Below are 115,343 nucleotides of genomic sequence, written 5' to 3' on the forward strand. Positions count from 1 at the left end.
TGAAGGTATTACCATTAGTATTGCGTACAATATTGCATACAAAAATAGTTTTGTGAACTATTCCTGCATTTAAACACACTCTCTTTTACGCATTTGAAACAAGTAAACATCTTTCTGTACTTAAATGTTTAATAATAAAATGAATTCCAAATCTCTTAAAAAAATCATCTTCCGTTCAGATACATTTTCGTAGCGTTCATTGCAGAAGTCAAAAAATGAGAATTTTAAAAAAGCTAAATCTTCCGCAAATTATTACAGTCAGTAAAACTGATTTCTAAATAATTTCTCTTTAAAAAATTAACAGAGAGTGGTTTCTCAAATTATGAATTTGGAAAGTGGACATCTCAATCACCCTACATTCTTTGAGGACTTTTTTTTCATGTGTTAATCTGTTCAATAAATAATAATGTTCAGAAACAACTTTATACATTACGAAATAAAGTCAAATTTAAATATAAAATAAAATACAACTAATTGAAAATTAGTTATTTAAAAAAATGGTAGGTTTTTTGGTTACACATTTATAAATAACAATCAAACACATTCATATTGGCACCAATTAAATATTAAGTACTATCATATACCAAAAGCGCCAAAAATTCGCACGCGGCAATTTTTAGCAACATAAAAATGAAACTGCAGAGTTTAGATAACAGTCTAATCGAAATTTTATTGAAGGCCGGCTAATTTTTATTGAATAAAGTGATCTGAGTTTGGTTAACCTTAAAAAACTAACTTATATGAAACCAATTGTAATTAAGACAAGGAACTTTAAAGAGAGTCTTTCTTTCTTGAAAATTCCACTTTGTGAAGAGATGGACTGTAACGACTTTTCTATTTTTAAAATGGAAGAACTGGGTTTGAATCTGCCATGCCAAATGCCAGTTTTCAGGCCAGATCATTTTACCATAGTATTAATAACTCAAGGATCGGCACAATATCATACAGGCGATAATACATACACTATCTGTTCAAATCATATCCTTTTTATACGTCCTAATGCTTTTCTTTTTAGTAAATGGAACAGCGTAACTAAAGCTTACAAAATTACTTTTCACAAGCAGTTTCTACATCAGTACTGGCCAGCATCAGTAGATTATATTCAGAAACTAGAAGATCTTGAAACGTTTTCAGCTTCCCTTACAGATGATTTAACTGAAATATTTAATAGTATCTGTACACAAATTTACGATGAGTCTTTATCCGCGGTACCATATAAATACGAAATGATCACTAATCTTATATTCAATTTACTGTTATTAATACAGCAGTACAATTTAGGAAGCGAGTCTGATTTGACATGGAAAAAATACAGTCCTCAAGCTTCTGCCTTTCTGGATGCAGTTGACGATAATCTAAGTAAGATTTTTTCTGGTGAAATGACCGGATTTTTTGATGTTGGCCATTACGCACAAAGTCATAATATAAATTTAAATCAGTTATCAAAAATTATTTACAACAGTACAGGAAAAACCATAAGCCAGTGGATTAATAAAAAATTAATTGACGAAATTAAGTATGTGCTCAAATACACAGATAAATCCATAAGTGAAATAGCATACCTATACGGATTTAATGACATAAATTATTTTTACACTTATTTTAAAAAAAACACAAAAACAGCTCCCGGCATTTTTCGCAAAAATTTCAAAAATCCTCCAATAAATGTGCTGGCTTAAAATTTTGACTGAAAGAGAAAGTAAACAATAAAGCATGGAAAAGATTCAAATCTGTTTTCTAAAGGGTGGTAATATTTTACCCTGAGGCATATCACTAAGAAGTTAATAAAATGATTTTATATTTTATTATAATTTTGTCATACTGCAGAAAATTATTTTGCAACCACTACTTTAGCATTTAAAATTAATATTGCATATTAAAGCTATGATGTTTTTTTATTGCATTCAGTAAGATAGTCGCCTTAAGTAATAGTAATAGTAAAAATATAATATCTTAACTAATGATCGGGAAAATATCACAATCGAATTTTAAAAACGATGGGAAATAAAGAAAAAATAATGATTGTTGAGGATGAATTCATTGTAGCGAATGATCTGAAGATGATATTAAAAAAAAACAATTTTGATGTTATCGGCATAGTATCCTCTGCCGCTCAGGCTAGAACAATGCTCAAAACCATACGACCTGACTGGGTGTTGCTCGATATTATGATTGAAGGGAATGAAACGGGTATCGATTTAGCTCATGATCTTATAAAAGAAAAAATCCCATATTTATATGTTTCAGCCAATACAAATCAGTCTACACTTGAAGCTGTAAAAAAAACGCATCCTTATGGTTTTTTGGTAAAACCTTTCAGACGTAAAGATCTTTTGGTCATGCTGGACATTGCACGTTATCGATATGCTGTAGAAAATCAAAGTCAGCTTAATTCTAAAAAAGAAGAAAATACTGTATCGATCTTCCCCGGGATTATAGGCAGCACTCCCGCGCTTAAAGAAATATTCTTAAGAGTAGGCATTGTTGCACCCACAGAAGCTGCCGTTCTTATTACAGGTGAAACAGGAACAGGAAAGGAAAAAATAGCACATACAATTCATGAAAATTCGCCTCGCAGAAATAAACCCATGATTGTGGTTAATTGTGCTGCTCTTCCTATATCATTGCTTGAATCTGAGCTTTTTGGATTTGAAAAAGGGGCTTTTACAGGAGCTGTTTCAAAAAGAATAGGTAAATTTGAACAAGCCGAAGGTGGTACGCTTTTTTTGGATGAAATTGGAGAACTTAGCCTTGATGCTCAGGCAAAGTTATTACGTGTGCTACAAGAAAAAGAAATAGAGCGCATAGGTGGTATAGGAATAATAAAAGTTGATATCCGTATCATTGCCGCAACAAATCGCAGCCTTGAGCGTGAGGTAGCAGAAGGCCGTTTCAGACTAGATCTGTATTACAGGCTTAATGTATTTCCTATTGAACTGCTTCCACTGAGGGAAAGAAAGCAGGATATACCGGAACTGGCCCAATATTTTCTAAAAAATTATAATCTTACATTCAAAAAGAATATTAAGGGCATAACATCAAAAGCATTAACTGAATTACAAGCCTATAACTGGCCTGGAAATATTCGGGAGCTTGAGCATCTGATAGAGCGCAGTGTACTTCTGGAAGAAGCACAGGAAATTACAAAAATTAATCTGCCGGCTAATATTGATATAAATACTGCAGCAAAAGATTCTGATAGTCTGGACTCCTTGCAATTTGTAGAAAGAAATCATATCATGAAGATTTTGAACATCTGCAATGGCAAAATATACGGGGAAAGCGGGGCTGCTGCAATTTTAAAAATTTCACCAGTGGCGCTGTATTCTAAAATGAAAAAATTAGGAATTGGACAGGAATATTTTTAATTAGAAATCAATCATGACATAATATTCAAAGTGCTATTATTAATATTTATTTCAACATTTATTATAAGTTAAATTCGGAAGTATGACATACGGCATAGATAATGAAAAAATGATAATGCGTATACAGCAGAGAGAACTTGAGCAATCTCAAATAAATTGCATGTGCGAATCACTGGCTCCTGTCACTACAAGAAACGAACTCAATGATGCCGTGAATAATGATATAAAAAGGATATTGGGCATTAGTGAAATGATGATTTGCATTACGGATGAAATGCAAAAACATTACAACCTCTTTTATCATAGTAATACTTTAGAATACAAGAAGTATACGCAGGAATCTTATAATAAAAAAGCTGACTTTTTTTTTTCGATTCTGCATTCCCCAGATCCATTAGTCTTGTCTCATAAAAAAATAGAAAAAGGATCAGAGATGCCTTCATTTATCGAAACTGCAGCTCAGGATTCTAAGCATATTGTAATCACTTATTCTATAACTTTTAATATATACAATGCGGTGCTGTTTTTTTGTTTAGACAAACAAACCAGCATGGCAAAAAATTGTTTTCATCTCATTAAAAAGCTTTCAGTACAGCTGGGAATTACTTTGACAAACATTTTAGTACGCGAGAAAAATAATGCGGCTAAAGTCTCAGCGTTTTACCTGCAGCCTGATACCCGAAATGAAATAGGCGACAATATGGGAATTATAGGAGAAAGTAAACCTGTAAAAAAAATACGCAGTCTTATCAAGATAGTAAGTGTCACGGACAGTAGTGTTCTCATTCAGGGAGAGAGTGGTACAGGAAAAGAACTAGTTGCAAAGGCTGTACATTATAATTCAAAAAGAAATTCTAAACCATTAATTGTAGTGAATTGCGCTGCAATTCCTAAAAACCTGATTGAAAGTGAACTATTTGGCCATGAGAAGGGCAGTTTTACTGGTGCTACATCCAAAAAAAAGGGCAAATTTGAGCAAGCTCATCAAGGCACGATATTTCTGGACGAAGTTGGGGAAATGCCTTTGGAACTTCAGTCAAAAATTTTGAGAACGTTAGAGCAAAAGGAAATTCAGCCTATAGGCAGTAATTTTACAAAGATTGTAGATATCCGAATAATCGCTGCAACAAATATAGATCTGCAAAGCGAGGTGCTGAAAGGAAATTTCAGGGCGGATTTGTTTTACAGATTAAATGTTTTTCCTATAGATATACCACCACTTAGAAATCATCCTGAAGACATTGAGACTCTGGTGAAATATTTTATAAGCGGGCACTGTAAAAAATATAATAAACCGGTTAAAACCGTAACCCAAAAAGCACTTAATACATTGATGGCTTATCAGTGGCCTGGCAATGTAAGGGAGCTTGAAAATACCGTCGAGAAAGCATTTCTCATAGCACAGGGAAATATTATTTCTGAAATTAAACCAAGTGAACAACGCATTATAGCAGACACCAAAGATAAAAATGGCATCAAACCCTGGCATGAGTTTGAGAAAGATTATATCATTAGAGTGCTTAAATTTTGCAGAGGAAAAGTTTCAGGTCCAAATAGCGCATCATCATTTCTAGAAATCCCCTCTACAACACTTAAATCCAAGATGCAAAAACTGGGCATTAAAAAAAGACATTATATTTTAGACTGAAGATGATTTCTTGTTTAGAAATTGCAACTGGGTTAATAAAAAACAATAAGGTAAAAATACTGTTTTACAACAAAAATCTGGTATTTCATTGTTTTCACAGGACCTCTAAATTAAGGTATTTCTCTTCTTAAAGGTTATGATGATAGTTAATCCCGCCATGTTTTCAATTTCAAATATACCATTTATCTGATTAGCAAGCCCCACCATTAGGTTCATTCCGAGTGAGTCTTGTCCTTTTAATTCAAAACCTTTAGGAAGGCCAACTCCATTGTCTTTAATTACCAAACGATAATTCTCAGAGTCCTGTTTTGTAAGCTCAATAGCAATCTTTCCGCTATCTTTACTAGTAAAAGCATATTTTATAGCATTGCTTACAGCCTCGTTGAGAATGAGCCCCAGCGGTACGGCCTGAGTAACATCCAATTCGATACATTCTGTATCTAATTCATAATTTATTTTTTTATCTGTGTGAAAGCAATCTTTGAGATAGCTTACCAATTCTTGAATATACCAAGCCATGTCAATGGTTGCAAGGTCATCTGATTGGTAGAGTTTTTGATGAATCAGTGACATAGCGTACATACGATTCTGACTGTTCTGTATAGCTGCAAGCGCATACTCATTTTCCAAATATTCCGACTGTGTACTCAAAAGGCTAATGACAATCTGCAGATTATTTTTTACTCTGTGGTGAATTTCCTTTATAAGCCATTCTTTTTCCGACAACAATATTTTCAGCTGATCATTCTGCTCATTAATTTTATTTTGCGCACGCTGTTTAATTCTTGAACGGTTGTACAATAATGCAATCAAAAGTACTAACACAAGAAAACTTGCGATAAATAGATATCGTAAAATTTCTGCTTTGCGTATGGTCTGCTGATGGATTACGCTTTGTTGTTTTAAAAGTACAATATTTTTATCTTTTTTCTCTGTATCGTATTTTAGCTGAAGGTCATTATACTGCTGAGAGTTTTTACTATTAAAAATGGAGTCATTTAGAACTTTATAATTTTTAAAATGTTCCAATGCGGCAGCACAATTACCCACAGCAGAATCAGCAGAATAAAATGCTTTTTCAGCCACCAGGAGTTGTCTATAGTCTTTTTCTAAAATAGCCTGCTTTTTTAATTCATTAATATAAAAATAAGATTTATCCGCCTGCCCTGTCATCAGCAAATATCGCATTATTGATCTATTGGCAACTGCTATTTCTCTGGCATCCTTTCTATCACATTGTAAGAGTTGCTTATAATATGTTTTTGCTTTATTATATTGCTTCAATTTGGTGTAGAGCAGCATGTACATCGACTGGTATCTTGTGTTACAGTCTTTAGCCTCATAAGATTTGATATCTTTCATTACGGCTAATGATTCGTAAATTTTATTATTATCATATAAGTACCTCGCAAGATTGAATCGCAGCGTTTCTACGAAATTGGGTCTTTTACTTTCTATAGCCATATTTAATCCCCGTTTATATGCTATAAGGGCTTCATGATGCATATTGAGTGATTCGTATATTATACCAAGCTGATTGTAAATAATACAGCGCCATCGAGGGCTGGCGTGCGACTTCTCAGCGTTTAAGTCAGCCTGAAGAGCATGAGCCAGTCCTTCTTTAAACATTCCTCTTCCAAAATATACCCGTATCACCATAGTGTAATCTCTGTAAAATTCAGGATTCTTAAGATGTTTCTTTATTGCAATTGCTTTTTTAGCATATTTAAAGGCAGTATCTGGTGTGTTTTCACAAAAATCAGCTAAATCAGCATAGGTTTCGCCTTCACCATATAAATTATGAGCCTCTTTAAATAAAGTATTTGCTTTACGAATATACTTTTCTCTAGTAATGCTATCGGTACTTTGAATTTCAAAATCCAAACCCATATACCTATATATTTCAGCTTCCTGGTTTTTCAGAAGGTTTCGCTGTGTATACTCCAGCGCCTTATTTTTTAACATCGTGGCCAACTCACTATTTTTTCTTTGCACAGCGATCAATATATCAATATGCATGCTGGTTGCTATAATATCTTTCGCTCCAAATTCCTTTCCAATTTCAAATGATTGACTCTTGAGGTCTTCTGAAGTTTTGATGTCCTGTAAAGACTCATTTCTCCTAACGTAATAAAGGGCAAGAGTGTTAAGGAGTCTCGCTTTTTTTATCTGATCTGTTTCTAGCGGAAGCTCTTTTTTAGCTTTTTCAAACTCTTTTTTAGTGATGTATTGTGAATATGAATTTATCGAAAATAAAATGATTATAGCATACAGAATTTTTGATTTCATAAAATTTTAAATTAGTTGACATACATTTTCCCCCGGGATAAGGGCTAAGTCAATACTCTTTTATATAACTATATTACTAGCATAATAGTTTGGTGAATATAGTAATTTCTTTAAAATTTTTATTGATTTAGATTGGTTAAACTTATTCTTGTTGAATCATTATGAATAAAATTTTGTCTTCAATTATTTTTGATAAACAATGTCAAATTTTAGTACCATATAAAAAACTTCTGTTAATTACAATCACTATAATTAACAGAAGTTTTGATAATTCTAAATCTTAACCTGTTAAAGCAATATTATTTTGCTTCTTGACTTAGAATTGCTGCGACCACAGAAGGCTGCGAGAAAAAAGGCGTATGGCTGGTAGGTAAAGAATACGTTTTTGTAATATTAGCAGCTTTTGCCATACTTTTTTGCAACGTCAGCCCTATTGCATGATCGAATTCAGTAAAAATATATACCTTCTCTATTTTACCAAAATTGGCATCCGTAAGTGCAACTGGAGTTGCAAGAGGCCCAAGTGGCTCCGGTTTGAAATTAGGAACTAGTACATCCGCTATTTTTTTAGGTGCATCTGCTGCGAAAAAATCCAAAATACCTTCTTTAGCAATTCCTACTACACCTGCTTTTTCATCCGGCTGTATATATTGCCCAATATGAGTTTCCTTATCTGCTGCCGAAATTGAAAAAAGGCTTTCTCCATTAGCCGGTAAAAATGCGCACAGGTAAACCAGTTTCTTGATTTGTCCGGGAATTTGCTCAGCAGTTTGGCTAATCACCATTCCTCCAAAGCTATGACCTACAAGAGTAATGTTTTTTCTTGTTCCAATTGCTTTTTTGACAACATCTACATAACCTTGAAGCGTCAATGATGAAACAGGTGTATTGTCGCTTCCATGCCCCGGCAAATTTACTGTAATCACTTCATTGCCACTCTTTTTAAGTTCTGCTTCAACAGACTTAAAATCTGCTGCTGAAGACCATGCTCCATGCACGATAACAATGGTATTTGGGCTAACCGTGTTAGCCTGAATTGGTGTTCCGATAGCGGTCATTAAAATCACCGCTGCAGTTGTAATTGATTTTCTCATCTTTAAAAAATTTATGGTTATATTAATTGTTATTATTATTTTTTTTATTCAATTCTGTAGAAACTGAATCGCTAATATGAAATGATGCAATGAAATTATTTTTAAAAAACTAAAGTCAAAGTACTGGCCATAAACAAGATATCTTTACCGTTACTAACGTCCTCAATAAATTTCCCGCTGTTAAAACATGTTCCTTCTATGGTGAAATTCAAATACTTATTAATCGAATAATCAAATGAGGCTCCTAATTGATTTCCTATTTTTTTTGATGTCGAATTTGAGCTATCAAATAATATCGAAACATTTGGCTGATATATGGCATCGTTCCTTGAAGCCCTCCAAAACATATCATAATCGATATTAAAATTTAATTTTTGGGTTAACTGAAATTCCAGAAAAGGATGCATATCAAATAAATTTGATGGTCCTATTAATGCAGCTAAACCAAAGTATGCCCCTTTTGGAAAAAGAGGATTAAATGTTTCCAGAGAACTATCATTTTGAATTTTATCTCCCGAGATATATTCCGTTTTAAATCCTATTTTTTGAATTCTTTTATTGATTTGATAATTAACAGAATTATTGATCGAAAATGTCCAGGCACTAATGTTTTGTTTATCAAATTTCCCAAATTGATAGGCAGCTTCAATATCATAATTCCAATTAGAATGAGTGCCCCAAATTCTTGAACCCACTGTATTTCTATTTTCCTGTCCCGAAATGGTATTGAATGTGCTTTTTGATTTTTGGAGGTTAAGAAAATAAGCTTCTACATTGTTTAAAAACCTAACTCCCTTTACACTAGTATACAAACCGAAAAGCTTTGTATTTTTGTCAATCTTATCATTAAAGTTTCCAAAGCTATTTTTGACATAATAACCATAAAAAGCGTCTATAGACAAATGATTTCTTTGATACATGATTTTCATCGCATCGAATGCTTGTCTGCTGTTTGGTCCTTCCCGAACTGAAATCAATCTCTGTGATCCATAATATAATTCCTGTCTTCCCATTCTAAATTTTAAATTCCTTACCCTGACATCAAAAAATAATTGATGGATATCTAAAGGATTTTCTTCTAATGAATTAGGATCTAATCTACTAATTGAAGAACTGCTCTGTAATTGGCTAAACAACCGAAACGAGTTCCCAATTTTTAAATCGCCATACAAAAGTGCCCTGTTCAGTATAAAACCATTTTTATCCGTATACGCTTCGTCCCAATTTTCATTGTCAAAATATTGGTATTGAGTCCTGTTTTCACCTCCAAAAAATAGAAATACCTTAGACTTTTGAGATACCGTTATTTGTTTGATTTTATAATATAAGTTTTGATTTGTACTATCAATTGAAATAGTATCATTATACCTTAAAAACCTGAATTCATTTATTTGTTGTGGATAAACAGCGGAACTAAATACAACTATAAAAATTAGGTAATATTTTTTCATCTGTTTAAAAATTATTTTCATTCCACCTCTGCAATAAGCGTATTGATATCCTGAATCAACCGTTTTGTGTCTTTTATACTTAAACCATCATAATAACCTCTAATTCTCCTTTTGCCATCAACTAATACAAATGTGCCATCATGAATTATGTTTCTTTGATCAGCATTACCGTCATCAAATGCCCTTACTTTATAATCTTTGGAAAGTTCAAAAACGGCATCCCTATTACCAGTTAGGAAGGTCCATTTATTATTATTTATTTTATAATTTTCCGAATACTGCTTTAACGCTGCAGGACTATCATTCTTATAATCTATACTATATGAAACAATAGCGACCTCATCTACTTTTTCAAACGCCTTTTCTACTAATTTTAAATGCTTTGTCATTTTAGGACAAATTGTAGGGCAACTGGTAAAAAAGAAATCAACAACCTGTATTTTATTTTCAAAATCCTGATGCGTTACCTCATCATTAAATTGATTTTTTAATAGAAATTCCGGTGTTTGGTAGTACTTGTTTTTTCCGGTTAGCGGGTCAGTTGATAATTCACCTAAAATGGGAAGATTATCACTCTTCGTGCATCCCACGAAAAGTATTATAAAGAGTAAAACTCTAATGTTCATTTCTATTTTCATAATCTTTATAAATTGAAATGTTTTCTAATTTTAAAATTTCATCCGGAATATTTCTATTGGGTAATGGCACGGGCTGAAAAATTACATCAATATTTATTTTCTGATCTATGGCTTGGGCAATTTCCTTTTCTATTTCAATTTGAAGAAACACTCCGTTTTGCAACAGCACTGAATCAATATCCAAAATTGGCAAAATCGTAAAAGTACCGGTGTATTTACTTTGTTTCTTTCCATCGATCATATATTCAAAAAATACCCTGGCACAATACGGCTGATACGGAAGCTGCGCTCGTTCAAAATGCAGTATAACGTGAGATCTTTCTTTATCAACAAAATCCTTAGTTATAGATTTTGTATCTGAAGTCTTTAAATTTAAGGGTGCAATACAATCCCTTTTGGACTCATTTCTCTTTGGTTTATCTCCTTCAATATAGGGATTACAAAAATTTGGATTTAGATCTAAATCAGCAAAACGATATCCTAAATCTTCTGTTTTCAATAATTCTTTTATTTTAAAATCTACCGGACGCCCATTGCCATCTGTTGCATATAATTTTTTTTCCAGCCATTCTTCATTTTCAGGTAATTTATTGTCAGGACTATATGCACGCCAGGCATCCCAAATGCGATCACAATTTCCGTGATGACCATAAAAAATAGGTTCAAAACCAGACTCTACAAAAGTTGCCATTTGCCCTCCAATCCAATTGTGGATATTATTATGAAAAGACTGTTCTGCCAAACCATCTAACTGTGCATCACCATTTTTTTTGATTGCCGGATATCCTCCAAAAGTTTTATAGTCTTTTGCTCTAAAACCTGCCCCTACATTGATAAAGTCATTCGGTATTTTGTCATTTGGCCCCACAAACCTCGACGCATTAAATAATGGATTGCTCTCGTCTCCCCAGTAATGCTCGGGTATAAAATTATTTTTTGTCCAGTCCCAGTAATGCAATGCTAATTTGGGTTCAGAAACTGCATTTTGGAGTTTTTGCTCTAGCGACCACAAGTACAATCTATGCCATGGCCATACATACCAATTGTAATGTACCTGATTAGAATACATGCTTGTAGCGCAAAAAGTAGTATGCAACAAAGCATTTGCCTGCCAGCCCATTGGGTCTAAAGGTGATATTTTTGAACGTTGTTTTAAGATTCCTACCGCATCTTTAAACAACTTTATTTCAGGATCATCAACAGGAATGTCAGCAATATTCTTTCTTACCACGATATTTGAATACACTTTCTTTTCAGGGTTGCCGTTATCCGGATTTGTTTTGTCCTCTTTACAACCAATTAACGATGACGAAATCAAGGGTAAGCCTGCTAAACCAAAGGAAGCCATCCCTACTTTTTTCAAAAATAATCTTCTGTTATTATTTTCCATATCTATTGTTTAGTAAATATTTTGTCTATTGCGTATTTGCCTCCGCCTAAAATAAAAAGGGCAAGAGCAATTCCTATCCAGAGAATAAAGTATTCGTAGCCTTCTCCCTTTAGTGTTCCAAACCAATTCATAAAAAATCCATTTTTAAGATGCGTCGTAAATATCATCCCCAGAGGAAGAAGTATATAGAAAAAGGCAATAACTCTGGTTCCCAATCCTATAATAAGGGCAATCGCGCCAAGAGTTTCCAGAAGGATTACCAGAAATCCCATAATCCAAGGCAATCCTACCGATTCAGTAAAGAATAACATGGTTTTAGAAAAGCCAAAACCTCCAAACCAGCCTAATAATTTTTGCATACCATGCATCAATACAACAAAACCCAGGACAACTCTCAAAATTAGAGGCGCATATGATTCGCTTGTTTCAAGTAATTTATTTTTCATAATTTTTTATTTATTAATTATTATTCCTTTGCATCTTATGTTTCAAACAGTTTCCTGTCTTCAATAAATTGCCTTTATTACGGGTTTAATTTTTTATATATGCCGAATACATCCAGACCATTTTTTCCTGTTCCCGAATGTAGTCACTCATTAAACTGTTAGTCCCAGTATCATCTATTTCTGCAGATAAATCAAGGATCAATCTTTGTTTTGCCAAAAGTATTCCCAGTGATTCTACAACTTTACCAACAGAATGCTGTCCATTAATTACTTCATTTGTTTCTAAAATTGAAGCTGTTTTAAAATACTCGGTAAAATTGTGATTTGGTCTAAATCCTAAGGTTAGTATCCTCTCCGCAACTTCATCAATTTTTAAAAAGAGATTATTGTATAAGTCTTCAAATTTTTGATGTAGTACAAAGAAATCATCGCCTTTAATATTCCAATGATATCCTCTCGCATTTTGATAAAATATTGAATAATTAGCAAGTAAATCATTCAATTGATTTGCTAACTCTTTACTTTTTACAGTATTTAATCCTATGGCATTTAAATTGTTCATTTTTATATTTTTAAAATGTTATAAATAGAAATATTATATATCTAATATTCTTGAGTCACTTAAAAAACGCTTCCAATTTAAAAATGGCATGGCATATGATTTCAAAGTTTTATAAATCAAAAACGAAGGGCTGACTTGCGTTTTTATCTTTTTAGTTTTCTGTACTTCTCTAACTGTTTCTCCTATTAGAAATGTACCACCGGAAAAAAAGTCATTTTCTATGCCTGATGAAGCCTCAATTTCGCGATCCAGTCTTATAACATATTGACCTTCTGCCGGGATGTGTAAGTTATAGTCGTAATTTTCAATAACTTTTCTAAAAGCAGCATTATTTGTTACAATAGGATTCGATAAAAATGCTGTTTCTGTTTTATCGTTTAAAGCGATACTTTCAAAGTATCCCTTGATTTTATTTTGTGACTGCAATCTTTTAATTGTCCCCATATCTTTATAATTTTTTTTCTAATCACTATATTTTTATTTATCTCATTTTCAATTTTTGAATCATGGCTGCATTTAAGTTATCGCTATAAGCTCCATAAGCATCTACTAATAATCCTTTTATACCATATTCTGTACTTATTGCGTAAAGTATTGAAGAATCATCCGGATTAGAATCTCCTTCAAATCGATAAAATGCGTCAACATTAAATTCAGTAGAATCAAATGTTCTATTTAACTTTTTACAGTCTAATGTTGAATTACTAAGATTAAAATCAAAAGTATATCCCTCTGCTTGTTTTACAGTTATTGCTTCTGTTAGTGTATCGTAATTTGTCATTTTGTTTTCGTTTTTTTAGAATCTATATTTTATAACAGATTCTAATTGTTAAGTAAATATTTTATTTATTCTGATAAATAGATTGATAGATAGCATCTTAGATTTCTCTTATCGTTTCAAATAATTTTTAATTTGAAAAATTGATATAAAAATCATAATCAATAGATTTCGTTTTCGTTAGAGCAAAACTACTTCTAAACACAACCGGAGTTTCTGTAGAAAAGTTATCAAAAATTATAAATATTAAAGATTTGGAATATTATTGTAGATTTTATTAAGTGTAGTCTATCGTATCTATCAGAATAAGACATGATTACATAAATTATAAAGATTCCTTAATTTATAATGCCAATATAATTTCCTCGTAGTAAATAATAGGATTTTACACAATCAATTTGATACAAAATAATGCGTGTAGCTTTTTATAAGTGAAGAAGTAGTGCGTAAAAGTTAAAATCTTTAAATATTATAATTTTTAGTCAGGATTTGCGACTTATATGATTACATTTTTATGCAATTTTGAAAAATAAAATCAAAATATACAGAAGCCAAATTACTAAATATAAGCAACTTAAGATGAAACCGGTATTAACCAATTTGAGTAAAATTACTGAATGTCTGGATTTTATGAATTTACCAATTTCCACTTACAATAGTGAGAATTTTAGTTTTATAGAACTACATGAAATTGGGATAAAATTACCTTTGCAGTCGCCAACATTTCGACCTGATTTTTATAATTTGTTCATAATAATAGACGGATGCGGCACTTATTATATTGGGAATAAAGAAATTAAAATTACTTCTAACAAAATCATAATTTCCCGTCCCGAATCATTTATGTCCAGCTATTGGACAAAAATTCAAAAAGTATACACGATCAGTTTTCGGAAAAGTTTTCTCCTGCAATATTTTCCTGCGGGAATTGATACTATTCTTGAGTTAGGCGGAGAAAATGTATTTTCCTGCGATCTGACTGAGGAAAGGATGAAATATTTTGAGCAGACTTGCGATGAGATCTATGATATATGGATTTCAACAATGGAATATAAAGGCGAACTTATTGCAAACCTTATTCTCAATCTTTTATTTTTAACGCAATTACATCAAAAAAGAGACTTAAAAATGAAAAATGAAAGCGAAAAAAATACCACAATTGTGAGCACATTTCGTCGAAATATGGAAAATAATTTCAGCCAGCTTATACGTGGTCAGGACACTTTACTAATGCGAACGAAAGAACATTCCAAATTATTGAATATCAACGAAAATTATCTTTCGAAAGTGATAAGCAATTCTACAGGAAAAACGATCAATGAATGGATTAATGAAAAACTTATTGATGAGATTAAATACCTGCTGAAACATTCTGATAAATCAATGAAAGAGATTGCCACATTATTCGCTTTTAACGATCTAAATTATTTTTGCAGTTATTTTAAAACGCAGACTTTAAATGCACCCAGCGCATTGAGGAAAAACTTTAACAACGGTGAAAAAAATCAGTCTGTTGTTTATAATCCACAATTTATAAAACATCAATCATTTAGTAAATAATAAGGAAATTTCTATCTGTAAATATTTTTAAAATGGAAAATAGTAAAAAAATTAAATTCACAGATTTCTTTGATACCGTTAAAATAATGGGTCAGGATTTGTCAAACGTAGACTTAGACCGTGTCGATATGTCTCATGGACATTTAGGAGATGCTGAATTCTCGTTTGTCAACTCCAAAGTACTTCATCCTGATGATCAGCTTCCTTTTGTAACACCTCCATTTTACACTACATTTTTCTCAGTAGGCTTTGTTCTGGATGCTTACGGAAAAATTATAGTTGATAAGCTTCCGTTTAATATCAAACCGGGAATGTTATTTGTCAATAAACCGGGCGAACTTCAGCAGTTAACCTGGGATGTTATGAATGAGTCTTACGGAATACTTTTTACTGAGAATTTTATCTCGAAATATGCCGGTGTATCTATTTATAAAACATTTCCGTTTTTACTTTTTGAAAGACAAATTCCATTAAAAACCTCCGAAGCATTTCAACAGGAATTGAAAAAAATTGTTTTGCTGATTGTTGATGAACTTATTAATGATTCTCCTTTGAAAAACCATATTTGCGCAAATTTATTAACCCGTTTTTTGCTAAAAATAAAACAAGAATATTGGGAAGGTTATATGATTCATAATTCGGAAACGAAAAATCCGGATATTGTAACCGATTTTTTTCAAAATCTTGAATATCATTATGACCAATTGTTAAAAGGCAAAGTACAAAGAACGTTGTACATAAAAGATTATGCTGAAATGCAGCAACTTCATGAAAATTATCTCTCTAGTGTTTTAAAGGAAAAAACCGGGAAAACTGGCGGACAACTGATAGCGGAAAAAACCCTGAGCGCAGCAAAAATTCTTATCGAAGATCCCAGATTATCATTAAAAGAGATTGCTTTCATCCTGGGATTCTCCTATTTGTCTTACTTCAGTATTTTTTTTAAAAAACACACCGGTTTGTCGCCAATCAATTATCGCAAAAAAAGTCTTGATTAAAAATATGTTCTAAAACTTCTGAAAATTACCAGGTTGGTCGTATGTTTACAACATTACCACGATATACGTGAACACGATCAGAATGAGATGCATTAAAATTTTTTCTTACTGAACTTGGAGTAGTGTTAGTATTCTTTTTAAAAAATGTATAAAAATATTTAGGGTCGCTAAAAGCAAACATTTCTGAAATTTCAGGAATTGGTTTATCGGTATTTTTTAGCAAATAATTGATTTCATCAATAAGCCTGTCGTTAATCCATTGATTAATTGTTTTGCCTGAAGTTTTACTAACCACTTTAGAAAGATAAGTTTCAGTAAGACTTAGCAATTTAGCATGTTCTTTGGTTCTAAGTATGGCCGTACTTTCGCCAGAAATCAGCATGTTGAAATTCTGATCTATATTTTTTAAAAATGATGTGACAATGGCGGCGTTTTTTTCGTCCTGAATTTCCAATTTAATAGTATTCTGATGTTGTTGTATCAGTAACAAAATATTAATAAGCAGATTAGAAATCATCTCATATTTGCAATTTGAAACAGAAATAGCTTCGCAGTAGATTTGCTCGCATATTTCCTCAAATTTGCTGAAATGCTTTTGATCCAGAAAATAATTAAATGCATTTATATTGTTCTTAAAAGGAATATCATCAATACCATGAGGAAAATATTTCTCAAAGAAACAACTTGTAAATGAAATACTATATCCAACGGGAGATTCTGTCCAGCCACTCGAAAAATAAACATCTGGCTGTTTCATAAAAACATGTTGAGGACCCAGTTCATAAATATGATCGCCTACAACAAAAGTACCTTTGCCTCCTTGTATTATGGTTAAAGTATAATAATCCGGTCTAAAGATTGGAGTAAGATACGGCATTTTTAATCCCATATCATGTAGTTTTATAATGGCAAAATCATCACTGTCAATATAAGAAAAGACAGGAAGATTCATAAAAGCCAATATATCTCTAAACTTCTTTAAGGACGTTAGTTCTGGTTTCATTTCAGATCACTTAAATTCGTAATTATTGCATTGGTTATTCAAACAAATTTAGTAAAAATAGGTACAATTTTTATAATTACATTCGGCCCATTTGTTTAATATTCTTTCAATAAGATATCAAAATGATCTTCTCTTATAAAATAAATTATCCAGCATTTTGAATAGTTTTTATTTTTTTTTAGTTAATTTTATTTATAAAAAAAGAATTATACATTTATTTTTAATGAGTTGAACTACAAAAATCTCTTAATTAAATTTAAAAATCAGTGTTTTGAGTTCGTGGCAACATCGTGGCAACACAGGCCTTTAAAAAATAAAAAAGCAGGAAATACGCGGGTTTCAAGCTTAAGGTTCGAATCCTGCTCTCCCCACCAAAAGGGTAAAAGAAATAAAGGCAACTTTTTCAATCTTTTCAAAAATCCATAAAAAACGTGGTAAAACCTGCAAATCCTAGGATTCGCAGGTTTTTTGCATTTAAGGCAGTTTTTATTCTTTATAAAAACACTCAAAAGTTTTGTGGCAGAATTGTGGCACATGGAGTTTTTGAAAATAGAGTTCTGGGAAGATTAGGTTCGAAACTTTATATCACTTCCTATTAACAGATTTTTAATCTTAATCCTCCCTTATTGCCTCAAAATATATTGGATTTTTCGTAGTATTAATTATAAATATTATTATGAGTACTTTCGTATCTATCAGAATCAAATAAGAATTTAAGTAATTAAAAAAGGTAAAGATAAAACTTAGGTTTAAATGCGAACAGAAGCTTTAATTCCGATACTGATCTAAAAATACATTTAAAGCCTTTGAAGGTTCTTCATCATTTCTGTAAATTATCACTGTGGTCATCGTGGCAAGTTCTTTAGTTAAAGGAAAAGTTTTTATATTTCTGTTGCTGTAATACTGATTTACCACTTCTGCAGGAAGTATACTAATACCAAGACCTGCCTCCACAAAATTAATAATGCCTTCTATCGAATTGATTACGGTACTTTTATAACGGAGGATTCCTTTTGAACCGAGCCAGGTTTCAAGTCGCGCCCTGAAAAAACAACCTTGCTCAAAAACTACTATTTTTAAAGGTTCTTGTTTCAATACTACCGAAAGCTTATCCACATCACCACCTGCAATTATTACAAGTTGTTCATCACGAACAATAAGCTGCTGTAAACCCGGAATATTTATGGGTGCTGCAACAAAAGCAGCATCAAGTTTATAACTGATTACATCGTTTATCAATGCTGATAACATTGAAGAATAAAATTCAAGCTCTACATTAGGATAAAGTTCTGCAAAACCTTTGATGATTTCTGGCACTTTAAAAGCCATAGTGGTCTCAATACACCCTATGCGTATTGTCCCTCCTATTTTGTCTGCACTCTGTATATCACTTCTGGCATCATCCAATAATCGTCCTATTTTTTTAGCATATTGCAAAAGTGTTTCCCCTGCTTCAGTTAGAACCACTTTTCTGGCTACTCTTCTAAACAGTTCGGCTCCAAATTCATCTTCGAGATTTTTTATGCGAGCCGTTACGTTTGATTGTACCGTAAAGGTTGCTTCTGCAGCTTTTGTAAAACTTCCGAGTGTTGCTGCGGCTTCAAATATTTTCAGGTCATTACTATTCATAGTATCACTTTTAGTGATTGATTAGATCATTATAAATCGTTTTCAGGTATCAAATATAGACTGTATTTTTGTCTTAAACAATTGAAAACATGAAAAACACAATTAAATCCTTAACTCTAATTCTAGCTATAATTATGCTACCACAAACAGCTGTAAATGCACAAGTTAAAAACTCTTTAACTACAAAAGAAAACACTGAAATTCATTACAATAACACGGAAGTCAACGGACTAAAGATATTCTATCGTGAAGCAGGACCTAAAGATGCTCCAACTTTATTATTACTGCATGGTTACCCTACATCATCTCATATGTTTAGAAATCTTATTCCTATTTTAAGCAAAAAATATCATATAATAGCTCCAGACCTGCCTGGTTTTGGCTATTCAGATGCACCGGATCATCTTAGTTTTCAATATACTTTTGATAATCTTGCCAACACTATGCAGGGATTTATCGATAAGCTTGGTTTAAAACGTTTTGCCATTTATGTATTCGATTATGGTGCGCCAACCGGATACAGACTTGTTCTTGCTAATCCGGAAAAGATAACTGGTATCATATCACAAAATGGCAATGCTTACGAAGAAGGATTAAGCAATGGTTGGAATCCTATTCAGAAATACTGGAAAGATCCTTCGCTGGCTAACAGAGACGCGCTTAAGGATTTTGTTTCTAAAGAATCAACATGGTATCAGTATCACGAAGGCGCTTCGGATGTTGCTCTTATCGCGCCTGAAACATACACATTGGATCAGCATTTTCTGGATCGCCCTGGAAACATCGAGATACAGCTTGACCTGCTAAAAGATTACAGAACCAATGTTGCTTTATATCCTAAATTCCAAGCTTATTTTAGAGATAAAAAACCTATGATGTTAGCTGTTTGGGGCAGTCAGGACCCTTATTTTCTTCCCGCAGGAGCAGAAGCATACAAACGTGACAATCCAAATACTACTGTAAAGTTCTATAAAACGGGTCATTTTGCCCTGGAAACTCATTATAAAGAAATCGGAACTGATATATTGTTATTTCTTGCCAAACTTCCTAAATAATTAGGAATATAATATATTTAAAATAGCGGTTATAAAAGACCGCTATTTTTTTAAATAAAAGTGGACCTGATATTTTTTTTTTACAAAAAATTAATTTGCATTTTTCTTCCAACTCGCTTTTATGCGATTTAAAAGGGTTGATATTTTTCTGTTATTTACTATAAAACTATATTTTTGCTTTTCAAATAATTAAAAGAATCAGAGTATGGTTCTGTCGCATCTATCAGAATCAAATACAAATATTTAAGGAATTCAAAAGTTAAACTGCTAATTTACAAAATGATTTAAATATGCTCAACCCTAGTCTAACCATTTGATTCTTTCTCAGCATATGCACAACTTCAATTCCACTCAATGTTCGTATAGCTGATTCAAAACTTTTAAAGCCTAATCCGTTTTGTATACGCCATTTGATAAAACGATGATCGTGTTCAATAATATTATTGAGATATTTACACTGTCGGATCTTAATATTTGAGAACGAACGCTTGTTATAGACTCTGATAGCGGCAGTATTAGAACCGCTTTTATCAATATTAATTACTATCGGCCTGTAGTTATTACTAATTGCTTTAATTAGAAATGACTGTGCACTCATTCTCTGTCTTTTTCTGGTCAAAAGAAAATCTACCGTATTTCCTACTTTATCTACAGCTCGATATAAACTACTTCGCCACAAGTACTTGATTGGTTCATGTTTGACATTAGCACTTATATATTTCATTTTTGGACTCTGCAAAAGTATTTTTTTTTAAAGATTTAGGTAGGGTAAAAGAAAAGTAAATTGTTTTATTGAATTATATACTTTCATTATTTAAACCTTTTGGTTTTAAATAAAAAATTAATTGTTGGCTTATGGCTTTAAGGAATCAAGTTGAGGCGCAGCTTCCAACGGATTGGGGAATTTTTAAGATTATGGCATATTCTGAGGATGCAGATGATTGGATGCCACATATTGTTTTAGTGCATGAAAAGACTGATTTCGAAAAACCGGTCGCAGTGCGTTTGCATTCGGAATGTCTGACGGGAGATATTTTTCATTCTTTAAAATGTGAATGTGGAAAGCAGCTGCATGTTGCAATGGAATATTTTCAAACCCATGGAGGTATTTTGATTTATTTGCGTCAGGAAGGGCGTAATATTGGAATTATAAATAAACTTAAAGCATATAAACTTCAGGAGGAAGGTAAGGATACGGTGGAGGCTAATGTTGCACTTGGATTGGCACCAGATGGAAGGTCTTTTGATGATGCAATAACTATTATAGAAGATTTGGGTGTAAAATCGATTGTGCTTTTGACGAATAACCCTGAAAAAATGAAGGCTTTTGAGGATTCCAATGTGGTTTTGGTGGATTGCGTACCAATTGAGATTGAGTCGACAAAAGAAAGTGAAGGTTACTTGCGAACAAAAAAAGATTTTTTCAAACATTTACTAAACTTGGATCCGGTTGAATAGTTATTTGGAGCATGTATATTCTGATAATATGAAAAGAAAAGAATGGACGGTTGATTGGCTGTTTTATCATTCGATTATAATTATGATCGGATTGATAGTTGATGTTGCCAGAGGTACATTGTTTTTTTGTCCTATAGCCGGTGTTTTGTTTTTTTTAATTTTCCTGATTAAAAATTGGTCTGGATTTACGGAAAAGAAATCTTGGGGTGGTGTGCCAAATGTAGTGACGTTACTTCGATTGATATTGCTTTTTATGGCACCGTTTATTATGCATAATCGTTTTAATGTAGCTGTTTTGGGTACTGTGTTTGTGATGTTGGATGGTGTTGATGGTTTTTTGGCGAGAAGACTTGATCAGATTACACATTTTGGCGGACAGCTTGATATGGAAGCAGATGCTTTTTTCTGTTTGATGTTTTCGTTATTAATTGGGTTTGAATCTTCAGAAATGCAATGGGTTTTACTTGCAGGATCTATGCGATATCTATATAAAATTGTTACGACTGTATGGAATAAAAACACTTTCGCAGAGACGAAACAAAAGTATGCCCGTTTTTTTGCAGGTTGTTATTTTGTTAGTTTGGTATTGTTTTTTTATATGGATTTTTCATTAGGAAAATATAGTATTGCGATTGGTAATGGGCTGGTTCTGTTTTCGTTTGCAATATCTTTTATAGACTTTTTTAAAATAAGAAGCTCTTGATTATAATACTGACATCTGATATTTGCCATAAGATTAGTGGTGGAACAGTTTATAATACAAAACTTGTTGATTTTTTGAAAACAAAACACCAACAAGTAGCTATTGAGGTTGCAGAAGATATTAATTCATATGATTTTAATCATGGTGCTACTTACATAATTGATAGCATACTCATTCATGAAAAGTTGAATGTGAATAGCCTGAAGCACTATAAAGTTTGTTTTTTGATTCATCTTTGGCCATCTTTAAATAAGTTGGATGTAAATAAAAACAGATTATTAACGGTTGAAAAATTGATTTGTGAGGCGTTTGTGGTTTTTGTCACAGGTTCAGTTTCGTTAGACTATATAGATGATGTTATTCTGCCTGTTGCGGCAAAAAAATATTTGGTAGAACCTGGTATTGATAGTGGTTGGAATACAAAAGTTTATTTTGAACAGCACCCGATAAAAATAGTTTATTTGGCCAATTTTATTGAAGGTAAAGGGCATATTAAACTTTTAGAAGTATTGAAAAGGCTGAAACATTTGAATTTTAAGGTGGATTGTTATGGAGAGATACTTTCGGAGCCTTATTTTCTGAAACTTTTAAGCGTAACTAAACGGTATAGCTTACATAATATTGCTTTTAAAGATACGATACCACATGAGCGCATAAATGGATTGCTTTTGGAATATGATTTAATGCTGCATTTTTCGGATTATGAAAGTTTTGGTATGGGTGTTATGGAAGCACTGTGTGCACATTTGCCTTGTATCATTACACCTACGGGTAATTATAAGCAATATCAATCTATTGGAATACAGGGTATTTTGGATTCTTTTGATGTAGATGAAATGACGGCTGTTGTAGAATATGTTTTAAATTCATCTGCCAGATATTTGCAATTGGTAGAATCAGTGAAGCGGATAGATATACAAAGTTGGGGAACTAATTTTGAGTTGTTGTTAAGTAAAATTGAGAATTTATGATTGTTTTTGCATTTGTGTTTGGGTACTTAACCTTACTGATTGAATTGATTTTTTTTCATGTTCCAAGCGTTGCAAATACGCAAAATTTTTTTCAGAAAAATAATAACTATATGATTGATAAGAGTACATATATTTCTAAAATATACGGTTGGCCCATGTGGAAGAAGATCCTAATTTTAGCCGTTCCGTTCTTTTTAATAAATATGTATTTTTTATTACCGTTTTTATATTTTTTTCCGGGTATTCACAGTAGTAAATTGTTAGTTTTTAGAGCTAATAATTGGTTGGTTGCGATTGGGATTTTGTGTGTGATAGCGGGAAGGATAATTACATTTGGATCTATGTTGTTTATGCGCAGAAAAAATAAACAAACACAGAATAGTTTCAAACTTTACACTAATGGTATTTTTAGTTTTTCCAGAAACCCCGGTCTGGATGGTATGTTTTTATTTTTTATTGGATTCGGTATTCTGTTTCCAAGTCTTTTAATATGGATAGGGTTACTATTATATTTTTATTATATGCGGTTTAGGGTAAAAATTGAAGAAGAGTTTCTGAAAGAATTATTTGGAGATGTTTACTTAGATTATACTACTAACACAAAACGTTTTTTATTATTTTAAATGGGAAAAATGATCGAAAATCAACAACAGACAATTAAGGCATGGTTTGATAAAACCTATTTGGCACGAGGAGAAATGTATCTTAGACCGAAAGAAGCATATTATATTTTTGCAGAACTACTTCAGATTAAGCCTAATACAAAGGTACTCGACGTTGCCTGCGGGTTGGGTAGAATGTTAGAAGTAGGGTTAGATTATAATGCTGAGTGTTGTGGCATTGATATTTCCAGCGTAGCAGTAGAAAAAGCGAAGCTGAAATTGCCAAAAGCTGAAATTCTGGAAGCTAATGCCGAAGCATTGCCTTTTAATGATAACATGTTTGATTTCGTTACATGCTTGGGCTCTTTAGAAAGGATGCTCGATAAAGATAAAGTACTGCAAGATATTAAAAGAGTAACAACTGCTGATGCCAGGATTTGTTTTATGGTAAGAAATTCGAACTCCTGGCGCTGGATATTTACTAAAAAACTTTTTTTTGCGGTTAATAAAAAAGGACATCAGGACGCAAAAAATTATCAGCAATGGAAAACTCTTTTTGAACAACAACATCTTGAAATTATAAACTGTATTTCGGATCAATGGCCGATAATGAGAATATTACAGATTTTGACTTTTGGTAAATTTGATGGTTACAAAAACAAACAAAACAAATTTACACCATTAAAATATGCCAATGAGTTTATTTTCATATTAAAGAAAAATTAGCTTGAATACACGAACCGACATAACACAATTATACAATGCTCTTTTTCAAATTGAAGCTAAATTAAAACCCGATGAAGAATATCCGATTCATAAACGGTTAAATTTTGGAGAAAAGTTTAATGATATTTATGAATATTTGATTTATAAAATTGATATAAAAGATAAATATATTTTGGATGCAGGTTGTGGCGTTGGATTTGGAAGTTTGCTTTTTGCCAAAAACAAAGCTCAAAAAGTCTCCGGAATCAGCGTGAGTGATTTGGAAATAGAAAGTGCAAATCGAAATAAAAATAAATATGATTTTGATAACGTTGATTTTGAAGTCAGTATTTTTGAAGATGTGCCATCTTGTAGTTATGATTTAATTTTTTGTGTTGAATCACTTAAACATGCCTTAGACTTTGATAATGCATTTAATACACTATTGAGCGGTTTAAAAACTAATGGGAAGTTAATCATTGTAGATGATTTTTTTGAAAATGAAATGACAAAAACCGGCAAGGCCTTTATGTCAGATTGGAATTTGAATTTTTTATTTGCATTATCACATTTTTCTAATATACCCCGGGAATTTAAATTAGAAGCAGAGGATTTAACGCATTTTATGCCTAAAAAATCTTTGCTTAAAATCAATATGCAACTTCTTTTTTTTAAGCTGTTAAATAAATCTTTATTTAAAAAACTTTTTAAAGGCGGATTGTTGCTTGATAAAATGTATGCTGAAAAAGTAATGAAGTATCAATTAATTATTATAACAAAGGAAGTTTGAAAAATACATTGATATATACTTTTTTAGGTATTCTGCCTCCAGTTATTGGCTTTGTTTTATTACCTGTGTTTTTAAAATATTTAACTACAGATCAGTATGTAATATTGTCATTGTCGAATGCTTTTTTTGCTGTAATTTCAATAGTTTTAAGTTTAAAAGTGGATCAGGCGTTAAGACATATTTATTTTTATGAATCTAATAATGCGCCTAAACAGTTGGCACTGTTTAGAAATTTGTTTAGTTTTCAGATTCTTCTTTTTTGTTTTTGGATTGTTGTTTTGTATCTGTTTGGGGATCAATTATTTCATCTTATTTTTAAAAACAACTTTTCATTTTTCCCATATACGTTTGTGATGATGCTATCGTTGTGTGTAGGTATGTTGAATGGTTTTTATTTCATCTATTTACAAAACAAATTAGAAGTTAAAAGGTATAGTTTCTATTTTATTGTCAATATATTACTTACACCTATTTTACAAGTGCTATGCATAAAAGTATTCAAATTAGATTTTTTATGGTTTTTACTTTCAGCGCTTTGTGCTAATTTGTTCGTGTTTTTGATGATTTTTTTTAACAACAGATTACTTTTTAAAATTGAGTTTTCAAAATCTATCATCAAAGAAGCTCTTAAGTTTTCGTTGCCATTTATTCCGTTTTTAATTCTATACAATTTAGAAAATCAATTAGACAGGTTTTTTATAGAGAAGTTTTTAAGGCTGGAAGATTTGGCACGCTATTCAGTTTTGTTAGGAATCTCAAGTGCTGTTTTTATGCTTTTTAACAGTTTGGATAATGCTATACGACCGGAACTATTTGAGATACTTTCTAAAAAATCAGAAGATTTTGAATTGTTAATTCAAAAAAAAATAGATTTTTATATTTTAATAGGTCTTGTAGCATTAAGTTTTTTAGCTGCTTTTGGTACAAATATTCATTGGTTTTTAAATCATCCTAAATATAACGGTATCAGTTTATATTTTCCTTTAATAGTACTCGCATTTTTGCCATTAATTTTGTTGCGCTTTTGGGCTCTGATTTTAAGTTATGAAAATAAAATTAATTACTTTACAGTTGGTAAAATTGTATTGATGACAATTCTATTTTATTTTTTAATACCCATGTTAAAAATTAATGGCGCATTAATTACGATAGGGGTTTCAAATTTGTTGAATGTTTATATTTTTTATAAAATCATTCATGCCAAAGTGCTTCCCAGTCACAAGATTTATTTTTGTATTGCCCTATTTATATTTTTAAATAGTATGATGTTATTTTTGAACAAACCGACACTTGTACCTTTAATAGCTATTCTTCAATTTGGCGTTTTTATTTTAATATTTCTAATGATATATCAGAAAGAATTAAGAAAAACAATATCAACCATTAAAAATAATCTGATATGAAAGTTAAAGCCGTTTATTGGGACTTGTTATTAAATATAAAAGAAACCTATCAAACTATTAACGTATCGACAGAAATGTTAATTATTACTCATGATTACAATGTCATAAAAAGTACAAATATTGTTTTATCAGACTATCTGGCTGCTATTTCTTTTTATTCTAACAATGCGAATGATGATTTTTTTAAAGTTTTATACGGTAACGGAGTTTCAAGGAAGCTGAAAAAAATTTTAGACCTGTATTTGGGATATATATTAGTAAACAAACATTCCAAAACACCTTTTACCTGTGTCCATTTGGCACAAACTATTGACGGTAAAATTGCAACTATATCCAGAAAATCAAAATGGATTGGTAATGAAGAAAATTTAATTCATGCCCATCGAATAAGAGCATTGGTTGATGCAATACTTATAGGAGGTAATACATTTAGAATCGATAAACCCAAGCTGGACGTACGGCTTGTAAAAGGCAAAAGTCCTATTAAAGCCATTATTGCAAACTCAACTTTAGAGCTTGAAGATTTGACACCAGGAAAGACATATCTTTTTAGTAACAAAAAGCTGTCATACAATAATTTACACAAAGATATTGAAATAGTAAATATCGATGATACATTTGGATATATTCCTACAAAATCATTATTAGAAGTTCTGAAACAAAAAGGCATACATTCAGTTCTTGTAGAAGGAGGGCCTTTAACAATTAGAAGGTTTATAGAAGATAAAATGTTATCAAGAATAGAATTTCATATTGCTCCAATGCTATTTGGTTCAGGTAAGAATGGAATTGAACTTCAAGAAATCCATGATCTGGATGAGGCGATACGTTTAAATAACCCAAAGTATTACAATATAGGAAATGCGATAATGATAGTTTCAAATTTATAATTATGACGACAGTAAAAGCATTTTGGCATAACAATAAAAACACATCAGAAATAAAAACTGAAAATATTGATTTTAGTGATATAAATCAAGCTGTTAACTTAAGCTCCAGATATTCGTCAATAAGTTTAGGTACAGAGAAACTCGTTGCGAAAGGTGAAATACCCTTAGAACTTTATAATAAAATGAAAGTCAATTATATGACAGGTAGTTTTGACTTTCCTATAAAATATGGCTATTCATTAGTCGGTCAAACAGAAGATAACAGCTGGGTACATGTTATGCATCCACATCAAAATCAAATTATAGTTAATGATTATGATTGTTATTTTTTTTCTCCAGAAAAAATAGACCCTATCGTTGCTACACAGTTTTCTAACCTGGAAACGGTAATTAATGCTATTTGGACATCTAAAGTAAAAAATACAGATGTGGTTTTAGTTTGTGGTACAGGAAGTATAGGTATTTTATTGGCACAAACAATAAAAAAATATATTGGAGCAACAGTATATGTTCATGAAACAAACCCAATAAAAAAAGAAAAATTAAAAGACCTTGGATTTGATTTATGCACAAACAATATCGAATATGATATCACATTTAATGTATCAGCGAACGAACGAGGCTTGCAATATTGTATTGATCATACAGTCGAAGAAGGAAAGATAATTGAGTTAAGCTGGTATGGAAACAATCCTGTTGTGTTGCAATTAGGCGGAAATTTTCATTATAAAAGATTACAAATTATAAGTTCACAAGTATCTGCAATACCAAACGAGAAAAAAGAAACTTACGACTTTTTAACTAGAAAACAATTAGTAGAAAATTTGCTTACAACTATTGATTATAAGTCATTTATCTCAAATATTATTTCTTTTGACCAGCTGCCGGCTTATTTCGACCAAATCAGAAAAAATCAACCTAATAACGATTTTATAACTATAGTAAAATATTAAACCAAACTTAAAGATATGTATTTTGTAAAAATTAGAGAAAGCATGATGATTGCCCATTCCTTAAAAGATCCTTTTTTTGGACCGGCACAAAATGTTCATGGTGCAACGTTTGTTGTAGATGTAACATTTAAAACCAAAACTATAAACCAGCACAATGTTGTCATAGATATAGGTGTAGCCCATAAAGTGGTAAAAGATATATTGTCAAAACTAGACTATCAAAATTTTGACGACTTAGATGTTTTTAAAGGCAAACTCACTACCACAGAGTTTATAGCCCGATACATATATGATGAAGTGAGTTTAAGCGTAAAATCTTACTTTGAAGGAAAAATAAACGTTTCAATAAAAGAAAACCCAAATGCATGGGCCGGTTTTGATGAGGATTAGTACAGTAAAAAGCTTTGAAAAACACTACACTCTATAATTATTAACCAGAACAAGCAGCCTAATAAACAATTAAACAATATACTTTTATGATCGCAGTTGCTATTTATTTATTCCTTAATTTTTTGCTATTTGTTCCTTTGTATTTTTTCAATAAAGAAACCTCAACCTTTTTACCCATAAAACAAATCCTCAGAGAAAAAAGCTTACGATCAGTAATTGCCACATTATCAGGGCGAGTGAATAAAGACATATTCCGAGTAAACTTAGAATACACAATCATTATACTCTTGCTGTCCATATTCAAAAATTATATTAATTTTCAATATGTAGCTGTCCCATATCAAATATATTATATACTTACCTTAATTGTATTTTATTATCATTATAGTATTTATGGCATTTATAATACTTTTCCAGCTATTAATTCTGATTTTCAGCTCATCATCCAGGGTGTAAAAATCGCATGGGCTGGCTATAAAAAACAATTACTGCTAGGTATTTGTGGCTTTTTAATTTTACTAGTTCTCATAATTGAGTTAAACACAATTTTGCTGACAGAAATTCAAAACACCAATGCCATTATGTTAGAGATATTTGCATGTATTATTATAATCATAATTCTGAGGCATTTCTTTTTTCGTCATGCAAACTATATTTATTTGCAGAAAGAGAGTGATTTTGAACAATCTTCAGCCATGGAAATTCAGGCACTTTCATTTTTAATTAGTTCTAATATCTTTTTTAGTAAAAAAGCAAAGAGTGAGCTAGCATTAATACCTGAAATGTATAACAAAACGCAACTTATAATTAAGGCAGATCAGACGCTAAAGCAAAGTCCTAACATTTATTTTATAGCCCTTGAATCCTACGGTGCCATTTTATACGAAAATGAAGCATATACCCAACCATACATTGAATTATTGGAAACCTTGCACCAAACAATTAAAAATGATCAATGGCACTCTGCAACTTTTTTATCAAATTCACCTGTAAGTGGCGGAGGCTCATGGATGGCTTTTTTTTCAGTTCTCAAAGGAATACAAATAAAAACAGATTCTCTTTACCGTAAATTAGTTCATCTAAGGGATGAGTATCCTGTACAATCCATCTTTACCGTATTAAGAAAATTTCAATACAGCACCTTTTTGGTTTCAGGAATTGGAGGGTTTGAAAATTTAAAAGTACCATGGAAAGAAATTTTAGAATTTGCAGACGTACAAGATGTTGTTACCCACAAAGATCTTAATTATACTGGTCCTTCATTTATTTTAGAGTCAGCACCTGATCAATACTTTCTCAATCGGTCAATTCAAATCATGAAAGAAAAGAATCAGGGTAAGCCCCTCGCTTTTTTTGTAGAAACGCTCAATTCCCATTACGATTTTTATACCCCCACCGTAATCCTGGATCAATGGGAAGACTGCAATACAACTTCTTTAGAGCATTACAAAACAACAGATCCAAAAAACAATAACAAAGAGAACTACTTTGAAGCCATTAAATATCAGTTAAAGACCATTGAAAACTTAATTGTAAACGAACCGCAAGATACTATTTTTGTCATTTTCGGAGATCATCAGCCACCGATGCTAACAACGGATCAGAATTCTTTTAAAACGCCTGTACACATCATTTCAAAAAACAAAGATTTTATTGCATTATGGCATCAAAAAAAGTTTTCAAATAACCTCATCGTCGATATTGAAAAAACGCCAATCGTCCATCACCACGAATTAAAAAACTTATTTCTAGAATTCTTTTTGCAGCAATATTCAGTCTAAGGACATGCAATATTAGATCTTGGATATCATACTAACTGAAGCACTGATTCTGTCGCATCTATCAGAATCAAATACAAATGTTTAAGGAATTCAAAAGCTAAACTGCTAATTTACAAAATGATTTAAACATGGTCAACCTAGTCTAACCATTTGATTCTTTCTCAGCATATGCACAACTTCAATTCCACTCAATTTTCATATAGCTGATTCAAAACTTTTAAAGCCTAATCCGTTTTGTATACGCCATTTGATAAAACGATGATCGTGTTCAATAATATTATTGAGATATTTACACTGTCGGATCTTAATATTTGAGAACGAACGCTTGTTATAGACTCTGATAGCGGCAGTATTAGAACCGCTTTTATCAATATTAATTACTATCGGCCTGTAGTTAGTATTCATTTTGGATGAGCTTAAATTTATAAAGATAAAAGTTATTACCAAATGCGACAGAACCACTATTTTCTTACTTAAAAATTTGGCCAATAATTTTTCCAATATCAGCAAAATCATCAAGATTACTTACCGATCTTTTTTCTATAACCGTATTATCAATTTTTGAGAAAGGATAAATTAATAAATAATTGTTATTATGGAGTTTTTTATTCAAAATTTCAGGCACTTCTTTCATCTGAGGAAAATAAGAATGCATACCCCTGTCAGCCATTAGAATGATAAGCCCTTCATCTTCTTCAAGACTGCTTGCCATATTTTCAGCCTCCTGCCAGGAAGTTACAGCATTAAAAACAGCTTCAATATTTGCCTTTTTAATAATGCTTTTCAATACATCAAGAGTTTTATCGTTTGCATAAAAACTCATTTTAGCACCCGAGTTTTTTCCGATATTCCAAATCCTTAATAAACAATGGAAAAAACCTGGTTCGCGCTCCGCATCGGCAGGAATAAGAACAACATATTTTTTAATAGTTGACACTGGCTGGACCGCATGATAGATAATTAAATTTATATGTTTATTTTGCAGGTAACCGTTATAAAGATTATAAATAAAAGAGGGTGAAAATCCTTTTTCTTCTTCAAGACCAATGATCAGATCCGTAATATTCTGTTCTTTTACGACATTATTAACACCCGCAATTACATCATTGTCATGTCGTGTTATCGGATTTATTTTAACATCCGCAGCTGCGCCCATATTTACAGCTTCACCCAGGAGTTTTTCTGCATTTTTTGAAGACGACTCACTTTTTTCTTCATTAATCACATTAAGTGCGAAAATCTTGTCTTTATTACTTTTATTTTTTATAAGAAGTCCCAGATTAACCATTTTCTCAACAGTATGCTCATGATTTACAGCCAGCAGGATCTTTTCTTCTTCATCACCTGTACCCGCCGCAGTTTCTTCTTTATCAGCATCGGCAATCCTCTGGGCACTTGCCATTGATACAAAGGATGAAATAGTACAGGAAACCAGGATAAGTAGAATACTGCCATTAAGCACATGTTCGTTTAAAAGCCTCACAGGCTCGCCTGCTTCATTTTCAGATAAAATAATATTATATCCTACCATTACAGATGCAAGTGTCGCTGCTGCAGAGGCGGCGCTCATTCCAAAAATAAGCCTGCCTTCATCATCTGTAAAATTAAATGTCTTTTTAGTTAAGATAGCTGCTGCGTATTTTCCTCCTATTGAAGCAATAAGCATAATTGAGGCTACCCCCAGTGTTTCCCAGCTCTGGATAAAAGCGTTAAAATCAATCAGCATACCAACACTGATCAGGAAAAAAGGAATAAAAATAGCATTGCCCACGAATTCTACCCTGTTCATAAGTGATGAAGTGTGAGGTATAAGTCTGTTTAGAGCAAGACCAGCAAAAAATGCTCCGATAATGGCTTCTATTCCTGCCAATTCTGCCAGTAAGGCTGCAAGGTATATCATTACAATTACAAAAATATACTGCGAAATCTTATCTTCTACATTCTTAAAAAACCAGCGTGCTATGATGGGGAAAAGAAGTAAAACTACTAAAGCAAATACCAGCATGGAAGCAGATAATGTAACCCAAAATGAAGTACCTACTTCTCCCTGTGACATACCTACTACAACAGCTAATACTACTAGTGAAAGTACATCTGTAATCATTGTTCCGCCTACCGTAACATTTACTGCCAGCTTTTTTGCTATTCCGAGTTTACTCACCATTGGATATACAATAAGAGTGTGTGACGAAAAAAGACTGGCAAACAATACCGAGGTTAAGAGCGAAAAATGAAGTACATAATATCCGCCTATAAGTCCCAGGGCAAATGGCACAATAAAGGTATACAGCGAAAAAGTGATACTCTTCCATTTATTTTTTTTAAAGTCACCCATGTCTATTTCCAGTCCTGCCAGAAACATTATATACAGCAGTCCTGTAGTACCTGTTACCACTACGCTGCTGTCTCTGGCAAGAACGTTAAATCCATTTGGACCTATAACGGCACCAGCTATAATGAGGCCAAGCAGATGCGGCACTTTTATTTTATTCAGTAAAAGCGGAATACATAAAATAATAATGAGTTCGATAAGGAATTTTAGCACTGGATCTTCAATAGGAAGACTGACGTGTTGTATACTTAATAACATAAATTATTTTTTTTGAGGAAGTGTAAGTTCTACCGCGAATCTGGCAGAACAGTTATCCTGTCCGGTAATAGTCTGCGTGCCTTTAATAATATTTTCTTTGATATCATCAAGAACCACATTCATTTTCACTCTGTTTTTAGAAACACTGTCACTGCTGAATTCAAGCATTATTTTATTTTTTAGGAATTTTGCCTTAAATACCCTGACCAGCTTTTTATTATTTAGAACATTCGTATAAGTTCCAGTAGAATCAGATACAAATTCCCAGGCTTCATTACGCTGGTCTCCTATAACGTACTGGCTGCAGTTTGATTCTCTGCACAGCATCTTACTGTTCCAGAGGCCTTTAATCGATTCCGGCCATTCCGTAATTAATTCAGCATTGTTATTTATAGTGTCTTTTAAAGCAAAGATGCTGTCGCGCATAGAGAGTAATGCATTATAATCTGCTTCTTTTTTTTCAAATTCTTCTTCCTTTAAAATTATAGCCTTTTCTCTCTTCAGCAGCTCCTGTTCTTTTCTGTTTTCGCATGAAATAAAAATACAGGCAAGAATTAATAATAGAGGTAATTGTTTCATAAATCTTTTTTTGGATATACAATTTAATCAAAATATACCGCTATACAAAATAAAAGAAACCTTAAAACAATAAGCTCACATTAAAGCTCATATAGAAAATAAGAATAAATCAGTAAATTTCAATTAAAGTAAGCCTACGAAATTAAAAAAGATTACAGTAAATTAGTTTAAAACTTACAACATCATGGTTATGTTATCGACAATCTAAACGAGTTTTGGGTAGACAATCAGGCATTTATATTGATGGCAGCCGTAGTCTATGTTATTGCGACAATTTTTCGAAAAGGAGTTGAAATCCAAAACGATAACGATTTAACAGTGTAAGCTATGCCAATAATTGTAAACCTGGATGTGATGATGGCAAAACGAAAAGTTTCTCTGAATGAACTTTCTGAAAGAGTTGATTTGACATTATCTAATCTTTCAATATTAAAGACTGGAAAAGCTAAGGCGATCCGCTTTAGCACCTTGGAAGCTATTTGTAGAGCTTTGGACTGCCAACCGGCCGACATCTTAGAATATGTTAATGATAAGTAAACAGCGACCACTGACAACCACTAACCGTAATCGCAGAGATTTAGGTAAATTTACGTTGTGATAATCAATATATCGATGTGGAACGAGAATTTGAGCGAAAAATGAAAACGGAATAATATCATTATCAGTAATTAATATATTACAATACAGTCAATAATAAAAACCTCCAAACTTTTTTGGAGGTTTTTTATTTTGTACTTTTAATAAGTTCGAATCAAAATTGAATTTAAATTCTGATAATTTATCACATCTGTAAATAGTAGTTCAATTATTTTATTTTAGTTGCAAATTGATCAATCGGCAGGCGGACTTTTGACATGGAAGCCAGATAATCGTTTGCAGTATCGCGATAGCCCAAAGAAATAATGACAGAAGCATGAAAATTCTTTTCTGACAAACCCAAAACATTATTAAATAACTCCGGATCAAAACCTTCCATAGGAGTAGCATCTACTTTAAGCTCAGCCGCTGCGATTAAGGCAGTTCCAAGGCCAATATAAGCTTGTTTAGCAGACCAAATCGCGTGTTGCTCGGGAGTTTGAGTGATAAAAAAAGAAGTCACTGCATCCTTTAAAGGATTTAGAGCTCCAACTTCCAAAGCGCGTTTTTTTTCCATCATTGCTACGTAATCTGCAATGTACTCGCTGGTTATATTGTTAAATGCAGCAAAAACAAGTAAATGAGAAGAATCCAAGATCTGAGTATTGAATGATCCCTCCGCTAATTTTTGTCGTATTTCAGGATTAGTTACCACGATAAGACGATAAGGCTGTATCCCGCAGGAAGAAGCGCTAAGGTTGATGGCTTCGATGATTTGGTCAATCTTGTCTTCACTAACCAGTTCATCTGTGTATTTCTTAACAGCATATCGCCATTGTAAATTTTTAATCAATTCCATATTTGTATAATTTTAATGCAAAGCTATATCAGTTATGTGTATATTTGTCACTAAGTGACAAAAAGTTATAGTGACAAATGGGTAACCACCTAAATAATATGGAACAGAAATTTGAACCAATAAAAGATTGCGCCCATAAAATATTGGCGATCAGCGATACAATGGATATTTTAAATGGAAAATGGAAAATGTCCATCGTTGCCTGCTTGTGCTATAAGCCAATGCGCTATTCCGAACTGCTGAATGAGGTTAAAGGTATTTCCGGCAAAGTGCTCAGTCGCGAATTGAAAGATCTGGAAATAAATGAGCTTATTGAGCGTAGAGTGTTAAGCACTGCGCCTGTTGCCGTCGAATATCGAATTACAGAGTACGGCAATTCGCTTAAAGATCTCACCAATACAATTGCTGATTGGGGATTCATTCACAGAAAACGCATCATTAGTAGAATGAAAAAGGATTGAGCTGTTTATCACTAGTTACTGCAGGTTGCCGTTGTACATTCCTTCGTCAAAATGGACTGCATCTGTTTGTGTGATAAACAATACAATATCGCTTGTTTTAACAGCCTTCAAAAAATCTACTAATCTATTAATTCTTTCTCATCAACTAAATCACAGGTGCAACATAACATTTTTGAAATCATAATTTCACTTTTTAAAGAAGGTTAATCTCTATAAATTCAACATAAAAACTGTTATAAGAATGACTAACTGTAAGCTTAGAATGAAATTATAAAAGTTTACTTTTATTCTCTTAAAATATCAATATTATTTCCAATGTATTTTACAGAGATATTTGTTTCCGCTTTTTCGAGACCAACACCGTTTGATTCATTAACCCAAACGATATTGAATACCCTGTTTTTAATTAACCCATTAAAGATTTTGCCTTTCCGTTTTCCAATTGTAAGGGTTTGTTTTTGCTCATTCCATTCAAAAGGTATAATCGAAAAAGCTCCTTTCTCATAGTTGTAATTTACTCCTTCATCTTCATAAAGTTCAAACTTGCCATCTGATCCTGTATATATTCTAATTTCAAGATTTTCAGCAGGCTTTTCATTTGCGTACTGTATTTTTTCACCCATTGGAATTACAGAACCCGATTTTACATATAGAGGAATAGTTGAAAGAGACGAAGCTGTTTGTATTGTTTGTCCGCCTTTATATTGTTTTCCCGTCCAAAAGTTAAACCATACTGATTGATTTTCTGGCAAGTAAACATCCCAGTTTTCCATACCTTCTGAAACAACTGGCGCCACAAGAAACGCAGATCCAAACATATACTCATATTTTTGCTGAAGTGCTTTCGTATCATTTGCAAAATCCATTATCAGTGGACGCATCAAGGTTCCGTTTTTAAATGTTATGTCTGCTGCTTGGGAATAAATATACGGAAGCAAACGATAACGAAAGTTTAAATATTTTAAAGATTCGGCTTCTACTTTCTCACCATATCTCCAAAACTCAGTATTTGTTTCATATCCATGTACTCTTTGTAGCGGAGAGAATGTAGCCAACTGAAACCATCTTAAAAAACGTTCGTGAAATTTAGTATCCGTAAATTGGCTTTTGCCCGGACGGAAAAATCCTCCTGCATCAAAAGTCCACCAAGGCAATCCTGTTATTGAATAATTTAATCCAGCAGTTAGCTGTCGACGTAGGGTTTCCCAATCGTTACCTACATCTCCAGTCCAAACAGCTGCTGCATAACGCTGTTGGCCTGAAAATCCGCTTCTGGTAAGAATAAAAACCCTTTTATCCGGAGCATCTTTACGAGAACCCTCATAAACTGTTTTTGTTACATACATCGGATACACATTTCGCATTTGCTCTCCGGGAATTGTTCCATTATTTATTTTTCTGTTTACCAAATCATCATTTTCCGGTTCAGTAGCATCCTGCCACCATGCATCAATTTCATAAGGTTTTAATAGTTTTTTACTAAAGTTTTTCCAATAATAATTTGCAGCATCAGGATTAAAAAAATCAACCCATTCTGTATTTGGGATATAGTATTTTTTGTTACTAAACTCTTTACCAAGAACACTTTCTTTATCAATTTTGGACCAAACGGAAAGCATTAGTCGCATATTCATTTGATGTAATTCTTTTACCATTGCAGACGGATCAGGATACATTTTTTCATCAAATTTCATCGAATTCCAACCGTATTTACCCCAATATTGCCAATCCTGAACAATTAAATCCATTGGCAATTTTTTCTCCCTGAATGCTCTGGCATTCTCAAGCAAATCATCTTGAGTAGTAAAACGTTCACGGCAATGAATATAACCCAATGCCCATATGGGCATAAGCGGAGCCTGTCCTGTCAGATTACGATAGCTTGAAATAACCTCATCTGAATTTCCGGCAAAAACGACATAATCCAATCTATCAGCGACAGGTGACCTAAAGACTGTTTCATTTGTAACTCTACGATAATACACTACGGGGAGATCATTTTTTTCTCCTGTAACTGTAATTTCGTGTTTACCCGCTGTTAGTTTAACCAATGTACTGGTTGTGGGCGGCAGCCAATGATTCTTAAAATTAAGAATCTCTTGACCGTCAATTGTCAATTGCCATTTTCTGGCCATTTTTTGTCCCACATCCAGCAGAATAGCGTATTCATCTGTATCTTTAATAGTGAAATTTCCGGTAAAAACACCGTCCTGACGAGTTTCCTTTTGTGTTCCGTTGGTAGTCGTAACAGCAACAGTTATCGCTTCCCCACTTATACCTGCAGGCTTTAATTTAACAATACTATCAGCAGGATTAAAATCAGTAAGACCATAATTATGCCATAGCAAACCATAACCTTTGCTTGACATTATAAATGGAATAGCAATTTGTGTATTCACTTGGGTCAGTCTTCTGGGTAATCCCTTAATATTTAAATATCCGTCCTGAAACTGACCTGTTCCAAAAATATATTCGTCGGGTAAAGTGCTAAAACCTTGTTCAACAATTTGGCAAGGTACACCTTGTACTGAACTTGGTTTCAAAATACGACTATCAGGTTTCTCGCTAAGAAAAACTTTTCCCTCATGGTCGCGATAAGACAATGCTCCAGTCTTTTTATCTACTGCAATAATCATTTTTGATATAGCAATTTCAATTAGTGAGTTGGATTCAGAAACCTTAAAATCAGGTACTTTAACTTTCGAAGTAAAAACTAATTCAGGAATTTGATTTTTCATTTCCAAGCCATACTGAATCCTTACGGTATTTTCGGTTAGAGGACTTAAATGCAGTTCACCTTTCTCGAAAGCTATAATTACTTTATCTTTATATTTCTTATAGCTCTTAACCACTTGTCCAATACAAAATATTGGAATCAGGAAGACAAATAGAATGGTTATTTTTTTCATTTAATCTTTATCTAGAATTATAAAACAAAATCAATTTACATTATGATAAAATTTCCAAAGCATTCGCATAAGAAGCTTCTGGTTTTTGATTTGGAAAATATACTTCAAGAGAATTTGAATTCTGCTTGAATTTCAGTTTTTGTCCTGTACTAACTAGTCTAATCTCTCTTATTTCCTCTATATGATGTAGGTTAGATTTACCCAGATTTTTAATAATTGCAGTACCGCTTTCCGGCCATGCCATTACAGTAGCATAAAGTATTTTATCTTTTTGAACAAAACGAATATCTTCTGATGTAAAGGGTTTTCCTTTTCCTTCATTAAAACCTTGAGCGGTTAAAGCTCCGGCGCTGCCTAGCTGAGGGCCTTCGCCAAATATTTTCCAAGGACGAGTACCATAAATACTTTTGCTATTTAGTTTCATCCAAACACCAATTTCTTTTACAATCTGTCGTTCTAATTCGTCGATACTTCCATCTCCTCTTACTGGAATATTAAGCATTAAATTCCCATTTTTACTTACTGCATCAATCAGGGTATGAATAACTGTTTTAGCTGACTTATATTGCTTCCTTTCGTAAACCCCACGATCATAATGCCAGTTACCAAGACAAGTATCTGTCTGCCAAGGCAAAGGTTCAATATCGTTACCTTGTCCTTTTTCGATATCCCAAACCAAGGCTTTTTTTTGCTGTGCATCTAATATTTTACCTGTGATTACCGCTTGAACGGTTTTATTTTTTTGGAGACTTTTGTTATACATGTGTGCCGCAATACGTAAACCTGCATCGCTGACAGGCCACAATGGTAATGCGGTATCGTCAAAATAAATCATATCAGGATTATATTTGTCAATCAAATCAATGGTTCGATCATAAAAATTCTCCATGTAAGCTTCCGAAGGCTTTGCTACTCCATTTCCCCAATTCCATTGGCCGTGTATCGCACCATTATCGGAGCTTCTTTCGCTTAATGGATGATTTTGGGCATATAATTCCTGAGGATCTAAACCTTCCCACCAAGTTCCTTTTCCATCGGCTTTAGTCAATTTTCCATCATAGGGCACTCCTGCTAAAGATCCATTTTTGTCAGAACGCTGAGCAGTTTCAAACCAAGTCCAGGCATGTGCTGCGTGAACACTAACAGCAAAAGGAAGACCTGCTTTGCGAGCGGCTTTTTCCCATCCTGCTATTATATCTTTTTTTGGACCTACTTTCGTCGAATTCCAATTCGGTTGATATTTACTATCATACAAATCCAAATTATCATGGTGATTCGCCATTGCCATAAAATATTTGGCACCCGAATCCTTATATAAATTAACCAGCTCTTCTGGATTCCAGTTATCTGCTTTCCAGACATTGATCACATCTTTAAAACCAAATTTTGAAGGATGACCGTATTTTTCAACATGATATTTATATTGCCAGGAATCTTCCTGATACATTCCTCTTGCGTACCAATCACCTGCTTCTGGCTCACATTGAGGTCCCCAATGCGCCCACATTCCAAATTTAGCATCACGAAACCAATCAGGCACTTGGTATTTTTCAAGCGAATCCCAAGTAGGTTCGAAAGGTCCTTTGAATGCAGAATTGTTAAAAATATTGATTTGTCCTAATAAAGGTGACAGATAGAGTCCAGCCAGGGCTGTTGTACCCAATTTTAAAGCATTTCGTCTGTTCATATTTTTATGATTTTATAATATTTTATATATTTCCGACTTCACCAATCATTAAAATAAGCTCATAATTTAATATTATGACATATATTTAATATATAAATTTTATTATTAGTTTTTTTTATTATTAATTTTAAAACAATTAACAACAAATATATTAATCTATTTATATATAAATTTTATTCAAAAACGACCTTTTATTATTCAAAAGCGGTATTTTTTAATTATAATGTTATTATGTCCAACAATACTTTTAAATATTCTTTTTCATTATTACATATTGATTATGTAAAACTTAATCATAATTGGAATTATAATAGTGTGATTAGTCCCTATTATCGAATTTATTATATAGATGAAGGAAATGGATTTATTTCTGACAGTTCAACCCGTTGGGCTTTAGAGCCAGGTTACCTGTATCTTGTTCCTAGTTTTACAATTTGTAATCTAAGCTGTGAGGTCTTTTTGAGTCAGTATTTTATTCAGTTTTTCGAAGAATCTCCTGATGGAATTTCTTTGTTCAACAATAATAGAAAAGTAATAAAATTAGCTAGTACAGAACTTGATGTAGCACTCATAAAAAAAATGCTGTATAATAATCCTGGAAGAGGAATCAATAGATCAGACAATCCTAAAGTATATGAAAAAGAAGCTTTTTATAAAGAATACCGCTCGCTAAATGATACAATGAAAACACATCTAAAGTTTGAAAACCATGGTATTCTTCTTCAATTAATTTCCAGATTTTTAAGCACAAAAGACTTTAGAACATTCAAACCCCAGGTTACATCTCCTAAAATATTAGATACGATGAGTTATGTACAGCTTAACATAAGCGAAAATATTACGGTTTCTCAGTTAGCCCGAAGAGTAAATCAGAATCAGGATTATTTTTCCAAACAATTTCTGACTCATACAGGACAAAGACCCATGAAATATATCCATGAAAAAAAAATTGAAAGAGCGCAATACCTCATCGCAACCAGTGATAAAACATTTTTGGAAATCGCTTTAGACACCGGATTCTCGAACTTGCCTCACTTTTCAAAAATATTCAAACAAATAGTGAGCCTGACTCCGGGAGAATATCGCTATCAGAATAATAAACCTTCTATGTGATTCTCTCCATATACATTCTATAAGGTCTTTTTTATTTTGTAAGTTGCTATTCTAGCAAAAAGATATTATTCACAATTAGACAAATCACATTATTTTAGTGATTGCCACAGTGGTATTTTAAAAAACAAAAAAGCTAGTATTAAATAAAAACTGTCGAATTTAGATTTGAATATCTATTTGATGTGGGAAACAGTTCCAGCATCAAAAGTGTCTTATTTTATTTGTATTTAATAGAAATGTTTAAGATTCCGACGACTGTTTTATTGGGAAAAAAACAGTAAAACCAACTCCGGCTCCTTTTACGGATTTAGCAACGATGGTTACCAAATGTTTTTCGATAATTCTTTTGCAAAAAGCCATACCAATACTAATCTTATTAAACTGTTCTGACCTTTGCAGGATCTGAAACACCTTGGAGGAATCAGTAAGAAAACCTTCTCCATTATCCAGATAGGTTATTCAATTTTAGAAACGCGAAAAAACGTATCATGCAGCTTTGCATCTAGGTTTATAAAAAAAAGCATCTGTTAATACAGATGCTTTTTTTATACATTTTGCAGGATATTAAAGCACAACTACATTTACTGCGTTAGGCCCTTTTTTTCCTTCTGTTACTTCGTAACGCACTTCATCGTTTTCACGAATACTTTCTGAAAGACCTGAAGCGTGAACAAAAATTTCACTTCCGCCATTTTTTGGTGTTATAAATCCAAAACCTTTTTCTTCATTGAAGAATTTTACTGTACCTTCTTGCATATTAAATTATTTATAAAGGGATAAATCTAAGCAATTTAATTGTGTACAACTAAAAAGATACCAGATAATATTTAGGATATTGAAATTATATAATAATTTCAATAAATTATGTAAATATTGTAAATGACACAAAATATAATTCTGGTTCAGGACTTAAGGATCTAATCCTGTTCAATCTTACTAAAAACGGAAGAAAAAAATTACTCGCTCATAATACAAAAGAGCCGTCCGGCAAGACAGCTCTTTTTAGTCTACAAATTCTATAACTAATTCAAATTTAAAGAAACATAAGATTTTCTTTTAGAGACTATTAAAATCAAAGTGAAGAATTGCCGTTCTTATAGTGCTAAAATGCTATTTTGAAGCATTCTGATCTGTTTTAGGCTGCATAACGACTTCGACTTTATCGGCGTTTAGCAATACTTCAGCTGCATATTTTTTAATATCTTTTACCGAAATAGATTTGATCAATTTCTCATATTCATTACTGCTTAAGAATTTATCATTGGTTTTCAACTGATCAACGATCGTGTTCATCCAATAAGAATTTGACTTAATATTCTGCTGATTGCTTTTTATCAAATCTTCTTTTATATCTGATAAATCTTTATCCGAAACGTCATTTTTTGTAATAATGTCCAGTTCGTCATATACAATTTGAAGCAGTTTACTGTCTTTTTCAGGATTACAGTCAAAGCTTACGCGAAGTGAAAAAACCGGAGATGGATTTTTAGACAATGAACTCTGCGTTTGTACACCATAACTTCCGCCCTCGTCTTCTCTAATTTTGTCCAAATAACGTTTGTCTAACAATTGAGAAAGCATATACGCCATAATTTGGTTTTTCTCTGAAAATGCTGCATTTCTATTTTCCAGATGTACATAAATACTCGTTTTAGGAACGCTCATTTCTCTGATCAGTTTTTCTTTTACAAACCCTTTTGCTGTTCCAATTTTATGATCTATAAATTTTTCCTGAGTGTGATTTCCTGCTACATTTCCTAAATATTTATTGATTACTTCAAGGTCATTTTCAGCAATATTTCCAACAAAAACAAAAGTAAAATCAGAAGCATTTGAAATACGCTCTTTATAAATTTTAGAAGCCTCATCAAATTTCAGTTCTCCAAGATTTTCTTTGCTTAAAAGAAATGTTCGTTTACTGTGATTAGTGTCCAACAAAGCAATCGTATCGCCAAATATTTTACTATTGTTTTCCGTTACATTTTCAAGTGCATCTCCATAATAATCAATGATTCGTTTGTATGCCGTAGTTTCAAATCTTGGATTTTTAAAGTATAAATAAGTCAGTTCTAAAAGTGTTTCCAGATCTTTTTTAACGGCACTTCCGCTGAATCCTTCATAATGTTCCCCAATAAACGGACTCACTTTAACTGTTTTTCCTGAAAGCTGTTTTTGTAAATCTGTCACTTTAAAATCACCCAAGCCAGAGTTTTTGGCTAAAACCGTTGCAATCTGTGAAGACGGCAAATCTTTTTCGGGCAATAAAGAAATTCCACCCGGACTAAAAGCTGAAAAAAGAATCTGGTCCTGCGCCAAAGTTGTTGGGTAAATAATTACTTTGGCTCCATTATCTAAAATATATCCTTTTGCTTCTTCAATTCCTTTAATTTCAAATCTCTTAACAATTGGTTTCTCCGTAAGGTTATCTGTTACCAAAGCAGTATTTGCAACTGTTTCGGTGTAAGGTTCTAACTTTTGCTCTTTTACTTTTTTTATTACCGTAGTATAATCTGTTTCAGTTGGATAGGTAACATTTTCTTTTTCTGGTCCTGAAACGGTTAAAACCTGATTTTTTTCTGTTGGAAGTGCACGAAACACTTTATTGATTTCATTTACGTCTACATTAGCCAAAGTCGTTTTTACAAACGCTGCTTCGTCTTCTAAACTCATTACAGGCGAAGCTTCTAAAAAGTAATTCTGCAATTGCGAAGCCCAGTTTTCATTACTGATCTTATCTTTATTTTTTAACTGATTTTCATAACCCGTGCGCATATTTTCTTTTACACGGTCCAGTTCTTCTTTTGTAAAACCATTTTGAATGGCACGCTCATATTCTGTATAAGCCTGTTGAAAAGCTTCTAATAATCTTCCGTTTTTAGGATTTACCGTTAAAGTAAAAAAAGACGTTAAGCGTGTCAAACCAGAATAGCTCAAACCTGCTCCCAACAAAGCCGTTTCATTATTTACGGTATATTCTTTAAGACGATTATTCATCATTTGCAAAGCCAGTTGTTCTGCAATACTATTTTCAAATGCTGCAAGATCCTGGACAAGCGGTTTATTCTTTTTAAAGTTTAATGAAATAGATGTTTTCTGCGCTTCTTTGTCTACAGCTAGTTTATACAACAATTTATCATTGTCGGGAATAGTCTCATAAGTTCGCTCTGCAGCATTTGAAGGCATCGGAATTGAACCCATTATTTTCTTCACCTTCTCTTCAATTTTTGCAGGATCAATATCTCCCACAATAATTACGGCCTGATGGTTTGGCAGATACCATTTTTTATAATAATCTCTCAGTTGTTTGTATTTAAAATGCTCTATAAGATCCATGTCTCCCAAAACATCTCTTTTTCCGTATTTTGAACCGTTGTAAATGATAGGTTCAAGCTGCGAACCAATTCTTAAATCGGCATTTCTTCTTGTACGCCATTCTTCGTGAATTACTCCTCTTTCAGCATCGATCTCGGCATCTTTTAAAGATAAAAAACCAGACCAATCGTGTAAAACATATAAACACGAATCTAATAACGCAGGATTTTTAACCGGTACATTACTTAGATTATAAACTGTTTCATCATGCGCAGTATAAGCATTAATGTCACGCCCAAACGTTACACCGTGTTTTGCGAGCATATTGATAATGCCTTTCCCTTTAAAATGCTCCGTTCCGTTAAAAGCCATATGTTCCAGAAAATGCGCTAATCCGTTTTGATTGTCATCTTCTAAAATGGCACCCACATTCTGAACGAAATAAAAATCGGCTCTGTCTTTAGGCCATTCGTTATGCAGAATAAAATATTGCATTCCGTTGTTTAAAGTGCCATGAACTACATCTTTCCGCAGTGGAATTGTAGTTTTAAACTGCGCTGAAACCTGAGTTAAACCCAGTATTATAAAATGCGCCAGAAATAGTTTTGCTTTCATTTTGGTTGATATTTTTGTTCTTCTTTGATTGATTTATTCTTGAATTGTAATTTGAAAATGGTATAGGAAATTCCTGCTGTTGATTTGAAGGTCTCAAAAGAAACCTTCAAATGACAGTCTTTGGATTATAATAACATACAGGCTTGTACTACATCCAGTCTGGTTTTGCTGCACCTTTTAGATAATAATCAAAATACTGCTGCATTTTGATTGTCCAGTCTTTTTTGTTTGCGGCATCTTCAAGCGTATGTCCTTCTTTTTTGTAGTTCACCAATAAAGCATTTTTCCCTAAACGACGAAGTGCAAAAAATAAGGATTGCCCTTCCTGATAAGGCACAGCGCGGTCATTATCATTATGAAAAATAAGTACGGGGGTTTTTATATTCTTAGCAGAAAAAATCGTGGAATTTTTAATATACCCGTCCAGATTATCGTATAAAGAACTTCCCATACGGTATTGATCGGCTTCGTATTTAAACATAGTCGAAATACCATTTGATCGCATAACAGGATAATTGGCCGTAAAATTACTTACTCCGGAACCTACAATTGCACAGCTGAAAATATCTGATTTTGTTAATAAAAATGATGTTTCGTAACCGCCAAAACTATGTCCCTGAATCCCGATTTTTCCTTTTTCGGTAATGCCTTTTTCAATTAAATATTCAACACCGCTGATTACGTCATTGTAAACACTGTTTCCAGGATCTCCGTAAGTGTAATGTACGTCTGGCTGAAAAACAATATATCCCTGGCTCACTAAAGTTGGAATATTGATGTTTGATGTACTAACCTCAGGAGCTTGATAGACATTAAAATCTTCCGTATGTTTTTCGTAAAAATGAACGATAACAGGATATGTTTTTTTACTGTCATAATTGTCCGGAAGGTAAAGATTACCTTGATTTTCTTTTCCGCTAAAGCTTTTCCATGTCAATACTTTTGAAGTTCCCCAAGCATATTCTTTTTGCTGCGGATTGATATCGGTAATTTTTTGCTGAGATCCAAAACTAGCCGTTCCCCACCATAAATCCGGAAAAATAGTATAACTTTCTTTTGTAAAAAGTATGCTTGAATCATCCCCTGAAACAGTTTCAATTTTTACATTATAATCAGGATTTGCAAATACCTTTGTTATAGAATTGTTATTGGTTAATTTGTAAACTCCTTTGGATTTATGCACAATATCAAAACCTATTAAAGTAATTGACTTTCTATTGTCTAAATCGCCAATAAAACCATTTTCGTTATAACGAAGTTTTATATTGTTTTTTCTTCCATATCCCTGCGTTATAGAATAAGCCTTTTTTTGATTGGTAAGATCAACTGCCCATAAATCAAACTCATCATAGAGAACAACTGTATTTCCGTTGTTTAACCAGCCTGCGATACCAAATGCAGTATTACTGGATTTCATATCTACATCATCATCAGAAACAGGGTAAGGAATTTGCGAACTTATGTTTTTAAATTGCTTAGAAGCGCTGTCAAAAACAGTCCATATTTTTTCTTTTTCATCATAAAAAATAGCAAAACTTCCCGGCGGATTCCAGGATATACCGCCAAAAACTCCTGTCAGCACTTTTGTAGATTTTCCAGTTGAAGCATCAATCCAATAAATATCATTGCGTTCGTTAAAAGTCCAGTCTACTTCTATTGTGTACGGTTTTTTATCAATTGCAAAAATGTCTTTAAAATTACCCGATTCAGGGATGATTACCTGATCAAATTCGCCAGTTGAAGCTACTTTAATAACTTTCTTGTTTTTTATATCATAAATAAACTTTGGTTCGCTTGGAAGTGTTTTTGAATTTCGCAGCATTTCTTGTCTGCGTTCCATACTTCCCTGATTGGATCTCCAAATTTCAATATTTGATCTGGCAATCTGGGTATTTTCCTGACGCTTATTAGAATTCACCAACAATACAATAAAATTGCTGTCTTCATTTAATCCGTAAGCTGTTTTTGAAATTGAAAAGTCAGGATCGTTTAACGCAATATCATCATAATTAAACACTGGTTTTGTTGAATTTTGAGTCAGATTAAAATAATATACCAAATTGAAATCGGTGCTGTTACTGCCTTTTAGCGTAAAAGTACCGCCATCTTGTTTTTCATTTAATTGAAAATCACCAAAATCAGCTGCTTTTCCGCTGTAAACAGTTTCTTGTTTACCGCCTGGAATTCCGTGTTTTAAATAGGCTTTGTCTTTTTCTATTTGCACATATACAATCGCCTGGTTTTTTAAAAAACGAGATGATTTTACGTTGTTTACAGAAATACTGTCGTTACTTTCTAAATTGTAAAAAACCACACGCTGTAGAAAAAAATCTCCTTTAACAGCTTCTGGGCGTGAATAATACAATAAATCTGTTCCGTCAAGAGTATTGGTATAATGCTTGCTTTTCCAAAGTTTTTTTACACCTGTTTTTAGATTTTGCAAAAGCGTACTGTCATTTTTGCTGTACTGAATCCAGTCTTTTTTCCCAATGAATTTTAAATCACTAATATCATTCAACACCAAACGTTTTCCTTTTGGAGCTTCCTGAATAATGGTTTGTTTTTCATTTTCCTTTTCTTCATCCTGAAAAACGGAACTGTAAGAAATCCATTTACCATTGTATGACAAAGATTTATTGCTAATTCTTTGCCATGATTGATAAGCCGCTTCGTCGACCGTTTTTTTCTGTGCAGATAAACTATGTACACTCAGTGCGAGTGTACATAGCAAAAGTATATTTTTCATATTTTTTTGATTTTCAAAAAGAAATTACTCTTTCTTTAAAGCATTAATCACTTCTGTAAGTTCATCAACAAGCTGACCTGGATTTCCTGAATATCCTTCGGAAGTAAAACGAATCTGCCCGTTTTTGATCACCACTTTTCTTGGAATCCCGCTTGATTTAAAGATCGCTGCGTATTTAGAAAACGATTCGTTATTCGTTCCGCCGCCTTTTTTCATTAAATCAAAATAAGTATCCAGTTTTAATCCTTTTTCTTTTAAGTAAGCCAATGCTTCTTTTTTGTATCCTTCTTTGGTTTCCTGCGTACTGATAAAATAAACCTCAACTTGTTTGTCTTCTTTGAAGTTGTTTACCAATTGCTGCATTGCCGGAAATGCTTTTTTACAAGGTCCGCACCAAGTCGCCCAAAAATCAATTACGATAATTTTTCCACTGTCCAAAGCCAGCTGTTTTGCTTTTCCGTCTGCTGTCTGCACTTTAATCGCCGGTGCGGGAACGGGATTCATTAAAGCAATTTTTTCTTCAGACTTGTTTTCTTTTTTCAACTGCTCTAAATAAGCAGGAAAATCAGCTTCTTTTTTTCCTTCTTTTAAATACGCTTCTTTTAATTTAGCAGTTAACGCTTCTGATAAAGTATTGTTTTTTGCTGCATTTTTTAAAACTTCGACAGTCGGTTTGTTTAAGGCTTCTAAGGCTCTTACATGAATGTCGTTTATACTTGCTTTTTCGTAACGTTTTGCAAATGGCAGCAATTCAAAAGTTTCTAAAACTTCTTTGTATTTTTTCAGCATGTCGTACATACGAATCTGAATCACTAATTCGTCGTTAAGTCTATCTTTAGCATTTTCATTTGCCTGATTTGGAGACCAGTAAATTCCCTGCATGTATGATAAGTCGTTTACTTTTTGCTGCATCAGTTTAATCATAGGCACAGCCATTGTTTCTATAACCGCAGGATCTACCACTTTCAAATACAAAGCTTTAGAAATATTCTGGTGATAAGCATCGTTTAGATTAGCAAAATTCATGGTTGGAATTAAAGCTAAAATACTTTTGTAATCTTTGATTTCAAAATAATATCCAAATTGCGTTTTTACAATATTATCATAGAAGTACTTTTGAGAATCTGGCACATCAGAAGTGTATGGAAAATCAGTTAAAAACTGCGTTATAACTTTGTTTTTCTCTGCAGCATCTGCAATTGGCATAATTTTTTGATACGCTTTAAATCTTTGAAAAGCGCCTTTCGGAAATTGTTTTTGGATTACAGTTTCAAGAGAATCTGATTTAGGCTGATCTTTTAGCTCAAATTTGTATAAATTGTAAACTTTTAGAAAAACTTCCTCAGGCTGGCCGTTCATTTTCTTTGTGAAATCTCCTAAAAAATGATGTCCTAATGCATCAAATTTTTCTGGTTTCTGAGCCTTTAGTACTTTAATGTACGTATCAATAAATTTTGGAAAATTGTTACCGTGATCTGCTACTTCTTTTTTTAACCAATATTCCGTAGCATCTCCATCTATCGTAAAGTCTTTAAAATAACCGCCAAATTCAGAATTGAAATCCTTGTTTCTAAAAGTTGCCCAGGCTAAATCTGCTCCCGGCATTTTTACTTTTGGCTCCTTAAAAACAACCAAAAGATAACCGGTGTCTTGTCCCGTATCTGTAACTAAACCGTTATCTGTATTTCCATAAAATTTGAAAGCCATAAAGCCGCAGTTTTTTGGAACGGTGTATTCTACATTCCAAACAGCGCCGTTTTTCTTCATTTTAAGATCCTCGATTTCCCATCTGTAATCATTAAATACGTAGGCATAACCATTGATTTCTTTGATGTTTTCCAAAGGCCCGCCTTTTGCATCGTAAGTCATATTTAAAGCCATTCCCGGAATTGGAACATCTACCATTCCTTGTAATCTGGATTTAACTTCCTGAGCAGAAATCTGTATGGTAAAGACGCAGAACGCCAATACCAAAAATTTGATATTCATTATTTTTTTTAACATTGTTGTTGTTTTTAGTTCCCCAACTCTGGGTTTAAATCAATATAATTTTGATTGATTGGAAATACATATCCGTCGCTATTAGGTTCCAAATTATAAGTCTGTCCCTTAAAAACTCTGGTATATGTTTTTTGATAAAGGGGATCCAGATTTAATCTTCGCTGATCAAACCAACGGAAACCTCTGCCTATAAATTCTTTTTGTCTTTCAATCAGCGCCAGGTCCAGAGCCTCTTTACTTGTTCCGGCAGAAACCTGGTAAACCGTACCCGATTTGTAACGTTTTGCCCTTACAATATTCAGGTTATCAATTGCTTCTTGTGTTTGTCCTAATCGGGCGTAACACTCGGCAGAAATTAAATACATTTCCGGCACCGATACTCCAACGTTAATTCCGTTAGTATAACTATATCTGGTCATACCAAATCCTCTACCCGTGTAAGTAGGAAAAAAATTGCTGCCTGCTATTGTATAATAATTGTAACGCAAATCATTGCTGTCAAAACTATTTAATAAATCATTTGATAAAGGAGATCCGTCATAAGTAGTCAACAAGGTTTTTGAGAATATAACTTCGGGATTCTGAACCAAAACGGGATAGCTGTATGCTGTAGCTAATTCTTTAAAATCTATCAAACCGTTTTGCAAAGCCAAAGCTTTTTGTGCATTATCCAGACTTAATTGGTAAGAGCCCATATAAAGATAAGTTCTTGCCAATAAAGCATAAACCGCTCTTTTTGACGGCAGGACATTAAATGGTGCTGCATCCTGAATATCATTATCCAAAGCACTTTTTAAATCTGAAATAATTTGATCGTAAACCTGACCCACCGTACTTCTGTCTAATTTTGAAAATAATTCGGGTTTTAATAACAATGGAACTGCTTTTGCAGAATTATCTGAAGCCGGATCAAATTGCGGACTATACGTATTTACCAGTTGTAAATAGGCAAACGCTCTGTGAACAAAGGCTTCAGCATAGATTTCTTTTTTTTCTGCGTCACTTCCGTCCTGACTTCCCATTACTCCGTCAATAATTACGTTGCTGTAATAAATAGCCTTATATAAACCGTTCCAGTCTGAGTCACCCTGAGACGGATCGTATATTTTGTCCTGCCAGGTATAAGCATTAGACCAAATAGTCGAAACGCTATTTTGGTAGGTTGTTGGAAATTCTGCATCGGCGCTCGCAAGCAGATAAATTCCTCCTGCAACAGTCATGCTTTCATAATTGTTCGCCAAACCTCTGTAATCAGATGTATATTTTAAGATTCTGTTGTTTCCAACGGGTTCTACTTCGACATAATCTCTACAAGAGTTTAATAAAAGTACCGGCAGGAAAATATATAGTGTGAATTTTAGCAATTTCATAAAATCTATTTTTTAAAATTAAAAACTACAATTAAACTGTAAAGTATAATTACGCTGTGGTGCAAGTGTATTATAGTTATTATTTGATAAATATTGAGGATCAATACCCTGGTCATTTTTAACCCATAATAAACCTAAATTTCTCGCTGCAAAATTGAAGCTTAACGACTTTATAAAAGTTTTTGCCAGCCATTCTGAAGGAACATTATACCCTAATGATATTTGCTGTAATCGAATATTATCTGCAGGCAGCACATTGATATCGGCCATTTGATAACGATTTAAACTATTAAAACTAATATTAGTTAATCCCGGAACATTGGTAACAGCTTCGTCTCCGGCTTGTCTCCAACGATCTGCAATAAGTTCGTCTTTTGCGACAGCACCATATTGAGCACCAGAATAAGTAGGATAGTTTTGTAAAACTGTGTTTCTAAACACATGCCCCATGAAATACGTAACCTGTACACCCAATGTGAAATTATGATACGAGAAATCATTCATTAACCCACCAAAATAAGGCGCAACGGTGGTTCCCATATATTTCAGGTCATCCGGAGAAACATTCGCGATACCTTGGGAAGCATTTATAATTGTACCATCTTTTTTAGAAACGGTAGATTGTCCTGTTTCATCCAGACCAGCCCACTTATAAGCGTACAGGTATCCTATTGTTTCACCCAATATCGGACTTGAACCAAAATACTGGTTTGTAGATGTAGCCTTAAAACGAGAATCTGTTACTTCGTTGGTATTATACGCAAAATTGAAATTACTGTTCCATTTGAAACCTTTGTTAATAATAAGTCCTCCAATATTTACATCAACTCCGTGTCCTTCAAGTGTTCCTGTATTGTAATTTAAATAAGACCAGCCATAGGTTGGATTATAAGGTATATTGGTTAAAATATCTTTTGATTTTTTGTAATAAAGATCAACACTTCCGCGTAAGCGATTATTAAAAACGCCATAATCTAAACCAAAATTAAGAGTCGATGTTGTTTCCCATTTAATTTCAGGATTTTCCGGTAATGAAATAGAAGCTGTTGGCAATTGCGTATTAAAATCAATAGATCCAACCGAAATGATAGCACTTTGACTTCCGAATCCGCCGCCGGGTGCACTTCCCGATTTACCATACGTAACTCTTGCCGATAAATTGTCTAGCCAGCTTACTTCTCTTAAGAAAAATTCTTTATTAATATCCCATTTACTTCCCACGGACCATAATGGTAATGCTCTGTTTTTTCTGGAAGCTCCAAGTAAATTATAATCATCAAAACGTACACTTCCAGATATGTGGTATCTGTTCATAAAATCATAAGACCCTAATCCGTAATATGATAAATAACGGTCTCTGTATTTACTGATGCTATTATCTGAAGTTCCAATGTAAGTCTGCCAACCATAGATCGTAGTATAATATGTTGTCGGGTTTACAGATTGTGATGAATTTGTATCGGTATTATAGCCATAATATCTTTGGCTTGATCCTTCCCTACGCTCTTCTCTGATTTCTGAACCGGCTAAAAAGTGCAATCCATTATTTTCATTGAAATTCTTATTGATATTCATTTGAAAACGCATGCTTTGAGATTCATTAGATGTAGTCATATTATACAAATATGCTCCAACTGGTATACCATAAACCAATTTGCCGGCAGTATCTACTGAGGTCGCTTCATTGATCATATTTCGAACATAATAACTGTCCTGCTCGCTCAAAGATTTGGTTTTGTTGCCAATTGAAGTATACATTCCAGATGCTTCAAAATTCAGCCAATTGTTTACTGTAGCTGTTAAACTGGCATTCAATCTTATGTTGGCTCCTTTTGTAATTACATTCGAATAATTTAATTCATCCAAATAATTATAAGACCATGGCAGATATCCTTGGCTTTCAAATCCTTTTGCAACTTCTGGTCTGAAAAGAATATAACGGTCAACACCATTTCCATTTTCATCGGCAATCATGTCATAAGGACGCAATGCGGTTGATGAAACATTGGATAAGGCTTCATTGGCAACGGTATTGGCCTGAAAACTGGAAGAAACGTAATTTATTCCTGTGTTTAATTTTAAAAAGCTTTTCAGCTGAAAGGAATTATTTAAGGTTACATTATATGATTTCGATTGGTTACCTCTCATGGCAGCCTCATCTTTATTATAACCCAAAGACAAGTAATAGGTGCTTTTTTCACTTCCGCCGCTTACAGACAAATCATATTGCGTGGTTAATGAGTTTCTTAATAAATATCTGCCAATCTGATCCAGATTATCATTTTGCGAAAGCTTATTTAGCAATTGATCTCTCTCTGATATTGAAATTGTTCCTCTTTTTTGCTGAAACATAATTTCCTGAGCAGCGCTGGGATTTTTACCTTGCCAATTGCTGATATCGTCTGCTGCAAATCCGCCATCAACCAAATCTTTTTCATAGTCAATATACTGAGCTGTATTCATGACACGCAATTTGCTCAAATCGATTTTATCACCTACTGTAGTTGTTGTGCTGAAATTGATTGTAGGCTCTGCTTTTTTACCTTTTTTTGTTACTATAACAATTACACCATTGGCAGCACGAGAACCCCAGATAGAAGCTGCAGCGGCGTCTTTTAAAACTGTAATACTCTCTACATCGTCCGGATTAATGTAACTTAAGATCGATTGTCCGGGAACTCCTCTTTTGCTTAAATAGAAATCACTTATAGGCTGAGGAAAACCATCGATAACGATAAGTGGAGAATTTGCTCCATAACTATTTGTTCCTCTAATGGCTATATTACCTGTTCTTGGATCTACACTTACCCCCGCCATTTTTCCTTCCAGTCTCGATGCAATATCTACTGTAGGGACTTGTGCAAGTTCTTTTGCACCAATAACTTCAAAAGCTCCTGTTACTCTTTCTTTAGGAATATCGGTGTAACCGTTTGAGGCTACTACTTCAACTCCTGTTAACTCGGTAACATCAAGACTTAAAATAACTTTTATGTTTCTTTGATTGTTAATGGCAATTGTTCTCGGTTTATAACCTAAATATTCAAAACGAAGTGAATCATTGGCCGCTAAAGTTACTCGGAAATCACCTTTTTCGCGGGTAATATCCCAAGCTTGTTTTCCTACTACTATAACATTAACACCAACTAACGGATTTCCTGTTTTATCGGTAACAATTCCTGTAACTTCATATTCTTCTTGTACTTGTTGCTGCGTTTTTTTATTTTTCTTTATAACAATTTGCTTGTCAATAATAGTATAAGTTAACCCTGTATTATACAAAGCCGTGTCTAAAATTTCAGGAACGGTAGCGTATTGATTAATACTTACTTTTTTAACAGAAGATAATAAATCATCATTGTAAAAAAATACGTAATCGCTTTTTTGCTGAATCGTTGTAAAAAGTGTTTGCAAAGAAGCTCCCTGAACCTTTACTGAGATTTCATTTTGTGCTTTGGCAACGTTGGCGTAGATACTGGTTAATCCTAAATACAGAACTAAAATGAATACTCTCATAAATAAAATAAAAGTAAGGTTGATGATTTTTTTAGGCAATAGAGAGCCTATATCATGATTTTTATTCATAATTTTGTTTTAGTTTATCGATAATTGCAAGTGCAATTAAAATTTTACATAAGCCAAGAGATGTTCGAGCATCTTTTGGTTTTTTTTTGGTCTGGTTAGATTATTTTATTCTCAGGTTTTATCTTACATCATAGGCACTCACAATTTATAGTCATTAATAATTAGTTAATAGTTATTTCCCTGGTTTCAGCATTATAAACGAACTCAAAACCCGTTGTGGCTTCTAATGTTTTGACCACTTTATCTAAATCATCATTAAGTTTGAAAGCCCCGGAATAGGTTTCGGTCTGGCTTACTTTTTTATTCATGACAAAATCAACATTATAATAGCGTGTTAGTTTGTCTAATACTAATGGAAGTTTTTCCTGCGAAAATTCATAATATCCTTTTCTCCATGAAAATAAAGGCTCTACATTCTGAACAGTGGTTTTAATAGTCTGCTGTTTTTTATCTAAAGCCGCAATCATTCCCGGTTTAAGAACAGTTTGAAGTGTATCATTATTAAAAAACCCTTTTTTTGCATAAGCAATCTGTACTTTTCCTCTTAATAATGCGGTTGAAACTTTTGCATCTTTAGCATAACAGCTTACATTAAACAATGTTCCTAATACACGTACACTATAATTGTTCGCTGCTTTTACAAAAAATGGTTTTGCTGCATTATGTGCTACATCAAAAATTCCTTCTCCTTCCAGAAATACCTCTCTTGTATCTTTATCAAAAGAAGTAGGATAAATCAATTTAGAACCAGAATTCAGCCAAACCAAAGTTCCGTCGGCCAGACTAAGCTGCGCTCTTTTTCCGTAAGGAACCAAAACCGTATTGTATTGGGCTTCGAGAGATTTTGTTTGTTTTATCTGCTTATTATTGACCTTAACTTTATTTCCTGATGCATCATAAGCAATCGTTGAGCTGTCACCAACTGTTACAGATTCCTTATTGGATAATACCAGTTTGATTTCATCACTTTTTTCAAAAGCAGTTCGGTCAGTCTTATTGCTGTTTGCAAATTGTTCAATCGAACTTATTTCATTTTGTTCTTGTTTAGATAGAACTGTAATAAGTCCAAGGCCTACAAAAATTACTGCGGCAACGCTCCATGAAAGTATATGAAGTTTTTTTCTTCTGGTTTGCTGTTTTTCAAACGCAATGCTCTCCGCAATCCTCGCTTTTAAATCGGCTTTATCTTTTTTTGGTAAAATTTTGAAATTTGGGTACAAAATATTTTTCTTTTAGATTCTCTATATTGCTATAAGAATCAAAAGGCAAAAACATAGACAAAAAAAATAACGTTTTTTTAAAGTTTTTTTAAAGTTTAGCCCGAATCTCTTTTAATGACCTGTAAATCAATGTTCTACAAGATTCCAAGCTAATTTCTAAAGTAGAAGAAATTTCCTCATAAGATAAATCTTCACTAAATCTAAGGTGAAGGGCGTAACGCTGTTTTTTGGTCAGAGAAGATAAGGCCAATGCTAAACTGGCATTCTTATTTAAGGCAGTTTCGCTAAAGATCAATTCATCTTCTGCTGAATCTGTTCTGTAAGCATCTTCTGAAACAATATCAAGACGCAAGGTTTTGGATTGCGATTTTAGTTTTTTGAAAATATCGTTTTGAAGTATTTTAAAAAGATAGGATTTAACCACTACATCTGCTGCAATTGTAGTGCGGTAACGATGAAGATCAACAAAAATATCATGTATGGCATCCTGCACTAAAGCTTCGTCATTAGTGTATTGCATTCCAAATGTAAAGAGTGCATTTATATACCGATCATATAATTGATGATAAGCATGAACATCTCCCTTTTTTATTTGGTGCCATAAATCAATATCTCTTTTTTCATTCTCCATTGAGATTTTCCTGCCTTTAAGGGTTCTTTTCAGCACAAAACTAAAGAATTTAAAAAATTATCAATAGAAATTTCATTTTTATTTCAACCTTTGCAACTTTTTCCGAAATAAGAAAAAATAATACTACATTTTAACACTCTAACCCATAATCTGAAAATTTATAATTTTGATTATTTTAACAAAAAAGACGAGCATTACTGCTCGTCTTTAAATTTATTTTTGCTAATGTATATTAGTAGAAATGTAAAATTACATATCATTAACTCTGAAACATTACCAAAATTCATATGTTATTATTATAGAATAGGCTATTCAATTAATATCTTTTTGGTTGTTGTAGTTGAATTTTGAGAAATCGTAGCCAAATATAAACCTTTGGCAAGTTTAGTTCTAATAACTTGATTAGTATTAGATTTTAGATTTTTTGTTTCGTATAATAACTTACCTTCTGTTGAGTATATAGCCAGAGAATAATTTTCACCTGATTGTGAAGTGAAATAAATATTAAAATCTCCGCCCTTTGATGGATTAGGATATACTTTGACATCACTATCTGTTTCAATATTATTTGCTAAAATATTTTTCTCATCTACACTTTTTGAAGTATTTCCTATTTTATTAAATTTAAATAATTGACATGCAGTCCCGTAATATTCCCAAAGCTGAAGATTTGCTGTGCCATCCATATTACAATTAGAAATGTCCCAACTTTTTGATGTATTTATGGCTGATTTTATACTATAATAACCATTACCAACATCGGTTACTAGCCATTTTTGAGCATCATTACTATAATTATCCCAAAGTCTTATCGCTTTTCCATTTGTTGGATCTGCACTGTCAAGATCTATTACACGTCCTGTAGAACTTGCATTTGATTTAAAACGCCAATAGCCATTTCCGGCATCAATAGCAATCCATTGTTGTGCAGTTGCCCCTGATCTATCCCAAGGACGAATTACAGTGCCATTTGCATCAGCCCCATACTTAAGATCTATTACTTTATTTGAATTTGTTTTAAATTCAATTTCATAAACACCATTGTTTACTAGCGAAGTACTGCTACTACAGTTTTGCGATGGTATATTGTTATTTGCATATACAGAGAACCACTGCTTAGTTGGTGCAGCACAAGATTCCCAATCGTTGTTGAAAGCAGTTGTAACATTATATGGATCTGCCTTAGTTATCAACCCTTCTGGTGCAAGTAAATTCCAACTACAATTTCCGGTAGCATCAATTCTGCCTTTCAGATTAAGACCAAAACCACTTGTTGTACCAGTACCCCATGTTTCGTCCCCACTAGGCGACCAATCTGTTTCTGTTATCATAATAGGTGCTACGTTTGCAATCGGTTGCACGTTAGCATTCCAGGCATTATTAAAACTAGTGGTATTTTCTGCATTAGCTCCCCAATATCCTGGGTAAACATGAACAGCATAACCTATATTACCTCCAGTTATCAAATGGTTTGGATATCCCTGGTAATGAGATTGATATCCAGTTCCTGGTATCCAACAAACATTATTTGCCCCATTAGCCTTAATTCTATTTACTAAATCCTGAAAATAATTATGGAGAGCGGCAAAATGCTCATCACCTGTTGCACCCCAATTTCCATTTGTCCCAAGTATTTCTATAGGTTCATTGGCTATTTCAAACATAACATTATCTACATTCTTTAAACTTGGATGGCTCGATAGAAATTGCCATACGGTTCTTAAATAATTATGGTAATTGTCTCCATAAGCAATTCGATTAGGACATACTCCGGGAGGACGAAGGACAACATAGAGCCCTCTGCTTCTGGCATGATTAATTAAAGGGATTATAACTTGATTTACATAAGTTACTAATCTATTGTAATCAAAACATGCGATATCATTTTCTCCTGCAGAACAACCAGGTTTATTGGTCCAGTAAGGGTCAATATGAAGTCTTATATAATTTAATTTCCATCCGTTATTTGTGTCTGTGAGTGCATCCATAACTGCATTGTTATAATTTAGACAACCCTGAACATTATAGTTATCCCAACGACATTGATTATAAGAGCAACCATTAAACCAAGGACTTGGTGTTATGGCAACACCATGTAGTAAAACGTTTTTTCCGCAAGGATCCTTTAAATTTTTGCCTTCAATATGCAGAGGTGGCAGTGGCATTCCCGGCCATGCAAATAATTGTATTAGGGGAATAAACAGTAAAAATAGAAAAAGTAATTTTTGAAATCTTTTCATAATATAAATGGTTTAGTTAATAAAATATACTTCTCACTTTGAGTAAGTTTTTTACTGCTAATTTAACAATAAACATTTTAAAAACAACCGATTGTGTAATTATTGTTTTATTTTTTTCTAAATAATAATTTGATAAAATTTCCCGATACCTTAATTTATATTTCGGCTAAAAAACCAGAATAGGAAATATTGGGGAAAATAATATGTGGCTAAAAACAAAATCACTAAATTAGATTGAATCATTATTTGTTGACATTATAAAAAAAGTTGTTAAACAATCACCATTTTTAAAAAATGAAAACAATTATAATAAAACGAGATAAAAGACTTAGAAAACAGAACGCGGTAATATCGTTGCTGGCGCTAGTGATTTTTTTATCGACTGCTATAGTTGTTATTAACTTATCTGTTTTTCTGGCTCTATTTTTAGGCCTGATAGGACTCTTGTATCTTTTTTCTTTTATAAAGGATAAGCGCATTATTGAGGACCCCGCTGAAATTATTTTTAGCGATAGATGCGTTTTTTTTAATTCAATAGGTACTTTTGAGTGGGATGATATAAATGCCCTTGAAATAAAGAACAGCCTCAGCTATAATGAATATAGTGAGAGGAGCGCCTCTGTTTATTTACATGTTTTGCTGAAAAACAGGGAATCGTTTTATTTTCCGATAACCTTTCTGGAAAAAAATGAAAATGAAATTATGGCTCTTTTTATCAGGTATAAACCAATACTTCTAAAATCTCATTTTTAATAAAAACCTGCCTGCTCTACATTTTTAAGTTACCAATGAACATTCTGTCTACCTTTTTGGGATTAAAAAAAAGGGAATACTATTATTGTAGTATCGAATTAAAAAAAAGCAAATTAACTATTTTTACCAACTTCTATTGGATTTGTATCGATGGTCGTTAGCAAAATGAGATTGTCAACTTTATCCCAATTTATATATATCCGCATCTAACTAATGCGAAAAATACGTTAATAATGAAGACATTTAAATTCTTAAAAAATAAATATAATGTTGAACTCCTAATAGATATAGGTACTTATAAAGACATTCCATATTATTTTTTTGAAAGTGAGCTTCATCATACAGATTTTTATGAACTTATATTTTTTTCTAAAGGAAACGGCTATTTAGAACTTGATCAGCAAAGAATAGAAATTTCAGATAATACAGTTATTTTTATTTCTCCATTTCAAAAAAGAAGATGGTTTTTGGACAAGACTGAAGTTGAATGTTATTTCCTGTTTTTCCAGGATAGCTTTCTGTCTAATTTCTTCTCGGATAAACTCTTCTCTTTCAGGCTACAGTTTTTCTACAACAAAACCAAACCGCTCTATTTAAAGGTTAATGATGACTTCTTTTCACAGTTAGCCAATATAATTCAGGAACTGCTCAATGAGATAAAAACATTTAGATCAGATAGCGAACATATAATAAGAGCACTGTTGTACTTTATATTAATCAAACTCAATCGAGCTTATGCAGAGCATTATCTTCTATCTTCAGAAACAGAAAATAATAGTATTGCATTTATGTTTAAAGAGATTTTACAAAATGAAGTCCGCAAAATAAGAAACATTGACTATTACGCGCAACAGTTGGGTATTAGCAGAGTAACACTAAATAAATGCATTAAAAAGCAGTTCGGGATTACCGTTTCTGAAATGGTAAATGAATTTATTCTCTTTGAAATAAAGTCCCTGCTAACTTATACGAAGCTTAATATAAATGAAATTTCGTACCTATTAGAATTCTCTCAGGCAAATCATTTAACGCGTTTCTTCAAGGCGCAAACAGGAATCTCACCAAAAGAATTCAGAAATGCTTATCAAAATGGTAGTTCTGTTATCTAACTGGTAATTATTCTGATTACATGTATGATATATTTGTACATGAGAATATTTTTATCAAAAGTGGTCTGTTCTCAGTAGGAATCATTTAAATTATTAGATAATTAAAAATAGCCTTTCAATGAAAAAGCAAACCAAATTCACATATATATTTACTTTGATATTGCTCCCCTGCTTTCTATTCGGGCAACGACAACAAGCCATTGAACTTGCTAATCTGTACAAAAAAGGAAAGCTAAAATCAGTAAATAGAGAAATCAAAATCGTTTCGAGTGATAGTGGAGCTTATCTAAAAATATTGGAAAATAAAAAGGAAGGTATTGTATGGCTGCCTGTTAAGGACTTTAAAAACGGCACAATTGAAATTGAAATGCGGGGAAAAGACGTTTTCCAACGGAGTTTTATTGGGATTGTATTTCATGGCGTCGATGATATTAATTATGATGCTGTTTATTGTCGTCCTTTCAATTTTTTTGCTAAAGATTCTGTTCAAAAAATTCATGCTGTACAATATATCTCCCATCCCGATTTTACCTGGGAAAAATTAAGAAAGGAAAGGAATGCGTTTTTTGAGAAAGAAATCATCAATCCACCAAACCCTAGTGATTGGTTTACAATGAAATTAGTAATTGACAACACAACTGTTAAAGCGTACATAAACAATGCAGACCAACCTTCGCTGATAGTCGAAAAACTCAACAATCGAACATCAGGAAAAATAGGGTTATTTACAGCAGACAGCAGCGGAGGAGACTTTAAAACCATTAAGATAAATTATAAAAAAATCCACAGCAAACCATAAAAATTCTGCAGCGATTGTCACTGCATCTGATGATTTTTAGATAAGATGTTTAGTCTAATAAATCTGCAAAAGATACATCAATTGTAACGAAACTGAAATATAAATGTCTTTGTAATAAAAAACTATGAGAAAATTTCTAAAATGGGCAAAACGAATAGTCTTAGGCTTAATTACATTTATAGTATTATTACTTATTGTTGGATTTGTGTTTGAAAGGATATCCCGAAATGATGCTGAAAAAATTAATCCCGATGGCAGCTTTGCAGAAGTTGGAGATCATCGCCTCCATTATTTTAAAAAAGGAAATGGGGGACCAACGGTTGTATTTGAAACTGCATTTGATCCTGCCGGACACCTGCAATGGTACAATATTCAACAAGAATTACCAACCTCTTATACAAGCCTTTCATATGACAGGGCAGGAATTTTATGGAGTGATAGAGGCCACAATCCAAAATCAGGTGAACAGATTGCTGAAGAATTACATCTTTTGCTGGAAAAAACCAATGTCCCAAAACCGTATATTCTTGTAGGACATTCATTTGGAGGGACACTTGTCCGATTTTTTGTCAACAAATATCCTGAAGATGTAGCCGGTGTAATATTAGTGGATAGTCAATGTCCTAATGACGAAAAATACTTATCTCCCGAACTATTTAAAATGGTTAATCAAGGATTGCCAGGAGGTTTTTTGAAATTCGCCAATAACTTTGGCCTGGCCAGATTAATGTTCAAAAACATGTTCCCCAAGGATAAACAATACCAATATCAAAATGCAATAATGCCCGCTTTACTTTACAAGAGTGCTGATGCTGTGTTGGAAGAGCAGGATCAGATGAGTTCCATCAAGAAGGAAGCATCAAAAATAAACTCTTTTGGTGATATCCCTCTTTACGTATTGACTGCAGCTGATGAAAAACGCTATGATTCATTTATTAAAGACGATAAATTAAAATTAGAAATGAAAAATGCCTGGACCAAGATGCAAAAGGATTTTTTACTCCTTTCTACCAACAGCAAACAAATCCTGGTTCTCAATAGTGGACATTATATCAACCAGGAGCAGCCAAAAATTATTGAAAACGCAATCAATGATATGATTAAAAGATAATAGTTCCACAATAATTACTACAGCTAACAGAGATTTATATCAAGGACAGCAGGTGCCACAAATTGAACCTTACATTCATCAAAAAACTAAATATAAGTTCTCCTATTTTCAATTAATGTCTATTATAAAATAAGATTATAAAGGGTCTTTTTAAAGCCATTAAATTGGTAGACACTTTATGAATATCATTCATAGCAGTTGTTGCTATTATAAAAACTATAATATTATAATGAAAAGAATACTTTTAATTATCTTACTTTCTACTCCCCTCTTTGCTACTCAGTCACCGAAGGAAACTTTTACCATCTGGGGAAGGATTGTAGATAATGGATTTAGTCCTATTGGGTCATTTTCGATTAAGGTTTTCGAACTTAATACTGTTACAAATCAAAAAAAAATAATCCAAGATTTTAAAGTCAGAGATGATAATGGAGAATTTTTAATAAAAAACCTTAAATCAGAAACTTATCTTATTGAAGTTACAGTTGAAAATTATACAAGGTACAGCATCATAAAAACAGTTGGAAATAAAAACGAATCAGTTGGAGAAATCGTTTTACAAAATACTTGGTAAAAAAATAGATAAGTAATACAAGATAGTAACTGGATTGGAGTAAACACTTCATCTCCTGTAGCAGACACCAATAAATTAATTATTAGTGCAAATGATGTATCAAAAGGAGTAGCATTATTTATGCCTACAACAGCCGGTAAAAAATATACAGTATCTTACGATTTAGATTTAGTAAATTCTTCTGGAATTAATACTAAAGCTATTAACTCTGGAACGCTTATTTTCCAGAAGCCTGAAACTGTATCGGGAAGACAAAGCATCACTTTCACAGCCACAGGTGTTGTGAGTACTATACAATGGGTTAGAAGCAAACCAAAAGACGGAAGTGGCAGTGTAGAAGTTTTCACGTTAGATAATGTAACAACATCTGTAGAATCTACAGAAAATACATTTGCTTCTACTATCTTTGTAGCTGACGTTCTTACCTATTCAGATTATTATCCTTTTGGAATGTTGGTGCCGAATAGACATGGTAACAGCAAGGATTACCGTTATGGATTCCAAGGTCAGGAAATGGACAACGAGCTGAAAGGCGAAGGAAATTCTTTGAATTATACCTTTAGGATGCATGACCCTAGGATTGGTAGGTTTTTTGCGATTGACCCGTTAACTAAAAAGTATCCTCACTATACACCATATAGTTTTAGTGGAAACAAAGTAATTCAATTTGTAGAATTAGAAGGACTTGAAGAATCAGGAACAAATGCAGGAAGTGTTATTATGTCTTTTCTGCTTCCTCTGCCTCCTAAAATTAAAAATAATCCTCAAAGATATCCTGGTGCTCACGGGTTAAGTTTCGGAGGAAAAGCTGCGGCTGTAGCTGTTTCTGCTCCGCCATTAGCAGTTGGAGCGGTATTTGGAGGCGCAGAAGTTGGAACAGCATATGAAGCATATACTACTTGGTACGGAACTACTGCAACAGCTAATTATTTTGCAGCTGGTATAGGAGGAACAAGTTCACTTGCTATGACTGAGTATTTTGGAGCGTCTCTTGTACATTCATCTGTAAGTAAAGGCGTAATTAGTGGTCTTTCAAATGCATTTGGTCAAATTGCATATAATCGAGGTATGGATGATTTTAATTATGCTCAACCTCTTTTTGCAGGATTGATTGGAAACCCATTTTTATCAAATTTAGGAGAATCTACAATAGGTTGGACAAAAGAGGGAGGTTGGGAAACCCATTATTTTGATTCAAAGTTTTTCTCAACATTTGGGTCTAATTATTTAGGCTCTAAAATTGGAGCCAAGTATGAAATACCCGATAATTCAGCAATGTATACAGCTGTAAAAAATGTTTTAAATTTATCTTCAGGAAGTGCTGTTGAAACATTTGAAAATAAAATTGGAGATAGTTTGGATGATATTCAGAAAGACTTTAAAGATTTTAAGATTGATAAATCATTTAATAGAAATAATACAACTACTAAAAAACGTTAATAATGTCTAAGAAAGAAATTGTAACAATCATTTGTTTTTTTTTATCATTTGGTCTGCTTTATTTTTTTGGAAATAAATATCAAGATGAAAAGAAAGATATAATTGATGAAAATAAACTAACTACAGTTGCAAAAGTTTTTAATATCGATTCAAGAAGGAGTTTTACGTCTGCTAAATTTTGCTTTTATTTTAATGATGTAAGGTACGAATCTGGAAAACATATTAATAATTCAGGAGAGATGTATATTAATAAATACTATAAGGTTGAATTTGCAACTATTAAGCCAGAGTATTCCCGTATAATATTAGACCAAGAAGTTACAGATTCAACAGAGATTGTTAACGCTGGGTTTAAATATAAGTCTCCGCAAGAAGAATAGATTAAACATGCAATAAATAAGAAAACCTAATACTAGATATGATTTTGGTATTAGGTTTTTTGTTTTTATGCACTTTTTATAAAGCTTCCAGATACATTAAGTGTCTCCCAGCTCTTCGAAAAGTTCTATAAAAGAATAAATTTGTCGGTTTGCGCTGTGCGAAGTCTCCTGACTTCGTACCCGCAACGATAAGCCACAAAGAGCATAAAAAAATTAAACTTCACAAAAAAACAGATGGATACAATTGCTATTTTTGATTTTTAATTGTTCCGTTTTAACAGCCCAGCTCTTCGAAGAGTTCTATAAAAAAATAAATTTGTCGGTTTGCGCTGTACGAAGTCTCCTGACTTCGTACCCGCCAACTATAAGACACAAAGAGCATAAAAAAATAGACTTTTGCAGAAAAAACAGATATATACAATTGCTGTTTTTGCTTTTTAGTTGTTCCGTTTTAACAGTTTTTTCTATTTAAATCTTGGACATTATATCTAATATTTATTCTATTTCAACATGTTAAAAATGTAAAATCTCATATCACTAAATCTGAAACACTACCTGATAAAAACAAAAGAGACGACCAGCGGGTCGTCTCTTTTTACTATTCAAAAATTATAATTTTACATTCCTTTTCAGTTAGTTGCTTTTATGTAAAACACTAATCTAAAAACATCATGAGTAATTTTGAAAAGGAAAATTATTTTCCACAATTGCAATATTCCAATTAAAGTTCTGACTTTAAATTTATTTTACCTTTCTGAAGCCCTTTACCTGTTACTTCCAATTGTATCGCACCTGCAGTTTTAATTGCTTTAACCAATACCACCAATTTACCGCTGAAAAGCTTCATTTTATTTTCGTGAAATATTTCCAATGAAGTTGCGTCTCCATTACAAGCTGCTCTGTATGTTGCAGCGCCAGTTACCTTAAATTGCAATTCATTAACTGCTGTAGGACATGGAATTCCGTTTTTATCTACAACTGAAACAGTTACAAAAGAGATATCATCGCCATCAGCCTTAATGACTTTGCGATCTGCTTCGAGAACAATTTTATACGGATCTCCTGCGGTTTTAACCTCACTTTCGGCAGCTATTTTTCCATTTGAATCAAATGCCACAACTTTTACGGTTCCCGGCTCATATTTCACATCATTCCACATTAAGCGATAACGGTTTTGCGGAGTTGAATTGTTTTTTTTCTGAATCCCCATACTTTTTCCATTTACGAAAAGTTCTGCGCTGTCGTAATTTGTGTAAACGAAAACGGGAGTAATTTCTCCTTCTCTTCCTTTCCAGTTCCAATGTGGTAGAATATGAAGCGTTGCATCTTTCGTATTCCATCTGCTTCTGTACAAATAAAAACGGTCTTTAGGAAGTCCAGCCAAATCAGAGATTCCGAAATAAGAACTTCTTGACGGCCATTTTTCATCATAAGGCGTAGGTTCTCCCAAATAATCAAAACCTGTCCAGACAAATTCGCCAATCACCCACGGTTTGTCATCCTGAAGTACAAAATCTTCATCAGGAACATTCGACCAGCTGCAAGCTTCAAGATCATAAGACGAACATTGAAGATCATCGTATTGTTTCTCTTTTTGCTGTACAACAGGAAATTTATAAATTCCTCTTGAACTCACTGTTGAAGCAGTTTCTGAACCTAAAATAAATCCTTGTGGAAATGATTTATAAGCTTCTTCATAAAGATGAACTCTATAGTTCAAACCTGGCACATCTAGTAAAGATCCAAAACCTGACGCCATAGTCTGTTTTACCTGATCCATTCCTACCGTTACCGGGCGTGTCGGATCTTCTCTATGAAAAACATCCTGCAAAAATTTAGCTCTTGTCAAACCTTCAGCTCCATATTGATCCGGAACTTCATTTCCTGAACTCCACATTACAATACAAGGATGATTTCGTGTGGCTCTCACTAAATTTACAATATCTTTTTCTGCATATTCTTCAAAAAAGCGGTGATATCCGTTTTGTACTTTGGGTTTAGCCCATTCATCAAAACTTTCGGCCAGAAACATAAATCCCATTTCATCGGCCAATTCAAGCTGTTCAAAAGAAGGCATATTATGAGAACTGCGAATCGCATTACATCCCATATCTTTCAGAATAGTAAGTTGTCTTCGAAGTGCTGCTTTGTTTACCGCAGCACCAAGCGGACCAAGGTCATGATGCAGACAAACTCCTTTAAATTTTGTCACTTTTCCGTTAAGGCTAAATCCTTTATTGGCTTCGTATTTAATAGATCTGATACCGAATTTTATACTTTGTTCGTCTTTTAAAGTTCCGTCATCTGCGTATAATTTGGTAATCGCTGTATATAAATAAGGCGTCTCAGGACTCCATAAATGTGGATTGGCAACAGTAATAGTTTGATGAAATTTTCCGTCTTTCATTTCAGTAGCTTTCTGTGTTGCTACTATAGTATTAGCTGCATCTTTTATTTGCGTTTGCATCGACAGATTATTGCCATTAATTTCGGCTTTAATGTCAACAACAGCGCCATTTTCCTTGATGTCCGGAGTTGTAATAAAAGTTCCCCATTGTACAAAGCTTTCCTCCTCTTTTACCTCAATACTCACTTTTCTGTATAAACCAGCTCCGGGATACCATCTGGATGAAAATGGCATATTGGTCAATTTTACTGCTAATATATTTTCTGATCCGGCTATTAAATCTTTAGAAATATCAATATAAAAATAACTGTATCCGTAACCCCACTCTCCTATTTTTTTTCCGTTTAAAAAAACCTGAGGTTCACTCATCGCGCCTTCAAAAATAAGAAGTGCTTTTTTACCTTTTTTAAACTCAGGAATCGAAAATGTATTGCGATACCAACCCGTACCAATATGCGGAAGCGCACCTGTACGGCCTGTTTTTTCGGTAGGAACTTTTTCTCCGTTTTGTTCAATTGCCGAAACCTGTTTGTCCCATTCTTTATCAAAAGGTCCGTAAATCGCCCAATCGTGCGGCACACTAACTTTTTCCCATTTTGAAGCATCAAAATTTACAGAAAAAGCATTTTCTTTTACCTCCTTAGAAAAACGCCAATTATCTTTTAAAACAACTGTAGTTGATTGTGACATTATTTTTCCGGACGAAAAAATCAAAAGAAATACGAATATTATTGATCTAAAAATTAATTTCATTTTTTGTTTTGTTTTTCTACCATTAAGATATTAAGATCATTTAGCTTTATGAAACTTAATATCTTAATGGTAAAATTTAATTTCTAATTTTAATTTTTGAAAGCATCCAATGCCGGCGAAGGTTTACCGTCAGAAAGCCAGGCATTCAATTGATAACCGCTCCAGCTTTTTTCGCCTTGTGGTTCCCAATAAATTACACCTAAACCTTTATTATTAGGCACACTTTTTACGGCTTTTATAGTCGCTTCAAGCATTTCTTTGGTGTTTTGTACTTGTTCAAAATCACCTCCAACCTCGACCACCATAACTTCTTTATTGTAGCGGGAAGCCATGTCTTTTAGATTATTTTCTAAATCTAAAATGGTGCTTTGATAATCGGTTTTGATCCAATACGGATAATACGATAAACCAATTACATCATATTTTACCTTATTTTCAGTGGCTTTATCAAAAAACCATCTGAATTTTTCACTTTTATTTCCTTCGTCTAAATGAACAATAACTTTAATTTTTGTATCGATGGCTTTTGTAGCTTCATATCCTTTATCAAGTAATTGTGCCAGCTGATTAAAATTATCTGTATGTCCTTCCGGCCAAAGCATACCGCTTGGAATTTCATTTCCAACCTGAACCCATTCCGGCGTTACTCCTGCTTTTTTCAACAGTTGCAAAACATCATAGGTATGTTGGTAAACATCGGTTAACAATTCCGGAAAAGAATGTTTTGCCCATGCAGCAGGTTTATTTTGTTTACCGGGATCTGCCCACGAATCACTGTAATGAAAATCGATCATGATGCGCATTCCCATTTTTTGCGCGCGAACCGCCATAACAACTGTTTCTTGGGGACTGCAGTGTCCGCTGGCTTTATCATCATTCGGGTTAACCCAAACACGCAACCTGATCGTATTTATTCCACGGTCTTGTAGTAATTGCAGACAGTCTTTCTCAGAACCATCTGCATCATAAAATTTATAACCTGTTGCTTCCATTTGAGGCAGCCAACCGATATCAGCTCCTTTTGAAAAGGAGTTTTTTTCGCTAATCATTTTTGATTTACATGAAGTAAATGCAAGTACAATTAGCATCAAAAAAGATATAATTTTAAGTGAATTTCTCATGTTTTAGTCTTTGCTGAAAGCCTCCATTACTGATAATGCATTATTGTCAAAACTATATAAAGCCTGATTTTCGAATGTAGAACCACTTGTTGATTGTTGTCCTTTAAAAGCAACCCACTCGCCTCCCCAATACGCAAATCCTTGCCCGAATTGGGATGTCTTTACGATGTTTTTAATATCCATAACAAAAGTTCTTTGTCCCGCCGGAGTTGCCGGATATCCCGGTACCAACTGATCGTTTGTTCCTACAATATTATTAGTCTGATCATTGTGTAATAAAGTAAAAGGATAAGCGGTTTCTGCAATCAGGACTTTTTTACCGAATTTTTCTCCTAAAGCATCAATGGTATTTTTTACTTCTGTCAAATCTTTACCGTGCCAAACAGGATAATACGATAATCCGATATAATCATAATCAACACTTTTCATTTTGGTAAAAAACCAATCAGTTGCACCGCCGTTTACACCTGCATAATGAATCATTATTTTTGTGTTTGGCGCTTTACTGCGAACTGTTGCGCTGGCAGCAGTTAATAAAGCGATACATTGTTCTTCGTTACTGATTAAATTTCCTTGTGGCCACAATAATCCACTATTGATTTCATTACCAATTTGAATAATATCCGGATTGATTTCTGTAATTATTGTTGATGTGTAATCAGAAACTGCTGTTTTTAAATCGGTAAAAGATAAATTTTCCCATTCTTTGGGAGTGGTCTGTATTGCAGGATCAGCCCAATTGTCAGAATAATGAACGGTAAGCCAAACTCTAAGTCCTGCTTGTCTTGCTTTTTGAGCCAATTGTTTTACTTCGCTTAAACCAGAACGTCCATTTACAGGATTTTTCCATAAACGAATTCGGACTGTATTACAACCTGCATTTTTAAGCGTTGTAAGCATTCCTTCTGCTTTGCCATTGCTGTAAAATTTAGTTCCTAAAGATTCCATTTGAGGAAGAAAAGAAACATCTGATGCCCTGATAAAAGTATCAGTTGCATCTGGCGGATTCACCGCTTCTGTATCTGCAGCATCATTACTTGAGCATGAAAACTGAATTGCCGTTATAGCAAGTAACCCAAGAATTTTTATATATTTTTTCATGATATGAGTTATAGTGATTGAAATTTTGAATTTAGAAGAAGCCTCAAAATAAGTTGAGGCTTCTCTTATTTTTTTAAATTCAATTTTATGGAGTTGGTATAAACGTGTAACGACCATCTAAGTCATTGAACCAAATTTCATATTTTCCAGCCTCAACAATAATATCTCCACCATTATCACCCCAGCTAACATCCCAGCTGTTGTTTGCTTTAAATTTCATTTTTCCGGCTTGTAAAGTTTGAGTAACTTTCCAGATATGTCCATCAAAATCAGATTTTACTAAAGGAACATCCATATTCCATCCGGCGTCATCACCTGTTAATACAGATCCTGTCAAAGTGATTGCCGCGTACGTTGTCATTGGTCCTGTATAAGGCTCAATTTTATATGTTAGTTCTTCAAGATTAATTTCAAAACTATAGTAACCTGCAGCTGTCGTAGGGAAAACACCCGGATCAGTATCGCTTTCTGTTGCTCTGTATTGTACTGCAGCACCATTTGTTCCGTAAGCCGGAGCCCAGAAACCAATTTGCTCAATTAATTTAAAACCATCTTTATTAAAATATCCTGTGTAATAAAACTTTGCATTTTCCTTTGTATCTCTGTAAATTGGCATATTGTTGCTCGTTACACTCCATCCTGCTGCGGTACCAGGTCCTACTAAAAACAAATCAATTTTAGGAAATATACCTCTGTAAGGAGTCAATGCGATTGTAATTGGCGTAGAAAGTTTTGGCTCTGAAAGTGTTGTTCCAACCGTTGATTTAATTCTAACATCGATTGTTCCTTCAACCTCAGCCGTAAGACCAAGCTCAAGTGCTTTTGCATTCAGTTCTGCTACTGTAATACTGGCGTGAGTAGAAGTTGTAGACGTAATATCTACCGGAGCTGCAAATTCAGTATTACTGGCTGCAAACTGTACGCTATAGGTAACGATTGTAGGTGTACCGTAACTCACTTTTTCCCAGGTAAAAGTCAGGGCAGTATTGTTAGGTGTGTCTTTATTTAAAATAGTCGAAGAACCATTATCAGGAGTAATCATTGAAAAAGCAGCTTCCTGAGGCTCTACGATCATCAAATCTGTTTCGTTTTCACAAGACCAAAGTCCTGTAATTAAGGTAATAGCTATAAAAAATTTATATATATGTTTCATTTTTTGTATCGTTTATGTTTTAAAAAAAGTTTTAGTAACCCGTGTTTTGAGTCAAATTTCTATTGGCTCCCAATGATCCTTCCGGAATAGGAAAAACGCTCATGTAAGAAGGTATAGCGATTCCTTTTGAAGAATTTCCTTTCCATGCCCAATTGTAAGATCCTCCAGTATATTTGCCAAAACGAATAAGATCTTGTCTTCGGTGTGCTTCCCAATGTAATTCGCGAGCTCTTTCATCAATTAAAAAATCAAGCGTCATTTCGCTTAAGGTAATGTTTCCAACAGTCGAATTACTATTAGCCCTTTGTCTTAAAGCATTTACATAATCTAATGCCTGAGCAGTTGTGCCGTTTCCGCCTCTTAAAGTAGCTTCTGCATACATTAAATAAACATCGGCTAATCTGAATAATGGAAAATCAGTATCAGCATAAGTAGAACTTACACCGCTAACTCCTGCGGTAGTTTTATTAGAAAATTTAGATAAAATATAACCTTGTGTTTTTACGCCAATATCTTCAATATCAATTGATCTTTGTTTTGCCGGATCGCCCTGAACTCCTCTTCCTACTGTATTTCTGGTATCCTGACTGAATTTTGTACCGTCAAATTTTTGAGCAAATTCTTTTCTAATTCTAAGTGCTCCTGTCCAGCCGCCAACTCCAAAATCAGCACCATTGTTTTCCCATGCACCAATTTGTCCGTTTGTTAAAACAGTTGTTGCTCCCCAGTTTTGAGAAACTGCTCCATCAGACTGGATTCCGAAAATGATTTCTTCAGAAGTGTTATTATCTGCTTTAAAATTGTCCAGGTATTTTGGTTTTAAAGTATAACCGCTTGCTATAATTTCATTACACATTGTAATACAATCATCAAAACGATCGGCTTGAATATATACCTCGGCATTCAAATATATTTTTGCCAGAATCATACGTGCCATAGATTGGTCTAATCTTCCGTATTCATTCGTTCTGGCTGCTTTTAAATCCGGTAAAACAGCTTTAAGCTCTGTTTCGATAAAATCAAATAATTGTTTTCTGTTAAACTCAGGTCCGGTAAAATTTACAGGATCATTTTCGGTATACATTGGTGCTTTCCCAAATAAATCCATCATGTTATAATACGCATACGCTCTTAAAACACGAACTTCCTGACGATAAAGTGCTATATCGGCCAAAGTTGCAGCATTTGTAATACCTCTTGAACTTAGTTTTTCTGGTGTACTCTGACGTAAAAATTCGTTTGCATAAGAAACAGAAACCATCGTTCTGCTGAACATTCCCAAAATAACAGGATTTGCAGCTGTCCAGATATTACGCTGTAATTCTGCGGTTCCTCCATCATTTTCATAACTCCAAACCAGTTCGTCTGTAGTTAATTCCTGCATGTATAATAAACATCTTGTAAACTGGCTAGTTCCGGCATCGACACCTTCCAGAGAAGAATCATTAGGACCAATAACTCCGGTTAAAGTCAGATTTCCGTACACACCTGCGAAAGCTTGTTTATATCCCTTAGGCGTAGAAAATAATACATCAGAAGAAAGAACATCGTCATCTTCTGAGACTACATTTAAATCATCAGTACAAGACTGAAAAACGGTAGTCAATGCTAAAATTGTTATTAAAATATATTTTTTCATCGTAATTAAAATTTAAGATTAAGACCAAATAAGATGGATCGTTGTCTTGGATAAATCGTTTTGTCTACACCATTGTTGGTAATTTCAGGATCTAAACCACTGTATTTTGTAATAACAAAAACGTTCTGAACTCCTGTTGATATTCTTAACGATGCTTTACTGTTTAACCAGTTGTTCAAAGTGTATCCTAACGTAACATTGTCCATTTTTAAGAAAGAAGCATTCTCTATATAAAGATCTGACAATACAACATTTGAAGTAGTTTGAAAATTAGTTTCTGTTATCTGAGACGGAACATTACTTAAAACCCCTCCGTTTTCCATAGCATCATATTGTGCTCTGCTGGCGTCTACGGCATTATAAATTCGGTTACCAATACTGGCTCTTAAATTAAATGAAAAATCGAATTTTTTATAATTCATGTTAGATGCAAATCCTAATGTAAAATCAGGATCCGGATTATTATAGATATATTTATCAGCATCATTTCTGATATTATCTCCATTTAAATCTGCAAAAGCGCCTTCAATTGGTTTTCCTTCGTTGTTGTATAATTGTTTGTATACGTAAAAAGAATAAGGAGTATAACCTTCTCTGAAAATTTGTCCCGGAGTTCCTGTTCCTGCAATGTTGTCTCCTAAAAAGATATCGCTTCCGTTTACCAGATTTTTGATTCTTCTTTCAAATTTAGAGACATTAAAATTCATATTCCAATTGAAATTTTCTGTTTTTACAGCATTAGCATTAATCGTAAACTCGACACCTTTTGTGGTAAAACTCCCTACGTTTTGGTACACGCGGTTAGAGAAATTACTACCATCAGATATTGCTGCATTTACCAATAAATCTTTAGATTCTTTGTAATAAACATCAAGTCCGGCAGATAAGCGATTGTTTAAAAAACCAAAATCAAGACCTGCATTGTATGAAGTGGTTTCTTCCCATTTCAGATTATTTGTTCTTTTTGAAGGAAGTGCAACCGGAATTGGGCTTTCGCCGAAGTAGTATTCAGAATTTCCACCGCCAAGCTGGTATTTTTGCAAATATCCGTTTGGCTCAGGAATATCCTGTTGTCCTGTAATACCATAACTTAATCTTAATTTTAAGTCAGATAATACCGTGCTTTCTTTAAAGAAATCTTCTTTGATTTTCCATGCAAAAGCTACAGATGGGAAATTCCCCCAACGATTTGCTTCTTCAAATCTCGAAGAACCATCTCTTCTGTAAGACAGCGTTAGTAAATATTTATCTCTAAAATTTAAGTTTGTTCTGGCAAAGAATCCTAATAAAACAACATCTGTATCCAAAGTAGTTTCAGGATATGTTGATGGCAAATCCGGATTTAGGATATTACCGGTTTCAAATTTTGAACTTTGAAATTTTTGATACGAATAACCACCTGTCATTTCAAAAACAAGTGAGTTAAAAGTTTTGTTATAAACTAAATAAGTATCTAATAATTTATTTTTTCTGGTTGCTTCTGTATATTCATTTGTCCCGTACGGAATGTTGTTGTTTGACGGAGCAGAACCGGCATCAGCACCAACCAATCTTCTTCTGTCTCCATTCGATTCATCATAACCAACATTTACAACAGCTCTTAAAGCGGGTAAAAAGTGGAATTTATAATCAATTTCAAAATTTCCAAAAATTCTGTCGTTTGTTCCTCTGTCATTTGTATTCAACAATTGCGAAACAGGATTTCTTGCTGCAGTCGAAACTAACGGATAATTTCCGTTGGCATCTACACCGGTAGTATATTCAAAATAACCTCCGTAAGGCGCACCTTCAACTTTTATGGGCTGCGTTGGGTCAAAACCAATAGCAGAACCTTCAACAGCATCTGTAAATCTGTTTATTTCGTTTGTATAATTGGCCGAAAGTCGCAATTTTAAATGATTGTCAAGAAAAGTTGGATTCATTACTAAACCAACCGTGTTTCTTTTAAAATTATTAGTTAAACGCAATCCCTGCTGATCTGTATTTCCTAAAGTTAAACTCGTTGGAATGATATTAAATAAACTTCCTCTAACGGCTAAACTTTGATCTACCGTTCCTGTGTTTCTGTAAATTGCTTTTTGCCAATCTGTATTTGCAGTTCCCAGTTTATCAAGATCATCACTTCTTCTGTCTGCAATTACGCTTCTAAATTCATCTGCACTTAAAACATCAACCGTTTTAATCAATGTACCCGCAGCATATTGTACATTATAATCTACAGACAATGTTTTACTTCCTTTTTTAGTGGTAATAATAATAACACCATTTGAAGCGCGGGAACCATAAATCGCAGACGCCGATGCATCTTTTAAAACCGTAATAGATTCTACAGTCGCAGGATTTAATGAGGCTAAAAATGAAGAGGCTCCTGTATTTGTCGTATTATCAAGCGGTAATCCATCGATGACAATAAGAGGATCATTACTTGCAAAAAGCGAACTTCCTCCTCGAATTCTAATTTGAGAACTAGACCCCGGAGCACCCGTTGAATTTACTGTTAAACCCGCTACTCTTCCGTTAAGCAGATTTTCTGTTGTAATATTATTTCCTTTATTAAAGTCTTTGGTAGAAAGTGCAGTAACAGATCCTGTCGCATCTTTCTTTTTAACGCTTCCGTAACCTACCTGAACAACAACTTCTTTTAGTAGATTATTATCTTCTTCAAGAGAAACAGTTATATTTTTTTGTCCGGCAACTGCGATAGTCTGAGTGGTATAACCGGTATAGGAAAACGTAATTTTACTATCTGCTTTTACTCCGGATAATTGAAATTTTCCGTCAAAGTCAGTCGAGGTACTACTATTTGTTCCTGATACTTTTATGTTTACTCCCGGTATAGGCTGCTTAGTTCCTTTTTCCAGGACAACACCGCTAATTGTGTTCTGGGCAAAAACACAAAAAGGAAGTAAGAGTAATAAAAGTAAAAATTTGGTTTTAATTATTTTCATACTTTTTTAATTGGGTTGGTTTAAGTTAGATTTTAATTAAGTGTGGTTAAAAAATGATTGCAGAGATTTTAGTTTACTCTCTTTTTTTTTACACTAAGAAAAGGTTTTTCTCTATGAATTTTTCTTTGGAATGTTGGTCATGTTTAAAGTGTTTTTGGTTAAGATAATTGGTTAGTTTGTTTTAGTTGACTTACTCTGAATAAAAAATAAAATAAGATTACTCAAACGTTATAGCTTATCAACTCACTCTGCAAATTAAGCACAGAACAAGGTTTTAAGACAGGGAAAAATTCATTTATAAAAGGGGACAATTTCGTAAAAAGTGTGTATATGACACTTTATAAAAACATATTCTGTATTTTTTTTGCTGTAAAAAAATGATAATCTAAATAATTAACAGGTAAAATAAGAGATTTAGTAATTGATTGAGCTACCGATTTTTTTATCACTATGACATCAAAAAACAGCTTAAAAATTCTTGAAATCTTATTTTTTAAATTAAGTTACACTTTTACAAAATAAAATTATTGCAAATAAATCCGTTTTTATCCGCGTTTTTACGAAGTAAATCTGTTTTATCCGCGTCAAAATTAGATGCTGATTTTACTGATTCGCTAAAGCGAAAACGCTGATAAAAACGGATTTTTCTAATTACTTTCCTAATTAAACTGTAGTAATTTTATAGATTTCCGCTTAACCAATGACATTCTGCTTCTGGACTATGTGTGAGAAACTAGTTTCTTTTGATTTATCTTTTTCAAAATCATATTTTCAAAATCATTAAATCTATGTTTCTATGTGTTAGAAAAAATTGCGCCCAACAGGTAATCACTAAAAAACCAGTAGTGTTTTTTAAACATTACATAATAATTGTTTTAATTTCGCAAAGTATACAGATTTCAAATATATTCACATAAAAATTGATCCGGCTTTTAGATCACATCTCTTCTATTTTTCGTATATCAAAGAGCAACGTGCTTTATAAAAAAAATTCTATGAATAAGTTAACGTTCTTTCTTGTTATTAGTCTTTTGCATATAAATGCATTTGGACAGAATTACCCGATAAGACATCTTGATATTTCATCAGGACTTTCAAACAATTCTGTTGCCTCTATATATCAGGACCAAAATGGCTATATGTGGTTTGGAACTTTTGATGGATTGAACAGATATGATGGAAATGATTTTAAGATTTACCGCCATATTCATACTGATCCAAATTCGATTCAGGGAAATGCCATTAGCTGTATCGAAGGTGACTTTGAAAATAATTTGTGGATAGGAACAACTGCCGGACCCGTAGTTTTTAATGCAGAACGATCTTCTTTTAGTCCGTTGAAATATTATGATACAAACAAAAAAATCAAACCTTTAAACGTTACCGCCTACGAAATAATTGCTGTACATCCTCTGCATATCATTCTTGTCGCTACAAAAGAGGCAATTGTCATTTATAAAGAAGGTGAGAAAATTGGAACGGCAATACCCTTCAACAGAAAATTAAATTACATCGCAAGATCAATAGCTTATAATGAGAAAAAGCAAATCTTCTACGTTTTTATAACCGGAACTGGTCTTTGCCAGTACGATATTAAATCAAAAAAACTAACGCTTCTCAACAATACAATTACTGGCTCAAATTGCATTAAGCTGACAAATGAAGGACTTTGGATTGGTTCAGATGAAGGAGCTTATTTATATAATGATAATCTGAATACGTATTCTAAAAATTACTTTCTGGAAAAAACAGTGGTGCGTGATTTTTATCAGCAACAAAACAGACTCTGGATTGCTACCGACGGTGCAGGGCTTTATACCATTACAAAAAATCAGACTACACCAGTTTTATATCGTGCCAGTGGTCCGGTTTCATTGCTTAACAGTAAATCTTTGTATGATATATTCGAAAGCAAAACCGGAGAAATGTGGTTTGGAACCCTGCGTGGCGGTGTAAGTATGATGGGAGAAAAACCGCTCGATTTTAATCATTTTAAAAGCAAAGATCCCCAGACTAATAAAGAAGATGAAGATCCTGCCGCAAACTTCATGCTTTCTTTCTGCGAAGATGAAAAGAAAAATATCTGGATTGGTACTGATGGCGCCGGAATGCGATACTGGAACAGAAAACAAAATACTTACGATGTTTACTCGACAACTTCATCTGCCGGGAGAAAGATTCAGAGCAATTTTGTTACAAGCATCGTCAGGGATTCTGATAATGCGATTTGGGTTGCGATGTGGAAAGGCGGTGTTTGCCGTATTGATCCAAAATCAAAAGCAATTCAGAATTTCTCCATTTATAATCAGTTTACCAAAAAAGCAGAACAAGAATCGTGGCTGCTGTTTTTAGATTCAAAAAAAACGTTGTGGCTTGCTGTTACTAACGGCGGAGCGCTATATCAACTGGATAGAAAACAAAATAAATTCATTTGCTACAGTAATACTTTGCGCGATGTAACTTGCCTTTACGAAACCAAAGACGGAAAAATCTGGGGCGGAACTTTCAATTCTTTTTTTGAAATAAATCCCACAACAAAAAAAGTAAAAAACTACCATTCAGAATATACTATTAGATGTATAACCGAAGATCGAAACAAAAATCTTTGGATTGGTACTGTCGAAGGCGGTCTGCTTTTTTTCAACCCAAAAACAGGCACTTCTAAAAAATATACCACACAAAACGGCCTTTCGAGTAATACAATCCTTCGCCTTCTGGAAGATCAAAAAGGAGATTTATGGATGAGTACCTATCACGGAATTTCGAGATTGAACCCCAAGAACAATACTTTTAGAAATTTTGGAGTTTCTGATGGACTTCAAGGCAGTCAATTTAGCTGGAATGCAGGTACAGAACTTTCAACGGGAGAATTTATTTTTGGCGGTATAAACGGATTCAATGTTTTTGATCCTGACAATATAAAAGACAAAAAAAATACAGGCAAATTTTTATTGAATGATTTGCTGGTAAACAATCAGCCTTTAAAATTAGACAGTCCTTATATCACAGAAAAAAAACTCGAAATGATAAGCGGTGCCGAACTTCCTTATGAAAAATCGGCATTGAGTTTTGATTTTGTTTATCTTGATTATGTCAATTCCGAAAAAATTAATACCGCTTACTTTCTCGAAGGATGGGACAAAGACTGGAATTATACCTCAAAAAACAACCGAGCAAATTATTCCAGATTGACCGAAGGAACGTATGTTTTTAAAGTAAAAACAACCGATGTTTTTGGAAATTGGACTAATGAAGTAACCCTCGCAACGGTAAAAATCCTTCCGCCCTGGTACAGAACATGGTGGGCTTATACTTTTTACCTTATTGCTGCTGCCGGTGCCATTTATGCCTATGTAAGGTATCATAAAAATAAGGAAAGACTTCGCTACGAAATAAAATTGACCCGTATGGAGCATAAAAAAGACAAGGAACATGCCGAAAAGCAGTTTTCTATGTTTACTTATATGGCTCATGAACTGCGCACTCCCCTATCTTTAATTATAAATCCGCTAAAAAGTGCAATCGACAGAAAAACCCGTTCTGAAGATGATCTCGATCTGAATCTTGCCTATAAAAATGCCAAAAGATTATTGAGTCTTACGGATCAGTTGCTGTTGTTTAGAAAAGCTGAAACAGATCTTGATGAACTCAAAATTTCTAAGATTAATTTAAACAGTTTGTGCCGTGAAATCTATGACAGCTTTACGCAAATGGCAGCCGTTAAAAGTTTAAATTATCAGTTTATTGAAGAAAAAACAGCAGCTGAAATATATGGCGATTATGAAAAAATAGAAATTACGCTTTTCAATTTAATCTCAAATGCCTTCAAATTCACACCAAATAAAGGAACTATAAGTATTGAAATCATCGAGAAAACGGCTGATGTTTCGATTATTATATCGGACACCGGAAGCGGAATTGATGAGAGTGATATTGATACTATTTTTGAAGAATTCAAGCAAGGTCATTCTAAAGCCAGCAATGGATTTGGAATAGGACTTTATGTCGCCAAATATTTTGTGACTAAACATCATGGAGAAATAACGTGTAAAAGCGAAATAGGAAAAGGTACTTCATTTACGATTACACTTCCAAAAGGAAAAAGTCATTTTGCAGAAATAAACATCAATGAAAATTATCCACAAATGTCGCCTCTTGTAGGTGAACTTTTGGAAGGAATGCCTACAGAAAATCCAAATACATCTGAAAGCAAAAATCAACCCTCAAATCCTGAAAGTATACAGGAAGAATTAATCAGCACCAAAAAAGTATTGCTAATTGTTGAAGACAATCCTGAAATGAATCATTATCTGGTACAGCTTTTCACCAAAAACTATATTGTTTATTCGGCAGCAAATGGACTCGAAGGATTAAAACTTGTCGAAAAACACATGCCTGATATTGTACTAAGCGATATTTCTATGGAAGGCATGAACGGTTTGGATTTATGTAAAAAAATCAAACAGAATGATGATTTAAGCCATATCCCTGTGATACTACTCACAGCTACAACCAGCAATGATATTCATTTACAGAGTATTACCGAAGGTGCAGACGATTATGTTACCAAACCTTTTGACAGCGATATACTTCTGGCACGCGTCGATGCTGTTCTTCGAAACAGAGGGCAATTACGCAAGTATTTCTTAGATAGCATAACACTTCGTGAAAATGTCAATAAAGTTCCTGTTGAATACAAAGAATTTCTTGATAAATGTATCGAAATCGTCGAGGCCAATCTTGAAAACAGCGAATTTAATTTAAAGAGTTTTTCTGCCGCAATGGGCATGAGTCATTCTAGTCTTTACAAAAAGATTAAAGCAATTTCGGGACAAACCGTAAATGTTTTTATCAGGTCGATCAGAATCCGCAGAGCTGCCGTAATTATGCTTACAGAAAACATTAACATCGCACAGGTTGGGCCTCAGGTTGGTATAGAAGATCAACGTTATTTCCGTCAACAGTTCGTAAAATTGTTTGGGATGAAACCTTCAGAGTATATCAAAAAATATAGAAATTCTTTTAATAAGGAATTGAATATCATTCAGAAGAATGATATTACATAATTTATTATTTAACTGAAACAGAAATTCTATTTGGATGATACTATACTATATGAAATTCCCTTTTTAGTTTCAAATACTGCAGTATAACCAATAGACGATTTCTCACTTTTGATATTAAGCTTTTCAATTACAAATGGTACTGCAGCTCTTACAGAACATTTACCGCCATTATTGGATATAATTGTTGCCTGAGTCATTTTACCATCATTCCATTTTATCGCTACAGTAAAATTACCTTTTGCTGTAATACCTTTTATTTCGCCATCCGTCCAGGCATCGGGAAGAGCGGGAAGCAGATGAATTTCTTTATTCTGACTTTGCATTAACATCTCAATAACGCCTGCAGTTCCGGCAAAATTTCCATCTATTTGAAAAGGCGGATGAGCATCAAAAAGATTCGGATAACAACCTCCATGTCTGCTATACTTCGGATCATTATCTTTTGTTAACCTCAATTGGTTTTTGAATAATTTATAAGCATGATTTCCATCTAAAAGTCTTGCCCACATATTTACTTTCCACGCAAGGCTCCAGCCAGTACCATCATCGCCGCGAAGTTCTAATGTTTTCTTTGCAGCTTCAGCTAATTGCGGAGTTTTTAACGGCGAAATTAAATTAGCAGGATGTAAAGCATATAAATGAGAAGTATGCCTGTGATGTGGATCTTCATCTTCAAAATCTTTATACCATTCCTGAAGCTGTCCTTTACTGCCAATTTGAAAAGGAAGTAATTGATCAGCCGCCTGGCTTACCCTTTGTCTGAATTCTAAATCAGTATTGAGCACTTTAGAGGCTTCAATGGTATTTTCAAATAAATCTTTTATGATTCCAATATCCATCGTCGAAGCAGTCGTGACAACACCTCCTTTTTTTCCATCATAAAAATATTTGTTTTCCGGTGATGTCGAAGGCATGGTTACCAGATAACCATTTTTGTCTTTTTGCAGCCAGTCTAAACTAAATTCTGCCGCACCTTTTATTATTGGATATACTTTTTTAAGATAGGCCACATCGCCTGTATATTGGTAATGTTCCCATAAATGTCTGCTTAACCAGTTGGCGCCCATATACCAATTTGCCCACATCGGATCTCCTTTTCCAAAATCACCAACAGGATTTGTTGTTGCCCATATATCCGAGTTATGATGCAGTACCCATCCGTTGGCATGATAATAACTTTTTGCGGTTTCGGCTCCGGTTACCGAAACGTTTTTGATAAATTCGTCAAGCGGAAAAAACAATTCAGACAAACTTCCTGATTCTACGGGCCAGTAATTCATCTGTAAATTAATGTTTGTTGTATAATTACTGCTCCAGGGCGCGCGGAGTTTATTGTTCCAAATTCCCTGCAAATTGGCTGGCGTATTGTGTGTGCGTGATGAAGAAATTAAAAGATAACGTCCGTATTGAAAAAATAAAGTTTCAAGCCCCGCATCTTTTTCTCCTTTTGCATATTCTTCTAATCTTGTATCTGTTGGAAGGTTTGATTTATTGGTTTCTTTTTGATTAAGTTGTAATGAAACTCTATTAAAGAAATGTTGAAAATCTGCAATATGTTCTTTTAATAAACTATCATATTTTTTACCAACAACTTTTTTAATTGGACTTTCTGCCAATTTATGTTCGTCTTTTCCCTGACTGTCCGGGCATTTATCAAATCCATTGAAACTCGTTGCTGCTGAAACAAAAAGTAATACTTCGGATGCATTTTTAATCACTAGTTTGTTTCCATCAGAACTTACTTCTCCATCTTTTATAATTGGTTTTATAATCAATTCAAAACGCATTCCTCTACAGCCCGTAGCATCCTCATAAACAACCGGTTCTTTGTTGTAATCAATATAATTTGGGTCTGAATGAGATGGTGCTTTTCCGTTTAAAACCAATGACTGATTTTGTATTGTTTTTTGATTTCTTAAAAGGCTTGAAGCATCAATTGTAAGAGAAAGTTTTTTTAACTGATCTGCCGAAAGTTTAATAACAATACATTGTGCCGGTGCCGAAGCAAATATTTCTCTTTTATAATTTACTCCGCTAACGCTAAAATTGGTAACCGCCAATCCGGTTTGCAGATCAAGACTTCTATGGTAAAGATCAGGCTTTTGTCCGCCAAAATCTTGTGTTAAAATAAGATCTCCCAGCGGCATAAAACTTTCGCTGTAAGCACCCTGCATATTTTTTGTCAAATTATATGCTTTTTCAAAATCTTCATTCGTAAGTGCTTCTCTAATCAGCGCAAGATTCTTAAAAGCATCCGGATTCACATTTTTCTGTACGGGGCCACCGCTCCACAAAGTCGCTTCATTCAGCTGAATTAATTCAGAATCTACCCTTCCAAAAACCATTGCTCCCAGTGTACCGTTTCCTATAGGCAAAGCTTCCGTCCATTCGACCGCAGGCTGGTTGTATTGCAATTTTAAATCCTGCGAATAGGAAGAAAATCCTGCCATCATAGATAGGAGAAAAAAGCTTTTTTTAAGAGAATTGTAGAGCATCTTTTTTAATTTTAGATTGAAAATTATTTTCTAAGCCAATAAAATTATTAAATCATTTTGAGTTTTAAAACAGTTACCGAATAAGCCGGAAGATTTAATTGCTGATTTCCTTTTGTTATTTTGTATTCGCTTTGTTTTGGAGTTATCTTTTTCGGATCTGCAAAAGTATTTTCATCTTGTGTATTTGAACTTACAAGTCTAATAATTGTTCCTTTTGATCCTAATTTTGCTCCTTTTAAATCGACGCTGATATCTTGTGCTGATGCGGCTGTATTGACCAGTTTCAAAATTATTTCTTTGTTATTTGCATCTTTTACTGCCGATGCGTATAAACTATTTTGTCCCGTTAAAGCTTTTCCATCTTTGGTAATACTTAACAAATCTGTTCCTTTATTAGTTGAAAATAACTGCTGTACATAATAGTTTGCTGAACCGTAAGATTGTAAATTATTGAACCAAATCATATCTGGAGTCCACTGCCAGGCATCTTCGTGCGCCATTAAAGGTGCGTAAGATGTCAAATGAACTACTTCTGCATTTCTTTCTAATCCAGTCATAAAAGCGGCTTCAGAAAAAGCACATTCCCAATTATTTCTGTTGTTCGGATTTGCGCCTGAAACACTTTGTGCTGCATATTCTCCTGCAAATATTTTAGGCCCTTTTCTGTCATAATTATCATAACGCCCGGCGTTTTCTCTAAACCATTTCGGGCTTTCGTAATAATGCTCATCTACCAATTCTGCATTTAGTTTTTTAAGTTCCTGCATAGCAAAATCAAAATGTTCGCCTGCAGGTGAAGGCCCGCTTCCTGAAACAATTATGATATTTGGATATTTTGCCTTAATTGCTTTTTCAAAAACTTTGTATCTGTCAATGTAATCTGGTCCCCATTGCTCGTTTCCAACTCCAATATATTTTAGATTAAATGGTTTTGGATGTCCCATATCTGAACGGATTTTCCCCCAAGCGGTCGTAACGGCACCGTTGGCAAATTCAATTAAATCTAAAGCGTCCTGCACATAAGGATCTAGTTCGTTTATGGGTGCCAATTCGCCTGTATTGTACTGGCAGGCCATTCCGCAGCTTAAAATTGGCAATGGTTCTGCTCCAATATCTTCTGAAAGTTGGAAATACTCAAAAAATCCTAAACCAAAACTTTGAAAATAATCCGGTGTTTGTTTGTGGTTGAATTCTACATTCCAGCGGTTCATCTTTGTCTCTCTATTGTCTACATTTCCAACCGATTTTTTCCATTGGTAACGATCAGACAATGTTCTGCCTTCAACAATACAACCTCCCGGAAAACGCAAAAATCCGGGTTTCATATCATATAAAAGCTGTACCAAATCTTTACGAAGTCCGTTTTTTCTGTTTTTCCAGGTATCTTCCGGAAAAAGCGAAATCATATCTAAATCTATCGTTCCTGTTCCTTCAAAAGTTATTTTTAATTTTGCTTTTGCTTCGGTTTGAGTCGCTGTAATTTGCGATGTATAATTCGTCCATTGATCTGATTTTGGAACAATACTCGTTTCTCCAATTACTTTTTGATCTTTATCAATAAGCTGGATTATAACCTTTTGAATTGCCAAATTGTGATTGGCTGCTTTTAATGAAAGGTTATATTTTGCATCTTTTTTGACTCCCATTCCTCTGAAGCCTTCATTTATTAAAGCGTAACCTTTAGCATTATTAATTTCTACTCTGCAAAAAACCGTATTATCTGCCTCAATTTTGACTGGCGCTGCACTTCCGGATTCTTTATTCAAAGAAGATCTTTTTGTATTGGGCTGCTCCCAACCCATCAAAGGTTTATCAAATTCAAAAGACCTGTTTTTAATCAATTCGGCATATAATCCTCCATCTGCAGCAAAATTGATATCTTCAAAAAACAAACCGAACATAGTAGGCTGGATTTTTGTGATGGTTTTCGTGGCATCAACTTCTAAAATTGCCTTTTGTGCATTCACATAAAAACTGCTTAAAAGCATACCGCAAATGGTAAATTTGGTAAGGATATTATTTTTCATAAGTTTTGGAATGGAAGAAATTATTTTTTTACTGCCTCTAATTTAGCAGGAAAAGCTGATTGTCCGTCTAAATTTGTTACAATTAAATCATCAACATTTTTACTTTCGATTGCATATTTAAAATATTCCGGTTTGTTTTTTCCCCATTGTACGGTACAATTCTGCACTTTAATACGTTCTGCCGAATCAAAATAAAATCCCGAAGTGCTTCCTTTTACAAAACCTTCTACATTAGAGGGACGTCTGTCGTATACGCCGCCAGAAAAAGAGGTTGTTTTATCAATAAAAACACTCACATTATCAAAAACAATGTTCTTGATTTTATCTTTAGATTCGCCGCTTACAAACACACCATTTTCTCCTGTGCATTGAATATTAGAGAAATAAATATTCTTTATTTCGCCTACTTTTCCTTCTGTAGCTCCTTTTGGAAAACGCCAGTTAGCATCTTTATGATTTCCTTTTGCCCTGCTAAAAGCTGTTACATAAATGGGTTCTGCTTTTCCCCACCAGGTATCTGTAGTCAATTTACCTTCGATAATGATATTAGAAAAAATAACATCGCTTACTGTTCCTTCATCTCGATTTTGAATTCCCAACGCGCGATTACTGTTTTTAATGATACAATTATTGAAAACCACTTGTCTGATCGCATCCATATTTTCTGAACCAATTTTAATGGCACAACTGCTGCTCGTCATGGTGCAATTGGTCACAGTAATATTTTCGCAGGCTCCAAATTCTTCAAATTCTCTTCTGTTTTTTAAACAAATACAATCATCGCCGCTTTCGATATAACAATCACTGATTCTCACATTTTTGGAATGATCCAAATCGATACCGTCACTATTGCGGACTTTTAGGCTGTTCAACAAAGTAATACCGCTGATTACAACATCGTTACAACCAACCAAATGAATAGTCCAATATGCCGAATTTCCGATATGAACATCTTTGATTCTGATATTTTTTCCTCCAATAATGGTCAACACATGCGGTCTTGGATCTAAAACATTAAAAGGTTTTAAAACATAAGAATCTTCGAGTTCTTCACCCATAAAAGAAATTCCGTTTCCATCTATTTTTCCGCTTCCGCTAATGGTAAAATCCTCTACATTTTCTCCTCCAATCCAAATTGTCCCTTCTCCCGGATTGGTTCTGAAAGCGCTTTTTGTGTATAATTTTTCATCCGGACTTGCCAATAATTTCGCTCCGGCTTCGATATGAAGATCTACTTTTGATTTTACATCAATTGGTCCAGCTAAAAAGATAAACGGTGCCGGAATTAAAACTCTTCCACCCGTTTTACTGCAGGCATCAATTGCTTTTTGAATGGCAGCGGCATCATTGGTCTTTCCGTCTCCTTTTGCTCCGTATTTTTTTACATCATATACTTTTTGAGCCGAAACGGTTAACGAAAGACAAAAAATTAGGATCGCGATTATAGATTTCTTTTTCATTTCATTTTATTTATTAAAAACCTTGTTTAAAATAGTTTATGCAAAGTTTTTGGTTTATTTTTTTAATCTCGCAAAGTCGCAGAGTCGCTAAGTTTTTTTTGTTTCACGCAGATATTGCAGATTTTAGCAGATTAAATTAGATTAAAAAAAATCTGCAGAATCTGCTTAAATCTTTTTTAAATCTGCGTGAAAAAAACTTTGCGCCTTAGAGCCTTTGTGGCAAAATTTCAATGCGCAGGCAATTCAAATTTATTTTGTTCCGGTTCTATTTTTTGTTTTAAAGATTCACTGTCTAAATTGCTTGATGAAACATCTTTAAAAATAATCTGGTTAGTTTTGTCTGAAGGAATATCAATAGCTTTCATCATAAGATTTTTTACATCATCAAAAACAAAGGCTGGACGAAAATCCTCTTTCTCTAAAATCAGTTTTATATTCTTCATTTCGATTCCGTTTACGTGACGCACATAAAATCCCCAAGAAGGTAATTCTCCAAACATGGAAAATTCGGGATAACCATTTATGTTTTCTTTTACATCTTTTAATCGGCTTAAAGGATGATACGCCATTCCTTTTGAGGCTCTTCCCGGATAGGTAATTTCTATATTTTCTAAAGTCACATTTTCTATCAAATGCCCCGGAATTCCCGCAATAGAAGCCGGAAACGGATTATGAAAATAATCAACTTCTGGTCCGCGCAAATCATAATCAATATCAGGACGACCAAAAGGAACCTGTACTTTTACATTTTTAATAGATACATTTTTGATATAACCCGGCTTATCTCCATTTCTGTGGCCTAAACGAATTAATATCGCATTTCCTGTATTTACGGCGGTAATATTTGAAACTTTAATATTCTCAATCTCGGCTCCATCTACAGATTCAATTGCGATTGCCGATCTGAAAGTATCATAGACCTCGATATTCTCGATAGTTACGTTTTTGAAACTGCCATAAGAACCTGTACCAAATTTAACTGCATTGGCACTTGATCTAATCTTGCAGTTGGCAATGTAAATATTATTGTTCTGCAATCCCGGCGACTCCGATTTTAAACAAATTCCGTCATCTGCGGCGTTTACATTGCAGTTTGTAATTCGAACATTTTCACATCCGTTAACATCAATTCCATCATTGTTCCAATAAGCGGTACTATTGACTTTCATAGCATCGATTACAATATTTTTGCATTCGGTAAAACACTGCACCCAGCCTGGACTGTTTTTTAATGTGATATTGATCATAGTTATAGAATCGCATTTTACAAACGAAATCAGTTTTCCTCTTCCGTCTTCAGGACGCATTCTTCTGTAATTGTATTTGGGATCAATTCGAACTCCTGTATGATGGAGACTATCAATTGCTAATGCCAGTTCTCTTCCTTGTCCGTCTATAATTCCTTTTCCATTTACGGCAATATTTTTTGCTTCATTGGCTATAATCAATGCTCTTATTCCTTCAAATTTAGGATAATCATCTGGATTGGTGCTTCCTAGTAAAATGGATCCATCTTCAAAAAACAATTCCACGCCGCTTTTCAATACTATGCTTCCTGATAAAAATTCACCTTTAGAAAAAACAACTCTTCCACCTTTATTTTTATTAGCTGCATCAATCGCTTTTTGAATGGCCTTTGTATTTAAAGTTTTTCCGTCTCCTACGGCGCCATATTTTTTAATGTCAAATATCTTTTGCGCCGAAACGGTTAAGGAAATACAGAAAATTAGGATCGCGATTATAGATTTCTTTTTCATTACTTTTTGTTTTTATGCCACAAAGACACTAAGTCGCTAAGCTTTTTTCTCTACAGTTTCTTTCAATAAACTTTGCGCCTCAATCCTTTGCAAGCAATTTTCAATTTATTCTTTTTAAATAAACTTTGAGCCTTTGTGGCTTTGTGGCAAAATAAAAATTACCAAAAAACGGTATACAAAGCCACTAGTATCCCGCAGATAATAAATGATCCTACAATAAACTCGGATGACACTTTAAACATCGAATTATCGACTTCGATTTTATGTATTTCAGCCTCTTCTTCAGAAACTGGTTTTGCCAGACTAAGACCAACCATTATAAACACAATTAAGAAGAAAACAATAGTCATTCGGTCTAAGAAAGGATAATCAGGAAAAGCGCCATCTGTCCACATTGGCAGGAATTTTAATATTGCAGCAAGAGGCACTGTTAACAATGCACCGGCAAGTCCCGCTGATGGTGTTGTTTTTTTCCAGAACATTCCCAATAAAAAAACTGCTAAAACACCAGGTGAAAAGAAGCCTACATATTCCTGTATAAATTGATACGCCTGATCTAATGATTTTAATGCCGGCGCTACAATTGCTGCGATAATCATGCAGACCACCACACACCATCTTCCTGTACGTACCAGCTTTTTTTCTGTTGCCTGCGAATTGAAATATTTTTTATAAATATCTAAAGAAAATATAGTCGAAATACTATTTGCTTTTCCTGCCAAAGAAGCTACAATTGCTGCTGTCAAAGCGGCTAAAGCGACACCTTTTAATCCCGCAGGAAGTAAATTCATTAAAGTTGGATAAGCCTGATCTGGTTTTAAAACTCCCGCTGCATCTACCATTTCCTGCTGAAACATTCCGTTTGAGTGCATAACGAACATCGCAATACCCGGTAAAACAGCAATTATTGGAACTAATAATTTTAGAAAAGCAGCAAATAAAATTCCTTTACGGGCGGTTTTTAAATCGGCTCCTAAGGCTCTCTGAACAATATATTGGTTGCAGCCCCAATACGCCAGATTATTGATTAACATACCTCCTATCAAAACAGACATTCCCGGCAATTCAGTATAATGCGGATTTGATTTTTCTAAGATCATATGTAAATGTCCCGGCGCTTCATCTGCAATAATTGCGAGTCCTTTTAGAATGTCTTTTCCAAAACCAAACTGATCTGAAAGTAAGGTTAATGCCAAATAAGTTGTTACTAATCCGCCTAAAATTAATACTATAACCTGAAACATATCCGTATATCCAATTACTTTCATTCCGCCTAAAGTAACAATAACCGAAAATAAACTCAGCGCAATAACACAAAACTGAAAGCTTACAGGAGCAATTGATGAAATAGCCAAAGCTCCTAAATAAATGATAGAAGTAAGATTTACAAACACATAGATTAACAGCCAGATAATAGCCATAATGGTACTTACTGTTCCGCTGTATCTTTTGGCCAGAAACTGCGGCATGGTAAATATTTTATTTTTAAGATAAATGGGCAAAATGAACATCGCCACGATAATTAATGTGGCGGCAGACATCCATTCGTAAGAAGCAATCGCAAGTCCGATGGCAAATCCCGAACCACTCATACCGATAAAATGTTCTGCTGAAATATTAGAAGCGATCAGCGATGCTCCAATTGCCCACCAGGTTAGTGATCCTTCTGCTAAAAAGTATTCGTTGGAACTGGTTGCTGCGGTTTTCTTGCTTCTGTAAATATACATTCCATAAGCCGTGACTATGACAAAGTAAATAAAGAAAACAATATAATCTGCGGTTTGTAATACATTCATAATGTGTGGTTATTGTGTGGTTAGATAGTAAAATGTATTTAAATTTGAATGTCTCTCAAATTTTTAGAAACCATTTTCTTTTATATAGAAAATAAAGTAACAGAAGCTGTACAACGGTTACTGATAAAGCAGCAAAAAAAGGCTGCCATACAAGTGGCGTAAAATTGATAAGTCCGCCAAAAACATAATCTGCTGTATGTTTAAAATCAACCAAACCTTCGGCAGCGATGTAAATCAAAATAGAATTTGAACCGATTAAGATTAATGGAAATGCCCATTTATGAAAACCGAACAAATCAATTATCAAATAGAAAAAAACAAAAAACAAAATGCTAAATCCTCCAACAAAACATACAAATGAACTCGTCCATAAATGTTTATTGATTGGGAAATTAATATCCCAAAGCAATCCTGCCATAATCAGAACCAATGCCGTAAGAGCCATTAAAAGCAATTTTACTTTTATAGAAAAAGAGTAATTTACTTTTAAAAATGTTCCTGTAAAAACACCTAATAATGCTGTAGCAATAGCAGGTATGGTAGAAAATATTCCTTCCGGATCATAAACAGTACTGTGTAGCCTGCCTGGTAAAAACAGACGATCAATATAACCTTCGAGTGATCCTTCTTTGGTCAAAACTCCTGCACCAAAATTAGGAACGGGAATCCACTTCATTGCGGCATAATAGCCTATCAAAATAGCGAAAAACCAGATCAATTGTTTTTTTATGTCAAAATTTAAATAGATGATTCCGGCAAAAAACCAAGCCAGTCCAATTCTTCCTAAAACACTTGCAAAACGGGTATGATCAAAACCATCGAATCTCAATAATCCATTTACCACAAAACCTAAAACCAGTAAAATACAGGTTCTCCTAAGCATTGATAAATAAATTTTCTTCTTTTCGTTACTTGGTAATTCTTGTGGCGTTTTTACACCAGCCAGTTCCATTTTCTTTTCAAAAGAATAGGGCATTGAAACTCCTGCCACAAATAGAAAAACAGGAAAAATCATATCATAAAACGTAATTCCATTCCATTCTGCATGATGCAATTGCGATGACATCCAGATAAAAACGGGAATTGGGGCAGCTTTGGCAAGAGCATGAATAATATGTTCTCCGCTCATAATCCAAAACATAACAAATCCGCGAAGCGCATCCAAAGAAATTAATCTTCCTTTTGTAGTGTTACTCATTTTTTAAGTATTCAGTGGTCAGTTGATAGTGTTCAGTTTTTAGTCTCAGTATTCGGTATTCAGTCTCAGTGGTCAGTTGATAGTATTCAATCTCAGTATTTCAGTGGAAACCGGGGCTGAATACTGAGACTGAAAACTGAATACTTTAAAAAATTGGTTTTATAATAAATCCGTAGCTGTATTCATTATTTTTCAATAAATACTGCTCGTGTGGATATTCTCCCCAGCTATTATCTCCACCTAAACCACGTTGAGCAAGGTCAACACAAACTACAACTTCATTGCGTGGCGTAATATCGCTGGAGTGCAGATTTTTCTTTGTCATTCCGCCATCAAAATCACTCGGATAATTATTTAAAGCACTCATACATAAAGATTGCAGACCTTTTATTTCCAAGCCATTTCCATTGTTGCCTGACAACTTAAACCAGCGTATATCGGTCTTGTATCCATTTTCCTGTGGGCGTGTATAAGGCACATATTGGTCTGCAACTTTACTATAATAAATTCCTTTAAATGAACTTGTTTTTCTATCTGAATAATTTTCTAAAGGTCCTCTTCCGTAATAATCCAGATTTTCTAACGTGTTTTTTAGGGTAAAAATCATTCCGAAACGCGGTATTTCCGGTACCGGATTATTTCCTTTTTTATAAGATGCTTTTATTTCTAAAGCACCGTCATTTCCTAATGAATATTTAATTGTATAATCAGAAGCAACATCATTCAGTTTTAATTTTGCAACGATATATTGCTTGCCATTTTCTTCAATTACTTCAATATTTTCTAAAGCCAGGTTTTTACCAGCATTACGCCATACATTCAGTTTTTGAGGCATTTTATTTCCAAAATCGTTATCTGTTGGTGCTCTCCAGAAATTAGGTTCAGGATATTGTTTAAAGTATTCTTCGCCTTTTAAACTATAGAAAGAAATTAATCCCGTTTTTTTGCTAATTTTTACCACTACATTATCTGATGTCAATACAAACTGCTCCTTTTCGTCCTGAATTTTGGCTGCATTTGCCTTTTCTGATTTCGTAAAATAGTTGGAATCTTCGATTACAAACTGCTCTTTGGCAATTTCAAAATGCTGAGGCAGTAATTCAGAACCCGTTTTGGTGTATGCAAAAACATTCAGTAAATATTCTGTCCCTTCTTTTGACTGTAATTTTGGCAAATCAAGTTTAAATTGTTTTTTAGATTTCGGATTTAAAGCAACATCGATTGTGCCTTCTTTGATTACTTTTCCATTTTCTAAAACCTCATATTTAAAGTTGTATTTATTTAGGTTTGTAAATCCAAAATCGTTAATAATTTCGATCACTCCGTTTTTGATATCAACTGCATTAAATAAAATATCCTGATAGACTTTTTTTACTTCAAATGCTCCGGGATGCGGTGTTCTGTCAGGAAAAACCAATCCGTTATGGCAAAAATTTTCATCATTTGTATAGTTCTGACTTCCTAAATCGCCGCCATAAGCCCAATATTTTCTGCCAACTTCATCTGTTGTTTCAAATCCCTGATCTACCCAATCCCAGATAAAACCACCCTGCATATTTTTGCTTCCGCGAATGATATCCCAGTATTCCTGAAAATTACCACTGCTGTTTCCCATCGCATGCGAATACTCACACATGATGTACGGACGGCTGACTTCTTTGCGCGCCGCATATTCTTTCATGTAAGCAATTGTTGGGTACATTGGGCAAACGATATCTGTGTTTTCGTTTTCTTTTGCCTGCTCAAACTGAACCAATCTTGTATTGTCTCTTTTTTTGATCCATTTGTAGGCTTCATGAAAAACGGGTCCGTTGGCACTTTCATTACCTAATGACCAAATAATTACCGACGGCATGTTTTTATCTCTTTCAACAAGACTATAGATTCTATCCAGATGTGCTTCTCTCCATTCCGGAAGATGACCCGGATTAGTTTTTGGATTCATCCACATAAGAGGCTGTCCCTCTACTCCCATTCCGTGACTTTCGATATTGGCTTCATCTACCAAAAACAAACCATATTTATTACAGAGTTTTACCCATAAAATATTATTTGGATAATGACTGCAGCGCACTGAATTAATGTTTAGCTGCTTCATCATTTTGATGTCTTTCATCATCGTAGCTTCGTCCTGATAATGTCCCGTTTTCGGATTATGTTCGTGAATATTTACACCATGAACCATTAAGCGAACTCCGTTTACCAGTAATTGCCCGCCTTTTAATTCTACTTTTCTGAATCCGATTTGAGTTGAAACGGTTTCTACAATATCACCTTTTGCATTTTTTAAGGTCAAAAGCAAAGTGTATAAATTTGGCGCTTCGCTGCTCCATAATTTTGGATTGGATACATTCTGAGAGAAATTTAAAGTCTGAATTTTCGATGCTTCAAAACTTACATTCAACTCTTTGGTAAACACATTTTTTCCTGAAGCATCAACTAGTTTCGCCGTCAATTTTTGATTGTTAACAGCAGTCGAAGTCAGGTTTTTCAAGCTTACTTCTACATTCAAACTTCCGTTTTTGTACTTTGCATCTAAATCTGGTTTGGCAAAAAAATCGGAAATGCGAACATTATCAGTGCTATATAAATAAACATTTCTGTCAATTCCGGAAAGTCTCCAGAAATCCTGATCTTCCAGATACGAGCCATCACTCCATCTGTAAACTTCTACAGCCAAATCATTTTTTCCTGGTTTTAAATATTTAGAAATATCAAACTCTGCCGGACTTTTGGTGTTTTCGGTATACCCTACTTTTTCACCATTCACCCAAATATACATTGCCGATGTTCCTGCTTCAAAATGAAGAAAAACATGTCGGTTTTTCCAGTTTTCAGGCAAAACAAAATCTTTTTTATAAGACCCGACAGGATTATCCCAATGATTGATAAAAGGTGGATTTTTCTCAAAAGGATAGGTGATATTGGTATAAATTGGAATACCGTAACCGTTTAATTCCCAATTAGAAGGTACTTGTAATTCTTTCCAATGCAAAGTACTGAAATCTGTTTTGTAAAAATCTTTCGGGCGCTGATCTGGCGTTGGCGACCAGGAAAATTTCCATTTACCGTTTAAAGAAAAATACCATGGTGAGTTTTCATACTTATCCATTATAGCAGAAGTTTCATCTGCATAAGGCAAAAAAGCTGCACGCGCCGGTTCTCTGTTAATTTGAAATACAAGCGGATTTTCCCAATCGTTGCGATCTTTTTCCTGAGCGAAAACTACAGTTACACAAAGTATCAGCAGGCTTAGCAAAAATATTTTGGTTTTGATTTTATGCATTATTTTGGTTTTAGATAGCTTTCAAACGAAATTTTGACATTTCTAGAACTTCAATTTCTCAGGCAAATATTTAGCAACTAATTCTTTATAATAAGGAAGTAATGCTTTTACATCTGGTTTAACCGGTGCTTTAGTGTACAAATCATACGGATTGAACTTTCTTACCCAATCAAACATTTCTATGTCTTTTTCATTCATTAAATGAGCATAAGCATTTTCTTTATGCTGTGAATAAAAAGAATGATAACGAATCATGTACAAAGCCGGATCTGGAAGATAATCTTTCATAATCTGATACAAATATTCATCGTGACCCCAACTCATTTTTACCTTATCCAATCCGCAGTTTTGGGTGTAAACACCAAATTTGGTATTGAATCTTTCGTCTGTATAATCTGGATTTTCTTTAAAAAAATCTGAATAAACAATTTTATCTGAGTAAGCACATCCAACCGGAAATGTATCACCGACAACTGCCCACTGTGGTTCTCCGAACAAACATAAAATTTTACCTAAATCATGGATAAATCCCGTTAAGACAAACCAATCCGGGTGGCCGTCTGCCCTAATGGCTTCAGAAGTCTGTAAAAGGTGTTGTGTCTGATCTAAATCTATATCCGGGTCGCTATCATCTACCAGCGTATTTAAAAAATCAACGGCTTCCCAGATTGACATTTCTTTTTTGTTGAATTGTAGAAACTCCTGCTCTTTGCTGCACACAAAATCATAAGTTTGATAGGTATGGTTTATTCTATAAAATTCCTTAACAGTTTCTACTCTTTCCGAATCGACATAATTCCTGAATTCTTCTTTTTGTTTTTCCGGCGTACTTTCAGAAGGATCAGGATATCGCAATAACAAATCATCTTCCCATTCATCTAAATTATTCAACGGATTATCTGTATCTATATGCTTTTTCATAATGCTAAAAATTAAAAGTTATAAAGACAAAAATAGAATTACCTATACCGTTCAAAATGGATTAATACATCAAAAACATGGATAATTTTTATTATTATAGGATTTTTACAAATATTTAGCTGATTATTTTGGTGTGTTCCCAAGGTTTCAATCACGGGAGACGTAGCAGCAGAAATTAGATTATGGATATACATTGCGCTCCCACGGTTGAAACCGCGGGCAATGTTTTGAATATAGATATGAAAGATTGGGAAATTGCATTTCAAATATAGCTCGTGGTTTCAACCACGGGAGACGTTTGGGAAGAAATTAGATTGTGGACATAGATTGCGTTCCTGTGGTTGAAACCACAGGCTATGTTTTTAATATTGAAAAAAAAATGCGGAATTGCACATCAAATATTGCCCGTGGTTTCAACCACGGGGACATAGCGGGGAAAATTACATTATGGATATGCATTGCGCTCCCGTGGTTGAAACCGCGGGCTATGTGTATCTTCAGGATATCTTTGTCAAAGTTTTAAACTTTGACAAAGATTCAGTTTCAATAGAAATGGAAAAATTAATTAATCAGCTTACTAGGCGGAAAACCAAACTGTTTTTTAAAACATCTGCTGAAATATAAAGGATCATTAAAACCTACTAAATTCGTTACTTCAGAAACATTGTACTTTTTAGATTTAAGCAGTTCTGCTGACTTTTTTAAACGAATAGTCCTGATAAATTCGTTTGGAGCCAAATCTGTCAGTTCTTTAATTTTTCTGTATAATTTTGAAGAACTAACACCCAATTTATCACATAAAAATTCTGTCGAAAGATCTACTTCGCTCAAATTATCATTGATTAAATTGGTTACTTTTTCCATAAATTCTTCATCAATTGGTGAATGTGTCAGCATGCTGATCTTTCCTTCTACTTCACCGGAGAATTTTTGTTTAAGTTCTAATCTTGATTTGATTATGTTTTCAATAACCGTTTTAAGCAGTAATGGTTCAAAAGGTTTAACCAAATAACCATCAGCTCCCATGTCATAGCCTTTTACTTTATCCATGTTTTCAGAAAGTGCAGTAAGCATTACAACCGGAATATGGCTTATAAATTCATCATTTTTTAATTGTTGACAAAACTCCAGTCCGTCCATAACAGGCATCATAACATCTGTAACGCATAAAATTGGTTTAATTTGTCGGCAGATTTTCAAACCTTCTTCTCCATTTTCTGCGTCATAAACTTTGTAATAATCAGATAAATAGTCAACCAGATATTTTCTAAGTTCGCTGTTATCTTCAATTACTAATATTTTTTCTTTTAAATCTGTGTTTTGAATGATTTTCTTAGCCGCTTTTTCTGGAATAAGCATACTTAAACTGTCATTTTTAAGCGCATATTCAAACACCTCTTTATGCTCGTAAGAATCACGGTCAATCGGAATTTCAACTCTAAATGTGCTTCCCTTTCCTGTTGTACTTTCTACAGAAATAATTCCTTTATGAATTGCCACTAAAGATTTTACCAATGACAAACCAATACCCGATCCTGTATTATGGGCTTTACTGTTTGTTGCCTGATAAAATCGTTTGAAAATTTTGTCCTGGCTTTTTAAAGGAATACCAATTCCGTCATCGGTTACTTCTATCACTAAAATATCTTCAACCGTATCTTTAAGCCTGATGTACAAGTCTACATTTCCGTTTTTATTGGTAAACTTTAATGCATTCGACAAGAGATTGTACAGGATTTTATCATACTTATCATTATCCAGCCAGCCGTTTATTTCATCATCTTCAGAGATAAAATTGAGCTTAATCTTTTTATCATAAGCCATTTCCTTAAAGGAGTCAAAAATATTTTTTGAGTAAGCCAGAATATCGGTTTTAGTAACTTTTAGTTTTAATTCACCTGACTGCGCTTTTCTAAAATCTAATACCTGATTTACCAGATTCAGTAATCTGCTGGCATTTTGATAAATTAAATTATATCTGCTTTTTTCATAATCCGTTGCGTTATTGCTTTCATCCAAAAGCTGTTTGGCAGGACCTAAAATAAGCGTTAAAGGTGTTCTTAATTCATGCGAAATATTCGTAAAGAAACGTAATTTCTCATTATTCAATTTAACGTCGTGTTCTCTGTTTACTTTTTCGGTAAGCAGTTCTTGTTTTAAACGAATTCGGTTTTTGATTTCTTTTCTAATGAAATAAAAAACACCAAATAAAAGGCCAAGAAACAGTATAAAAGAAATAGGTGTCAGCCAAAAAGGCGGCAGGATTTTTATTTTATATGAAACAGTTTTGCTCCAATATCCGTCGCTGTTGCTTGATCTTATTTTAAAAACATAATTTCCGGGATAAAGATTTGTATACTGAACTATTCTTGACGTACTATTAACGGTAATCCACTGCTTATCAAAACCTTCCAGCATATATTGAAACTTATTCAGCTTTTCGTTTGCAAAAGACGGAGCTGAAAACTGAATCGAAAAATCGCGGTTCTTATGGGTAAGTTCTATTTCATTTCCATAATTCAAATCTTTTGAAAGCGGAATTTCTCCATTAATCTCCATTTCCGGGAAAACTTCTTCATTCTGAATTTTAAATTCGGAAATCACCGGTAACGGCGCCCATTTGTTTCTTTTCATTGCAGGAGGCGAAAAAGAAATAATTCCATTTTTACCTCCCAGAAAAATATTCGAATTATTAAAGTAAAAAAAGCCGCTTGAACTAAAAACGTCCAATCTGTTACCGCTGTTTACATGATAAATACTGATATCCCTTAAATTAGCTTTAACAAAAGCAATATTGTTATTATTGATATTCAGCCATAAATTTCCTTGTGTATCTGATAAAATATCGGTAATCCATTTCCCCGAAAGTTCTTTAAGATTTTTTACCGGTTCAAATTCGTTTTTTTTCGGATCATATAGACAAAGCCCAAAACGTGTTGATGCCCATATTTTTCCTTTTGCATCGACCAAAACGTCACTTACATTTTCATCATGAGGAACTCCTTTTTCTTTGATAAAAAGCGACGAATAGGTTTCTATTTTTCCTGAATTGATATTGTATTTTACAACTCCGGTTTCTGTGGCAAACCAAACATTATTTTTAGCATCTCTTTCAATTGCATTAATCTGAAAGTCTGGTAAAAGTTTACTTGATGTTTCTACTTGCAGCGTTTTGGTGTTCAAAATTACTGCACCTTCTCCAAAGGAACCTACTATCATCGAATCGTCTGTAATCTTTGTAAAAGCAAAAACAGGGGATTTTTCAAATCCTGCCTTTATTTCTCTGGAAGAATTTGTACTGTAATTGTAAACTAATATATTTCCGTCCCAAAGACCGCAATAAAAGATTTTACCGTCGTCAGAATAAATACTGGCAATATCTTTTCCTGTGTTATGTAAAGGAGTTGAGCCTTTTGTATTTGAAATAAAAAGTCCGTTATGGTAAGTCGCCACAATCACTTTTTGGTCATACGTTTTAGCAAAACCTCTAATACGCGGTGCCTGATTACCTATAGAACGTGAAATATCTTTGTTTAAAGTGAACTGATTTTCATAAGGATCATATTTATCCAAACCATCTTCTGTCCCGATCCATAAAACTCCGGAAGCATCAAAATAAAGTGCTGAAATTAAATTATCTACAAGCGAAGTATCATCTGATAAAATAGAATAATACCATTTATAATTTCCCTTTTGAATATCTTCTAATTGATTACAAACCAGCAATCCGCCTAAAGTTCCAACCCAGTATTTTCCATCGGGAGCGCGTGCAACCGATAAAAAATAAGGTCCTAAAGCGCCTCTAATCTGTTTGCTTTCTATATATAAATTGACAAATTGATCACTGGTTTTATTAAGTTTATATAAACCTTCACGGGTTCCGACAAAAATATCCGACTTGGCATCTTCGTAAATAAAATTAATATATGGATTTTTTATGTTGGAATACGGAACAGAAAGCGTGTAATTATTGATTCGTACAATTGCTCCTTTAGCATCCATTGTTATTTTTGCGATACCTGATTTTTCATAACTGCCAACCCAGATATTGCCTTTTTTGTCTTCAAAAATTTCTTTTACATAATCAAAACCTTTAAGCTTAATTTTTTCGAATCGGTTTTCTTTCAGGAAAAACAGATACATACCTTTTGTTTTGGTACCCACCCAAACCCTTTTAAATTTATCTACATAAACCGATCTTACTTCATCATCGGGCAGACTGTTTGGATCTTCTTTTTTATGAAAAAAGGTCGTGAAAACATGCGTGTCCATCTGGAAAAGTGTCAGTCCTTTTCTGGTACCAATCCATAATTGATTTGAAGCTTCATCAAGTTCCAAAGCCGTGATATCATCATTGTACAATTTATTTTTTCCCGGAGTAGAACTCATGTAATTTTTGAACTGATAACCATCGAAACGATTTAATCCTGAGAACGTTCCAAACCACATGAAACCTTTTTTATCCTGTACAATATGGCGTACCGAATTATGAGACAATCCGTTATTGTCATTATAATGCGCAAATTTTATATTCTGTGAATAAGAATTATAAAAAAGGGCAAAAAATAAAAATAGTGTAAAAGATTTTTGTCTCATCGAAATAAATTATAAATGCAATTTAATCTTTTTGATTTAATAAATATCAAAATTATTTAACAGATAAATTATCAATTTTGTTATTTTTCAAATCAATTTTAAAATGATCAGAAGGATCGCCGTTCATGGTTTTTAAAACTATTTCTGCCCATAAAATGAGTTTTGGATCATTTGATTTTTTCAACTGTGTACAAACCAATTCATATTGCTTTAATCTCTTGTTTCCAATTTCTGAAAAGGCCAATTCATCAGCACTTTTTAAACGGTAAAAATCGAAAATCATATCAAAACCAGTCCAAGATTCAAAATCAGAAATAGTCAGGGAATTTGATTTCAAATCTTTATCCATTTCTGATGCATTTTTATTTATTTCTAATAAATCTTTACCTGAAAGATTTACAATTGATTTTAAAAAATCGGCTGGAAAATCTTCGGGTAAAAATCTTAAACGAACTAATTCTTTTAAATGCCAGTTTGTAAATGCTGCATAATCCTTGGCTTTTAAAATTTCTTTATTCCAAATATGCTCATTTTTACTATTCTGCAAATGCGCATATTCTTCTTCATAAAAAGGAAATAAACTATTGAAATTAGGCACTTTGCCAATTACAACTGTTTCAACCTCAAGTTCAGAATCAGAATGAATCGTCAATATTTTATAAGCCGGCATATAAGCTGCAAGCGAAGGCGTTTGGATATTAAACAATGTATTTCCGTTTGCGGATGTTCTTACGCCCGTATCGTTGATGTGCATGTGGCCTCCAAAATGAATCTGAATCCCGGCATCTGCAAATTGCTGCGCTACTTCTTCGTTAGGAACTCGCTGCAGCTGCATTTTATCGGCACCAAAAAGCTGTTTTAATTCCGGCGAGGCATTGTCATTAAATTCCACCATTGGATAATGACTAAAAGCAATCAGTATTTTCCCTTTTTGTTTCGCTTCCGCGGAAACCTTCTTTACCCAGTTTAATAAGTGACTTTTATAAATCAGAACGTTATTATAACCTGTATTGGCTCCCGAAAAATCATGCGGATCATCTTGTTTTCCTGATAATTTATCGTTTGGAACATAAGCATTGGCATCTATAGCGAAAAGCCAGATTCCTTTTATTGGTTCGACCACATAACTGGCATCCGGAAGATATAGATTGGTGTTTTTAATTAGATACGTTCTTTTTTCTAAAACAGATTCTTTTTGAGCTTCTTCAAAATTATAATGCTCATAAGTGTAATTTGAAAAAGGAGTTTCCCAATACAAATCAGTCTTTTTAGGAAAAAAACCAAAATCCCGCATTTCGGCAATGGTTTCCTTATAACCCCAGTTTTTAATATCGGCTGTAATAATGGGTTCCAGTTCGCTTTTACTTTTATCGAAATTTTTTGAACTGCTGATGATCTGCTCTTTTCCATCTTTGCCTAAAAAATCAGTTTTAGCGGCATCTTGCGAAAATGGTCTTACAACATCATGATTTCCAGTTGTAACATAAAAAGAAAGTCCATGTTTTTGGGAATATTCGTTGAGTATTTTCTTCAATCCGCGCACGTGAACAGGCTGTCCGTCGTCGCTAAAATCGCCCGGAAGAACGACTTGTTTGATGCCTCTTTTGACAATATCATTTAAGGCTTCTAAAAAGGCAAAATAATTTTCATTGAAAATTCTGGTAGAATGCAATTGAGCGTTCATCGTCCTGATATTGGCGTATTCGCCCGTAACCGGATTTTTGATTCCCCGATAATTGTTATCTTCAAATTGGGCAAAAATATCTTGTAAATGAACATCGGCTATAAAAGCAATTTGGACTTCTTTTTTAGTGGTCTGCTGTGATTTGCAGGAATATAAAGAAAGTAATAGTACTATTATGGCCGATATTCTAAACATGTAAGTCTTTTAAATGCGCATTATTTTTTAATGTAAGCTTCTAATTTATCTAAAGTGTTTAATTCACTTTCTCTTGCGCTCGAAGAAATGATTTTTGTTTCTAATGTTTTTGTTGGTTTAGAGATTAACAAATATTGTGTCCCGTCATCTGTAGTTTTTTCATAATCTTTTGGATTGTACATAATTGCTGCTCCAATCTCTACGATTTCTGCTGCAACATCTTCCGGATGTTTTCCCCAAACTGCAATATAATTGGTTCCTTTTTTGGTTCCGAAATCTTTGAAATAATTAATTCCTGTGGCAAATTGTACTTTTTCTCCGCTTAAAGAAACAGCTTCTACTTTTGCCTCTCTTTTACCGGAAAACACCGTAACACGAACTAAAATATCTACTTTTTTTCCTTTGTAAGGAACTCCTCTTGAAATCATTTCCATCCACGAAGTTGTATCTGTTTTTCCCACGCGTGCTAAACGATTTGTTACCGGATTTAAAGGCACAACTTTTTCTCCATCCCAAAGTTTTACACCTCCCAAACCTACAGTTGATGCTACTTTATAGTAATCAGCACCCCATCCTTCTTTTTGCTGTTCCGGCGTTGGGTACCAATTTGCCTTTCTTAACTCTAAACCTGGTTTTGCTTTAGAATAAACATCAATCGCTACTTTATCGCTGAAGTAAATTCGCAAAGCCATCCATTCATTTTCAACAGCAGGCCCGTGATGTCCAATTGTTTTATATAAATCTCCCGTTTCTGAACCAATATCGGTCAGATAGGTAATTTTATCAGACTTCATATACAAACTGGTATCTGTATTATTTTGTCCAAAACAAATGCAGCAAAAAAGTAAAGTGGTTATGATTGATAATCTCATAATTTCAATTATTAATAGTTTAAAATTTAATTTTCGTAAATTTAAACTAACATTTCAATACTTTCACTATTACGCAAACGATTTCTCAATAAATAGTTGTTTTGTGATAAAAAGGGGAAAACACGACAATATAAACCAGATGAAAAAGTGTTTTTTTTACTTATCAGCCACTTTCACCAAAGTAAAGTTTATCCCTAAAGGATTTTTAGCTATTTTACAGATTAATGGATATTCTGGATTTTTGATAATCCACATTTCGGTTTCATCAATTTGTGCGATTACATGTAAAGCTTCGATTGATTTTCCGTCAATCGAAACTCCGTTTTTGTCTTCGTTTTTATCTAAAACATAAGTTGTATTATTATAAACAAATGAACTATTTTTTACTAAATCCTGATATGCCGATCTTGAAATCATAAAAAAGGTTTCTGTCGGTTTTAAGTTTAAAACCGGGGCGTATTCTCCTTGGTTAAAGCTTAAGGCATTTCCATTTTTTACTGCTTCAGGAAGCATCACAATACTGCTTTTTACGCCTCTGGTTTCCAATTTAAAAGTTAGTCCGTCACCTGCCGTTTGAGCTATAAGTGATAAAGTTCTAGTTTGGCCGTGCAGTTTGCAGACATAATTTAGTTCTGTATTATTTTTTATTGTCGGATTGTAGTTTTGAGATGTTCCTTTTTGATAAACGATACAAAAAAGAATCATTAAAAATATATTTTTCATCTTGCTTATCATTTTATTTAACTGGAGGTAAAATAGTAGTTCCCCAAGCCGAAGGTTTAGAGTCCATTTCTAAAACTAATTCTCCTCCGTTATTAATATCATCGTGTAAAATCCATGCTTTGTTGTATGGTTTTCCGTTTAGAAATGCCGCTTTAATGTATTTGTTTCTATCGTTCATTTTTTTTGCCGAAATAGTAAACTTTTTACCGTTTTCTAATTGCATGGTTGTTTCTTTTATCAAAGGCGTATTAATCAGATAATAAGGCTGTCCGGCATTTGGATATAGGCCCATCATGTGAAAAGCAAGCCAGGAAGACATTGCTCCCGAATCATCATTGCCCGGCAATCCTTCTCTTGAAGTATTGAAATTGTTTTTGATAATCGTTCTGATTCGGTCACTGCTCAAATAAGGCTTACCGATCCAGTGATACAAACAAGGCGTTAAAAACGAAGGCTCATTGGCTACATTATACAAATCTGAATTAAAGAAAGTATTCAATCTCTCTTCAAAAGCTTTTTCACCGCCTGATTTACGAACTACTTCTGGAATATCATGCGGAATGCTAAATGAATATTCCCATGAATTTCCTTCGTAGAAAAACACGCACCAATGGCATACATACCAAGGCGATTCGATAATTACGGGCGTATATTTATAAGTAGGTTTCTGGATTTTTGATTCGCCGAAAACAACATCATCAAGCCAGTTTCCGTTTTTGTCTTTTGGCATAATAAAACCTTTGGCTCCGTTATTTTCGTAATCAGGACGCCATAAATTCTGCCAGCTGTCGGCTTGTTTGATATATTGATTGTACAAATCGGTTCTGCCTAATCCTTTTGCAACAACGGCAATATTATAATCGTTGTAGGCATAATCGATTGTTCGGTTTCCTGCGCGGTCTGTGCCGAAGGGAACGTATCCTAGTTTTAAATAATCTATTAATCCGCCTCTTCCTTCTTTTTCTTCATTTCCTCCCGGCGGAACGGTTGCGTCTTTGAGCATAGCCTGCAAAGCCAGTTCGTAATCAATTCCTTTTAAGTTTTTTACAAAAGCATCTGCCAGAACAACCTCAGCGTTTGAGCCGCCTTGCGTTCTTCCGTTGTCGTTACCGCTTCTTCCTTCTGGTAAAAAGCCTTCGCGTTTGTAAATATTGAGCATCGCATTAATTATTTCAACTTTACGTTTAGAATCGATCAGCGTAATTAAAGGGCTTGATGTTCTAAAAGTATCCCAAATCGTATAAAAATCATCATAATATGGTTCGTCATTTGTCCATAAGGGATTTTCTCCGGTTCTATCAACAGGCATAATCATTGTGTGATATAAACCTGTGTAGAACATTTTTTTATATTCATCTGAAGTGTCTGCAGAAAGCTGAATTCGACTTAATAAGTTTTCCCATTTATTTTCTAAGGTGGATAAAACGGTATTAAAATCCCAATGCGGAATTTCTACTTCTATGTTATTTTTTGCTTTTAATTCACTTAAAAAAGAGATTCCGATTTTGACATTCAGTTCTTCTTTTCCCCCGTTTCCGAAAGAAAGTAAAGCGGCTGTTTTCTTTCCAGAATCAAATTGTACTTTTTGATTGCTGTAAAATTTTCCGTCTTTAAAGGTTACATATTTTGCAATCGGCTGATCGAAAACTGCCCAGAAATAAACGGTATAAGCGCGTCCGTTATTCCAGCCTCCTCTGATTCTGCTGTAACCTCTCACTTCAGTATCCGAAACAATTTCGATCTGCGAACCTACAAACTGCTGTGCTTCTCTGGCATCAGGAATCTTTTCTTCTCCAAGAAAAAATCCCGGATCTATTTTTAATTCTTTTGAGGTGTTTTTTGGATAAGTGATACGGTAAAAAGATACTTTTTCGCCTGTCGTTATTTCGGTTTTGATTTTATTTTCTTTGAAAACAGTTTCGTAGTAACCCAGTTTTACATTTTCTTCTGTTCGAAATGATGTCTGATCCATTTTATCCAAAGCACCGGAAAATGGCATAATTTGAATGTTTCCGTATTTCGGGCCACCGCCTGTTCCGCTTACGTGTACCTGACTGAAACCGGTTGCTTCTTTTGGCATTGGAAGCCAGCCGCTGTTTGGACTTGAGGTACAATCCGGACTTGGTTTTACCATTCCGTATGGACACGACGGGCCTATAAAAACCCTGCCGACTCCTTCTGATCCAATCATTGGGTCAACGTATTGATGAACGGTTTTCTGAGCGTTACTTGTAATTGTTGTAAGAAATGATATTCCTAAAAAAAAGATAAACTTGGATGATATTTTCATTGTGGTTATTTCTTTGTTTTTTGTTTGTGTGTTTAGTTATTTTTAATATTTCTCAAATAACTATATTTATATGTTTTTATGCGTTAATAGGGTTTTAACCCAACGTTATCTTTACTATTTTTCTAGCTTTGGCTGATCTGACATTTCTAAAATCAACTCACCTCCATTAGTAATCTCCTGATGTGAAAGACTGAATTTTGGCACTGCTTTCTGATTGAATTTGATATCCTTTATATACACATTTTCAGCGTTGTTATTATTGGCTTTGATGGTGAATGTTTTGCCTGAATAATATTTCGGATTTAAGTCTATCGTGATTTTATTGAATATTGGACTTCCAATTTGATAAACGGCATCTTGGTCTGTTCCTCCGTTTATTTGAAATAAACCTAATTTAAGCAATACATTTAGACTTCCCATTAATCCCTGGTCTTCGTCGCCGTTATAACCAGTTGCCGGAGATAATCCGCTGAAAGTTTCTTTTACTACATTTCTTGTCCAATACTGTGCTAAATCCGGCCTTCCCAGTAGCGTAAAAATATTGGATGTTTGTATAGAAGGCTGATTTCCAAAATTTACAGGAATTCTGCTAAACTCCGGATGTAATTCTGCATCATGCGATGTACCAGAAGTATACTTTTGTTTTTTAGCCGTTTCAAATTGAGTGTTCAATTTTGCGACAGCTTTTTCCTTTCCTCCCATTAAAACGGCCAGACCTTCAATATCATGCGGAACAAACCATGTTGATTGTGCTCCATTTGATTCTATAAATCCATTTTCATACTGATAAGGATCGTAATTTTCACGCCATTTTCCTTCTACGTTTTTCGGACGCATCCAGCCTATTTGTGTATCAAAAACATTTTGATAGTTTTTTGCCCTTTTGATGAAATAATTGTAATCTTCTTCATAATTTAATTTTTTAGCCAATTGTGCCAAAGTCCAATCCTGATACGCATATTCTAAAGTCTGGCTTGTACCGTCTTCATGGCTTCCGAAATTACCTTCGGGAAGCGGATAAGGCACATATCCTTTTTCTAAATAATATTTTAATCCACCACCAATATTGGTATTGTGTTCATATCCTGCTTTTTCCATAATACCTCCCGGCATATGATTTTTTTTGAGGGCGGTATAAATCTCTTCTAAATCTTCTTTTACAATTCCTTTTTGAATGGCACTTACGATAAAAGGTGTCGCCGAAGCTCCGGTCATTACATAAGTATCATTTCCTCCCGAAGGCCCGCGTGGAATCATACCGCCGTCTTTGTAATACTGCATTAACGAATAGACAAATTCTTCCATAATTTCTGGATATACCAATCCCCAAAGATTATTAATTGTCCATTGGGCACCCCAGAAAGCATCTGAATTGTAATGGTTGAATTTTGGTTTTCCGTCAGCATTTAAAGGCAATTGTCCGAGTCTGAATTTTTCTCCTGTATTATCCGGATAGGCTCCATTTGCGTCACTGATCATTTTTCTGCCTTGAAGCGCATGCCAAAGATCCGTGTAAAATCTTCTTTGGTCGGTTTGGGTTCCTCCTTCTATTTTAATTCTTCCCAGTAAATTACTCCATTGTTTTCTGGAATCGTCAACTGTTTTATCAAAATCCCAATGTGGTAATTCGGTTTCGATATTATTACCGGCATTTTCTATTGAAGTATAAGAAATACCAACTTTCATCAGTATTTGTTCTTTCGTTTTATTAAAACTGACTAAATAATTACCTGTCAGATTGTCTCTTTCTATGGAAGTAATCGGCTCATTTGTTTTAATTTTAAAAAATACGGTTAATGGTTTTGGGCGTCTGAAATTGGTACTCAAAACTAATGAACCCGAAAGTTCATAATCATTGTTTTTTTCTAATTTGCCATTTGTATTTTCACAAGGTCCTAAAATAGTGTTCAGATTAAAAAGAACTGCTTTTTGTGCCTTTAGCGGAAAAGTATATTTATGAAAACCAACTCTTTGTGTGCTGGTTAATTCTGCCGTTATTTGATATCGATCTAATTTTATGGAATGATATCCTGGTGTTATGATTTCGTTTTGATGACTGAATTTCGAGTAAAAGTCTTTAAAAATAGTTGGTTTGTTTTCTGATGCAATTGTCACGGGCATAACTGATACGCCAGACATTTGCCATTCGTGAACGTGGCTGAAACCTTTAACTGTATCTGTAGTATATTTATAACCGCCGCCCCAATCGCCGTTAATTTCGGTATCGGGATTTAGGTTTACCATACCAAACGGACGACTTGCTGATGAAAAGTAAAACCATCTGGAATTTTCGGTGTCCAACAACGGATAAACCATGTCTGATAACTGTTTCTTTTTTAAAGAAATAGTTTTCTGAGCATTGCACGACACTAAAAAAACAAGAGTTAAACCTATTCCAATGCGTCCTATTTTATAGATTTTATTTAGTTTCATTTATTCTGTTTGTATCGTTGGGACAATATTGTTTTAGACAGGATTTCATCGGATTATAATTCTCAAAACATTAGCTAAATGAATGTTACAAAGCTTAATCTTTCACTACTTTCTCAAACGGCATTCGATTAAGCCTTGCTTTCATTCAAAAACAAAACTAAACTGATTCTTACGAGCAACTGAATAGACCAGTTTTTTAGTAAAAAAAGGAGAAGAATTTACGCTCCTCTCCTTTTCAAAATTAAAATTGGGTAACAATGCGTACTTACTAATTCTTATTTTTAATATCCATCATTCTGTATCAGAGCCGGATTTAAAACCATCGCATTGGTTGGAATTGGGAATACACGGCGATAGGTATCTGCATTGGTTTTGTAACCCCATTGCCCTTCATATTTTCCAAAACGGATCATATCATTTCTATGCCATGCTTCCCAGGTAAATTCACGGCTTCTTTCTTTGTAAAGATCTTCTAATGTTACACCGCTTAATGCCGGAGATGTTGTACGATTAGAACGAACCATGTTTACTAATGCGTCTGCACTTTGTCCTATTGTTACGCTTCCTCCACGAAGGATTGCTTCTGCTTTCATTAAAAGAACATCTGAATAACGTAAGAAAGGAACATCATTTTTTTGATTACGATTTGTTGAAGTAGCATCCGGGTAAAATTTAATATTTCTGTAACCCATATTCCATGCAATTTCGTCGTTTCCAAGATCAAATAAAGGTTCACTTTGACGCGGTATAATATCCGGTGTTAAATTTACCTGATAGGTATATGAAGCTCCTCCATCAAATCCTGTATAAAACTGATCGTATCCTTTTTTGGTTGTTGTAACCGTTACTGGTGTAATACCGTCATTCATAAACTGAAGCCCGGTAAGCCATTGTTTATTTCGAATATCATTTACATCATCAAAATAAGCATAAAATTCAGGAAGGGTACTTCTTGGTGCACTTGGTGTAAATGAAAGACCAAACTTAGCTCTTTCAGAACGCGGTACATCATAACGTGAATGGTACATTTGTCCGTTGTAACCTACTGTAACAGCTGCCGGATCGTAAGGAACTGCAAAAATAAATTCTTTCATCAACGGTCCATTTGTTGGGTAAAACATTTGAAGGTAAGTTGCTCTTGGCTCGACAACATATAAGCCTGAGTTGATTACCTCATCACAAGCTGCAATACATTCATTAACACGTGATGTGCCTGTATATACCTCTGCGTTCAAATATAATTTAGCCAGCATTGCATTAGCTGTTTGCTTATTTGGTCTTCCGTAAGTGGCAACTCCTGCTGCAGGATTTAAATTAGGAACGGCATTTTTTAATTCTTTTTCAATAAAATTAAAAACGTCTTTTCTCGGCGTTTTGGCATGAGACGAAAAATCTCCGTATAAAGTATCCAACGGTACATCGCCATAGCTGTCCATTAACATGTAATAAGAAATGGCACGCATTGTTTTTAACTCAGAAATCAACGTGTTTTTATCTGCACCTTCTGGCATTGTCTGTCTTAAAATAGAAATTGCCTGATTACTTGTTCCGATCACTTTAGACGACCAGTCCCAAAGACTTCCTATGATTCCGTTATCTGCATTCCAATCATGATAATGCATTGCGATATAGTTTCTGTTATCAAACCAGTTACCTCCTCTTGCAGGTAAAATAGCTTCGTCTGTAGATAAAGACTGAGACCACCACCAGGCAAATGAAAATTCACCTCGAAATGCTGCATAAACAGGTCCTGTTGTCTGAATGTATTGTGTTGTGTTTTGAGGAAATACTTCCGGTGTCAATTGTGTTGTAATAGGCACTTCAAGGTCATCACAAGACCAGATTAAACCAGCCATAAGTACTGGGAGCCCTAAATATTTTAATATCTTTTTCATAATTTTTAGCATTTAATTTTAGAAGATCACATTTACACCAAACATATAAGTTCTGGTTTTTGGATAGAAGTTATTTGAATCTACACCAGGAGCTGTTCCTCCTTGTTCAACTTCCGGATCAATTCCTTTGTATTTGGTAATAACAAATACGTTGTTTACGGTTTGATAAATACGTACACTGTTTATATACCTTCCCACTTTACCAAAATTATATCCTAAAGTCATGTTGTCTAATCTTACATAGCTGCCGTCTTCTATAAAACGATCTGAATATTTATAAGAGTTTAAGTCATTTGGAGACTCGTTTCCTGCATCAACTAAAATATTATTGGTCATTGCAGTACTAGGTCTGAATAAATCGGCACGAGTGGCATTGAAAATTTTATTACCAAAAACTCCTCTGAAGAAAATACTTAAATCGAATTTTTTGTATTGAAAATTATTTGCCCATCCTACTAATAGTTTTGGCTGTGCGCTTCCTGCATAATGATAATCTACTCCGTTTAAAGGCGTTGTTGTCAGAGCACCATTTTTATCGTAATACTGTGAAACTCCGTCAGCATTTTTTCCTGCATATTTTAAGGTAAAGAATTGTCCTAAAGGTTTTCCTTCTTTAAAAATCTGTAAAGTACTTCCTGTTTGTCCACCTCCGTCTGGCTGTACACGACGAATAGAATCTCCACCAACAAAGAATGGACTGGTTAATTTTACGATTTCATTTTTATTGTGGGCCAAATTCAGATTAGTTGTCCAGCTGAAATTTGCTGTTTTAACAGGAGTTGTACTTAAACTAACCTCAATACCTTTATTAGACATTGTTCCTCCGTTTGCAACAATTGATCCTACTGGTACAAGCACGGGATTTACATTATAATTGAAAATCATGTCTGTTGTTTTTTTGTCGTACACATCAACAGAACCTGTTACTTTTCCTTTTAAGATTGAGAAGTCAACTCCAATATTTGTAGTAGCTGTTTTTTCCCATTTTAAATCAGGATTTGCTGCCTGGTTAGGACCATAAGCTCCAATTTGTTGTCCGTTATAATAGAAAGTTCCTAAACTTCCGGAAATAAACTGTGCTGTATAAGCATTAAATCCAGATGAGTTTCCTGTTACTCCCCAGCTTCCGCGGAATTTTAAATCAGTAAAAAAGTCTTGATTCTTCATGAAATTTTCTTTATCTACTCTCCACGCACCACCTACAGAAGGGAAATATCCCCATTGGTTATTTTGTCCAAACATAGATCCACCATCTCTTCTAATTGATCCTTGTAATAGATATTTATCTTTGTAATTGTAATTCACACGTCCAAAATAAGCTATCAAACGTGTTTTTTGATAGGCTTTACTGTCTCCAAAATTTACCACATAACCATTAACGGAAGTGTAATTACTTAAAGCAAGGTTGTTATACCCAACATTGTCTACAGGAAAGTTCGTTGTTGTAGCCTGAAAACCGTCTCCTAATGTATTTTCCTGCCAAGAGTAACCTGCTACAGCTTTTATTTTATGCTCTCCAAATGTTTTATCCCAAGTAAGGAAACTTTCAATAATATTGTTTCTGGTTTCGTAAGCATTTCTCAATGCAGAACCATTTACACCAAAATTAACCAATGTTTTTGTCAAAGGTGGATCTGGGTTGTTGTAAAAATTGGCACTGTTGTATTGTGAATAATAACTGTCATAAAATTCTCCATGAGAAGTAGTTAATCTTTGGTGTGCTAAATTCAAATTATAAGTGAATCCAAACGGAAGTTTTACTTCTGCAGTAAAGTTACCTACAAGGTTTTCCGTTTTAGTTTCATCGGTACCATGATCAATTAAAGCTACCGGGTTAAAATATCCCGGACTGGTAAAATTTTCAAAAAAACTTCCATCAGCATTTCTTACCGGAGAAACAGGAAGATAACTTGCCGCCTGCAAAAGAACGGTATTTCTCTGTGGTACATTTTGATATTTTGTGCTTGAATTGGTAACGTTTAAACCAAATTTAACTTTATCATCAAAAGCAAATTGTTCAACGGATAAACGGGCAATAATACGAGAAAAGTCACTTTTTAACATTACTCCTTCTTTGTTAAGAGAAGTGATACTTGCTGTATAGTTTCCATGATCTCCGCCGCCGCTCATCGATAAGTTATGGCTGCTTGATGCTGCACGTCCTGTTCTTAAAATTTCTTTTTGCCAGTTTGTATTGGCACCTTTATCATTTTCAGGAGTAAAATTCAAATTGTTTTTAGTTGTAAAATCTCTAAGCTGATCTGCATTCATCATGTCCAGATTATTTGAAACTTCTTCCCAACCAACATAACCATTGTATGCAATCTGAGTTTTGCCCTTACTTCCTTTTTTTGTTGTTACCATGATAACTCCATTTGCAGCACGGTTACCGTAAATAGCCGTTGCAGCAGCATCTTTTAAGACATCGATAGTTGCAATATCGTCTGGAGAAATTACGGAGATATCAACTCCCGGAATACCATCTATTACATAAAATGGTCCTTGTGAACTATTTAATGTAGAAGCTCCACGCAAAACTACAGAAGCCGTTTTTGTAGGGTCACCGCTTGATGAAATGTTCAAACCGGAAACTTTACCTTGTAAAAGCTGTCCTACATCACTAATTGCCCCTCTGTTTAAATCTTCGGCTTTTACAGAAGTTACAGCAGTCGTAAGGTTTTTACGAGATCCTTTTCCGTAACCCACTACTACAACTTGTTCTAAACTGTTTGTAGTAGGCTGCAATTTAATCGAATAATTTGTTTTTGTTTCGTCTAGTTTTAAAGTCAAATCTTCAAACCCCATATAAGAAACTATTAGTGTAGCATTTTTGTTTGAAGCCGAAAATTTAAATTTTCCATCAAAATCTGTTGTTACTGAATTCGTTGTACCTTTCTCTAGTACATTGGCGGCTGGCAGTGGAATGCCTTTGTCATCTAAAACCACACCGGACACTTCTGTTTTTTGTGCCCAGGTATTAATTGAGAAGCAAAAACAAAAGGCTAATAATAAAAGTTTAAGTTTTTCCATTTTGATATTGGTTAATTGGTTAATATAGTATTGACGAAATTAATGGTAAAGAAATGTTAACAAATGGACAAGTTATTCATAAACATGGATAATTCATATAAAGTCAATGATAGCAAGGGTTTCCAAAATTATTTTTCTAAAATTACATAGTTAAAAACTTATTAATTAATCGATTTCGTAAAAATTTCATTTCATATTTTAAGTATAGTTTAAGGTAATGGTTAAAAGTTTAAGTTATATTTTGGTTATATACGTATTAATTATAGTCTTGGTATATTTTTTATTTATTTTCAGTCCATTTGATTTCCCAGTTTTTAATTAATTCTCTTTCTTTTGTTTCATCAAAAGGAGTGTTATCCACTGCTGATTTTTTTAGAGCTTCCAAAAACATTTTCCATCTTGGCCAGTAAAATCCTTTATACATTCCGTTCCACGATCTGGATGCATAATCATTTAAATGTCCTTCTCCTCCCCAAAGCGTTATTAATGTTTTGGCATTTTTTACGTATAATTTAGATACTTCAGGAGAGTTCCCATAATCAGAAGCTGATTTTACCCATTGATCCAGACTGTTTAATGGTTGTCGTGACATCATCTTATCGATATCCAGAGCTTGTTTTTCTATCTTTTTAAATAGTTGATCTCCTTTTGAAATATCTTTTTGCTGATAGGCTTTTACACATTCCATCAAATCCTCATCAATACAAAGCGAGTAGTAATGTCTTGAAGCATCAATTAAATCGTAATTGATAAAATTCTTTTTATCATATTTCTTAGCTTCTTTGGTTAAAATATCCAAAGCTTCTTTTAGTTTTTTCTTGTCTCCGGGATTTCCTTTAAATTCTGTAATTGTTGCAGTCGGGCGTTTAAATAATAAATACGCTCCAGCCCTATCATTCCACCAGCGGGTTTCCCAATATTTGATATTGTAAACAGATTCCAATAATAATTCCCATGCCTGAAAAACAGATTTTGAAGTTGTTTGTCCGTATCTCGCATTTAAATATTTAGTCAGCCAATCGTTTACAGGTTGTTCCCCCTGGCTCCACGGAAGATCATAAATATATTCGTATACAATTGAATTATTATTTAACCCTTCCGGCATTGCACCGTAGCCCACAACATTTCCTTTGTTTGGATTTTTCAGCAAACTCGTCAATTCATTTTTATAGAAATTCAGGTCTCCATAAACAGGATTCGATCCTCCATAATTATGTACATAACCGTAAGTCCATTGTTTACCATAAAAAGCTTCCTGGTTTTCCCATACCTTATATCTGTCGTT

Annotated in this window: 78 protein-coding genes (1 of these 78 only partly in view); 28 read left to right on the forward strand and 50 right to left on the reverse strand. The window is 33.8% G+C overall.

The genetic code is table 11. From position 1 onward, the window contains the following. The first annotated feature begins 740 nt into the window (after window positions 1-740). From RT99_RS00315 to RT99_RS24515, 3 genes are all read left to right on the forward strand, one after another. Window positions 741-1,679 (forward strand): AraC family transcriptional regulator, encoded by a 939-nt coding sequence (locus tag RT99_RS00315; RefSeq protein ID WP_082036891.1) that lies wholly within the window; start codon window positions 741-743, stop codon window positions 1,677-1,679. A gap of 318 nt (window positions 1,680-1,997) precedes the next feature. Next, the gene (locus RT99_RS00320; protein WP_042562732.1) at window positions 1,998-3,368 is read left to right on the forward strand and encodes a sigma-54 dependent transcriptional regulator; all 1,371 of its coding nucleotides are present in this window, start codon (window positions 1,998-2,000) and stop codon (window positions 3,366-3,368) included. 82 nt (window positions 3,369-3,450) lie between these two features. After that, window positions 3,451-5,016 carry a sigma-54-dependent Fis family transcriptional regulator gene (locus RT99_RS24515; RefSeq protein WP_052483441.1) on the forward strand — a complete coding sequence of 522 codons (1,566 nt, stop codon included), beginning with the start codon at window positions 3,451-3,453 and terminating at the stop codon, window positions 5,014-5,016. A gap of 105 nt (window positions 5,017-5,121) precedes the next feature. Here RT99_RS24515 and RT99_RS24520 read toward each other — a convergent pair whose 3' ends face one another. The 9 genes from RT99_RS24520 to RT99_RS00370 all read right to left on the reverse strand — a co-directional run bounded on the left by RT99_RS24520 (window position 5,122) and on the right by RT99_RS00370 (window position 13,667). After that, entirely contained in the window at window positions 5,122-7,305 is a 2,184-nt protein-coding gene (locus RT99_RS24520) for a sensor histidine kinase (RefSeq protein ID WP_052483443.1), read from the reverse strand. A 299-nt stretch (window positions 7,306-7,604) separates the two neighbouring features. Next, window positions 7,605-8,399 (reverse strand): alpha/beta fold hydrolase, encoded by a 795-nt coding sequence (locus RT99_RS00335; protein WP_052483444.1) that lies wholly within the window; start codon window positions 8,397-8,399, stop codon window positions 7,605-7,607. Window positions 8,400-8,500: 101 nt separating this feature from the next. Then, window positions 8,501-9,850 carry an alginate export family protein gene (locus RT99_RS00340; RefSeq protein WP_042562852.1) on the reverse strand — a complete coding sequence of 450 codons (1,350 nt, stop codon included), beginning with the start codon at window positions 9,848-9,850 and terminating at the stop codon, window positions 8,501-8,503. Between the two features lie 17 nt (window positions 9,851-9,867). Then, window positions 9,868-10,488, reverse strand: coding sequence for an SCO family protein (locus RT99_RS00345; RefSeq protein WP_082036892.1), 621 nt, complete (start codon window positions 10,486-10,488; stop codon window positions 9,868-9,870). Next, entirely contained in the window at window positions 10,466-11,878 is a 1,413-nt protein-coding gene (locus tag RT99_RS00350; RefSeq protein ID WP_042562733.1) for a tyrosinase family protein, read from the reverse strand. Before RT99_RS00350 ends, RT99_RS00345 begins: the two co-directional genes overlap by 23 nt. A gap of 2 nt (window positions 11,879-11,880) precedes the next feature. After that, on the reverse strand, window positions 11,881-12,324 hold the full coding sequence (locus tag RT99_RS00355; protein ID WP_042562734.1) for a DoxX family protein: 444 nt from the start codon (window positions 12,322-12,324) through the stop codon (window positions 11,881-11,883). Window positions 12,325-12,409: 85 nt separating this feature from the next. After that, window positions 12,410-12,886: a Dps family protein gene (locus tag RT99_RS00360; protein WP_042562735.1), complete on the reverse strand. Its 477-nt coding sequence runs from the start codon at window positions 12,884-12,886 to the stop codon at window positions 12,410-12,412. Between the two features lie 33 nt (window positions 12,887-12,919). Next, window positions 12,920-13,330, reverse strand: coding sequence for a hypothetical protein (locus tag RT99_RS00365; protein ID WP_042562736.1), 411 nt, complete (start codon window positions 13,328-13,330; stop codon window positions 12,920-12,922). A gap of 37 nt (window positions 13,331-13,367) precedes the next feature. Then, entirely contained in the window at window positions 13,368-13,667 is a 300-nt protein-coding gene (locus tag RT99_RS00370; protein WP_042562737.1) for a hypothetical protein, read from the reverse strand. 576 nt (window positions 13,668-14,243) lie between these two features. On the opposite strand from RT99_RS00370, the gene RT99_RS00375 reads away from it, so the two are divergent. Next, entirely contained in the window at window positions 14,244-15,224 is a 981-nt protein-coding gene (locus tag RT99_RS00375; RefSeq protein ID WP_131494886.1) for an AraC family transcriptional regulator, read from the forward strand. Window positions 15,225-15,256: 32 nt separating this feature from the next. Then, window positions 15,257-16,222: an AraC family transcriptional regulator gene (locus RT99_RS24525; RefSeq protein WP_052483448.1), complete on the forward strand. Its 966-nt coding sequence runs from the start codon at window positions 15,257-15,259 to the stop codon at window positions 16,220-16,222. Window positions 16,223-16,247: 25 nt separating this feature from the next. Here RT99_RS24525 and RT99_RS00385 read toward each other — a convergent pair whose 3' ends face one another. Further along, window positions 16,248-17,225: an AraC family transcriptional regulator gene (locus RT99_RS00385; RefSeq protein WP_082036893.1), complete on the reverse strand. Its 978-nt coding sequence runs from the start codon at window positions 17,223-17,225 to the stop codon at window positions 16,248-16,250. A gap of 768 nt (window positions 17,226-17,993) precedes the next feature. Further along, complete coding sequence (locus RT99_RS00390; protein ID WP_042562740.1) at window positions 17,994-18,854, reverse strand: LysR family transcriptional regulator; 861 nt, start codon at window positions 18,852-18,854, stop codon at window positions 17,994-17,996. Window positions 18,855-18,943: 89 nt separating this feature from the next. On the opposite strand from RT99_RS00390, the gene RT99_RS00395 reads away from it, so the two are divergent. Next, the gene (locus RT99_RS00395; RefSeq protein WP_082036894.1) at window positions 18,944-19,909 is read left to right on the forward strand and encodes an alpha/beta fold hydrolase; all 966 of its coding nucleotides are present in this window, start codon (window positions 18,944-18,946) and stop codon (window positions 19,907-19,909) included. A gap of 259 nt (window positions 19,910-20,168) precedes the next feature. Here the strand turns inward: RT99_RS00395 and RT99_RS00400 are convergent, their stop codons facing one another. Further along, window positions 20,169-20,633 (reverse strand): DDE-type integrase/transposase/recombinase, encoded by a 465-nt coding sequence (locus RT99_RS00400; RefSeq protein ID WP_052483450.1) that lies wholly within the window; start codon window positions 20,631-20,633, stop codon window positions 20,169-20,171. A gap of 131 nt (window positions 20,634-20,764) precedes the next feature. Here RT99_RS00400 and ribA point away from each other — a divergent pair, with 131 nt between their 5' ends. The 11 genes from ribA to RT99_RS25200 all read left to right on the forward strand — a co-directional run bounded on the left by ribA (window position 20,765) and on the right by RT99_RS25200 (window position 30,555). Continuing rightward, window positions 20,765-21,367 (forward strand): GTP cyclohydrolase II, encoded by a 603-nt coding sequence (ribA, locus tag RT99_RS00405; RefSeq protein WP_052483452.1) that lies wholly within the window; start codon window positions 20,765-20,767, stop codon window positions 21,365-21,367. A gap of 28 nt (window positions 21,368-21,395) precedes the next feature. Then, entirely contained in the window at window positions 21,396-22,070 is a 675-nt protein-coding gene (locus RT99_RS24530; protein WP_131494887.1) for a CDP-alcohol phosphatidyltransferase family protein, read from the forward strand. Continuing rightward, window positions 22,067-23,041 (forward strand): glycosyltransferase family 4 protein, encoded by a 975-nt coding sequence (locus RT99_RS00415; protein ID WP_042562741.1) that lies wholly within the window; start codon window positions 22,067-22,069, stop codon window positions 23,039-23,041. The genes RT99_RS24530 and RT99_RS00415 overlap by 4 nt, the downstream gene beginning before the upstream one ends. Next, window positions 23,038-23,664: an isoprenylcysteine carboxylmethyltransferase family protein gene (locus tag RT99_RS00420; RefSeq protein WP_042562742.1), complete on the forward strand. Its 627-nt coding sequence runs from the start codon at window positions 23,038-23,040 to the stop codon at window positions 23,662-23,664. Before RT99_RS00415 ends, RT99_RS00420 begins: the two co-directional genes overlap by 4 nt. Before the next feature lie 9 nt (window positions 23,665-23,673). Next, on the forward strand, window positions 23,674-24,369 hold the full coding sequence (locus RT99_RS24535; RefSeq protein WP_165587170.1) for a class I SAM-dependent methyltransferase: 696 nt from the start codon (window positions 23,674-23,676) through the stop codon (window positions 24,367-24,369). A 136-nt stretch (window positions 24,370-24,505) separates the two neighbouring features. Next, on the forward strand, window positions 24,506-25,138 hold the full coding sequence (locus tag RT99_RS00430; RefSeq protein ID WP_165587171.1) for a class I SAM-dependent methyltransferase: 633 nt from the start codon (window positions 24,506-24,508) through the stop codon (window positions 25,136-25,138). Further along, complete coding sequence (locus tag RT99_RS00435) at window positions 25,135-26,541, forward strand: oligosaccharide flippase family protein (protein WP_042562744.1); 1,407 nt, start codon at window positions 25,135-25,137, stop codon at window positions 26,539-26,541. The genes RT99_RS00430 and RT99_RS00435 overlap by 4 nt, the downstream gene beginning before the upstream one ends. Next, complete coding sequence (locus RT99_RS00440; protein WP_042562745.1) at window positions 26,538-27,431, forward strand: RibD family protein; 894 nt, start codon at window positions 26,538-26,540, stop codon at window positions 27,429-27,431. The genes RT99_RS00435 and RT99_RS00440 overlap by 4 nt, the downstream gene beginning before the upstream one ends. A 2-nt stretch (window positions 27,432-27,433) precedes the next feature. Further along, a complete protein-coding gene (locus tag RT99_RS00445) occupies window positions 27,434-28,384 on the forward strand; it encodes a hypothetical protein (RefSeq protein WP_042562746.1) in 951 nt (316 codons plus the stop codon). A gap of 15 nt (window positions 28,385-28,399) precedes the next feature. Further along, entirely contained in the window at window positions 28,400-28,774 is a 375-nt protein-coding gene (locus RT99_RS00450) for a 6-carboxytetrahydropterin synthase (protein ID WP_042562747.1), read from the forward strand. A gap of 86 nt (window positions 28,775-28,860) precedes the next feature. Further along, a complete protein-coding gene (locus RT99_RS25200; protein WP_131494888.1) occupies window positions 28,861-30,555 on the forward strand; it encodes a hypothetical protein in 1,695 nt (564 codons plus the stop codon). A 195-nt stretch (window positions 30,556-30,750) separates the two neighbouring features. Here the strand turns inward: RT99_RS25200 and RT99_RS25880 are convergent, their stop codons facing one another. The 3 genes from RT99_RS25880 to RT99_RS00465 are packed head-to-tail and all read right to left on the reverse strand — an operon-like array spanning window position 30,751 to window position 33,724. After that, window positions 30,751-31,071, reverse strand: coding sequence for a DDE-type integrase/transposase/recombinase (locus RT99_RS25880; protein ID WP_082036897.1), 321 nt, complete (start codon window positions 31,069-31,071; stop codon window positions 30,751-30,753). After that, window positions 31,025-33,145, reverse strand: a complete 2,121-nt coding sequence (locus tag RT99_RS00460) for a cation:proton antiporter (RefSeq protein WP_042562749.1) — start codon at window positions 33,143-33,145, stop codon at window positions 31,025-31,027. Before RT99_RS00460 ends, RT99_RS25880 begins: the two co-directional genes overlap by 47 nt. 3 nt (window positions 33,146-33,148) lie before the next feature. After that, window positions 33,149-33,724, reverse strand: coding sequence for a hypothetical protein (locus RT99_RS00465; RefSeq protein ID WP_042562750.1), 576 nt, complete (start codon window positions 33,722-33,724; stop codon window positions 33,149-33,151). Window positions 33,725-34,051: 327 nt separating this feature from the next. Here RT99_RS00465 and RT99_RS00470 point away from each other — a divergent pair, with 327 nt between their 5' ends. Beyond that, window positions 34,052-34,261, forward strand: a complete 210-nt coding sequence (locus RT99_RS00470; RefSeq protein WP_042562751.1) for a helix-turn-helix transcriptional regulator — start codon at window positions 34,052-34,054, stop codon at window positions 34,259-34,261. Window positions 34,262-34,529: 268 nt separating this feature from the next. Here RT99_RS00470 and RT99_RS00475 read toward each other — a convergent pair whose 3' ends face one another. Further along, complete coding sequence (locus RT99_RS00475) at window positions 34,530-35,159, reverse strand: nitroreductase family protein (RefSeq protein ID WP_042562752.1); 630 nt, start codon at window positions 35,157-35,159, stop codon at window positions 34,530-34,532. 98 nt (window positions 35,160-35,257) lie between these two features. On the opposite strand from RT99_RS00475, the gene RT99_RS00480 reads away from it, so the two are divergent. Then, window positions 35,258-35,620 (forward strand): helix-turn-helix domain-containing protein, encoded by a 363-nt coding sequence (locus RT99_RS00480; RefSeq protein ID WP_042562860.1) that lies wholly within the window; start codon window positions 35,258-35,260, stop codon window positions 35,618-35,620. 284 nt (window positions 35,621-35,904) lie between these two features. Here RT99_RS00480 and RT99_RS00485 read toward each other — a convergent pair whose 3' ends face one another. Both RT99_RS00485 and RT99_RS00490 read right to left on the reverse strand, forming a co-directional pair. Beyond that, window positions 35,905-38,529 carry a TIM-barrel domain-containing protein gene (locus RT99_RS00485; protein WP_042562753.1) on the reverse strand — a complete coding sequence of 875 codons (2,625 nt, stop codon included), beginning with the start codon at window positions 38,527-38,529 and terminating at the stop codon, window positions 35,905-35,907. 40 nt (window positions 38,530-38,569) lie between these two features. Further along, a complete protein-coding gene (locus RT99_RS00490; protein WP_042562754.1) occupies window positions 38,570-40,216 on the reverse strand; it encodes an alpha-L-fucosidase in 1,647 nt (548 codons plus the stop codon). Between the two features lie 231 nt (window positions 40,217-40,447). Between RT99_RS00490 and RT99_RS00495 the strand changes: the two genes are divergently transcribed. Further along, window positions 40,448-41,329 carry a helix-turn-helix domain-containing protein gene (locus RT99_RS00495; protein ID WP_042562755.1) on the forward strand — a complete coding sequence of 294 codons (882 nt, stop codon included), beginning with the start codon at window positions 40,448-40,450 and terminating at the stop codon, window positions 41,327-41,329. Between the two features lie 564 nt (window positions 41,330-41,893). Here RT99_RS00495 and RT99_RS00500 read toward each other — a convergent pair. The 9 genes from RT99_RS00500 to RT99_RS00540 form a co-directional block, all read right to left on the reverse strand. Beyond that, the gene (locus RT99_RS00500) at window positions 41,894-42,085 is read right to left on the reverse strand and encodes a cold-shock protein (RefSeq protein ID WP_042562756.1); all 192 of its coding nucleotides are present in this window, start codon (window positions 42,083-42,085) and stop codon (window positions 41,894-41,896) included. A gap of 354 nt (window positions 42,086-42,439) precedes the next feature. After that, a complete protein-coding gene (locus RT99_RS00505; RefSeq protein WP_042562757.1) occupies window positions 42,440-45,256 on the reverse strand; it encodes a pitrilysin family protein in 2,817 nt (938 codons plus the stop codon). A gap of 148 nt (window positions 45,257-45,404) precedes the next feature. Beyond that, entirely contained in the window at window positions 45,405-48,002 is a 2,598-nt protein-coding gene (locus RT99_RS00510) for a S9 family peptidase (RefSeq protein WP_042562758.1), read from the reverse strand. Window positions 48,003-48,026: 24 nt separating this feature from the next. After that, window positions 48,027-50,006, reverse strand: a complete 1,980-nt coding sequence (locus RT99_RS00515; protein ID WP_042562759.1) for a TlpA disulfide reductase family protein — start codon at window positions 50,004-50,006, stop codon at window positions 48,027-48,029. An 11-nt stretch (window positions 50,007-50,017) separates the two neighbouring features. Continuing rightward, complete coding sequence (locus RT99_RS00520; protein WP_042562760.1) at window positions 50,018-51,373, reverse strand: RagB/SusD family nutrient uptake outer membrane protein; 1,356 nt, start codon at window positions 51,371-51,373, stop codon at window positions 50,018-50,020. 18 nt (window positions 51,374-51,391) lie between these two features. After that, the gene (locus RT99_RS00525) at window positions 51,392-54,955 is read right to left on the reverse strand and encodes a SusC/RagA family TonB-linked outer membrane protein (protein WP_052483461.1); all 3,564 of its coding nucleotides are present in this window, start codon (window positions 54,953-54,955) and stop codon (window positions 51,392-51,394) included. Window positions 54,956-55,116: 161 nt separating this feature from the next. After that, window positions 55,117-56,175, reverse strand: coding sequence for a FecR family protein (locus tag RT99_RS00530; RefSeq protein WP_052483462.1), 1,059 nt, complete (start codon window positions 56,173-56,175; stop codon window positions 55,117-55,119). A gap of 88 nt (window positions 56,176-56,263) precedes the next feature. Continuing rightward, window positions 56,264-56,842 carry an RNA polymerase sigma factor gene (locus tag RT99_RS00535; protein WP_131494889.1) on the reverse strand — a complete coding sequence of 193 codons (579 nt, stop codon included), beginning with the start codon at window positions 56,840-56,842 and terminating at the stop codon, window positions 56,264-56,266. A 272-nt stretch (window positions 56,843-57,114) separates the two neighbouring features. After that, window positions 57,115-58,971 (reverse strand): RICIN domain-containing protein, encoded by a 1,857-nt coding sequence (locus tag RT99_RS00540; RefSeq protein WP_242607153.1) that lies wholly within the window; start codon window positions 58,969-58,971, stop codon window positions 57,115-57,117. Between the two features lie 369 nt (window positions 58,972-59,340). Here RT99_RS00540 and RT99_RS00545 point away from each other — a divergent pair, with 369 nt between their 5' ends. The 7 genes from RT99_RS00545 to RT99_RS00575 all read left to right on the forward strand — a co-directional run bounded on the left by RT99_RS00545 (window position 59,341) and on the right by RT99_RS00575 (window position 65,212). Next, window positions 59,341-59,799: a hypothetical protein gene (locus RT99_RS00545; RefSeq protein WP_042562763.1), complete on the forward strand. Its 459-nt coding sequence runs from the start codon at window positions 59,341-59,343 to the stop codon at window positions 59,797-59,799. A 233-nt stretch (window positions 59,800-60,032) separates the two neighbouring features. Beyond that, the gene (locus RT99_RS00550) at window positions 60,033-60,908 is read left to right on the forward strand and encodes an AraC family transcriptional regulator (RefSeq protein ID WP_042562764.1); all 876 of its coding nucleotides are present in this window, start codon (window positions 60,033-60,035) and stop codon (window positions 60,906-60,908) included. A gap of 118 nt (window positions 60,909-61,026) precedes the next feature. Beyond that, window positions 61,027-61,707: a hypothetical protein gene (locus tag RT99_RS00555; RefSeq protein ID WP_052483465.1), complete on the forward strand. Its 681-nt coding sequence runs from the start codon at window positions 61,027-61,029 to the stop codon at window positions 61,705-61,707. Between the two features lie 124 nt (window positions 61,708-61,831). Then, on the forward strand, window positions 61,832-62,818 hold the full coding sequence (locus RT99_RS24540; protein WP_052483466.1) for an alpha/beta fold hydrolase: 987 nt from the start codon (window positions 61,832-61,834) through the stop codon (window positions 62,816-62,818). 229 nt (window positions 62,819-63,047) lie between these two features. Continuing rightward, the gene (locus tag RT99_RS00565; protein WP_042562765.1) at window positions 63,048-63,392 is read left to right on the forward strand and encodes a hypothetical protein; all 345 of its coding nucleotides are present in this window, start codon (window positions 63,048-63,050) and stop codon (window positions 63,390-63,392) included. 120 nt (window positions 63,393-63,512) lie between these two features. Then, window positions 63,513-64,832 (forward strand): RHS repeat-associated core domain-containing protein, encoded by a 1,320-nt coding sequence (locus RT99_RS24545; protein WP_052483468.1) that lies wholly within the window; start codon window positions 63,513-63,515, stop codon window positions 64,830-64,832. 2 nt (window positions 64,833-64,834) lie between these two features. Continuing rightward, window positions 64,835-65,212: a hypothetical protein gene (locus RT99_RS00575; protein WP_042562766.1), complete on the forward strand. Its 378-nt coding sequence runs from the start codon at window positions 64,835-64,837 to the stop codon at window positions 65,210-65,212. Window positions 65,213-65,933: 721 nt separating this feature from the next. Here the strand turns inward: RT99_RS00575 and RT99_RS00580 are convergent. The 6 genes from RT99_RS00580 to RT99_RS00605 all read right to left on the reverse strand — a co-directional run bounded on the left by RT99_RS00580 (window position 65,934) and on the right by RT99_RS00605 (window position 76,334). Next, entirely contained in the window at window positions 65,934-68,372 is a 2,439-nt protein-coding gene (locus RT99_RS00580; RefSeq protein WP_042562767.1) for a DUF4982 domain-containing protein, read from the reverse strand. 89 nt (window positions 68,373-68,461) lie between these two features. Beyond that, window positions 68,462-69,493 (reverse strand): glycosyl hydrolase 53 family protein, encoded by a 1,032-nt coding sequence (locus tag RT99_RS00585; protein ID WP_242607154.1) that lies wholly within the window; start codon window positions 69,491-69,493, stop codon window positions 68,462-68,464. Window positions 69,494-69,496: 3 nt separating this feature from the next. Beyond that, window positions 69,497-70,594 carry a glycosyl hydrolase 53 family protein gene (locus RT99_RS00590; protein ID WP_042562867.1) on the reverse strand — a complete coding sequence of 366 codons (1,098 nt, stop codon included), beginning with the start codon at window positions 70,592-70,594 and terminating at the stop codon, window positions 69,497-69,499. Between the two features lie 85 nt (window positions 70,595-70,679). Beyond that, window positions 70,680-71,747, reverse strand: coding sequence for a SusE domain-containing protein (locus RT99_RS00595; protein WP_042562768.1), 1,068 nt, complete (start codon window positions 71,745-71,747; stop codon window positions 70,680-70,682). Between the two features lie 31 nt (window positions 71,748-71,778). After that, window positions 71,779-73,386 (reverse strand): RagB/SusD family nutrient uptake outer membrane protein, encoded by a 1,608-nt coding sequence (locus tag RT99_RS00600; protein WP_052483469.1) that lies wholly within the window; start codon window positions 73,384-73,386, stop codon window positions 71,779-71,781. 5 nt (window positions 73,387-73,391) lie between these two features. Further along, the gene (locus RT99_RS00605; RefSeq protein WP_042562770.1) at window positions 73,392-76,334 is read right to left on the reverse strand and encodes a SusC/RagA family TonB-linked outer membrane protein; all 2,943 of its coding nucleotides are present in this window, start codon (window positions 76,332-76,334) and stop codon (window positions 73,392-73,394) included. A 995-nt stretch (window positions 76,335-77,329) separates the two neighbouring features. On the opposite strand from RT99_RS00605, the gene RT99_RS00610 reads away from it, so the two are divergent. Further along, on the forward strand, window positions 77,330-81,400 hold the full coding sequence (locus RT99_RS00610) for a two-component regulator propeller domain-containing protein (RefSeq protein ID WP_042562771.1): 4,071 nt from the start codon (window positions 77,330-77,332) through the stop codon (window positions 81,398-81,400). Window positions 81,401-81,426: 26 nt separating this feature from the next. Here RT99_RS00610 and RT99_RS00615 read toward each other — a convergent pair whose 3' ends face one another. The 17 genes from RT99_RS00615 to RT99_RS00695 all read right to left on the reverse strand — a co-directional run. Beyond that, window positions 81,427-83,895 (reverse strand): glycoside hydrolase N-terminal domain-containing protein, encoded by a 2,469-nt coding sequence (locus RT99_RS00615; RefSeq protein ID WP_042562772.1) that lies wholly within the window; start codon window positions 83,893-83,895, stop codon window positions 81,427-81,429. A 47-nt stretch (window positions 83,896-83,942) separates the two neighbouring features. Next, window positions 83,943-85,922, reverse strand: a complete 1,980-nt coding sequence (locus RT99_RS00620; RefSeq protein WP_042562773.1) for an alpha-L-arabinofuranosidase C-terminal domain-containing protein — start codon at window positions 85,920-85,922, stop codon at window positions 83,943-83,945. Window positions 85,923-85,942: 20 nt separating this feature from the next. Next, window positions 85,943-87,382 (reverse strand): glycoside hydrolase family 28 protein, encoded by a 1,440-nt coding sequence (locus tag RT99_RS00625; RefSeq protein ID WP_042562774.1) that lies wholly within the window; start codon window positions 87,380-87,382, stop codon window positions 85,943-85,945. 227 nt (window positions 87,383-87,609) lie between these two features. Continuing rightward, window positions 87,610-89,139, reverse strand: a complete 1,530-nt coding sequence (locus RT99_RS00630; RefSeq protein WP_042562775.1) for a glycoside hydrolase family 28 protein — start codon at window positions 89,137-89,139, stop codon at window positions 87,610-87,612. Between the two features lie 158 nt (window positions 89,140-89,297). Next, on the reverse strand, window positions 89,298-90,935 hold the full coding sequence (locus RT99_RS00635) for a sodium/sugar symporter (protein WP_042562776.1): 1,638 nt from the start codon (window positions 90,933-90,935) through the stop codon (window positions 89,298-89,300). 55 nt (window positions 90,936-90,990) lie between these two features. Further along, window positions 90,991-92,133 carry an acyltransferase family protein gene (locus tag RT99_RS00640; RefSeq protein WP_042562777.1) on the reverse strand — a complete coding sequence of 381 codons (1,143 nt, stop codon included), beginning with the start codon at window positions 92,131-92,133 and terminating at the stop codon, window positions 90,991-90,993. A gap of 145 nt (window positions 92,134-92,278) precedes the next feature. Further along, window positions 92,279-95,419 carry a glycoside hydrolase family 2 TIM barrel-domain containing protein gene (locus RT99_RS00645; RefSeq protein ID WP_042562778.1) on the reverse strand — a complete coding sequence of 1,047 codons (3,141 nt, stop codon included), beginning with the start codon at window positions 95,417-95,419 and terminating at the stop codon, window positions 92,279-92,281. A gap of 42 nt (window positions 95,420-95,461) precedes the next feature. Then, window positions 95,462-96,340, reverse strand: a complete 879-nt coding sequence (locus RT99_RS00650; RefSeq protein WP_042562779.1) for an inositol oxygenase family protein — start codon at window positions 96,338-96,340, stop codon at window positions 95,462-95,464. A 561-nt stretch (window positions 96,341-96,901) separates the two neighbouring features. Continuing rightward, window positions 96,902-100,936 carry a two-component regulator propeller domain-containing protein gene (locus RT99_RS00655; protein WP_042562780.1) on the reverse strand — a complete coding sequence of 1,345 codons (4,035 nt, stop codon included), beginning with the start codon at window positions 100,934-100,936 and terminating at the stop codon, window positions 96,902-96,904. A 52-nt stretch (window positions 100,937-100,988) separates the two neighbouring features. Next, a complete protein-coding gene (locus tag RT99_RS00660) occupies window positions 100,989-102,815 on the reverse strand; it encodes a metallophosphoesterase (protein ID WP_042562781.1) in 1,827 nt (608 codons plus the stop codon). A gap of 20 nt (window positions 102,816-102,835) precedes the next feature. Next, complete coding sequence (locus tag RT99_RS00665; RefSeq protein WP_042562782.1) at window positions 102,836-103,687, reverse strand: DUF4861 family protein; 852 nt, start codon at window positions 103,685-103,687, stop codon at window positions 102,836-102,838. Between the two features lie 156 nt (window positions 103,688-103,843). After that, window positions 103,844-104,410 carry a hypothetical protein gene (locus RT99_RS00670; RefSeq protein WP_042562783.1) on the reverse strand — a complete coding sequence of 189 codons (567 nt, stop codon included), beginning with the start codon at window positions 104,408-104,410 and terminating at the stop codon, window positions 103,844-103,846. A gap of 13 nt (window positions 104,411-104,423) precedes the next feature. Then, window positions 104,424-106,700, reverse strand: a complete 2,277-nt coding sequence (locus RT99_RS00675) for a GH92 family glycosyl hydrolase (protein WP_042562784.1) — start codon at window positions 106,698-106,700, stop codon at window positions 104,424-104,426. 114 nt (window positions 106,701-106,814) lie between these two features. After that, on the reverse strand, window positions 106,815-109,133 hold the full coding sequence (locus RT99_RS00680; protein ID WP_042562785.1) for a GH92 family glycosyl hydrolase: 2,319 nt from the start codon (window positions 109,131-109,133) through the stop codon (window positions 106,815-106,817). Between the two features lie 281 nt (window positions 109,134-109,414). After that, complete coding sequence (locus RT99_RS00685; protein ID WP_042562868.1) at window positions 109,415-111,028, reverse strand: RagB/SusD family nutrient uptake outer membrane protein; 1,614 nt, start codon at window positions 111,026-111,028, stop codon at window positions 109,415-109,417. 18 nt (window positions 111,029-111,046) lie between these two features. Further along, entirely contained in the window at window positions 111,047-114,058 is a 3,012-nt protein-coding gene (locus RT99_RS00690) for a TonB-dependent receptor (protein ID WP_042562786.1), read from the reverse strand. 280 nt (window positions 114,059-114,338) lie between these two features. Then, on the reverse strand, window positions 114,339-115,343 hold the final stretch of the coding sequence (locus RT99_RS00695) for an alpha-N-acetylglucosaminidase (protein WP_052483490.1). 1,167 nt of this gene lie beyond the right edge of the window; 1,005 of the gene's 2,172 nt are visible here — the last part of the coding sequence; the start codon falls outside the window, past its right edge — the gene reads right to left on this strand; its stop codon occupies window positions 114,339-114,341.

Origin of the sequence: Flavobacterium sp. MEB061 (assembly GCF_000834715.1) — a bacterium.
Lineage (GTDB): Bacteria > Bacteroidota > Bacteroidia > Flavobacteriales > Flavobacteriaceae > Flavobacterium > Flavobacterium pectinovorum.

Bases quoted from the DNA above. Each gene is read 5' to 3' on its own strand.
- RT99_RS00315 (WP_082036891.1), top strand. From the start codon at position 741: ATGAAACCAATTGTAATTAAGACAAGGAACTTTAAAGAGAGTCTTTCT.
- RT99_RS00320 (WP_042562732.1), top strand. From the start codon at position 1,998: ATGGGAAATAAAGAAAAAATAATGATTGTTGAGGATGAATTCATTGTA.
- RT99_RS24515 (WP_052483441.1), top strand. From the start codon at position 3,451: ATGACATACGGCATAGATAATGAAAAAATGATAATGCGTATACAGCAG.
- RT99_RS24520 (WP_052483443.1), bottom strand. From the start codon at position 7,305: ATGAAATCAAAAATTCTGTATGCTATAATCATTTTATTTTCGATAAAT.
- RT99_RS00335 (WP_052483444.1), bottom strand. From the start codon at position 8,399: ATGAGAAAATCAATTACAACTGCAGCGGTGATTTTAATGACCGCTATC.
- RT99_RS00340 (WP_042562852.1), bottom strand. From the start codon at position 9,850: ATGAAAAAATATTACCTAATTTTTATAGTTGTATTTAGTTCCGCTGTT.
- RT99_RS00345 (WP_082036892.1), bottom strand. From the start codon at position 10,488: ATGAAAATAGAAATGAACATTAGAGTTTTACTCTTTATAATACTTTTC.
- RT99_RS00350 (WP_042562733.1), bottom strand. From the start codon at position 11,878: ATGGAAAATAATAACAGAAGATTATTTTTGAAAAAAGTAGGGATGGCT.
- RT99_RS00355 (WP_042562734.1), bottom strand. From the start codon at position 12,324: ATGAAAAATAAATTACTTGAAACAAGCGAATCATATGCGCCTCTAATT.
- RT99_RS00360 (WP_042562735.1), bottom strand. From the start codon at position 12,886: ATGAACAATTTAAATGCCATAGGATTAAATACTGTAAAAAGTAAAGAG.
- RT99_RS00365 (WP_042562736.1), bottom strand. From the start codon at position 13,330: ATGGGGACAATTAAAAGATTGCAGTCACAAAATAAAATCAAGGGATAC.
- RT99_RS00370 (WP_042562737.1), bottom strand. From the start codon at position 13,667: ATGACAAATTACGATACACTAACAGAAGCAATAACTGTAAAACAAGCA.
- RT99_RS00375 (WP_131494886.1), top strand. From the start codon at position 14,244: ATGAAACCGGTATTAACCAATTTGAGTAAAATTACTGAATGTCTGGAT.
- RT99_RS24525 (WP_052483448.1), top strand. From the start codon at position 15,257: ATGGAAAATAGTAAAAAAATTAAATTCACAGATTTCTTTGATACCGTT.
- RT99_RS00385 (WP_082036893.1), bottom strand. From the start codon at position 17,225: ATGAAACCAGAACTAACGTCCTTAAAGAAGTTTAGAGATATATTGGCT.
- RT99_RS00390 (WP_042562740.1), bottom strand. From the start codon at position 18,854: ATGAATAGTAATGACCTGAAAATATTTGAAGCCGCAGCAACACTCGGA.
- RT99_RS00395 (WP_082036894.1), top strand. From the start codon at position 18,944: ATGAAAAACACAATTAAATCCTTAACTCTAATTCTAGCTATAATTATG.
- RT99_RS00400 (WP_052483450.1), bottom strand. From the start codon at position 20,633: ATGAAATATATAAGTGCTAATGTCAAACATGAACCAATCAAGTACTTG.
- ribA (WP_052483452.1), top strand. From the start codon at position 20,765: ATGGCTTTAAGGAATCAAGTTGAGGCGCAGCTTCCAACGGATTGGGGA.
- RT99_RS24530 (WP_131494887.1), top strand. From the start codon at position 21,396: ATGAAAAGAAAAGAATGGACGGTTGATTGGCTGTTTTATCATTCGATT.
- RT99_RS00420 (WP_042562742.1), top strand. From the start codon at position 23,038: ATGATTGTTTTTGCATTTGTGTTTGGGTACTTAACCTTACTGATTGAA.
- RT99_RS24535 (WP_165587170.1), top strand. From the start codon at position 23,674: ATGATCGAAAATCAACAACAGACAATTAAGGCATGGTTTGATAAAACC.
- RT99_RS00440 (WP_042562745.1), top strand. From the start codon at position 26,538: ATGAAAGTTAAAGCCGTTTATTGGGACTTGTTATTAAATATAAAAGAA.
- RT99_RS00445 (WP_042562746.1), top strand. From the start codon at position 27,434: ATGACGACAGTAAAAGCATTTTGGCATAACAATAAAAACACATCAGAA.
- RT99_RS00450 (WP_042562747.1), top strand. From the start codon at position 28,400: ATGTATTTTGTAAAAATTAGAGAAAGCATGATGATTGCCCATTCCTTA.
- RT99_RS25200 (WP_131494888.1), top strand. From the start codon at position 28,861: ATGATCGCAGTTGCTATTTATTTATTCCTTAATTTTTTGCTATTTGTT.
- RT99_RS25880 (WP_082036897.1), bottom strand. From the start codon at position 31,071: ATGATTTTGCTGATATTGGAAAAATTATTGGCCAAATTTTTAAGTAAG.
- RT99_RS00460 (WP_042562749.1), bottom strand. From the start codon at position 33,145: ATGTTATTAAGTATACAACACGTCAGTCTTCCTATTGAAGATCCAGTG.
- RT99_RS00465 (WP_042562750.1), bottom strand. From the start codon at position 33,724: ATGAAACAATTACCTCTATTATTAATTCTTGCCTGTATTTTTATTTCA.
- RT99_RS00470 (WP_042562751.1), top strand. From the start codon at position 34,052: ATGCCAATAATTGTAAACCTGGATGTGATGATGGCAAAACGAAAAGTT.
- RT99_RS00475 (WP_042562752.1), bottom strand. From the start codon at position 35,159: ATGGAATTGATTAAAAATTTACAATGGCGATATGCTGTTAAGAAATAC.
- RT99_RS00480 (WP_042562860.1), top strand. From the start codon at position 35,258: ATGGAACAGAAATTTGAACCAATAAAAGATTGCGCCCATAAAATATTG.
- RT99_RS00485 (WP_042562753.1), bottom strand. From the start codon at position 38,529: ATGAAAAAAATAACCATTCTATTTGTCTTCCTGATTCCAATATTTTGT.
- RT99_RS00490 (WP_042562754.1), bottom strand. From the start codon at position 40,216: ATGAACAGACGAAATGCTTTAAAATTGGGTACAACAGCCCTGGCTGGA.
- RT99_RS00495 (WP_042562755.1), top strand. From the start codon at position 40,448: ATGTCCAACAATACTTTTAAATATTCTTTTTCATTATTACATATTGAT.
- RT99_RS00500 (WP_042562756.1), bottom strand. From the start codon at position 42,085: ATGCAAGAAGGTACAGTAAAATTCTTCAATGAAGAAAAAGGTTTTGGA.
- RT99_RS00505 (WP_042562757.1), bottom strand. From the start codon at position 45,256: ATGAAAGCAAAACTATTTCTGGCGCATTTTATAATACTGGGTTTAACT.
- RT99_RS00510 (WP_042562758.1), bottom strand. From the start codon at position 48,002: ATGAAAAATATACTTTTGCTATGTACACTCGCACTGAGTGTACATAGT.
- RT99_RS00515 (WP_042562759.1), bottom strand. From the start codon at position 50,006: ATGTTAAAAAAAATAATGAATATCAAATTTTTGGTATTGGCGTTCTGC.
- RT99_RS00520 (WP_042562760.1), bottom strand. From the start codon at position 51,373: ATGAAATTGCTAAAATTCACACTATATATTTTCCTGCCGGTACTTTTA.
- RT99_RS00525 (WP_052483461.1), bottom strand. From the start codon at position 54,955: ATGAATAAAAATCATGATATAGGCTCTCTATTGCCTAAAAAAATCATC.
- RT99_RS00540 (WP_242607153.1), bottom strand. From the start codon at position 58,971: ATGCCACTGCCACCTCTGCATATTGAAGGCAAAAATTTAAAGGATCCT.
- RT99_RS00545 (WP_042562763.1), top strand. From the start codon at position 59,341: ATGAAAACAATTATAATAAAACGAGATAAAAGACTTAGAAAACAGAAC.
- RT99_RS00550 (WP_042562764.1), top strand. From the start codon at position 60,033: ATGAAGACATTTAAATTCTTAAAAAATAAATATAATGTTGAACTCCTA.
- RT99_RS00555 (WP_052483465.1), top strand. From the start codon at position 61,027: ATGAAAAAGCAAACCAAATTCACATATATATTTACTTTGATATTGCTC.
- RT99_RS24540 (WP_052483466.1), top strand. From the start codon at position 61,832: ATGAGAAAATTTCTAAAATGGGCAAAACGAATAGTCTTAGGCTTAATT.
- RT99_RS00565 (WP_042562765.1), top strand. From the start codon at position 63,048: ATGAAAAGAATACTTTTAATTATCTTACTTTCTACTCCCCTCTTTGCT.
- RT99_RS24545 (WP_052483468.1), top strand. From the start codon at position 63,513: ATGCCTACAACAGCCGGTAAAAAATATACAGTATCTTACGATTTAGAT.
- RT99_RS00575 (WP_042562766.1), top strand. From the start codon at position 64,835: ATGTCTAAGAAAGAAATTGTAACAATCATTTGTTTTTTTTTATCATTT.
- RT99_RS00580 (WP_042562767.1), bottom strand. From the start codon at position 68,372: ATGAAATTAATTTTTAGATCAATAATATTCGTATTTCTTTTGATTTTT.
- RT99_RS00585 (WP_242607154.1), bottom strand. From the start codon at position 69,493: ATGAGAAATTCACTTAAAATTATATCTTTTTTGATGCTAATTGTACTT.
- RT99_RS00590 (WP_042562867.1), bottom strand. From the start codon at position 70,594: ATGAAAAAATATATAAAAATTCTTGGGTTACTTGCTATAACGGCAATT.
- RT99_RS00595 (WP_042562768.1), bottom strand. From the start codon at position 71,747: ATGAAACATATATATAAATTTTTTATAGCTATTACCTTAATTACAGGA.
- RT99_RS00600 (WP_052483469.1), bottom strand. From the start codon at position 73,386: ATGAAAAAATATATTTTAATAACAATTTTAGCATTGACTACCGTTTTT.
- RT99_RS00605 (WP_042562770.1), bottom strand. From the start codon at position 76,334: ATGAAAATAATTAAAACCAAATTTTTACTTTTATTACTCTTACTTCCT.
- RT99_RS00610 (WP_042562771.1), top strand. From the start codon at position 77,330: ATGAATAAGTTAACGTTCTTTCTTGTTATTAGTCTTTTGCATATAAAT.
- RT99_RS00615 (WP_042562772.1), bottom strand. From the start codon at position 83,895: ATGCTCTACAATTCTCTTAAAAAAAGCTTTTTTCTCCTATCTATGATG.
- RT99_RS00620 (WP_042562773.1), bottom strand. From the start codon at position 85,922: ATGAAAAATAATATCCTTACCAAATTTACCATTTGCGGTATGCTTTTA.
- RT99_RS00625 (WP_042562774.1), bottom strand. From the start codon at position 87,382: ATGAAAAAGAAATCTATAATCGCGATCCTAATTTTTTGTCTTTCGTTA.
- RT99_RS00630 (WP_042562775.1), bottom strand. From the start codon at position 89,139: ATGAAAAAGAAATCTATAATCGCGATCCTAATTTTCTGTATTTCCTTA.
- RT99_RS00635 (WP_042562776.1), bottom strand. From the start codon at position 90,935: ATGAATGTATTACAAACCGCAGATTATATTGTTTTCTTTATTTACTTT.
- RT99_RS00640 (WP_042562777.1), bottom strand. From the start codon at position 92,133: ATGAGTAACACTACAAAAGGAAGATTAATTTCTTTGGATGCGCTTCGC.
- RT99_RS00645 (WP_042562778.1), bottom strand. From the start codon at position 95,419: ATGCATAAAATCAAAACCAAAATATTTTTGCTAAGCCTGCTGATACTT.
- RT99_RS00650 (WP_042562779.1), bottom strand. From the start codon at position 96,340: ATGAAAAAGCATATAGATACAGATAATCCGTTGAATAATTTAGATGAA.
- RT99_RS00655 (WP_042562780.1), bottom strand. From the start codon at position 100,936: ATGAGACAAAAATCTTTTACACTATTTTTATTTTTTGCCCTTTTTTAT.
- RT99_RS00660 (WP_042562781.1), bottom strand. From the start codon at position 102,815: ATGTTTAGAATATCGGCCATAATAGTACTATTACTTTCTTTATATTCC.
- RT99_RS00665 (WP_042562782.1), bottom strand. From the start codon at position 103,687: ATGAGATTATCAATCATAACCACTTTACTTTTTTGCTGCATTTGTTTT.
- RT99_RS00670 (WP_042562783.1), bottom strand. From the start codon at position 104,410: ATGAAAAATATATTTTTAATGATTCTTTTTTGTATCGTTTATCAAAAA.
- RT99_RS00675 (WP_042562784.1), bottom strand. From the start codon at position 106,700: ATGAAAATATCATCCAAGTTTATCTTTTTTTTAGGAATATCATTTCTT.
- RT99_RS00680 (WP_042562785.1), bottom strand. From the start codon at position 109,133: ATGAAACTAAATAAAATCTATAAAATAGGACGCATTGGAATAGGTTTA.
- RT99_RS00685 (WP_042562868.1), bottom strand. From the start codon at position 111,028: ATGAAAAAGATATTAAAATATTTAGGGCTCCCAGTACTTATGGCTGGT.
- RT99_RS00690 (WP_042562786.1), bottom strand. From the start codon at position 114,058: ATGGAAAAACTTAAACTTTTATTATTAGCCTTTTGTTTTTGCTTCTCA.